The organism is Saccharothrix obliqua, from assembly GCF_019375475.1.
Classification (GTDB): domain Bacteria; phylum Actinomycetota; class Actinomycetes; order Mycobacteriales; family Pseudonocardiaceae; genus Actinosynnema; species Actinosynnema obliqua.
The window spans coordinates 791,842-907,184 of record NZ_JAHXGQ010000001.1 but is presented as its reverse complement, the minus strand read 5'-3'; the positions used below and the strand labels follow the sequence as shown (position 1 = coordinate 907,184).

The 115,343-nt window shown below is 72.4% G+C and carries 100 protein-coding genes, 1 pseudogene and 1 riboswitch (2 of these 102 only partly in view); of the genes and pseudogenes, 57 read left to right on the top strand and 44 right to left on the bottom strand.

Features of this window, described 5'->3' with window-relative positions; translation table 11 throughout:
- Positions 1-32, bottom strand: partial view of a GH92 family glycosyl hydrolase gene (locus tag KZQ38_RS04430; RefSeq protein WP_308258235.1) — the 5' end (the start) only. Its footprint begins 3,697 nt before the window's first position; only the first 32 of its 3,729 coding nucleotides appear in the window; its start codon is at positions 30-32; the stop codon falls past the left edge of the window.
- Positions 33-268: 236 nt separating this feature from the next.
- On the opposite strand from KZQ38_RS04430, the gene KZQ38_RS04425 reads away from it, so the two are divergent.
- Positions 269-1,417, top strand: a complete 1,149-nt coding sequence (locus KZQ38_RS04425; RefSeq protein ID WP_257900848.1) for an ROK family transcriptional regulator — start codon at positions 269-271, stop codon at positions 1,415-1,417.
- Positions 1,418-2,026: 609 nt separating this feature from the next.
- Here KZQ38_RS04425 and KZQ38_RS04420 read toward each other — a convergent pair.
- Positions 2,027-3,127: an endonuclease gene (locus tag KZQ38_RS04420; protein WP_308258264.1), complete on the bottom strand. Its 1,101-nt coding sequence runs from the start codon at positions 3,125-3,127 to the stop codon at positions 2,027-2,029.
- A 174-nt stretch (positions 3,128-3,301) separates the two neighbouring features.
- On the opposite strand from KZQ38_RS04420, the gene KZQ38_RS04415 reads away from it, so the two are divergent.
- Entirely contained in the window at positions 3,302-3,754 is a 453-nt protein-coding gene (locus KZQ38_RS04415; protein WP_308258234.1) for a hypothetical protein, read from the top strand.
- Positions 3,747-4,148 carry a hypothetical protein gene (locus KZQ38_RS04410; RefSeq protein ID WP_219438595.1) on the top strand — a complete coding sequence of 134 codons (402 nt, stop codon included), beginning with the start codon at positions 3,747-3,749 and terminating at the stop codon, positions 4,146-4,148. Before KZQ38_RS04415 ends, KZQ38_RS04410 begins: the two co-directional genes overlap by 8 nt.
- A 1-nt stretch (position 4,149) precedes the next feature.
- Here the strand turns inward: KZQ38_RS04410 and KZQ38_RS04405 are convergent, their stop codons facing one another.
- A complete protein-coding gene (locus KZQ38_RS04405; protein WP_219438593.1) occupies positions 4,150-4,494 on the bottom strand; it encodes a hypothetical protein in 345 nt (114 codons plus the stop codon).
- A 54-nt stretch (positions 4,495-4,548) separates the two neighbouring features.
- Positions 4,549-5,046 (bottom strand): MarR family winged helix-turn-helix transcriptional regulator, encoded by a 498-nt coding sequence (locus KZQ38_RS04400; protein WP_219438591.1) that lies wholly within the window; start codon positions 5,044-5,046, stop codon positions 4,549-4,551.
- A gap of 67 nt (positions 5,047-5,113) precedes the next feature.
- On the opposite strand from KZQ38_RS04400, the gene KZQ38_RS04395 reads away from it, so the two are divergent.
- Positions 5,114-5,989 (top strand): EamA family transporter, encoded by an 876-nt coding sequence (locus tag KZQ38_RS04395; RefSeq protein WP_308258233.1) that lies wholly within the window; start codon positions 5,114-5,116, stop codon positions 5,987-5,989.
- A gap of 19 nt (positions 5,990-6,008) precedes the next feature.
- Here KZQ38_RS04395 and KZQ38_RS04390 read toward each other — a convergent pair whose 3' ends face one another.
- Positions 6,009-8,009, bottom strand: a complete 2,001-nt coding sequence (locus tag KZQ38_RS04390) for a glycoside hydrolase family 3 protein (protein ID WP_219438587.1) — start codon at positions 8,007-8,009, stop codon at positions 6,009-6,011.
- A 456-nt stretch (positions 8,010-8,465) separates the two neighbouring features.
- On the opposite strand from KZQ38_RS04390, the gene KZQ38_RS04385 reads away from it, so the two are divergent.
- The 4 genes from KZQ38_RS04385 (at position 8,466) to KZQ38_RS04370 (ending at position 11,784) form a co-directional block, all read left to right on the top strand.
- Complete coding sequence (locus KZQ38_RS04385; protein WP_219438585.1) at positions 8,466-9,206, top strand: ESX secretion-associated protein EspG; 741 nt, start codon at positions 8,466-8,468, stop codon at positions 9,204-9,206.
- 102 nt (positions 9,207-9,308) lie between these two features.
- A complete protein-coding gene (locus KZQ38_RS04380) occupies positions 9,309-9,716 on the top strand; it encodes a hypothetical protein (RefSeq protein WP_219438584.1) in 408 nt (135 codons plus the stop codon).
- Positions 9,717-9,732: 16 nt separating this feature from the next.
- Positions 9,733-10,284: a DUF3558 domain-containing protein gene (locus KZQ38_RS04375; RefSeq protein ID WP_219438582.1), complete on the top strand. Its 552-nt coding sequence runs from the start codon at positions 9,733-9,735 to the stop codon at positions 10,282-10,284.
- 21 nt (positions 10,285-10,305) lie between these two features.
- Positions 10,306-11,784 (top strand): hypothetical protein, encoded by a 1,479-nt coding sequence (locus KZQ38_RS04370; RefSeq protein WP_219438580.1) that lies wholly within the window; start codon positions 10,306-10,308, stop codon positions 11,782-11,784.
- 42 nt (positions 11,785-11,826) lie between these two features.
- Here the strand turns inward: KZQ38_RS04370 and KZQ38_RS04365 are convergent, their stop codons facing one another.
- From KZQ38_RS04365 to KZQ38_RS04355, 3 genes are all read right to left on the bottom strand, one after another.
- Positions 11,827-13,104, bottom strand: a complete 1,278-nt coding sequence (locus KZQ38_RS04365; protein ID WP_219438578.1) for an NtaA/DmoA family FMN-dependent monooxygenase — start codon at positions 13,102-13,104, stop codon at positions 11,827-11,829.
- A gap of 11 nt (positions 13,105-13,115) precedes the next feature.
- Complete coding sequence (locus KZQ38_RS04360) at positions 13,116-14,156, bottom strand: LLM class flavin-dependent oxidoreductase (protein ID WP_219438576.1); 1,041 nt, start codon at positions 14,154-14,156, stop codon at positions 13,116-13,118.
- 80 nt (positions 14,157-14,236) lie between these two features.
- Positions 14,237-15,307: an FAD-dependent oxidoreductase gene (locus KZQ38_RS04355; RefSeq protein ID WP_219438574.1), complete on the bottom strand. Its 1,071-nt coding sequence runs from the start codon at positions 15,305-15,307 to the stop codon at positions 14,237-14,239.
- Positions 15,308-15,498: 191 nt separating this feature from the next.
- On the opposite strand from KZQ38_RS04355, the gene KZQ38_RS04350 reads away from it, so the two are divergent.
- Genes KZQ38_RS04350 through KZQ38_RS04340 form a run of 3 tightly spaced genes read left to right on the top strand, consistent with a single transcriptional unit; the run spans position 15,499 to position 17,720 of the window.
- Positions 15,499-15,915, top strand: a complete 417-nt coding sequence (locus KZQ38_RS04350; RefSeq protein WP_219438572.1) for a YciI family protein — start codon at positions 15,499-15,501, stop codon at positions 15,913-15,915.
- A 50-nt stretch (positions 15,916-15,965) separates the two neighbouring features.
- A complete protein-coding gene (locus tag KZQ38_RS04345) occupies positions 15,966-17,198 on the top strand; it encodes an RNA polymerase sigma factor (protein WP_219438570.1) in 1,233 nt (410 codons plus the stop codon).
- An 18-nt stretch (positions 17,199-17,216) separates the two neighbouring features.
- Positions 17,217-17,720, top strand: a complete 504-nt coding sequence (locus KZQ38_RS04340; protein ID WP_219438568.1) for a GNAT family N-acetyltransferase — start codon at positions 17,217-17,219, stop codon at positions 17,718-17,720.
- Positions 17,721-17,955: 235 nt separating this feature from the next.
- Here the strand turns inward: KZQ38_RS04340 and KZQ38_RS04335 are convergent, their stop codons facing one another.
- Positions 17,956-18,627 carry a helix-turn-helix domain-containing protein gene (locus KZQ38_RS04335; protein WP_219438566.1) on the bottom strand — a complete coding sequence of 224 codons (672 nt, stop codon included), beginning with the start codon at positions 18,625-18,627 and terminating at the stop codon, positions 17,956-17,958.
- Between the two features lie 27 nt (positions 18,628-18,654).
- Positions 18,655-19,938: an isocitrate lyase/PEP mutase family protein gene (locus tag KZQ38_RS36905; RefSeq protein WP_308258232.1), complete on the bottom strand. Its 1,284-nt coding sequence runs from the start codon at positions 19,936-19,938 to the stop codon at positions 18,655-18,657.
- A 64-nt stretch (positions 19,939-20,002) separates the two neighbouring features.
- On the opposite strand from KZQ38_RS36905, the gene KZQ38_RS04325 reads away from it, so the two are divergent.
- Complete coding sequence (locus tag KZQ38_RS04325; RefSeq protein ID WP_219438564.1) at positions 20,003-20,674, top strand: ArsR/SmtB family transcription factor; 672 nt, start codon at positions 20,003-20,005, stop codon at positions 20,672-20,674.
- Here KZQ38_RS04325 and KZQ38_RS04320 read toward each other — a convergent pair.
- The 3 genes from KZQ38_RS04320 to KZQ38_RS04310 form a co-directional block, all read right to left on the bottom strand.
- Positions 20,654-21,415, bottom strand: coding sequence for a PP2C family protein-serine/threonine phosphatase (locus KZQ38_RS04320; protein ID WP_219438562.1), 762 nt, complete (start codon positions 21,413-21,415; stop codon positions 20,654-20,656). The two genes, KZQ38_RS04325 and KZQ38_RS04320, sit on opposite strands and share 21 nt — an antisense overlap.
- Positions 21,416-21,471: 56 nt before the next feature.
- On the bottom strand, positions 21,472-22,491 hold the full coding sequence (locus KZQ38_RS04315; RefSeq protein ID WP_219438560.1) for an ROK family transcriptional regulator: 1,020 nt from the start codon (positions 22,489-22,491) through the stop codon (positions 21,472-21,474).
- Between the two features lie 146 nt (positions 22,492-22,637).
- Positions 22,638-23,741: a serine hydrolase domain-containing protein gene (locus KZQ38_RS04310; protein WP_257900594.1), complete on the bottom strand. Its 1,104-nt coding sequence runs from the start codon at positions 23,739-23,741 to the stop codon at positions 22,638-22,640.
- A 251-nt stretch (positions 23,742-23,992) separates the two neighbouring features.
- Here KZQ38_RS04310 and KZQ38_RS04305 point away from each other — a divergent pair, with 251 nt between their 5' ends.
- Complete coding sequence (locus tag KZQ38_RS04305) at positions 23,993-25,624, top strand: glycosyl hydrolase family 18 protein (RefSeq protein WP_219438556.1); 1,632 nt, start codon at positions 23,993-23,995, stop codon at positions 25,622-25,624.
- Between the two features lie 284 nt (positions 25,625-25,908).
- On the opposite strand, the gene KZQ38_RS04300 is transcribed toward KZQ38_RS04305, so the two are convergent.
- The 3 genes from KZQ38_RS04300 to recD2 form a co-directional block, all read right to left on the bottom strand.
- On the bottom strand, positions 25,909-26,628 hold the full coding sequence (locus KZQ38_RS04300) for a hypothetical protein (RefSeq protein ID WP_219438554.1): 720 nt from the start codon (positions 26,626-26,628) through the stop codon (positions 25,909-25,911).
- A 156-nt stretch (positions 26,629-26,784) separates the two neighbouring features.
- The gene (locus KZQ38_RS04295) at positions 26,785-28,515 is read right to left on the bottom strand and encodes a M14 family zinc carboxypeptidase (RefSeq protein ID WP_308258231.1); all 1,731 of its coding nucleotides are present in this window, start codon (positions 28,513-28,515) and stop codon (positions 26,785-26,787) included.
- Positions 28,516-28,697: 182 nt separating this feature from the next.
- Positions 28,698-30,869 (bottom strand): SF1B family DNA helicase RecD2, encoded by a 2,172-nt coding sequence (recD2, locus tag KZQ38_RS04290; RefSeq protein WP_219438552.1) that lies wholly within the window; start codon positions 30,867-30,869, stop codon positions 28,698-28,700.
- Between the two features lie 92 nt (positions 30,870-30,961).
- Between recD2 and KZQ38_RS04285 the strand changes: the two genes are divergently transcribed.
- The 6 genes from KZQ38_RS04285 to KZQ38_RS04260 all read left to right on the top strand — a co-directional run bounded on the left by KZQ38_RS04285 (position 30,962) and on the right by KZQ38_RS04260 (position 37,333).
- Positions 30,962-31,627, top strand: a complete 666-nt coding sequence (locus tag KZQ38_RS04285; protein ID WP_219438549.1) for a response regulator transcription factor — start codon at positions 30,962-30,964, stop codon at positions 31,625-31,627.
- Complete coding sequence (locus KZQ38_RS04280) at positions 31,624-32,649, top strand: HAMP domain-containing sensor histidine kinase (protein WP_219438547.1); 1,026 nt, start codon at positions 31,624-31,626, stop codon at positions 32,647-32,649. The genes KZQ38_RS04285 and KZQ38_RS04280 overlap by 4 nt, the downstream gene beginning before the upstream one ends.
- Positions 32,650-32,778: 129 nt before the next feature.
- Positions 32,779-34,134: a DUF4153 domain-containing protein gene (locus tag KZQ38_RS04275; RefSeq protein WP_308258230.1), complete on the top strand. Its 1,356-nt coding sequence runs from the start codon at positions 32,779-32,781 to the stop codon at positions 34,132-34,134.
- Between the two features lie 606 nt (positions 34,135-34,740).
- Positions 34,741-35,874, top strand: a complete 1,134-nt coding sequence (locus tag KZQ38_RS04270) for a mechanosensitive ion channel family protein (protein WP_308258229.1) — start codon at positions 34,741-34,743, stop codon at positions 35,872-35,874.
- Between the two features lie 42 nt (positions 35,875-35,916).
- Complete coding sequence (locus KZQ38_RS04265; RefSeq protein ID WP_219438543.1) at positions 35,917-36,324, top strand: hypothetical protein; 408 nt, start codon at positions 35,917-35,919, stop codon at positions 36,322-36,324.
- A gap of 58 nt (positions 36,325-36,382) precedes the next feature.
- Positions 36,383-37,333 carry an NAD(P)/FAD-dependent oxidoreductase gene (locus KZQ38_RS04260; protein ID WP_219438541.1) on the top strand — a complete coding sequence of 317 codons (951 nt, stop codon included), beginning with the start codon at positions 36,383-36,385 and terminating at the stop codon, positions 37,331-37,333.
- 4 nt (positions 37,334-37,337) lie between these two features.
- Here KZQ38_RS04260 and KZQ38_RS04255 read toward each other — a convergent pair whose 3' ends face one another.
- From KZQ38_RS04255 to KZQ38_RS04245, 3 genes are all read right to left on the bottom strand, one after another.
- Positions 37,338-37,868, bottom strand: a complete 531-nt coding sequence (locus KZQ38_RS04255) for a DUF6630 family protein (RefSeq protein ID WP_219438539.1) — start codon at positions 37,866-37,868, stop codon at positions 37,338-37,340.
- Positions 37,869-37,900: 32 nt separating this feature from the next.
- Positions 37,901-38,269 (bottom strand): YciI family protein, encoded by a 369-nt coding sequence (locus tag KZQ38_RS04250; RefSeq protein ID WP_219438537.1) that lies wholly within the window; start codon positions 38,267-38,269, stop codon positions 37,901-37,903.
- Positions 38,270-39,001: 732 nt separating this feature from the next.
- Positions 39,002-42,247 (bottom strand): S8 family serine peptidase, encoded by a 3,246-nt coding sequence (locus KZQ38_RS04245; protein WP_219438534.1) that lies wholly within the window; start codon positions 42,245-42,247, stop codon positions 39,002-39,004.
- Between the two features lie 270 nt (positions 42,248-42,517).
- Between KZQ38_RS04245 and KZQ38_RS04240 the strand changes: the two genes are divergently transcribed.
- Both KZQ38_RS04240 and KZQ38_RS04235 read left to right on the top strand, forming a co-directional pair.
- On the top strand, positions 42,518-43,393 hold the full coding sequence (locus tag KZQ38_RS04240) for a hypothetical protein (RefSeq protein WP_219438532.1): 876 nt from the start codon (positions 42,518-42,520) through the stop codon (positions 43,391-43,393).
- Positions 43,394-43,787: 394 nt separating this feature from the next.
- Positions 43,788-45,443 (top strand): FAD-binding dehydrogenase, encoded by a 1,656-nt coding sequence (locus KZQ38_RS04235; RefSeq protein WP_219438530.1) that lies wholly within the window; start codon positions 43,788-43,790, stop codon positions 45,441-45,443.
- A gap of 4 nt (positions 45,444-45,447) precedes the next feature.
- On the opposite strand, the gene KZQ38_RS04230 is transcribed toward KZQ38_RS04235, so the two are convergent.
- Positions 45,448-48,195 (bottom strand): AfsR/SARP family transcriptional regulator, encoded by a 2,748-nt coding sequence (locus KZQ38_RS04230; RefSeq protein WP_219438528.1) that lies wholly within the window; start codon positions 48,193-48,195, stop codon positions 45,448-45,450.
- 166 nt (positions 48,196-48,361) lie between these two features.
- On the opposite strand from KZQ38_RS04230, the gene KZQ38_RS04225 reads away from it, so the two are divergent.
- From KZQ38_RS04225 to KZQ38_RS04205, 5 genes are all read left to right on the top strand, one after another.
- A complete protein-coding gene (locus KZQ38_RS04225; protein WP_219438526.1) occupies positions 48,362-48,784 on the top strand; it encodes a hypothetical protein in 423 nt (140 codons plus the stop codon).
- Between the two features lie 10 nt (positions 48,785-48,794).
- A complete protein-coding gene (locus KZQ38_RS04220; protein ID WP_219438524.1) occupies positions 48,795-50,276 on the top strand; it encodes a PPE domain-containing protein in 1,482 nt (493 codons plus the stop codon).
- On the top strand, positions 50,273-51,034 hold the full coding sequence (locus KZQ38_RS04215; RefSeq protein ID WP_219438522.1) for an ESX secretion-associated protein EspG: 762 nt from the start codon (positions 50,273-50,275) through the stop codon (positions 51,032-51,034). The genes KZQ38_RS04220 and KZQ38_RS04215 overlap by 4 nt, the downstream gene beginning before the upstream one ends.
- A 71-nt stretch (positions 51,035-51,105) precedes the next feature.
- A complete protein-coding gene (locus KZQ38_RS04210) occupies positions 51,106-51,654 on the top strand; it encodes an NADPH-dependent FMN reductase (RefSeq protein ID WP_219438519.1) in 549 nt (182 codons plus the stop codon).
- A complete protein-coding gene (locus KZQ38_RS04205) occupies positions 51,651-52,127 on the top strand; it encodes a flavin reductase family protein (RefSeq protein WP_219438517.1) in 477 nt (158 codons plus the stop codon). Before KZQ38_RS04210 ends, KZQ38_RS04205 begins: the two co-directional genes overlap by 4 nt.
- 612 nt (positions 52,128-52,739) lie before the next feature.
- Here the strand turns inward: KZQ38_RS04205 and KZQ38_RS04200 are convergent.
- The 3 genes from KZQ38_RS04200 to KZQ38_RS04190 are packed head-to-tail and all read right to left on the bottom strand — an operon-like array spanning position 52,740 to position 56,157.
- Entirely contained in the window at positions 52,740-54,569 is a 1,830-nt protein-coding gene (locus KZQ38_RS04200) for an FAD/NAD(P)-binding protein (protein WP_219438515.1), read from the bottom strand.
- Entirely contained in the window at positions 54,566-55,327 is a 762-nt protein-coding gene (locus KZQ38_RS04195; RefSeq protein ID WP_219438513.1) for an amino acid ABC transporter ATP-binding protein, read from the bottom strand. Before KZQ38_RS04195 ends, KZQ38_RS04200 begins: the two co-directional genes overlap by 4 nt.
- Positions 55,324-56,157 (bottom strand): amino acid ABC transporter permease, encoded by an 834-nt coding sequence (locus KZQ38_RS04190; protein WP_219438511.1) that lies wholly within the window; start codon positions 56,155-56,157, stop codon positions 55,324-55,326. The genes KZQ38_RS04195 and KZQ38_RS04190 overlap by 4 nt, the downstream gene beginning before the upstream one ends.
- Positions 56,158-56,503: 346 nt before the next feature.
- Here KZQ38_RS04190 and KZQ38_RS04185 point away from each other — a divergent pair, with 346 nt between their 5' ends.
- From KZQ38_RS04185 to KZQ38_RS04140, 10 genes are all read left to right on the top strand, one after another.
- Positions 56,504-57,646 (top strand): LLM class flavin-dependent oxidoreductase, encoded by a 1,143-nt coding sequence (locus tag KZQ38_RS04185; protein ID WP_219438509.1) that lies wholly within the window; start codon positions 56,504-56,506, stop codon positions 57,644-57,646.
- Positions 57,643-58,137, top strand: a complete 495-nt coding sequence (locus KZQ38_RS04180; protein WP_219438507.1) for a GNAT family N-acetyltransferase — start codon at positions 57,643-57,645, stop codon at positions 58,135-58,137. Before KZQ38_RS04185 ends, KZQ38_RS04180 begins: the two co-directional genes overlap by 4 nt.
- Positions 58,138-59,058: an ABC transporter substrate-binding protein gene (locus tag KZQ38_RS04175; protein WP_219438505.1), complete on the top strand. Its 921-nt coding sequence runs from the start codon at positions 58,138-58,140 to the stop codon at positions 59,056-59,058.
- A 197-nt stretch (positions 59,059-59,255) separates the two neighbouring features.
- Positions 59,256-61,373, top strand: coding sequence for a putative bifunctional diguanylate cyclase/phosphodiesterase (locus KZQ38_RS04170; protein ID WP_219438504.1), 2,118 nt, complete (start codon positions 59,256-59,258; stop codon positions 61,371-61,373).
- A 45-nt stretch (positions 61,374-61,418) separates the two neighbouring features.
- On the top strand, positions 61,419-62,135 hold the full coding sequence (locus tag KZQ38_RS04165; protein ID WP_219438502.1) for a S1C family serine protease: 717 nt from the start codon (positions 61,419-61,421) through the stop codon (positions 62,133-62,135).
- A gap of 22 nt (positions 62,136-62,157) precedes the next feature.
- Positions 62,158-63,018, top strand: coding sequence for a DUF5753 domain-containing protein (locus tag KZQ38_RS04160; protein WP_219438500.1), 861 nt, complete (start codon positions 62,158-62,160; stop codon positions 63,016-63,018).
- Entirely contained in the window at positions 63,015-63,194 is a 180-nt protein-coding gene (locus tag KZQ38_RS04155) for a DUF397 domain-containing protein (protein ID WP_219438498.1), read from the top strand. Before KZQ38_RS04160 ends, KZQ38_RS04155 begins: the two co-directional genes overlap by 4 nt.
- A 43-nt stretch (positions 63,195-63,237) precedes the next feature.
- Positions 63,238-63,414: a DUF397 domain-containing protein gene (locus tag KZQ38_RS04150; RefSeq protein WP_219438496.1), complete on the top strand. Its 177-nt coding sequence runs from the start codon at positions 63,238-63,240 to the stop codon at positions 63,412-63,414.
- A 90-nt stretch (positions 63,415-63,504) separates the two neighbouring features.
- Positions 63,505-63,726, top strand: coding sequence for a DUF397 domain-containing protein (locus KZQ38_RS04145; protein ID WP_219438494.1), 222 nt, complete (start codon positions 63,505-63,507; stop codon positions 63,724-63,726).
- Positions 63,723-63,899, top strand: coding sequence for a DUF397 domain-containing protein (locus KZQ38_RS04140; protein WP_219438492.1), 177 nt, complete (start codon positions 63,723-63,725; stop codon positions 63,897-63,899). Before KZQ38_RS04145 ends, KZQ38_RS04140 begins: the two co-directional genes overlap by 4 nt.
- A 103-nt stretch (positions 63,900-64,002) precedes the next feature.
- Here KZQ38_RS04140 and KZQ38_RS04135 read toward each other — a convergent pair whose 3' ends face one another.
- A complete protein-coding gene (locus tag KZQ38_RS04135; protein ID WP_219438490.1) occupies positions 64,003-65,235 on the bottom strand; it encodes a class I SAM-dependent methyltransferase in 1,233 nt (410 codons plus the stop codon).
- Between the two features lie 13 nt (positions 65,236-65,248).
- Complete coding sequence (locus KZQ38_RS04130) at positions 65,249-66,580, bottom strand: FAD-binding oxidoreductase (RefSeq protein ID WP_308258227.1); 1,332 nt, start codon at positions 66,578-66,580, stop codon at positions 65,249-65,251.
- 87 nt (positions 66,581-66,667) lie between these two features.
- Here KZQ38_RS04130 and KZQ38_RS04125 point away from each other — a divergent pair, with 87 nt between their 5' ends.
- Both KZQ38_RS04125 and KZQ38_RS04120 read left to right on the top strand, forming a co-directional pair.
- Entirely contained in the window at positions 66,668-68,263 is a 1,596-nt protein-coding gene (locus KZQ38_RS04125) for an acyl-CoA dehydrogenase family protein (protein WP_219438488.1), read from the top strand.
- Positions 68,260-69,018: a crotonase/enoyl-CoA hydratase family protein gene (locus KZQ38_RS04120; RefSeq protein ID WP_219438486.1), complete on the top strand. Its 759-nt coding sequence runs from the start codon at positions 68,260-68,262 to the stop codon at positions 69,016-69,018. The genes KZQ38_RS04125 and KZQ38_RS04120 overlap by 4 nt, the downstream gene beginning before the upstream one ends.
- Before the next feature lie 80 nt (positions 69,019-69,098).
- Here KZQ38_RS04120 and KZQ38_RS04115 read toward each other — a convergent pair whose 3' ends face one another.
- The 4 genes from KZQ38_RS04115 to KZQ38_RS04100 form a co-directional block, all read right to left on the bottom strand.
- The gene (locus tag KZQ38_RS04115; RefSeq protein WP_219438484.1) at positions 69,099-70,253 is read right to left on the bottom strand and encodes an acyl-CoA dehydrogenase family protein; all 1,155 of its coding nucleotides are present in this window, start codon (positions 70,251-70,253) and stop codon (positions 69,099-69,101) included.
- Positions 70,254-70,256: 3 nt separating this feature from the next.
- Positions 70,257-72,179, bottom strand: a complete 1,923-nt coding sequence (locus KZQ38_RS04110) for an acetyl/propionyl/methylcrotonyl-CoA carboxylase subunit alpha (RefSeq protein ID WP_219438483.1) — start codon at positions 72,177-72,179, stop codon at positions 70,257-70,259.
- A 5-nt stretch (positions 72,180-72,184) separates the two neighbouring features.
- Positions 72,185-73,789: a carboxyl transferase domain-containing protein gene (locus KZQ38_RS04105; RefSeq protein ID WP_219438481.1), complete on the bottom strand. Its 1,605-nt coding sequence runs from the start codon at positions 73,787-73,789 to the stop codon at positions 72,185-72,187.
- 109 nt (positions 73,790-73,898) lie between these two features.
- Positions 73,899-74,690, bottom strand: a complete 792-nt coding sequence (locus KZQ38_RS04100) for an SGNH/GDSL hydrolase family protein (RefSeq protein WP_219438479.1) — start codon at positions 74,688-74,690, stop codon at positions 73,899-73,901.
- A 181-nt stretch (positions 74,691-74,871) separates the two neighbouring features.
- Between KZQ38_RS04100 and KZQ38_RS04095 the strand changes: the two genes are divergently transcribed.
- Positions 74,872-75,465: an SACE_7040 family transcriptional regulator gene (locus KZQ38_RS04095; RefSeq protein WP_219438477.1), complete on the top strand. Its 594-nt coding sequence runs from the start codon at positions 74,872-74,874 to the stop codon at positions 75,463-75,465.
- A gap of 493 nt (positions 75,466-75,958) precedes the next feature.
- Positions 75,959-78,136, top strand: coding sequence for a phospholipase A2 (locus KZQ38_RS04090; RefSeq protein ID WP_219438475.1), 2,178 nt, complete (start codon positions 75,959-75,961; stop codon positions 78,134-78,136).
- Here KZQ38_RS04090 and KZQ38_RS37455 read toward each other — a convergent pair.
- From KZQ38_RS37455 to KZQ38_RS04075, 4 genes and pseudogenes are all read right to left on the bottom strand, one after another.
- Positions 78,107-78,892, bottom strand: a pseudogene (locus KZQ38_RS37455) (acyltransferase family protein); the annotation flags it as partial. The gene KZQ38_RS04090 and the pseudogene KZQ38_RS37455 sit on opposite strands and share 30 nt — an antisense overlap.
- Before the next feature lie 68 nt (positions 78,893-78,960).
- On the bottom strand, positions 78,961-79,638 hold the full coding sequence (locus tag KZQ38_RS04085) for an alpha/beta hydrolase (RefSeq protein WP_219438473.1): 678 nt from the start codon (positions 79,636-79,638) through the stop codon (positions 78,961-78,963).
- Positions 79,639-79,701: 63 nt separating this feature from the next.
- Positions 79,702-80,349 (bottom strand): response regulator transcription factor, encoded by a 648-nt coding sequence (locus KZQ38_RS04080; RefSeq protein ID WP_219438471.1) that lies wholly within the window; start codon positions 80,347-80,349, stop codon positions 79,702-79,704.
- Positions 80,346-81,470, bottom strand: coding sequence for a sensor histidine kinase (locus KZQ38_RS04075; RefSeq protein ID WP_219438469.1), 1,125 nt, complete (start codon positions 81,468-81,470; stop codon positions 80,346-80,348). Before KZQ38_RS04075 ends, KZQ38_RS04080 begins: the two co-directional genes overlap by 4 nt.
- A gap of 165 nt (positions 81,471-81,635) precedes the next feature.
- On the opposite strand from KZQ38_RS04075, the gene KZQ38_RS04070 reads away from it, so the two are divergent.
- On the top strand, positions 81,636-82,136 hold the full coding sequence (locus KZQ38_RS04070) for a hypothetical protein (protein ID WP_219438467.1): 501 nt from the start codon (positions 81,636-81,638) through the stop codon (positions 82,134-82,136).
- A gap of 81 nt (positions 82,137-82,217) precedes the next feature.
- Positions 82,218-83,780, top strand: a complete 1,563-nt coding sequence (locus KZQ38_RS04065) for a cellulose binding domain-containing protein (RefSeq protein WP_219438465.1) — start codon at positions 82,218-82,220, stop codon at positions 83,778-83,780.
- Positions 83,781-83,905: 125 nt separating this feature from the next.
- On the opposite strand, the gene metX is transcribed toward KZQ38_RS04065, so the two are convergent.
- On the bottom strand, positions 83,906-84,979 hold the full coding sequence (metX, locus tag KZQ38_RS04060; RefSeq protein WP_219438463.1) for a homoserine O-acetyltransferase MetX: 1,074 nt from the start codon (positions 84,977-84,979) through the stop codon (positions 83,906-83,908).
- A 31-nt stretch (positions 84,980-85,010) separates the two neighbouring features.
- Positions 85,011-86,405 carry a bifunctional o-acetylhomoserine/o-acetylserine sulfhydrylase gene (locus KZQ38_RS04055; protein WP_308258225.1) on the bottom strand — a complete coding sequence of 465 codons (1,395 nt, stop codon included), beginning with the start codon at positions 86,403-86,405 and terminating at the stop codon, positions 85,011-85,013.
- 111 nt (positions 86,406-86,516) lie between these two features.
- Here KZQ38_RS04055 and KZQ38_RS04050 point away from each other — a divergent pair, with 111 nt between their 5' ends.
- A complete protein-coding gene (locus tag KZQ38_RS04050; protein WP_219438460.1) occupies positions 86,517-87,521 on the top strand; it encodes a Gfo/Idh/MocA family protein in 1,005 nt (334 codons plus the stop codon).
- Positions 87,522-87,547: 26 nt separating this feature from the next.
- On the top strand, positions 87,548-89,095 hold the full coding sequence (gene rdmE, locus KZQ38_RS04045) for an aklavinone 12-hydroxylase RdmE (RefSeq protein WP_219438458.1): 1,548 nt from the start codon (positions 87,548-87,550) through the stop codon (positions 89,093-89,095).
- Between the two features lie 56 nt (positions 89,096-89,151).
- Here the strand turns inward: rdmE and KZQ38_RS04040 are convergent, their stop codons facing one another.
- Entirely contained in the window at positions 89,152-90,444 is a 1,293-nt protein-coding gene (locus KZQ38_RS04040) for an MFS transporter (RefSeq protein ID WP_219438456.1), read from the bottom strand.
- 205 nt (positions 90,445-90,649) lie between these two features.
- On the opposite strand from KZQ38_RS04040, the gene KZQ38_RS04035 reads away from it, so the two are divergent.
- The 3 genes from KZQ38_RS04035 (at position 90,650) to KZQ38_RS04025 (ending at position 93,530) form a co-directional block, all read left to right on the top strand.
- The gene (locus KZQ38_RS04035) at positions 90,650-91,003 is read left to right on the top strand and encodes an SSI family serine proteinase inhibitor (protein ID WP_219438454.1); all 354 of its coding nucleotides are present in this window, start codon (positions 90,650-90,652) and stop codon (positions 91,001-91,003) included.
- Positions 91,004-91,111: 108 nt separating this feature from the next.
- Positions 91,112-93,034, top strand: a complete 1,923-nt coding sequence (locus tag KZQ38_RS04030) for an ABC1 kinase family protein (protein WP_219438452.1) — start codon at positions 91,112-91,114, stop codon at positions 93,032-93,034.
- A gap of 10 nt (positions 93,035-93,044) precedes the next feature.
- A complete protein-coding gene (locus KZQ38_RS04025; RefSeq protein ID WP_219438450.1) occupies positions 93,045-93,530 on the top strand; it encodes a glutathione peroxidase in 486 nt (161 codons plus the stop codon).
- Between the two features lie 41 nt (positions 93,531-93,571).
- Here the strand turns inward: KZQ38_RS04025 and KZQ38_RS04020 are convergent, their stop codons facing one another.
- Both KZQ38_RS04020 and gcvH read right to left on the bottom strand, forming a co-directional pair.
- Entirely contained in the window at positions 93,572-94,936 is a 1,365-nt protein-coding gene (locus tag KZQ38_RS04020; protein ID WP_219438447.1) for an L-serine ammonia-lyase, read from the bottom strand.
- 5 nt (positions 94,937-94,941) lie between these two features.
- Positions 94,942-95,322, bottom strand: coding sequence for a glycine cleavage system protein GcvH (gene gcvH / locus KZQ38_RS04015; RefSeq protein ID WP_219438445.1), 381 nt, complete (start codon positions 95,320-95,322; stop codon positions 94,942-94,944).
- A gap of 114 nt (positions 95,323-95,436) precedes the next feature.
- A riboswitch (glycine riboswitch) is annotated at positions 95,437-95,528 on the bottom strand.
- Between the two features lie 232 nt (positions 95,529-95,760).
- Between gcvH and ald the strand changes: the two genes are divergently transcribed.
- The 6 genes from ald to KZQ38_RS03985 all read left to right on the top strand — a co-directional run bounded on the left by ald (position 95,761) and on the right by KZQ38_RS03985 (position 103,678).
- Complete coding sequence (ald, locus tag KZQ38_RS04010) at positions 95,761-96,867, top strand: alanine dehydrogenase (protein ID WP_219438443.1); 1,107 nt, start codon at positions 95,761-95,763, stop codon at positions 96,865-96,867.
- A gap of 359 nt (positions 96,868-97,226) precedes the next feature.
- On the top strand, positions 97,227-97,409 hold the full coding sequence (locus KZQ38_RS04005) for a hypothetical protein (RefSeq protein ID WP_219438442.1): 183 nt from the start codon (positions 97,227-97,229) through the stop codon (positions 97,407-97,409).
- Positions 97,410-97,412: 3 nt separating this feature from the next.
- Positions 97,413-97,790, top strand: coding sequence for a hypothetical protein (locus KZQ38_RS04000; protein ID WP_219438440.1), 378 nt, complete (start codon positions 97,413-97,415; stop codon positions 97,788-97,790).
- Between the two features lie 46 nt (positions 97,791-97,836).
- A complete protein-coding gene (locus KZQ38_RS03995) occupies positions 97,837-98,979 on the top strand; it encodes an ABC transporter ATP-binding protein (RefSeq protein ID WP_219438439.1) in 1,143 nt (380 codons plus the stop codon).
- Positions 98,979-99,854: an ABC-2 transporter permease gene (locus KZQ38_RS03990; protein ID WP_219438437.1), complete on the top strand. Its 876-nt coding sequence runs from the start codon at positions 98,979-98,981 to the stop codon at positions 99,852-99,854. Before KZQ38_RS03995 ends, KZQ38_RS03990 begins: the two co-directional genes overlap by 1 nt.
- 104 nt (positions 99,855-99,958) lie before the next feature.
- Positions 99,959-103,678, top strand: coding sequence for an ABC transporter ATP-binding protein (locus KZQ38_RS03985; RefSeq protein WP_219438435.1), 3,720 nt, complete (start codon positions 99,959-99,961; stop codon positions 103,676-103,678).
- Positions 103,679-103,908: 230 nt separating this feature from the next.
- On the opposite strand, the gene KZQ38_RS03980 is transcribed toward KZQ38_RS03985, so the two are convergent.
- Positions 103,909-104,391, bottom strand: coding sequence for an SRPBCC family protein (locus KZQ38_RS03980; RefSeq protein WP_219438433.1), 483 nt, complete (start codon positions 104,389-104,391; stop codon positions 103,909-103,911).
- Positions 104,388-104,747, bottom strand: coding sequence for an ArsR/SmtB family transcription factor (locus KZQ38_RS03975; protein ID WP_219438430.1), 360 nt, complete (start codon positions 104,745-104,747; stop codon positions 104,388-104,390). The genes KZQ38_RS03980 and KZQ38_RS03975 overlap by 4 nt, the downstream gene beginning before the upstream one ends.
- A 392-nt stretch (positions 104,748-105,139) precedes the next feature.
- Here KZQ38_RS03975 and KZQ38_RS03970 point away from each other — a divergent pair, with 392 nt between their 5' ends.
- The 4 genes from KZQ38_RS03970 (at position 105,140) to KZQ38_RS03955 (ending at position 111,230) form a co-directional block, all read left to right on the top strand.
- A complete protein-coding gene (locus tag KZQ38_RS03970; RefSeq protein WP_219438428.1) occupies positions 105,140-108,850 on the top strand; it encodes a multifunctional oxoglutarate decarboxylase/oxoglutarate dehydrogenase thiamine pyrophosphate-binding subunit/dihydrolipoyllysine-residue succinyltransferase subunit in 3,711 nt (1,236 codons plus the stop codon).
- Positions 108,851-108,853: 3 nt separating this feature from the next.
- Positions 108,854-109,036 (top strand): DUF6104 family protein, encoded by a 183-nt coding sequence (locus KZQ38_RS03965; RefSeq protein WP_219438426.1) that lies wholly within the window; start codon positions 108,854-108,856, stop codon positions 109,034-109,036.
- Positions 109,037-109,527: 491 nt separating this feature from the next.
- Positions 109,528-110,799 (top strand): O-antigen ligase family protein, encoded by a 1,272-nt coding sequence (locus tag KZQ38_RS03960; RefSeq protein ID WP_219438424.1) that lies wholly within the window; start codon positions 109,528-109,530, stop codon positions 110,797-110,799.
- On the top strand, positions 110,796-111,230 hold the full coding sequence (locus KZQ38_RS03955; RefSeq protein ID WP_219438422.1) for a hypothetical protein: 435 nt from the start codon (positions 110,796-110,798) through the stop codon (positions 111,228-111,230). The genes KZQ38_RS03960 and KZQ38_RS03955 overlap by 4 nt, the downstream gene beginning before the upstream one ends.
- A 6-nt stretch (positions 111,231-111,236) precedes the next feature.
- On the opposite strand, the gene hutI is transcribed toward KZQ38_RS03955, so the two are convergent.
- The 4 genes in view from hutI to hutU are tightly spaced (each overlapping or abutting the next) and all read right to left on the bottom strand, a layout consistent with a single transcriptional unit that may run on beyond the window.
- Positions 111,237-112,379 (bottom strand): imidazolonepropionase, encoded by a 1,143-nt coding sequence (hutI, locus tag KZQ38_RS03950; protein ID WP_219438420.1) that lies wholly within the window; start codon positions 112,377-112,379, stop codon positions 111,237-111,239.
- Positions 112,376-113,644: a formimidoylglutamate deiminase gene (locus KZQ38_RS03945; protein WP_219438418.1), complete on the bottom strand. Its 1,269-nt coding sequence runs from the start codon at positions 113,642-113,644 to the stop codon at positions 112,376-112,378. Before KZQ38_RS03945 ends, hutI begins: the two co-directional genes overlap by 4 nt.
- Positions 113,641-114,816 (bottom strand): allantoate amidohydrolase, encoded by a 1,176-nt coding sequence (locus KZQ38_RS03940; RefSeq protein WP_219438416.1) that lies wholly within the window; start codon positions 114,814-114,816, stop codon positions 113,641-113,643. Before KZQ38_RS03940 ends, KZQ38_RS03945 begins: the two co-directional genes overlap by 4 nt.
- A protein-coding gene (gene hutU, locus KZQ38_RS03935) for a urocanate hydratase (protein ID WP_219438414.1) crosses the window boundary here: on the bottom strand, positions 114,809-115,343 show its 3' portion. It continues 1,118 nt past the right edge of the window; only the last 535 of its 1,653 coding nucleotides appear in the window; the start codon falls outside the window, past its right edge — the gene reads right to left on this strand; it ends in the stop codon at positions 114,809-114,811. Before hutU ends, KZQ38_RS03940 begins: the two co-directional genes overlap by 8 nt.

Genomic DNA, 115,343 nt, shown 5'->3' with positions numbered 1-115,343 from the left:
TCGAAGGACGTCCCGAAGAGGGTTTCGCTCACGGTCGGCTCCCCCCGTGCGGCGGTAGCGGACGACCAGGTTCCCACGCCGCCAAGGGCGACCGCAGCGGCCGTGAGCAGGACAAGCCACCTGCGCCCCATCGCACCGCCTCCCGTGGAGCACGCGTCGACACCGGTGTCAAGCCTGCCGGGCGGCTTGCCCGTTCGCCGGTTCACCCGATCTAGACTCACCCGCTGTGACGGTCCGGAAGTCGCCTCAGGTGGGCACCCCCGCGGGTATGCGCGTGCTGAACCAACGCGCCGTGCTCGACCGGCTCCGGCGTGACGGGCCGGCGACCAGACCCCAACTCGCCAAGGACACCGGTCTTTCCAAGCCGACCGTGGGCCAGGCGTTGGTGGACCTGGAGCAGCACGGACTGGTGCGCGCCATCGGCCGCACGACGTCCGGGCCGGGTCGGTCCGCGATGGTCTACGAGCCGAACCCGGCGGCGGGTCACGTGCTGGGCATCGACATCGGGCGGCACCGGATCCGGGTGGCGGTGGCGGACCTGGCGGGTTCGGTGATCGCGCGGGTGGACGAGCGCAACCGCTGCCGGTCCGCGCCCGCGCTCGTGCGCACCGTCCGCGACCTGGCCCAGCGGACCGCGGCCGACGCGGGCCTGGCGATGTCGGACCTGGTGGCGAAGGTGGTCGGCACGCCGGGCGTGCCCGACCCGCGGCACCGGACGCTGCACCTCGCGCCGAACCTGCCCGGCCTGGAGCGGCCCGGTCTGCTGGCCGAGCTGGCGGCCGAGCTGGGGCCGGACCTGGTGGTGGAGAACGACGCCAACCTGGCGGCCGTCGGCGAGCGGGCGTACGGCGCGGCGCGGCACGTGGACGCGTTCGTCTGCATCGCGGTCGGCACCGGTATCGGGATGGGGATCGTGGTGGACGGCAGGCTGTTCCGCGGCGCGCGTGGCGCGGCGGGCGAGATCGGCTACCTGCCGTACGGCGAACCGTCCGATGTGGACAGCGGTGGGCAGGGCCGGATGGAGGCCGCGGCGGCGGCCGAGTCCGTGGTGGCGTTGGCGAAGAAGCACGGCATCACGTCGGCGAAGTCGGCGCGGGACGTGTTCGCGCTGGCGAAGTCCGGCGACGAGCGGGCGTTGCGTGCGGTGCGCGACGAGGCGGAGCGGTTGGCGTTCGTGGTGGCGTCGGTGGCCGCGGTGATCGATCCCGAGCTGGTGGTGCTGGGTGGCGGGATCGGCGGCAACACGGAGCTGCTCCAGGAACCGCTGGAGGCGGCGATGCGGCGCATGACGCCGCTCAAGCCGCGGATCGTGGCCGGTCAGCTGGGCGACGGGGCGGTGCTCAGCGGTGCGATCGCGGTCGGGCTGCGCTCCGCGCGCGAACTCGTGTTCACCCGCCGGAACGCTGTCACTCTCTGAGAGTAGTCAACTCGCTGCCACCTGGTAATTCACTCAGATGTAGTAGAAGCGAACCGGCAGGTTGTGTCATAGCGTTACAGACGCCTCCTTCCTGGAGGGTGTGTGTCCTTCTGTTGTTGCAAGGGGAGTCGGGAGGGGAGTACGGGGGACGTGGTCCCCTTTCGACCGGCCACGGGGCAGGTGCCGCGCCCGCAAACACCTGCCCCGTGGGCACACTTGCGCTGCCTGGGGCCTGCCCTCGAAGGTGCGGCCGGCCGGGTCGGTCCCGGAGGCTGCCGCCCCGCGAAACTTTCAGGGAGCCTGCCTGAAAGTTAACGCCCCGCCCCACCGCCGCCCTCCCCGCACCGACCGGGGCGGCCCCGCCCCCGAAACTTTCAGGAAGCCTGCCTGAAAGTTAACGCCCCGCCCCACCGCCGCCCTCCCCGCACCGGCCAGGGTGCCCCGCCCCCGAAACTTTCAGGAAGCCTGCCTGAAAATTAGGGGCCTGCCCGACCGCCGTCCTCCCCGCGCCGGCGTGGCGGGCCAGGCGCATGTGGCGAGCTGCGCGGTTGTGGGACACCCGTCAGCGGGGCGGTCCGGGGTCGTGCTCCGGCTTTGGGCACGACCTGCCTAACCCCAGATCGACCCGGCCCACTCCGGGTGGTCGACGAACGGGTTCCGGTTGTGCTGGTAGGTGTCGAAGATGACCTGGTTGCGGCGCTTCTCGAAGCTGTCCGGCGGGTCCTGGGCGTGCCACCGCAGCAACACCGAGAGCCGACCCATGTACGGCTTGCTCCCGTTCGAGACGCTGTCGTTCAGCTCCAGGTCCGGGAACCCGTCACCGCCCTCGTAGCGGACCGCCATGTAGAACAGCATCCGCGCCACGTCGCCCTTGACCGCGTCGCGCGGCTCCCACGAGTCGCCGTCGGTGCGGTTACCGGGTGCTTCGGCGGCCGGCGAGCCGCCGGTGTCGAAGTCCTTGTTGCCGCGGTTGGCGTTCACCGACACGTCCTCCGGGCGCAGGTGGTGCAGGTCCGTGCCCGGCCCGGTCGCGGTGCCGAAGTCGCCGTGCGACTTGGCCCAGACGTGCTCGCGGTTCCAGTCGTCCGCGTTGCCCCCGTTGGCGGACTTGCTCTGCGACCGCCCGCTGTAGAGCAGGACGACGTTCGCCGGGTTGGCGGGGTCCTCGTCGGTGGCCTTCAGCGCGTTCCACACCTGGTCGTAGGACAGCCTGGTGTTGGTGCGGATGATCCGGTTCAGCGTGGTCTTCAACTCGGCGCCGGACTTGCCGGCGGCGTCGCGGTAGTAGTCGCCACCGGGCGCCGATGACGGGGTGGTGGTGGTCGGGCCGGCCGGGGCGAACGCGGTCGGCGAGGTGAGGCCCGGGTGCGCGAAGTACGCGGACAGCGGTCCGGTCACGTCGATGCGCGTGCCGAGCAGCCCGGGGTTGGTCCGCAGGCCCCACGCGGCGCGGAAGGACGCCGTGACCTGGACGTAGAGCATTTGGGACGGGCTGGTGGCGGTCGGCGAGTCGGCCAGGGCGAGGGCGTGGTCCGACGGGAAGCCGGCGCGGACCACGGTGCTGGTCGCGGTGGGCTGGCCGACGACGTAGCCCCGGACGGTGGTGGACCCACCGCCCTGCCGGGTGATCGCCTCGGCGACGGTGACGGGTGCCGCGCCGATGGCGGCCGTTGGCGCGGACAGGGTGGCGATGGCGGTCGCGGCGGCCACGAACAGGCCGGCGGTCCGCCAGGGGACCTTTCGCACGGTGGGGTGTCCTCTCTCCGGTTGCGGCGTCGCAGGGAGACAGCACGCGTCAGAGGTCCTGACTGTGCGTGATCAATTGACCTCAGGCAGGATCGCACGAAAGTGGCCACTAACGAGTGAATCGCTCCCGAAGGCCAGGTGGCCGCACGGGGTCGCGGGCCGTTCCACGGCGGCGACTACTGTCGCGGTGACACGCCGTTGGAGGACCTGGTGATCGACTCGTTGGCCGTGGCGCTGACCGTCCTGGCGCTGGTGGCAGCCGCCTGGTCGGTGCTGCTCGCGATCCTGGACAAGCCGCTCACGCTGGAGACCGGGGCCACGCTCGGGCTCGCGGGCGCGGTCGCGCTGCTCGAACTCGGGCTGCTCGCGCAGGCCGTGATCGGCGTCGTGCGCTTGATCGGGCTGGACCGCGAGATCCACGGGCCCACGTTCGTCGGTTACCTCGTCGCACCGGTGGTCGTGCTGCCGCTGGCCGGGTTCTGGTCGATCGCGGAGCGCTCGCGCTGGGGCGCGTCCGTGCTGGCGGTGGGCTGCCTGAGCGTGCCGGTGCTGGTGCTGCGCCTCCAGCAGGTGTGGAGCGGTCATGCCTGACGCGCTCGCCGAGGCCACCCGGTCCGGGCCGGGCCGCCTGCTGATCGCCGTCTACGGGATCTTCGCGCTCGCCGCCGCGGCGCGGTCGGCCGTGCAGATCGCGACCCGCTTCGACCAGGCCCCGGTGGCGTACCTGCTGTCGGCGCTGGCCGCCGTGGTCTACGTGCTGGCCACCGTGACGCTCGCCGTGGGCAGCCGCGCGTCGCGGCGGGTGGCGTTCCTGTCGTGCGCGGTCGAACTCGTCGGCGTGGTGGTGGTCGGCGCGGTCAGCCTGCTCGTGCCGGCGTGGTTCCCCGACGCCACGGTCTGGTCCGGCTTCGGCAGCGGCTACGGGTTCATCCCGCTGGTGCTGCCGGTGCTGGGCCTGCTGTGGCTGCGCCGCACCGCGCCGTGACTCACCCCGGGACGGGCACCAGGCGGTAGGACCGGGCGTTGGTTTCCGGCACCTCGTCGTACACGAACGCCAGGTGGTCGGCGCAGCCGGTGTCGGCGAAGATCTCCAACGCCAGGCCGTCGCCGTAACCGCGGGCCGCCGAACGGGCCGGGGTGAACCCGAGCGTCGACACCGCCCGGCAGCCGTGCTCCGCCGGCAGCACCGCCCGCGTGCCGCCGAACCCGACCCCGGAGAACAGGCAGTAGCCGTCCTCCTGGCAGTGCGGGCTCACCGCCGCACCGGCCGGCACCGCACCCAGCAGACCGGTCGCGAGCACCGCCGCGCCGATCACCGCGATCCGCCGCACGTCACTCCCCCTTCGTCGACGACGTGACGCGTACCACCATGCCGGCCCGCGGGCTCAGCCGTCGGCGCCTTCGAGGGATTCGAGGAGGGCACGCAGCGTCGTCGCCAGTGCGGCGCGTTCGGCGGTGTCCAGCGCGGCGAGCAGGCGCTGCCCGGTCGCCACGTGGTCGGGCATGACCGCGTCGATCAGCTCGTACCCCCGCGGTGTCAGGGCGACCACCACGCCGCGCCCGTCGACGTCGCTCGGCGCGCGGGCGACCAGGCCGCGTGCCTCCAGCTTGTCCAGGCGCTGGGTGATGGCGCTGGAGGTGACCATGCAGGACCGCATCAGCTCGGTGGGGGTGAGCGCGTGCGGTGGCGCGTTGCGCCGCAACGTCGCGAGGACGTCGAACGTGGCCCGGTCCAGCCCGTGCCGCGCGAACGTCCTGCGCTGCTCGCCCTCGACCAACCGGGACAGCCGGGACAGCCGTCCCAGCACGGCCATCGGCGAGACGTCGAGGTCGGGCCGCCGCTCGTGCCACTGGTCCAGCACGAGGTCCACGTGGTCTCCCATGCCGAGCAAGCTTAGCGGTGAGGAACATCACCGGAGGGTTACCTTAGCGCTGAGATACTTTGGGCTGGTGCTGAGCAACCGACTGCTTCCCGCGCTCGGTCCCGCCATCTGGGGCACCACCTACTACGTCACCACCGAGTGGCTGCCGCCCGACCGCCCGCTGCTGGCCGGCCTGCTGCGCGCGCTGCCCGCCGGGCTGCTGCTGGTCGCGGTCACCCGGCGGCTGCCGGCGGGCGACTGGTGGTGGCGGTCGCTCGTGCTGGGCGCGTTGAACATCGGCGCGTTCTTCCCGCTGCTGTTCCTCGCCGCCTACCGGCTGCCCGGCGGCGTGGCCGCGACCGTCGGCGCGGTGCAGCCGCTGGTGGTCGCCGGCCTGTCGGCCGCGTTGCTCGGGCAGCGGATGACGTTGCGCGTGTCGCTCGCCGCGATCGCGGGCGTGGCCGGCGTGAGCCTGCTGGTGCTGCGGGCCAACGCCGCCCTGGACTGGCTGGGCGTGGCGGCGGCGCTGGGCGGCGCGGTGGTGATGGCGTTCGGGACCGTGCTGGGCAAGCGCTGGCGCTCACCCGCGCCGCTGCTCGCCACCACCGGCTGGCAGCTGGTCGCGGGCGGCCTGCTGCTCCTGCCCGTCACCCTGCTCCTGGAGGGCCCGCCGCCCGCGCTCACCGCGGCCAACGTCGCCGGGTACGCGTACCTGGCGGTGTTCGGCGCGGCCGTGTCGTACAGCCTGTGGTTCCGCGGCGTGCGGGTGCTGCCCGCCACCGAGGTGGCGTTCCTCGGCCTGCTCAGCCCCGTGGTGGCGACGGCGGTCGGGTGGCTCGTGCTCGGCCAGGACCTGACCGCGGCGCAGGTGGCCGGCGCGGTGGTCGTGCTCGCCGCGCTCGTCGTTGCGCAGACCGGGGGTCGCGCGGCCACGCCGCGGGCGAGCGGGTTGGCGCGGCGGTGAGCCCGCCGCGCCACGCTCGTCACCCGCAGGTCTCCGGCGCGTCCTCGGGCAGCGGGCCGACGTCGCCGTGCTGCCCCGACCGCAGGCCGTAGCCCGGCGCGAACAACGGGTCGTAGCCGGGTTGGCCGGCGTTCAGCGGCGACTGGCACGCGGCGCGCGGCCACGAGTACGGCAGCGTGCCCCGGAACGAGTGCCGCCCGCGCACCAGCAGGTCCGCCACGCCGCCGCCCTCCGTGCCGGGCAACCACGCCGCGACGAACGCGTCCGAGCGGTTCAGCTCCTTGTTGACCAGCAGCGGGCGGCCCGACAGGTAGACCGTGACGACCGGTGTGCCCCGGCCGCGCACCCGGTCCAGCACGGCCACGTCCTCCGGGTACTGCCGGGCGGCTTCCAGCGTGCGCTCGCCGATGTCGCCGTGCCCCTCCGCGTACGGGGTCTCACCGAGCACGGCGACGACCGCGTCGAAGCCCTTCGGGTCCACGTCGCCGTGTTCGGAGAACACCACGTTCTCCGCGCCGAGCGCGTCGCTCAGTCCACTCAGGACGGTGGTGCCGCCGGGGAAGTCGGCGTTGGTGTTGCCGGTGCCCTGCCAGCTCAACGTCCACCCGCCGGTCTGGTTCTGGAGGCTGTCCGCGCTCTTGCCGACCACGAGCACCTTGGCGCGCGGCTTGAGCGGCAGCACGTGCCGGTCGTTCTTCAACAACACCAACGACTCCCGGACCGCCTTGCGGGCGAGTTCCTTGGCCTGCAAGGCTTTTGCCGAACCCGCGTGCGCACGCGCGGAGGGCCGCTCGCCGTCCAGGACACCGGCGCGCAGCTTCACGCGCAGGATGCGGGTCACGGCGTCGTCGATCCGCGCCACCGGGATCAGGCCGCTCTCCACCTGCTGGACCGTGTTGGCGATGAACGCCTTCCAGTCGGTGGGCACCATCACCACGTCCACGCCCGCGTTGATCGCACGGGGGCAGCTCGCGTTGGTGCAGCCCTCGACCTGCCCGATGCCGTTCCAGTCCGACACCACGAGGCCGTCGAAGCCCATCTTCGCCTTGAGCACGTCGGTGAGCACGTGCCTGCTGCCGTGCAGCTTGCCCTCGGCGATCCCGAGTTCGGCGTTGTCCCAGCTGTTGAACGACACCATCACGGTCTGCGCACCCGCCGCCAGCGCGCCGTAGTAGCCCTGGCCGTGGGTGTTGACCATGTCGGCGACGGAGGACGGGTTGACGCCCTGGTCCTTGCCGCCGATCGTGCCGCCGTCGCCGATGAAGTGCTTGGCGGTGGCCAGCACGTCGACCCGGCGGCGGCCGTCGCCCTGGAGGCCGCGGACGGCCTCGTAGCCGTACGCGCGGGTGATCCGCGGGTCCTCGGCGTAGCCCTCGTAGGTGCGGCCCCAGCGGTCATCGCGAGCCACGGCGAGGGTTGGCGCGAACGTCCAGTCCTGGCCCGTGACGCGGACCTGGTCGGCGGTCGCGGCGGCCACGTCGCGCACCAGGCACGGGTCGTGCGCCGCACCCAGGCCGATGTTGTGCGGGAAGACCGTCGCACCGAACACGTTGTTGTTGCCGTGCACGGCGTCGATGCCCCACAGCACGGGCACGCCGAGGCGGGTGCCCTTCGACGCGTCCCAATAGGCGTCGGCCAGCGCGAGCCAGTCCCGCGGCGAGGCGTGCTTGTCCCCGCCGGGCCACGACCCGCCACCGCTGAGGACGGAGCCGATGGCGTACCGGCGCACCTCGTCCGGGGTGATGGACTGGATCTCCGGTTGCGTCATCTGGCCGACCTTCTCGGCCAGGGTCATGGAGTCGAGTATCCGGCGCACGCGTTCCTCGTCGCCCGGTCCGGACCGGACCCGGGTGCGCACGGTCGGCCAGTCGGCGAGTTCGGGCAGGCGTTGCTCGATGCGGGCACAGCCGTGCTCCAGGCGTGGTTCGCCCACCACGGGGCGGTCCGGTGTGGTGGCGCCGGTCGTCAGGCCGGCGGCGAGCAGGGCGGCGAGTGCGGTGCTCAGGTGTCTGCGGGACATCTGCGGTCCGTTCCTCGGCGGGGTGCGGCGGCGGTGTCCCGCCCGATGGTGGAGCCGCCGGGGCATCCGGTCAATACTCCTATGGGAGCGCTTCCGCGCAGGTCAGCGATTCGTTGCGGGGAACGGTGCCGCCGGGCGGGCGTTCCTCGCCTCGACCCCTCGGTGACGCTGGGCGTTCACCGCATCCCCCGCTCGGTGTACGGTAACCGCTCCGGCGCGCCGATCAACGATTCCCCTGTTTGGCAGCCGCGCGTGCGGCGGAACCCCTATAATCCACGGGATACCGAATAGTTCTGCGGAATGGGCTCCGTTACATCGGGGAGCCGCAGTGGCACCACACGATGGAGATCGTGGCCCATTGGAGCGTAAGAACCGCGAGGCCGCACAAAGAGGGTAAGCACCCGACCCGCCACTGACAGTATTAGGCCCGTCGTCCGGGCGAGGTGGGGTTTTCGAGTGGTGGCGGAATTGGAGTTCGGCTTCGCCGAACTGGACGTGATCGGCGCCGCGTTGCAGGTGAACGTGCGACGCTTCCCGTTCGTCATAGGGCACCACGGCACGACACGCGAGGAACGGATCGCGGTGGTCGCCGAGGCACACCACTCGCTGGCCGCGCGAAACCTGGTGCGCCCCCACGCGTTCGCGCCCGAGCTGGTCGAGGCCGTGCGCCTGTTCGCCGAGGGCCGCTTCACCACGGCCCTGGTCGGCACCTCCGGCGGCGCCCGGCAGGTGGCCCTGGCGGTGGCCGACGGCGACGCCGGCCTGGTCGCCGTGGAGCGGGACGAGTCCATCGCCTTCCACCGCCACGCGCCCGAGGACGTGGTGGCAGAGCTGGTCGGGCTGCTGCCACCGGTGCCGCCGGGTCCGAGCACGGCCGTGACCGTCCCGACCAGCCCCGCGACCCCGGACGAGGACTTCTCGGACTTCCGCTTCACGTCCCGCGTGCAACCGGCCGCGCCGAGCGCCCGAACGGTCGCGGCGACCGTACTCCGCCGGCCACGCACGGGCGCGGGCTATTTCACGGTCGTCTCACATGGAGAAGACCTCGGTTCCGTGACCTACCTGGACACGGACACCGGTAGATACGCAATCATTCCGGATAACGGAAACAGCCCGGCAGGTACCGTCTACACCCCGGCCGATCACGCAGAGCTGGTCAAGAGAATCACCCAGTTGGCCCGAGGATCACCTGGATGAACGAAACCGACCAGCCGTACTCTACGTCCGAGCTGTGGCCTGATAAGCATAGCAGCTCAATTCATACCGAATGTCATAGCAAGTGCCCTGCGGGGAGGGACAGTGACGACAGGCGGTCTCACCACAGGCGTCCACGGCATGTCAGCCGCGGTAGCCGACTTCCGCGCCGCCACCGCGGCGGGGTTCTCCATCAGCCCGTCCGGCGGGCAGGCGCTCCTGAGCGCCATCAGCGAGATCCTCGCCTCGGTGCAGTTGGTCCTGGCGGAACGCTCCGTCCTGGAACAGGAACCGCCGATCGGCACCACTCCCGCGGCCCGGGTCTACCGGCCCTTCTTCGCCTCCATCGCGACCGATCGCGACCAGGGGTTCTTCGCCGCGCTCGAACGGCTGATCTCCGACCTGCGGTCGCTCGCCGACGACGTCCAGCAGGCGATGAACGCCTATCAGGCGACCGACGAGGACCGCGCGCAGAACTTGAAATCGACCGGCGGCTCCGTACTCAGCGCCTGAACGACCGGGAGCACCTGTGAACTCTCGTCTTCGCCTGGCCTGTGTGATGACCTCGCTGCTCGCCCTGACGGCGTGCGCGACCGAGGTGGTGCCGGGGATCGCCAGACGCGCGTCCACCGCGGACATCAGCCCGCCGCGCGTTTCCGCGAGCACCACCACCGGGACCACGCCTTCCAAGGTGTCGTTGGCGGACGCGGACCCGTGCGGCCTCGTCACCAGACCGGAAGCCGAGGGTGTGTTGGGGCGGTACCGCCGGGAACCCGAGCGGAAGAAGCTCGGCACCGCCGCCGCGTGCAGTTTCACGGCGCAGAAGGCGGCCTTCGTCCTCGCCGTGCGGACGAACACCGGCCTGTCCGGCGTGCAGCCCAACGGCGGGGAGATCAAGGAGACCTCGGTCAACGGCCGAGCCGCTCGGGAACTCCTCGACGAGATGCGGAGTTGCGGCATCTTCCTCGGCGTCACGGACAGCTCGCGGGTGGACGTCGTCGTCAACGCGGTCGGCACCGACCACGATCCCTGCGCGCTCGCCAAGCAGGTGGCGGAACTCGTGGAACCGAGGCTTCCGTAGCGATACCGATTGGGAGGGGACATGACCGAGGGGACCTCCGGATTACCGCCGGACGCCTACGACCGCTACGGGTTGAACCGGCATTCCGAGTCCTACACGGACGACCAGTTGATGCGGCGGCTCATGGCCGAGCGGGGGTTGAGCGACAGCCCGCTCGCCTTCGTGGTCAACACGTTGAGCGCGGCCGGTCGGCTGGACGACCTGCTCGACCACCAGGCGGCGCAGCTCAAGCAGCAGAGCGCGCTCACCCGCACCGCGCCGGCCGCTCCCGAGGCGCACTACCCGGGCATCCCGCACCAGCAGCTCTACGACAGCGTGCACGAGGAGGTCGACCCGGGGCAGGTGGACGAGATGGGGACCACGTGGACCCGGGTCGGCAACACGCTGACCGCCTTCCACGAGGCCATCGCGAAGGCCATCACCGACAGCGAGGACGACTGGCGCGGCGAGGCCGGTGACGGCGCCCGGCGCGCGTTGGCCGCACTGGGGAACAGGGCCGGGGAGACGGGGGTGTCCGCCCAGCTCGCGGGCACGTTGTTCACGCAGCAGGCGCGGGCGTTGACGGATGCCAAGAACAGCGTCCCGCCGCCCGCGGAGCCGTTCGACGTGGAAGCGGCCAACGCCCGGTTGATGTCGATCACCGACCCGGCTCGGTTCGCGGCGCAGGTCGCGGCCGACCGGGCCTTGTTCGAGCAGCAGCAGCGGGACCACCAGGAGGCCGCGCGGGTGGTCGAGACGTACGACCGCACGGTGGCCCAGACCGCCGCCGCCCAACCCGCGTTCGCTCCCCCGCCCCCTGAACAACAACAGCAGCAGGTCTCGGCCGAGTCCACGGCCCGGTCCGGGACCGACGATCACGCACCCGTGCGGCCGATGTCGCACGACACCACGAAATCCGCCGGCACCGAAGAGGTTCCGCGTACTGAGAAGTCCATTGTGGACGCGAAGCCGCCGGTAGGCGTCACGCAGCCCAGCGGGACGGGGCACGTGCCGGTTCCGCCGCCCGGTGGGCGGACCGCGGCTGCCGCGGTGGACCGGGCAGCCGAGGTGAACCGGGTGTCCGAAGCGGACCGTGAGCGGAAGGGCGCGACTGCGGCCGGCACGGCCGGCGGGATCGCGGGCGGCGGGATCGCGGGCGGCGGGACCGGTGGCGGCGCGCGTGGTGGTGCGCGCGGCGGTGGCGGCGTGAGCGGCAAGGGGGTCGCCGGAGTGCCGGGACAGGCCCGCGGCGGTGGGGCGGTCGGTGGCGGGCCGGTCAGCGGTGTGCGGGGCGACGCCGGGAAGAGCGGGTCGGGCGGCGGGAGGCCGGGTGGTGCGCCGGCACGGGGCGGGCGCGGCGGTCCGGTCGGCGGACTGGGCGGGTTCGCGCCCCCGGTGGCACGTGGCGAGGAGGACGTCGAGCACCAGACGCCGTCCTACCTGCTGGAGCCCGACCCGGACGACGTGTTCGGCGCACCCGGCGCGACCGCGCCCCCGGTGATCGGCGACTGGGATCGCTGACCCGCGTGCCCACCGGGCCGAACCGGTGGGCACGCGGGCACGTCACGCCAGGCCGAGGTGGTCGCGCAACGTCGGCCCGGTGTACTCGGTCCGGAACACCCCGCGCTCCTGCAACAGCGGCACCACCGCGTCGGCGAACTCGTCGAAACCGCCGGGCGTCACGTGCGGCACGAGGATGAACCCGTCGCTCGCGTCCGCCTGCACCAGGTCGTTGATCTGCGTCGCCACCGACGACGGCGACCCGATGAACGTCTGCCGCGCGGTCTTCTCGATGATCAGCTCCCGGATGGAGAGCTTCTTCGCCGCCGCCAGCTCACGCCACTCCCGTGCCGTCGCGACCGGGTCCCGGTGGCTGCGCACGCTCGCCCGCCCGCGCGCGATGGTGTTCTCACCCACCAGCGGGTCGATCTCGGGCAGCGGACCGTCCGGGTCGTACGCGGACAGGTCCCGGTTCCACAGCTGCTCCAGGAACTTGATCGCGGTCTGCCCGCTGACCTGCTGCCGCCGCACCTCGTGCGCCCGCTCCTGCGCCTCGGCGTCGGTGCCGGCCAGCACGAACGTCGCCGCGGGCAGCACCTTGAGCTGGTCGGGGCTGCGCCCGTACTTGGCCAGCCTGCCCTTCACGTCGCGGTAGAACGCCTGCCCGTCGGCGAGCCCGGCGTGCCTGCTGAAGATGGCGTCGGCCTTGGCGGCCGCGAACTCGCGGCCCTCGGACGAGTCGCCCGCCTGGAGGATCACCGGCCTGCCCTGCGGCGAGCGCGGCAGGTCGAACCGGCCGGAGATGTCGAAGAACTCGTCCTGGTAGGAGAAGTCGCCGTCCTGCCGCCACGAGTCGAACAGGACGGTGGCCGCGTCCAGGAACTTCCGCGCCCGCTCGTAGCGCTGCTCCTCCGGCAGGTAACCGCCGCGCCGGAAGTTCTCGCCGGTGAACGCGTCCCACGACGTGACGACGTTCCAGCCGGCGCGACCGCCGGACAGGTGGTCCAGCGACGTGAACTGCCGCGCCACCTCGAACGGCTCGTTGAACGTCGAGTTGATGGTCCCCGCGAGGCCGAGGTGCGTGGTGACGGCGGCGAGGCCCGCCAGCACGGTGAAGGTGTCCGGGCGGCCCACCACGTCCAGGTCGTAGATCAGGCCGTTCTGCTCGCGCAGCCGCAAACCCTCGGCCAGGAAGAAGAAGTCGAACTTGGCGCGCTCCGCCGTCTGTGCGAAGTGGACGAACGACGAGAACTCGATGTGGCTGCCCGCTCGGGGATCGCTCCACACGGTGGTGTTGTTGACGCCCGGGAAGTGCGCGGCGAGGTGGATCTGCTTGACCATGGCGAGTCCTCTCACACGGCCGCGTAGCGGTTGGCGGGCCGGGGCAGCCCGAGGTGGCCCCGGAGGGTCGTGGCGCCGTACTCGGTGCGGAACGCGCCGCGGCGCTGGAGTTCGGGCACGAGTTCGCCGGTGATGGCCACCAGGTCGTCCGGCAGCACCGCCGGTCGCAGCCGGAACCCGTCGACACCCGCGGCGTGCCAGGCCACCAGCAGGTCCGCCAGCTCGCTCGCCGTGCCGGTGAACACGTGCGCGTCGGACGTCACGTCCGCGGCGTCGCGGTCACCGCCGAGGAACACCACGATGTCCGCGAAGTGCCGCAGGCCACCGAGTTCCGCGGCGGCGGCCCGGACCTCCGCGACGTCGTGCGGCGTGCTGAACACGATGTCCGCCTGCCGCCGCGCGAGGTCGTGGATGCGTGGCGAGTGCGACAGCACGGCGACCGGCGGCGCGCCCTGCGGCGGGCGCGGCGTGATCGAGGGACCCTTGACGCTGAACCACCGACCGCGGAAGTCGACGTAGTGCAGCTTGTCCCGGTCGATGAACCGGCCGGTGGCGACGTCGCGGATCTCGGCGTCGTCCTCCCAGCTGTCCCACAGCCGCCGCAACACCTCGACGTAGTCGGCGGTCTCCTCCACCAGGTCCGCCAGCAGTTCCTCGCCGGGCACGTCGGGGAACGACCGCCGCCCGAAGTGCCGCGCGTCCTCGGCGGAGAAGCTGCCCCGCACCCGGACACCCGCCCGGCCGGCGCTCACGTAGTCGAGCGTCGCGATGGCCTTGGACAGGTGGAACGGCTCGGTGAACGTCGCCACCACGCTCGGCACCAGCCCGATGTGCGTGGTCAGCGGCGCGACGCGGGACGCGACCAGCACCGAGTCCAGCCGCCCGGTGCGCCCGAGCCCGTCCTCGAACGTGACGAAGTCCAGCAGGCCGCGCTCGGCCTCCCGCACCAGGTCCACCCAGTAGTCCGGGGTGAACCGCGCCGGATCGCCCGGTCCCCCGGGGTGCCACCCGGTGCCCTCCAGCGCCGCGGCGAGGTGCAGACCAGTCCCCATGTCCCAGCTCCCTTCGACCTGTTCCGGATTCTGCGCCGGCGCGGGACCCGGTCGGAGGGGCGACCACCCTGTGGGAACGCTCAGGTTTTCCGCGTCGTTCCGGGAATATCCAGCGCGAAGCGGCGGTCGCCGCCGGGTCCGGACGTGGCGAGGTCGGCGAGCACCCGGCCGACCGCGGGCGCGAACTTGAAGCCGTGCCCGGAGAACCCGGCCGCGACGACGAGCGGCCCGCGCCGGTCGAGCACGAAGTCCTCGGTGGGCGTCGACGTGTAGGTGCAGCTGATCGGGGTGAACGCGGCGGGGTCGAGGCCGGGCAACCAGTCCCGCACGTACCGCCGCAACGCGGCGAGCCGGGTCGGCTCGGCGCGGAAGTCACGCGCGTCCGGGTCGACCACCGGTCCGCCGCCGTGCGTGCCGACCTTCACGCCCTCGCCCGGCGTCTCCAGCCCGTACACCCCGCCGGGTCGGCGGTGGATGAACGCGGGCCAGGTCGCGTCGGTCACCGGCGCGAAGTGGGCGGGCTGCTCCTGCGTGACCACCAGTGGTGGCAACGGGACCAGGCCGTCGAGCAGCGCGGCCGTCCACGACCCGACCGCGACCACGACCCGCCGCGCGCGGTAAACGCCGTGCTCCGTCACGACTTCCACCCGCTCACCGACCCGCAGTTCACGCACCGGCGTCTCGTACCGCACCACGCCGCCGAGGGCGACCGTCAGGTCCTGGAACCGGGCCACGGCCCGGTCGGCGTGCAGCCGCCCGGACGCCGGGTGGTGGAACACCGCGTCGTCGAACCGGAACCCCGGCCACCGCTCACGTGCCGCGTCCGGCGACAGCACCTCGCCGGGCTCGCCCGCGGCGGCCAGCGCCTCCGGCAACCCGGTGATGTCGCCGTGGTCGACACCGCCGGTCTCGGTGAGCAGGCCGCCGCCGAGTGCACGCCAGCCCTCCCGCGCCTCGGCCGCGAACCGCACGTACACCGGGTCCCGGTAGGCCAGCCGGAAGATCCGCGACGCGCCGTGCGAGGACCCGAGCACGTGCCCGCGCGCGAACCGCTCGAACAACGCCACCTCCACCCCGCGTGAAGCGAGCCGCCACGCCGCGGCGGAACCCATGACGCCACCGCCGACCACCACCACGTCCACATCGGTCACGCCGTCAGCTTGGGGTGCGCCGGGCGGCACGTCCAGCCTTCCCACGTGGTGATCAACCCCGCTGACCTGCGAAAACAAAAAAGTCGAAAAAAGTCGGGCCGACGTGTCGATCCGGCGGGTGCCCGTTCGACGTAAGTGGTGGGAGCGCCTGAGGGACAGGCACGAGCACTCCTCCGAAGGGGACGAAGAAGATGCGTTTCATGGTGATCGTCAAGGCCACGCCCGACACCGAGGCGGGCGCCATGCCCACCGACGAGGAGCTTCGCGCGATGGGCGAGTTCAACGAGGAGCTGGTGAACTCCGGCGTGCTGCTGGCCGGCGAGGGGCTGCACCCGAGTTCGAGGGGCGCTCGGGTGTACTTCTCCGGTGACCAGCGGACCGTCGTGGACGGGCCGTTCGCCGAGACCAAGGAGCTGATCGCGGGTTTCTGGCTGCTGGAGGTCAAGTCGCTGGAGGAGGCCGTCGAGTGGGTGAAGCGGGTGCCGAACCCGACCGGCGCCGAGTCGCAGATCGAGATCCGCCAGGTGTTCTCGCCGGAGGACTTCGGTGACGTCGCGCCGGACGTCCTCCAGCGCGAGGAGGAGCTGCGGGCCCGGGTGGGCCAGTAGGACCACCCCGCCGCGCCGACGCGTGACGGGAGCTGATTCGATCCCGGGTCGTGACAGCTCCCGATGCGCGTCGTGCCGTGGAGGCGGTGTGGCGGATCGAGTCCGCCCGCCTGATCGCCGGTCTGGCCAGGGTGGTGCGCGATGTCGGCCTCGCCGAGGAACTCGCGCAGGACGCCCTCGTCAGCGCCCTGGAGCAGTGGCCGGAGACGGGCGTGCCGCGCAACCCCGGCGCGTGGCTGATGGCCGCCGCGAAGAACCGGGCCGTCGACCAGTTCCGCCGCGACCGGAACTACCAGCGCAAGCTGGCGGAGATCGGGCGCGCCCTGGAGGAGGACCACGTGCCGGACGCGGCCGAGGGCGTCGGCGAGATCAACGACGACCTGCTGCGGCTGGTGTTCACCGCCTGCCACCCGGTGCTGTCCCCGGACGCGCAGGTGGCGTTGACCCTGCGCCTGCTCGGCGGTCTCACCACCGACGAGATCGCACGCGCGTTCCTGGTCGCGGAGTCGACCGTGGCGCAGCGGATCGTGCGGGCGAAGAAGGCGTTGGCGAAGGCGGGCGTGTCGTTCGAGGTGCCCGCCGAGAACGAGCGGGCGGAACGCCTCGCGGGCGTGCTCGGCGTCATCTACCTGATCTTCAACGAGGGTTACTCGGCGACCGCGGGCGACGACTGGATGCGGCCCGACCTGTGCGCGGACGCGTTGCGCCTGGCCCGCGTCCTGGCCCGCCTGGTGCCGGGTGAGCCCGAGGTGCACGGGCTGGTGGCGTTGCTGGAGATCCAGGCGTCCCGCACGCGTGCCCGGGTCGGCCCGAACGGCGAACCGGTGCTGCTGCTGGCGCAGAACCGGGCCCGCTGGGACCAGTTGCTGATCCGCCGCGGCCTGGCGGCGCTGGAGAAGGCGGGCCACGGGCCGTACTCGCTCCAGGCCCGCATCGCCGCCTGCCACGCCCGTGCGCGCCGGCCCGAGGACACCGATTGGCTGCGGATCGCCGGGTACTACGAGGCGTTGGCGGTGGTCGCGCCGTCGCCGGTCGTGGCGTTGAACCACGCGGTGGCGATCAGCTTCGCGTTCGGGCCGGAGAGCGCGCTGGAGCTGGTGGACGAGCTGGTCGAGGAGAAGGCGCTCAAGGGTTACCACCTGCTGCCGAGCGTGCGCGGTGACCTGCTGGCCCGCCTCGGCCGCGCCGGTGAGGCACGGGCCGAGTTCGAGCGGGCCGCCGCGATGACCCGCAACGCGCGTGAGCGCGCCCTGCTGCTCGACCGCGCCGCCGCCTGCGGCTGACCGGGGCAGGATGGGGTCGTGGATCTCCGTTACCGACCGGTCGAAGAAGACGACAAGCTCTCCCTGGACGACACCTTCACGACGGACACCGTCTTCGAGGTCCGCGTGGAGCCGCTGGGGTTCACGCTGGTGGCCGTCCCGGTGCCGCCGTTGACCAAGGAGTACCCGCCCGACGAGGAGCCGTTGCCGGCAAGCGGTTTCGTCGCCGAGGACGACGGCGGCCTGCGGGGCTTCGTGTCGGTGGAGCCGCAGGAGTGGAACCGGCGGTTGGTGTTGCGGCAGGTGACGGTGGCGCCGTCGCACCGGGGTCGGGGCGTGGGGCGGCGGCTGGTGGAGCTGGCGTTGGAGCACGGGCGGTCGATCGGTGCGCGCACGGCGTGGCTGGAGACGTCGAACGTGAACGTCCCGGCGGTTCGGGCCTACCAGCGGATGGGGTTCACCCTGTGCGGGTTGGACACCACCCTGTACCGGGGCACGCCCGCGGAGGGTGAGATCGCCCTGTACTTCGCGAAGCAGCTCTGACCGTCGCCGCTGGCACGGGGGGGACGGCGCTCGGGCGGGCCTAATTATCAGGCAGGCTCCCTGAAAGTTACGCGCCGGCAGCCACGGCCCCCACGACCACCCCCACCAGCACAGACAAACACGCCAGTCGAGCACGGCGCTAACTATCAGGCAGGCTCCCTGAAAGTTTCACGGGGGCGACCGCCCCCAAGACCGCCCCTGCCGGCGCGAGATAGACAACTACTCGACCCACGCCCTAGCAGGGCGTGGGGTCGGGGTAGCGGCCCGCGGCGAAGGCTCCCGGCGCGACACCCATCGCCGCGCGGAACTCGGCGTTGAGGTGGGACTGGTCGTAGTAGCCGAGTTCGGCGGCCAGGTGTGCCAGCGACCCGGGACGCCCCGACGCCACCACCCGCCGGACGCGTTCCAGTCGCGCGTACTGCTTCGGCGACACACCCACCGCCTCGCGGAACAACGTCCGCAGGTGCCGTTCGCTCACGTGCAGAACACGAGCCGTCGCCGCGACGCCCAGCCCCGGCAGGACACGCGTGGCTTCGGCGACCACCGCGTCCCGAGCCGGGTCGACGTCGACGAGGCGTTCCCGCAACGCCGCCCGAAGCCCGTCGAACCCACGCCGCGCCAAACCACCCCACACGTCGCGCAACGGCACCACGGTGTCCACCAACTCGTGTGCCGACACGCCCAACACCGCCCGCGCCCGACCAGGCCGCAACCGCACCTTCCACCGCACCACGGGCACAGCCCGGTAGAACTTGCCACGCGTGCGCGGCCCCACGACGTACGCCTCCTCCGCACCCGCGCAGAACACCAGCGACGTCGCCGCGTCCGGCGCGGCGGCACGCGTGCCCGACGCCACCGACTCGACGTCCACGTCCGCCCACGTGGTCAGCTCCACACCGAACCACAACCCGCGACACCACCGGAAAAGTCCGCCTCAGCCGCTCAGCCGCCGCACGTCCGCGTAACTGGGCACCTCACCGACGGGCTCACCGTCACGCACCGCCCGCGCCGTCGCGACGGTCGCACCCAACGCGGCGCGGAACAGCAACGACCCGGTGCTCACCCGCCGCACACCCAGCTCGGCCAGCGTCCGGACGTCCCGCTGCGCCAACACGTTCAACGGCACGGGCACCGCCGCCACGACGGCCGCGATCTCCCCCTCGTCGACCAGGCCGGGCACGAACACCCCGTCCGCGCCCGCGTCGACGTACCGCAACGCCCGCTCCACGGTGCTCCCCCGGTCGACGCCCAGCCAGTGCGTGTCGACGCGCGCGTTCACGAACAGGTGCGGCGCGGCGTCCTTGCACGCCCGCACGAGCGCCGCCTGCTCCACCGGGTCGGCCAACGCCGCACCCCGACCGTCCTCGATGTTCACGCCCACCACGCCGAGGTCGGCGAGTTCCGCCGCGACTCCCCGCACGTCGCCGAAACCCGCCTCCACGTCGACCGTCACCGCCACCGGCAACCGCACGAGCCGCCGTGCCAGCGCGACGGTCTCCGCCCGCGCCACCCCCGCCGCGTCCGGCAGGCCCGCCGCGGCGGCGACGCCGAGGCTGGTCGTGCCGATCGCCGCGAACCCGGCGTCGACCAGCGCGGCGGCGGACGCGTGATCCCACGCGTTGGGCAGCACCAGCGGCGCCGGTCCGTCGTGCAGCCGGTGGAACGCGCCGGCGGTCAGCGCTTCGGCGTGCGCACGCCCCGGGCACGCGTGCCGTCCCGCGCCGAACGGCGCCCCGGTCAGCGGCACCTCCACCACCGCGCCGTCGGGCGCGACGCGCCGGGTCGCGGGCACCGGCGGCACGGCACCGGCGACCACCGCCTCCATGGCGGCGCTCGCCTGCACCAGCAGCCCGATCCGGGCGGCAGTCGGCTCGTCCCACGCCCCGCCGCACCACTCGACCAGCCGCGCCACGGCCGCGTCCGCCTCGGCGGTCACCGGGGTGTGCGGCTGGTAGCACCGCGCCACCGCCGCCACGTCGCCGACGACGACGCGTGGCAGACCCAGTTCGGCGGCGAGCTTGGCCACGGCGTGACCGGGCCGCCGCAACGCCGCGGTGTCCACCCCGGCCAGCAGGTCCTCGGCGAGCGCACGCCGCCGCGCGTGGTCGGCGCCCTCGCTGAACCGCGCCACGTGGGCACGCAGCCAGGCCACGCCGCGTGCGGCGGTCGGCACGGTCGGGACGGTGTACGCGGGGTCGAGCAGCACGTCGTGTTCCACGCGGCCAACGTAGGTCCGGGACACTTCGGCCGGGACCGAACCGTCGCGGGCGGACAATGGCGGTGTGCCCGCCGCCGAACTCGCCGAACTCGCCGCCCTGCTCGCCGACCGCACCCGCGCCGCGGTGCTGGTGGCCCTGCTGGACGGTCGCGCGTGGACGGCGGGCGAGCTGGCGCGGGCGGCGGGTGTGGCACCGCCCACGGCCAGCGCGCACCTGACCCGCCTGGTCGAGGCCGGCCTGCTGCGCGAGCACCGGCAGGGCCGCCACCGGTACGTGCGGCTGGCCGGCCCGGAGGAGGCCGCGTTGCTGGAGCACCTGCTCGCCTACGCGGGTCCCGGGCGGCCCGCGCCGACGCTGCGGGCGGCCACCGCGTCCGCCGCCCTGGCCCGCGGCCGGACCTGCTACGACCACCTGGCCGGGCGGCTCGGCGTTGCCCTCGCGGACGCCCTGGTGGCCCGCGACCTGCTCACCGCCGACCTGACCACGACACCGGCGGGCCTGGCCTGGTTCGACGCGCTGGGCGCGGACTTCACCGGGACCCGCCGCCCGGTCACGCGGGCGTGCCTGGACTGGACCGAGCGCCGACCGCACCTCGCGGGCGCGGCGGGCGCGCACCTGTGCGCCTGGCTGCACGACCGCGGCTGGGTGCGCCGCAGCGGCACGGGCCGGGCGGTCGCCGTCACCGACGACGGCCGCGTGGCGCTGGCCGACCTGCTAGGACTGGTCGCGCCGTAGCCACTCCGGCACCCACCCGGGGTCGTTCGGCGGCACGACGTCGAGCACCACGCACGTGATGTTGTCCGGCCCGCCATGCGCGTTGGCCGCCGCGATGAGCGCCCGCACGGTCTGGTCGCCGTCCGGGTCGGCGGCGAGCAGTTCGCCGATCTCCGCCGCGTCCACCACGTCGGACAGCCCGTCCGAGCAGATCAGGTACCGGTCACCCAGCTCGACCTCCTGGAAGAACAGGTCGGTGTCGTGCGCGCTGCCCGCCTGGAGCGCCCGCATCAGCATGGACCGGCCGGGGTGCGCGGCGGCCTGCTCGGCGGCCATCCGGCCGTCGTCGACCAACGCCTGCACCATGGTGTGGTCGCGGGTGATCTGGGTCACCTCACCGGCACGCACCAGGTAACACCTGGAGTCGCCGATGTGGCCGACCGCGAACCGCTCCCCGTCCCACAGCAGCGCGGTGAGCGTGGTGCCCATGCCGCGCATGTCGAAGTTCTCCTCGGCCAGGTCGGTCAGCCGGACCGCGATCTCCCGCGTCGCGCCGGCCAGCAGCTCCAGCGGGTCGTCGGCGGCGTCGACGTCCAGTTCGGCCAGCACCGCGACCGCGATCGAACTGGCCACCTCGCCGTACGCGTGACCGCCCATGCCGTCCGCGACGGCGTACAGGCGCTCGCTGAAGTACACCGAGTCCTCGTTCGCCTCACGGCGCAGCCCGGGGTCCGTCCCGATGGCGTGGCGCAGCGCATACATGCCGGATAGTGAATCACCCGCACGTGCGTCCGCGAGCAGGGCTGCCCGAATTCGTCTCACCGGGGCCGCCCGTAGAACTCGCTCAGGACGAGCATGGCGGCGCCCGCGGCGACCACGTCGTCGGCCAGCGGCGTGATCCCGACGTCCACCGGCAGGCGCATCCGGGCACGCACGCCGGCCAGGTACGCCTCGGGCGCGGCCAGCACGGCGCGGCCCGCCAGGACCACGTGGTCCACGTCCAGCAGCCGCACCAGGTCCGCCACGGCACGCCCGACGACGGACGTCGCGGCGGCCAGGTCGCCCGCACGCGCGGCCCGGTCGTGGACCGCCGCCACGCAGCCGGAACGCCCGCACGCGCAGGGCGGCCCGTCGAGCTGGGCGGTGGTGTGGCCGAACTCGCCGGCGTTGGTCCGCGCGCCGCGGTGGACGCGCCCGCCGAGCAGCAGCCCGACGCCGATGCCCGCGCCGACCAGGACCAGGACCGCGTCACGCAGCTCCTCGCCGCGCCGCCACGACTCGGCGACGATCGCCGTGGTGGTGTCCTTGTCCACCACGACCGGCAGGCCGAGGGCGCGTTCGGCGAGGTCGCGCAGCGGGACGTCGGGCCGCTCGCCGAGGGCGGTCGCGGTGCCGGTCCGGTGGTCCAGCGGCCCGACGAAGCCGACGCCGACGCCGAGCAGGCGGTCCGTGCGCATCGGCGCGACCAGGCGGACCAGCTCGCCGACGAGCGCGGCCGGGTCGGGGTCGGCGGGCAGCGGCGTGACGGCGCGGTCCAGCACGTCGCCCGCGAGATCGGTCAGCACGACCCGCAGCTCGCCGCGCTCGACCTGCGCGCCCAGCGCGAACCGGCTGCCCGCGACGAGCTTGAGCAGGGTGCGTGGTTTGCCGACGCCGACGTTGCGGGTGCCGGACTCCACCAGCAACCCGTCCGCGACGAGCCTGCCCACGACCTTGGACACCGCCTGCGGCGTCAACCCGCTGCGCTCGGCCAGTTCGCCTCTCGTCACGGTGCCGGACCGGGCGAGGCCCAGCACCACCGCGTCGTTGTATCCGCGCAGGAAGCGCAAGTTCGGCACGTCCGCATGATGGCACGGTGGGATTCGCGCAAATGGTCCCGCACAACGATTTCCCGGTTGATTCACCGATGTGGTCCGCCGTTTTCCGCGCCAGTGCGGGAAAAGGGGCCTCCCCGGCGCGCGGGAGGCCCCATCCGGTCGACCGGTCAGCAGAACGCCGCGGTCAGCAGCCGTTCCAGGCCGTCACCGCCGTCGCCGGCGTCCGGCGAGTGCGTGAAGGAAGCGGTGAGGCGGGTTTTCCCGTCACCGGTGGCGCCCATGAAGCTGGAGTAGCCGGGAATGCCACCGCCGTGGCCGTGCACCTTGACGCCGCACGGCAGTTCGGTGGTCTCGATGCCGAGCCCGTAGCCCTTGGTGAACGGCGGCGCCTTGAGCAGTTCCGCCTGCTGCGCGGGCCGCAGCAGGCGACCGGACAGCAGGGCGGTCAGGAACCGGTCCAGGTCGGCCGTGGTGGTGACGAGTTCGCCCGCCGCGTCCGCGACGGACGGGTTGAGCCGGGTCACGTCCACGACCTCGCCCGCGACCCGGTAGTAGCCGTGGGCGTGCGGGCCGTTGATTTCGGTGCGGCCGGCGGGGATCGTCGAGCCGCGCAGGCCGAGCGGCCGGAAGATCCGGTCGCGCACCGCGTCGCCGTACGGCCGGCCGGTGAGCTTCTCCACCAGCAGACCGGCGACCACGTAGTTGGTGTTGGAGTACGCCCACGCCGTGCCGGGCGGGAACTCCAGCGGGCGGGCCGCGGCGAGTGCCACGAGTTCACGCGGCTGCCACTGCTTGTAGCGGATCGTCTCGAAACCCGCCGGGTCCAGCGGCAGCGCGGCCGTGTAGTTGTACAGGCCGCTGGTGTGCTGGAGCAGGTGCCGGACGGTGATGCGGTCGCCGTCGGGCAGCAGGCCCGGCAGGTGGTCGCCCACCGGGTCGTCCAGGCCGACCCGGCCCTCGCCCGCGAGTTGCAGCACGACCGTCGACACGAACGTCTTGGTGATGCTGCCCGCGCGGAACCGGCCGTCGACCGGCACCGGCGCGGTCCCGCCCCACTCCGCGACGCCGGCGCGCGCGGTGAACCGGTCCCGCCCGTCGACCACGCGGACCTGCACGCCTAACGCGCCCTGACCGGTGATGGTGTCGGCGGCGCGCTGCACCGCCTGGCGGTCGATCCGCCCGGTCGCGGTCTGCGCGACCGCCGTGCCCCCGATGGCCAGTGCCGCCAGCCCCGCGGCGGTGACCAGCGCGATTCCCCTCTGGTACCTCAACTGTTCCTCCCGTCGGACGTCGTGGAGACCGAGTCTGGCGGGTGCCGCGGGCACCGGACGACCACCTCCGGGTGGAGTCCCGGGACGACTTCCGGAGGAGGCGACCCTGAGTGGCATTCGGGTTGTGGAAACGCTTACACAGCCCCAACCACTAGTCCGTTCGAGTGACCAAGTGGTCTAGACCTTGACCGGCAAGTGGTCTGAACCACATGTTCTTCTCAACCCTGCACTCCTTCCGTACGAGGAGCACGATGTCCAAGATCCGATGGCATCTCACAGCGCTGTTCGTGGCCGTGGCCACGATGGTGCTCGGCCTGGTCCTGGTCCCGGCCGCGAGCGGCGCCGGTGGTCTCTCCGCCACCTTCACCAAGGGATCCGACTGGGGCGCGGGATACGAGGGCAAGTACACGATCAAGAACGCCTCGTCCGCGCCGATCTCCAACTGGACCGTGGAGTTCGACCTGCCCGCCGGCCACAAGGTCGCCTCCCTGTGGGACGGCAGCTACACCACCAGCGGCCAGCACGTGACGGTGAAGAACACCTGGAACGGCAACGTCGGCGTCGGCGGCACCGTGGTCTTCGGCTTCAACGTCCAGTATTCCGGCACCTTCACCGGTCCGGCGAACTGCAAGCTGAACGGCGCGTCCTGTGACGCCGGTGGCGAGACGTCGACCAACCCCACCACCACCACGACGACGACCACCACGACCACGACGACGACCACCACGTCGACCTCCACCACGACCACGAACCCGCCCACCGGTTACAAGAACCTGGGCTACTTCGTGCAGTGGGGCGTCTACGGTCGCAACTACCACGTCAAGAACATCCACACCTCCGGCTCGGCCGCGAAGCTGACGCACATCAACTACGCGTTCGGCAACGTGACCGGTGGCCGGTGCACCGCGAACGACGACACCTACGCCGACTACGACAAGTTCTACGGCGCGGACACCAGCGTCGACGGCACGTCGGACTCGTGGGACGCGGGCGCGCTGCGCGGTAACTTCAACCAGCTGCGCAAGCTGAAGAAGATGTACCCGCACATCAAGGTGCTGTGGTCGTTCGGTGGCTGGACCTGGTCCGGTGGCTTCGGCCAGGCGGCGCAGAACCCGACCGCGTTCGCCGAGTCCTGCTACAAGCTGGTCGAGGACCCGCGCTGGGCGGACGTGTTCGACGGCATCGACATCGACTGGGAGTACCCGAACGCCTGCGGCCTGTCCTGCGACACCAGCGGCCCGGCGGCGTTCAAGAACATCTCGCAGGCCCTGCGGGCGAAGTTCGGCACCGGCAACCTGGTGACCGCGGCCATCACGGCCGACGCCAGCAACGGTGGCAAGCTCGACGTGGCCGACTACGGCGGCGCGGCGCAGTACCTCGACTGGTACAACGTCATGACCTACGACTTCTTCGGCGCCTGGGCGGCGCAGGGCCCGACGGCCCCGCACTCCCCGCTGACCTCGTACCCGGGCATCCCGCAGCAGGGCTTCAACACCGACGACGCCATCCAGAAGCTCAAGGCCAAGGGCGTCCCGGCCTCCAAGCTGCTGGTGGGCATCGGCTTCTACGGCCGCGGCTGGACCGGCGTCACGCAGTCCGCGCCGGGCGGCACGGCGACCGACGGCGCGCCGGGCACGTACGAGAAGGGCATCGAGGACTACAAGATCCTCAAGACCAAGTGCCCGGCCACCGGCACCGTCGCGGGCACCGCTTACGCGCACTGCGGCAACCAGTGGTGGAGCTACGACACCCCCGCCACGATCAACGGCAAGATGCAGTGGACCAAGCAGCAGAACCTGGGCGGCGCGTTCTTCTGGTCGCTCGACGGTGACACCACGAACGGCGAACTCGTCACCGCGATCGGCAACGGTCTGAAGAAGTAAGGCTCTACCAGCGGTACACACCCTCCACGAAAGGGCCCCTGCGGGCGTCTCCCCCGCAGGGGCCCTTTCGCCGCTCACCCCGCCGCCGACCGGACGAGTCACCTACGGGACGCCCCCGACGCCGCGCCAGGGCATGTCGTCAGGCGGCCATCGCGGGGACCCGCTCGCGCGGGGAAGACGGCGGTTGAGCAGCGGCCGTATCTATCAGGCAGGCTCCCTGAAAGTTTCCGCCAGCACCAACTTTCAGGCAGGCTCCTTGAAAGTTCCGTGGGTGAGGGCAGCTCCTAGCCCAGCGGGCCGCGCACGCGCAACAACGCCCCGCCCTCGAACGAAGCCTCCACCGGCTTGTCCGACCAGTCGGCCACCTCGTCCCCGGCATCCGGGTCCAGGTGCTCGCCGACACCCATCGCGGTCACGACCTCCGCGCCGGGCACCACCTCGTGCAGGTCCGCCAGGTGCATGGCGGCGTCGAGCAGGTTGTCCAGGCTGTCCGGCTCCTGCCCGCCCTCCGGCGGCACCCAGCCGTCGGCCGCGGCGGCGGCCAGCAGTCGGGGCACGTCGTGGACGTGGATCTCCAGCAGGTTCGTCAACCGGAACACCGGCCCGCTCAGCTCCGCCAAGCGCGCGCCGGCCGGGGTGTGCGCCTCGCTGTCGCGCGGGACGGGCGAGCGGTCGACCTCGTCCCACGGCACGGCCGCCGCTCCGGAAATCGGCCAGTGCGCGCCGTACACCCGGTCCAAAGCCTGCCGGAACGACGAGCCGGGCACCCGCGGCAACGCCTCGGCGACCCGCCGCGCCTCGGCGTCCAGCACATCACCGCGCCCACCGCGCGCCGCCTCGGCCAGGACGCTCGCCGCCCGGTGCGCCAGCAGCCGGTCGTCGCACGTCAGCACCGCGTGCAGGGACGGCGCGAACCCGTCGTGGGACACCAGCGCCAGCACCCGGCTGCCCTCCGCGCCGTGCTCGCAGAAGAAGTCGCGGGGGAAACCGAATTCGGTGGACACGGGTGACGACCTCCACAGCGGTTGCGCACCGGGCCGGGGCGCTCGGGACAGGGCGGGACGCCGGCTACCCCCGGCGGGAGGACCGGCCGAGCGGCCGGTCCGTGTCGTCACACCGACATTACACGGACCGGCTCGTCGGGTCGCGCGGGAAAACGCCTACAGGGTCAGGCTCCACGAGTCGAGGTAGCCGCTGTCCGAGGAGTAGAGGTCCTGGACCTTCAACTGCCACGCGCCGTTGCGGGCCTCGCTCGACACGTCGACGGTGTAGGTGGTGTCGATGTTGTCGCCCGAGTCGCTGCTCGACGGCTTCAACCGGTACGCGGAACCGTCCGGCGCGACCAGGTCGATCGTCAGGTCACCGCGGTAGGTGTGCTTGATGTGCACCTCCACCTGCGTGGTGGCGGACGCGTTGGCCGTGCAGTTCGCGACGGTGATGGCGCTCGTGACGGCCGCGCCGGCGTCCGGGATCCGGACGTCGTCGTCGTTGGTGACCTTCGGGCAACCCTGGGGCGCGCCGCCGTACGGGTTCGCCGCCTTCTTGGCCGAGTACATCAACATCGACTTCGTCTTCGGCCAGAACGTCGAGTCCTGGCACGAGTACGCCGGGAAGAACCCGCTGCACGCACCCGACGAAGGACCGACCTCCCACACGAACGACGCCACGCCCAGGTCGTCGTACACCCAGTCGTCCGTCGCACCCGCCGCGTTGTACAGCACCTCGCCCGGCTGCCCGTACTGCCAGCCACCGGCCAGCGAAGCCATGTCACGCGCCATCCCGCGCAGCGCGGCGTCGTTGCCGGTCCGGTACTGCGTCGTCCAACCCCACGGGAACAGCACCAGGTTCGAGTAGCTGTGCATGGAGATCACGACACCCGTGGTGTCGGCGGGCGCGGCGTCGGTGTTGCCGGGACCGCGGCGGTCCTTGTACAGGTTGCGCCACAACGATTGCAGCGCACGCGTCTCGGCCTCGGAGTTCGCCGACGGGCCCTTGTAGCTCTGGTCGCACGGGTTGGGCGACGTGCCCTCGCCACCCCAGTGCGAGTCGGTGTTGCGGTTGAGGTCGATGCCGACGTGCGACGACGACGTGCCCGAGCAGTTGGACCCGTTGGTGGTGTTGGCGTTCTTGCGCTGGTAGCGCGGCGAGTTCCCGCCCTGCTGCACGATGTTCACGCCGTCCGGGTTCGCGATCGGCACCACCCACACCTCGGTGGTGTCGAGCAGGGCCGTCACCTCGGCGTCGCGGCCGTAACCCTGGAGCAGGTGGTCGATCCACCGGTACGCAACGTCGCCCGTGGTGATCTCACGGGCGTGCAACTGGCCCATCACGAAGAACCGCGGCTTGGGCGCGTTCGGGGTGAGCGCGCAGTCGCCCGCGTTCTTCTTGGTGATGCAGATGGCACGCAGGTCGTACCCGCCCGCGCCCTGGGACTTCTTCCACGAGTCGCCGTAGTCGACCACCTGCGTCAGCTCCGGGCGCTGGGAGGCCACGGCGTCCAGGTGCGCCCACTGCGCGTTGATCGTCCGGTAGCCGCCGTAGTAGGTCTCCTCGAGCGCACCGGCGTCGAGTGACTGGGACTTGCGGGACGGCGGCGTCCACTGCGGCGCGGGCAGCACCTCGTCGACGGTGGCGGTGAAGCCCTCGCCGGTCAGCTTCCCGCCGGTGGTGGAATCGCCGAGCACGAACAGGAAATCGCCCTCGCGCTGTTCCAGCACGTCGTACCCGCGGCCCAGCAGGGTCTGGGCGGCTTGGCCGAGCGGTGCGCGCACCTTGTAGACGTAGGTCGGTCCGGGTTGGACGACGGGCGCCTCGGGTGCGGGACCCGCGGTGCCGGGGATGCCGCCGTTGACGACGGCGGCGGCCGTGACACCCGCTAACGCCAGTGTCACGAGGGAACGTCTGGTCGATCTCACGGTGGGTTCCTCCAATGCAGGGATGATCAGGAGGATGACGGTTCGCGAGGTCGGTGCACACCCTCCGACCGGCCGTAACCGGGGCGTCACGGGCGGGCGCTGTGCCGGGCGCACCACGCCGGAACCGTCATCCGGCGCAAGGCGCTGCCCATCCCGGCTCAGCCCCGGCGCAACCGCCGATCCAGCGCGGTGTGGCGGCGGCCCGCGCCCACCGTGCGCACGGCCTGCCCGATGGCTTTCCGGGAACCCACCAGCACGACCAGCTTCTTGGCCCGGGTGACCGCCGTGTAGAGCAGGTTGCGCTGCAACATCATCCAGGCGCTGGTCGTGATTGGGATGACGACACAGGGGTACTCACTGCCCTGTGAGCGATGAATCGTCATGGCGTAGGCGTGGGTCAGTTCGTCGAGTTCGCCGAACTCGTAGTCGACGTCCTCGTCCTCGTCCGTCCGCACCGTCAGTTTCTGGTCCACGACGTCGATCGCGGTGACGACGCCCAGCGTGCCGTTGAAAACCCCGTTCGCGCCCTTGTCGTAGTTGTTCCGGATCTGGGTGACCTTGTCCCCCACCCGGAACACGCGTCCGCCGAACCTGCGCTCGGGCACGTTCTGGGCGGCCGGGGTGAGGGCTTCCTGCAACACGGCGTTCAACGCGCCGGCACCGGCCGCACCGCGGTGCATCGGCGCGAGCACCTGCACGTCCGTGCGCGGGTTGAGCCCGAACTTGCGGGGGATGCGGTTGGCCACCACGTCCACGGTGAGCGACGCGGCCTCCTCCGCCTCCTCCACGGGGAACAGGAAGAAGTCCGCCATGCCCTGCACCTGCGGGTAGTCGCCGGCGTTGATGCGGTGCGCGTTGGTGACGACGCCGGACTGCTGCGCCTGCCGGAAGATGTGCGTCAAGCGGACGTTCGGCACGGGTCCGCCGTCGGCCAGCACGTCGCGCAGCACCTCGCCCGCGCCCACCGACGGCAACTGGTCGACGTCGCCCACCAGCAGCAGGTGCGCACCCGGCGCGACCGCCTTGACCAGCTTGTTGGCCAGCAACAGGTCCAACATGGACGCTTCGTCCACCACCACCAGGTCCGCGTCCAGCGGGTGGTCGCGGTCGTAGGCGGGATCGCCACCGGGCCGCAGTTCCAGCAGGCGGTGCACGGTGCGGGCCTCGTGGCCGGTCAGCTCGGTGAGGCGCTTCGCGGCCCGGCCGGTGGGCGCGGCGAGCACCACCTTGGCGTTCTTGGCCGTGGCGAGCCGCACGATGGACCGGACGGTGAAGCTCTTGCCGCAGCCCGGTCCGCCGGTGAGCACGGCCACCTTGCTGGTGAGCGCCAACCGCACCGCTTCGCGTTGCTTCTCCTCCAGGGACGCGCCGAGCCACGCGAACGCGCGGTCCCAGTCGACACCGGCGAACGCGGGCATCCGCTCGTCGTCGGTGGCCAGCAGGCGGCGCAGCTGCGCGGCGAGCGACACCTCCGCCCGGTGGAACGGGACCAGGTAGATCGCGGGCTCGTCGTCGTCCACCACCTCGCGCACCACGCCCTCCTCCGCCACCAGCTCGGCGAGGCAGTCGATGACGAGGCCGGCGTCCACCTGGAGGATCTTCACGGCCTCGCCGATGAGCTGGTTCTCCGGCAGGTAGCAGTCGCCGTTGCCGGTGGCCTCGGACAACGTGAACTGGAGACCCGCCTTCACCCGCTGCGGGCTGTCGTGCGGGATGCCGACGGCTTTCGCGATGGTGTCGGCGGTGCGGAAGCCGATGCCCCACACGTCCGAGGCCAGGCGGTACGGCTCCTCGCGCACGACGTCGATGGACTTGTCCGCGTACTGCTTGTAGATCCGCACCGCGAGTGACGTGGACACGCCGACGCCCTGGAGGAACAGCATGACCTCCTTGATCGCCTTCTGCTCCTCCCAGGCGGCGGCGATCATCCTGGTGCGCTTCGGCCCCAGCTTGGGCACCTCGACGAGCCGTTCCGGCTGCTGCTCGATGACGTCCAGCGCGGTCACGCCGAAGTGCGTGACGATCCGGTCCGCGAGCACCGGCCCGATGCCCTTGATCAGCCCCGACCCGAGGTAGCGGCGGATGCCTTGGATCGTGGCGGGCAGCACGGTCGTGTAGTCGTCGACGTGGAACTGCTTGCCGTACTGGGGGTGCGAGCCCCACCGGCCACGCATCCGGATCGACTCGCCGGGTTGCGCGCCGAGCAACGCGCCCACCACCGTCACCAGGTCGCCACCGCGCCCGGTGTCCACCCGCGCCACGGTGTAACCGGTCTCCTCGTTGGCGAACGTGATCCGCTCCAGCACCGCTTCCAGGACCGCCTCCGCCACAGCGGCCACCCTAGCCCGCGGCCCGGACGGCTCCACAGGACGTTCACAACTCGCGCCGGACCTCTCCACCGGTCCCGCATAGGGTCGGTCGCATGACACGTCGGGTACTGGTGGTGGAGGACGACCTCACCATCGCCTCTTCCGTGGCCGCTCGGCTGCGGGCCGAGGGGTTCGAGGTGGACCTCGCGCACGACGGGCCGTCCGCCGTGGCCAAGGCCGCCGGCGCGGACCTGCTCGTGCTGGACGTGATGCTGCCCGGCTTCGACGGCCTGGAGGTGTGCCGCCGGGTGCAGGCCACCCGGCCGGTGCCGGTGCTGATGCTCACCGCGCGCGGCGACGAGACCGACCTGCTGGTGGGGCTCGCGGTCGGCGCGGACGACTACCTGACCAAGCCGTTCTCCATCCGGGAGCTGGCGGCGCGGGTGCACGCGCTGCTGCGGCGGGTGGAGCGGTCCGCCGCGCCGTCCAGCCGGATCACCGTGGCCGACCTGGAGATCGACCTGGCCGAGCGGCGGGTGACCCGCAACGGCGAGGAGGCGCACCTCACACCGACCGAGTTCGAGCTGCTGGTGCACCTCGCCGAGCGACCGCGTGCCGTGCAGTCGCGGGAGCGGTTGCTCAGCGAGGTGTGGGGGTGGCACGACGGCACCGGGACGCGGACCGTGGACAGCCACATCAAGGCGTTGCGGCGCAAGCTGGGCACCGACCTGATCCGGACCGTGCACGGCGTCGGGTACGCGCTGGAGGCCCCGCGATGAGCACGCGGTCCGCGTTCGACGCGGCGATGGAGTTCCTGCCGCGACCCCTGGACGCCGTGCGGTCGATCAAGCTGAAGCTCGGCATCCTGCTGGTGTCGTCGGGTGCGGTGGGTTTCGCCTACTTCTGGTCCCAGATCGGCTGGCTGCCGGTCGGCACCACGACCGGCGCGTTGTTCGCCGCGCTGGCCACGTCCCAGGTGCTGGCGCACGGCATGACGAAACCGCTGCGCGAGATGACCGCCGCCGCGCGGGCCATGCGCCGCGGCGACTACAGCCGACGCGTGCGGGCCACCGCGCGGGACGAGGTCGGCGAGCTGGCGGGCGCGTTCAACCAGATGGCGGCCGACCTGGCGGCGGCGGATCGGCAGCGGCGGGAGCTGATCGCTAACGTCTCGCACGAGTTGCGCACGCCGATCACCGCGTTGCAGAACGTGTTGGAGAACGTCGTGGACGGCGTTGCCCCGCCGGACGCGACGACGATGCGCACGGCGCTCGCGCAGACCGAGCGGCTGGGTCGCCTGGTCACGGAGTTGCTGGACCTGTCGCGGATCGACGCCGGCGCGCACCGGCTGGAACTGGCCGAGTTCCCCCTCGCGCCGCTGCTGGAGGAGGTGGTGGCGGAAGCCGCGGTGGCCGCCCGGGGGGTGCGGTTCACCGTGGACGTCCGACCCGCCGCCGTCGCGGCCGTGGCCGACCGCGCCCGCCTGCACCAGGTCCTGGTGAACCTGGTGGACAACGCGGCGCGCCACGGCCCGGCCGGCGGTGAGGTCCGCGTGTCGGCCCGCCGCGCCGGCCCGGACGTCGTGCTGGAGGTCGCCGACGACGGTCCGGGCATCGCCCCGGAGGACCGGGAGCGCGTGTTCGAGCGGTTCACCCGGGGTGAGCGGGCGGCAGGCGGGGGCACCGGCCTCGGCCTCAACATCGCCCGCTGGATCGTCGACCTGCACGGGGGGACCATCGCGGTGGTGGACGCGCCGGGCTGCCTGATCCGCGCCACCCTGCCCGCCGTTCCCCGCACCTGACCCTTACACACCCCCGACCCGGCGACCAGGCGTCGCGCGGGCAGCCCGTCCACCCCTCCTCTCGTCTTGCCCTGTCCCGTCTTCTCGCCCCGCCGCAGCCCGCCGGGTCCGGTTCCTGAAGGAGTTCCTGTGTCAGAAGGGGTTTCCACACCCGCGTCCGCCAACCGCGTCCTGCTCACGGGTGCCGGTGCGGGAATCGTGGCAGCCGCGGTGGCGCCGTTCGACGTGCCCGGCGTGGGTTGGCCGTTGCTGGCCGTGGTGGTGTTCGCACTGCTTCGCCGGGTCCGCTGGGGATGGGCGGTGTTGTCCGTGCTGCTGTTCGGCACCGGTGCGCTGGTGGCCGCCGAGTGGCTGTTCGCGTTGTGCGCCTTGGCCGGGGCGGCGGCCGGGTCGTTGGCGGTGGCCGGTGGTCGCACGGCGCGCGGGGTGTTCTTCGGCGCGGTCGCGGTGCCGGTGGCGGCGGTGCGGGCGTTGCCGTGGTTGGCACGCGGGTTGCGCTCCAGCGGCGGCCCGAAGCTGGCCCGGCCCGTGGTGGTGACCCTGTTGCTGCTGCTCGTCTTCGTGCCGCTGCTGGCCGGTGCGGACGCGGCGTTCGCAGGCGTGTTGGGTTCGGCCGTGCCGCAGGGTTCGGCTGTGCCGACAGCGGTGTTGTTCGTGTCGGTGGGCGTAGGTGTGGTGGCGTGCCTGTACTTGCTGGAGCGCCGGCCGGCCGAGGACGGCGTTTCGGTGCTGCCGAGGACTTTCCAACGTCGCGACTGGGCACTCCCGGTGGGCGCGCTGGTCGTCCTGTTCGCGGGATTCGTGGCCGTGCAGGTGACCGCCATCCTCGGCGGCGACGCGTACGTGCTCCGCACCGCGGGCCTCACGTACGCGGAGTACGCGCGGCGCGGGTTCTGGCAGCTGCTGGCGGTTACCGTGCTGACGCTGGGGGTGGTCGCCGTCGCAGCGCGTTTCGCACGGGTCGAGTCGCCCGCCGACCGGGGTTGGCTGCGAGCGTTGCTCGGCGCGTTGTGCGGGTTGACGTTGGTGATAGTGGTGTCCGCCCTCGCCCGGATGTGGTTCTACCAGCAGGCTTACGGGTTCACCGTGCTGCGCGTGCTGGTCGCGGCGTGCGAGTTGTGGCTCGGGGTGGTGTACCTGCTGGTGCTGGTGGCCGGAGTGCGGTTGCGGGGCCGGTGGCTGGCCAGGGCCGTCGTCGGGACGGGTTTCGCGGCGCTGCTCGGGTTGGCGTTGCTCAACCCGGACCGGTTCATCGCCGAGCGGAACATCGCGCGGTGGCAGGACTCCGGCCGTATCGACACCGCGTACCTGAGCCGACTGTCCGACGACGCCATCCCCGCCATCGCCACCCTGCCGGACGACCTGCGGAGTTGCGCACTGCGCGACCGAGTCGTCACCGAAGGCGGATGGAGGGAGTGGAACCTCGCGCGAGCGGAGGCCCGAGACGTGCTGGCTTCGCTCCCACGGGCGCGATGCGAGCGCTGACACGCTCCGCGCAGCGATCCTCCGTGTCCCCGCTCTCCCGCCACCTCCCCGCGGGCCATCCCCGCCCTTCGGCGCAGGCCGGTTGACGGCGAAACTTTCAGGGAGCCTTCCTGATAGTTTCCCGAGGGCCGCCCCTCGGTCAGCGGATTATCTTTCAGGGAGCCTGCCTGAAAGTTTCGCGTCTGCGGATCTATCAGGCAGGCTCCCTGAAGGTTTCGCCGCGGCCGATCGACTACCGGCCGGCGGTCGCCGCCTGCGTGCCGCCTCGCCGGCGAGCGCTGATTGGCCACCGCGGTCACCGCTGGCCGCGACCCACTGCTTCCGCGCTCCTCCGCGATCCACGACACATCGGCCGACGGACACGGCGGGGTCGCAGGCAGCGGATGACGGGCTGCGGGCACCACGTGGCGCGCGGTCGGCGCGTGACGGGCCGCACGCGGCAGATGGCGGCCGACGGACACGGCGGGCTGCGGGCAGCGCGCGGTCGGCGGCGCGTGGCGGATGGCAGGCAGTGGCGAGTGGCGGGCGGTGGCGTGAGTCGGGACACGAATGGGTGACTGGCCGCACGGGTACCAGACGGGTTCCCGACTCCATGGAGGTGTGTCAGTGCTCGTCGCGGTTCTCACGTTCGCCGGATCGGTGCTCGTGGCGTTGGTGGCCGTGACCCTGATCCACCGCGGGGTGCGGCGGATCGGGCGGCGGTCCGCTTTGTTCGCCGGGTTGGCCACCCATGCGCACAAGCCGGCGCTCGTGGTGGCCGTCCTGGTGGCCGTGCAGTTCTCCCTCGGGGTGGCGGCGAGCGGGGAGTGGCGGCCGGTCGCGTTGCACGCCGTGGGTGTGGCGCTGATCCTCGCCGGCGCGTGGCTGCTCGCCGCGCTGCTGGTGGTGGCGGAGGACGCGACGCTCGCCCGCATCCGGGTGGACGTCTCGGACAACCGGCACGCGCGCCGCGTCCACACGCAGATCACCCTGGTCCGCCGGGTCACGGTGGTCGTGGTGAGCGTGCTGGCGGCGGCGGCCGTGTTGATGACGTTCCCGGGCGCTCGGGCGGCGGGCACGAGTCTGCTCGCCTCGGCCGGTGTCATCGGCGCGATCGCCGCGCTGGCGGCGCAGTCGTTGCTGGGCAACGTGTTCGCGGGCGTCCAGATCGCGTTCTCGGACGCGCTCCGGCTGGACGACGTGGTGGTGGTCGAGGAGCAGTGGGGCCGCGTCGAGGACATCACCCTGACCTACGTCGTCGTGCACCTGTGGGACGACCGGCGGCTGATCCTGCCCACCGCGTACTTCCTGAAGACCCCCTTCGAGAACTGGACGCGTACCCAGTCCGCCCTGCTCGGCACGGTCGAGCTGGACCTCGACTGGACCGTGCCGGTGGAGGACCTGCGGCAGGAGCTGCGGCACGCCCTGGAGACCTGCGACCTGTGGGACCAGCGGGTCTGCGTGCTCCAGGTGACCGGCGCGGTCGGCGCGTTGGTGCGCGTGCGCGCTCTGGTCAGCGCGACCGACGCCGGACGCCTGTGGGACCTGCGGTGCGTCGTGCGGGAACACCTCGTGGCGTGGGTGCGGTCGCAGCACCCGGGTGCGTTGCCGCAGGTCCGGGTGCGTGACCTGCCACGCGGCGGCACGCATGGCGACGTGCCCGCGTCCGGCTCGGACAACCGCGTGTTCGGTGACAGCCCGGACGGCGAGGAACGCGTCCAGGCGTTCTCCGGCCCGGACGCAACCCCGCGCCCGACCTGATCCGTCCTCCGACCGGGGGCCTGTCACGCGGGAGGGTTGCCGGTGAAGAGGATCGCGCTGGTGGTGATGTGCTTGTTGGCCGCGGGGTGCGGACGTCCGGTGGAGACGGGAACGGCACCCGTCGGGATCGCGACGCTGTCCTCCCCGCCGAGGGTCGTGGAGGCACCGGTGCCGGCCAAGCTCAGTCCGCACGGCCAGGACGTGCTGGAACGCGCCCGGCGCTCGGGCGTCGACACGATCTCCCTGGTGATCTCCGCGGAGACGGGTGCGACCGAACGCGTCGTAACGGCGTTGCGCGAGCGGGGCGCGACCGTGGAGGCGTCCGACGCGTCCATCGGCTACGTGCGGGTGAACGTGCCGATCCCGGACGTCAAGTGGGTACTGGCCGTCGACGGCGTGCGGCAGGTGGACGTGGACGAGCCGATCGGCCTGCCCGACCCGACGCCGTGAGTTGCCGGTTCGGCAAAAATCTTTGCCGTGGCACCCGACCCGCGCGCATGGTGTCGGCGTGACCGAGAAGCTTGAAGAACGCTATGACGTGGTGGTGGTCGGCGGCGGGGCCGCGGGGCTGAACGGTGCGCTGATGCTCGCGCGGTCGCGGCGGTCCGTGGTCGTGGTCGACTCCGGTTCGCCGCGCAACGCGCCTGCCGAGGCGGTGCACGGCCTGTTCGCCCGGGACGGCGTGCCGCCCGCCGAGTTGCTGGAGCGTGGCCGGGCCGAGGTGCGGTCGTATGGCGGTCAGGTGGTGCATGGCGAGGTCGTCGGCGCGGAGCGGGTCGAGGACGGGTTCGCGGTGACTTTGGCGGACGGCCGCGCGATGCGAGCCCGTCGGCTGCTCGTGACGACCGGGCTCGTGGACGAGTTGCCGGACGTGGCCGGGCTGCGCGAGCGCTGGGGTCGCGACGTGCTGCACTGCCCGTACTGCCACGGGTGGGAGGTCCGGGACCGGGCGATCGGCGTGCTGGCCACGGGGCCGATGTCGGTGCACCAGGTCTTGCTGTTCCGGCAGCTCAGCGAGGACGTCGTGTACTTCGCCCACCGGACGGCGCTGTCCGCCGAGGACGCCGCGAAGCTCGCCGCCCGCGGCGTGCGGGTGGTGGTCGGCGAGGTGGCGGGCCTGGAGCTGGGTGACGACTGGATCCGCGGCGTGCGCTTGGCCGACGACAGCGTCGTGCCGCGTGAGGTGGTCGCGGTGGCGACCCGGATGGTCGCGCGTGACGGTTTCCTCGCGGGCCTCGGGTTGCGCGCGGTGGACCACCCGTCCGGGATGGGCGTGCACGTGCCGGTGGACGCCGCGGGCCGGACCGACGTGCCCGGCGTGTGGGCGGCGGGCAACGTGACGGACCTCAGTGCGCAGGTGGGTGCTTCGGCGGCGGCCGGTGCGCACGCGGGTGCGCAGATCAACGCGGACCTGGTGGTGGAGGAGGCGGAGCGCGCGGTGGCGCGGCACCCGGCCTGATCGGTCAGCCCTCGTCCAGCGGTGCGGCGTGGTGGCCCGCGGTGGCGGCCAGGTCGACCACTTCTCGCACGTGATCGACCGGGACGAGGGTCAGCGGGTAGCAGTCCGACTCGATGTCCAGCACCACCAGGGCCGTGCCCAGCGCGCGGAGCCGGCGGCCGGCGGCCCGGAGGAAGTCGTAGGTCGGCACGTGGGTGTCGGTCTCACCCACCCAACCCCACTCCGCCGGCGCGGAGCGGAGGGCCTTGAGCTGGGCCACGACTTCCGCCGGGTCTTCCTTCCAGTCGACTTCGGCGAGCAGGCCGTGGTCGGTCAGCGCGTCCACCAGCGCGATCCACGCGAGTCCGGGGATCGGCTCGTCGATGCGCCGCTCGTCGAGCTGGTCGGCGTGGGCGCGCACGAACTCCGCCGGTTCGTCGTGCGCGCTCAACACCCGCTTGCCGACGTCCGGTGCGTCGGGCGCGAGCAGTTCGGCCAGTGCGGCCAACGCGGTCCGGACGTTCGACATGTGCTCCCCCGGGGGTTTCGACGGCATCCGCCGAGACCTTAACCGCGGGGTCCGACAACTCAGGCCGGGCTGGGCAGGTCCTCCTCCTCGAACACCTGCCGGACCTCGACCTCGATCTCCTCGAACAGGTCGGCGTAGGTGTGGGCGAAGGCGACCGCCTCGTCCTTGTTGCGGGCGTTGATCAGCGCGAACCCGCCGATGATCTCCTTGGTCTCGGTGAACGGGCCGTCGCTGGCCGTGATGCCCGCGCCGCGTTCCTTGCGGACCCGTGCGCCCTTCGCGGAGGGGTGCACGCCCTCGGCGGTGATCAGGATGCCCTTCTTGATGGCGTCCTGGATGAACGCGCCCATCCGTTCGATGAACTCGGGGCTGGGGTTCAGCGTCTCGGGGGCGTTCTCGTCGTGCCGGTGCATCAGCAGAAACCGCATGGTCACTCCTCCTGGTGTCCCTCGGGCCGGGGTCCGGTTCGCCCGGACGGGTCAACCGGCCTCTACCTGTGCGTCGAACGGGGACACCCCAGGATCGACATGCGTGCTCCGACGATTTTGACGGCCGGCCGATGATGCTCGCCGAGCAGGTGGCGCTACCGCACAGCCCCGTGTGGCCGGTCGGCAACCAGCCTCGTCCGCGGCTGGCCCTCGCCAGGCAGGGCAGCCGGTGGACAGCGCGCCGGGCGGTCGGTGGCGGTCGGTCGACGCAGCACGCCTTGTGCCGCCCGGAGCGCGAGGCCGGGCGGCCCGCCTTATCTATCAGGCAGGCTCCCTGAAAGATAAGGCGGGAAGTTTCTTTCAGGCAGGCTCCCTGAAAGTTTCCGGGGCCGGAGGGCTCGGGGCCGGAGGGCTCGGGGCTCGGGGCTCGGGAGCGAATCTTTCAGGAAGCCTGCCTGAAAGTTTGAGGGCCGAGACCGGGCGGGGGCGCGGCGCGGGGCAAGGCAGAGCGCGAAGCCGGGTACGGGTGCCGGCGCGAGGCTGGGTGCGGGGCGGGTGTGGTGCGGGGCGGGTGTGGTGCGCCGGGTGCGCGGTGCGGGGCGGGGTGATGCGGGCGCGGGCACGGGCCGGGCGTGGCGGGGCAGGGTGCGGGGTACGGCGGTACGTGGTCCGGATCGGCAAAGAAAGGGGGGCCGCCCCTGGAGTAGGGGCGGCCCCGGAGAGAAAGCGGGATCAGGCCACGTTCTGCACGATCACGGCACTGCGACCGACGACCGCGCCCGTGCTGGTCTGCACGGTCAACTCACCACGCAGCACGCGACCCGCACCGGCCTGGCCGGTGGCCGTCACGACGCCCGGCACGGTCCACGTCGCACCGGCCGTGTGCTCGGCGTCGGTGTCCGTCACGGCCACCGTCCCCAGACCCGGGGCGGCGAACACGTCGATGTAGTCGTACTCCGTCGAACCCGACGGCACGGCGTACCCGTCGACCACGACGCGCCACAGGCCGGCCGCGGGGTTGGCGATGGTCACCGACTCCTCGGAGTCGCCGTCCGCCGACTGGCCCGCCTGCACGCACGTGCCCGTCACGCAGCTGTAGACCGTCAGGTCCAGGTCCGCCGACACGTCACTGGTGCGACCAATGGTGGCACGCAACGACTTCGACCCCGCGGGCACGGTGACGTCGTACGTCTGCGACACGCCCTCCGTCACCGAAGGCCGCTCGATCCGGGCGCTGGCCAGGTCGCCGCCGACCACCTTGCCGTTGAACGCCGCCAACGTGTTGGACACCGCGTACGACCGGCTCACGCCGACACCGACCTGGGCCGACTCGATGACGTCCGGGTTGGGGCTGACCGACGTGCCCAGCACCGACGCCGACACGGTGTACGGGGCGGTGTCGGCGTCGGACGTGCGCCGCGCCTCCACCACGATCTCCCACACGCCCGGCAACGGGTTCTCGACGGTCCGGCTGGTCGGCGAACCGCTGGCGCACCCGCCACCCGCGTTGGGGTTGTAGCAGTTGGTGGACGTGTTGGTGTCCACGGGCACGCCGTACGGGTCATAGCGCAGGAACCGGACCTGGCCCTTGCCCTTCTCCTCGCCACCGCCCTGGAGGTCGACCTTCAGGGCGCTGGTCCCGACCGGCACCTTCACGAAGTAGCTGTGCGACTGGTTGCGCGGCAGCTTGCCGGTCTTGGTGACGGCGTGCTTGCCCGCCGCGGTGAACTCGTCACCGGCGAACACCGTGTTGAGCGTGAACACGTCGACGCCCCGGGTGGCCGGGTTGTCCAGCTTCAGCACGGCCGAGTGCACGCCCGCCTTGCTCGGCCGGATCTTCACGTCGAACGTGACCGGCTTGTTCAACGGCAGGCTGACCAACGGCTTGGACGAGAACGTGCCGTCGTTCCCCTTCCACGTCACCAGGAACTGCTGGTTGCGGTCCGGACCCGTGGTGCGGGTCAGGGTGTAGGTGCGCGTGTACTCCTTGCCGATGGTGACGCCCTCGCGGTCGTGGATGCCCACGCCGGTGTTCGGGGTCGGCAGCAACGGCGACAGGGCCGTGTTCACCGCGACGGACGTCGTCACGTCCTGCGTGTTCGGGTGCCCGTTGAGCTGGTGCCACGCCCGCTGCACGTCGAACAGACCCGCACCCTGCTCGTACGCCTGGAGCGACGACACCCACTTGGCACCGGACTGGATGGCGTTGCGCAGGTCGGCCACCTTCGGCCGCTCACCGTTGTGCTCCGCCTTGTAGGCACCGACGAGCAGCGCGGCGGCGCCGGTCGCCTGCGGCGCGGCCATGGACGTGCCGTTGAACATGGCGTAACCGGCCGGGAGTTCGTAGGTGCCGCCCACCGGACCGGGCACCTGCCACTGCGGCACGGTGGAGATCGCCGAGCCGGGCGCGACGATGTTCGGCTTGAAACCGCCGTCCTCACGCGGGCCGCGCGACGAGAAGCCGTGCAGGCTCTCGCGCTGGGCGGTCACCGAACCGTAGTTGGACAGCCAGGTTTCCTTGGTGATGTAGGAACCGACGCTCACCGCGTCGGTCGCCACCGACGGGTCGCCGACGCTGTTCGCGCCCGCACCGCTGTTGCCGGCCGAGATGAAGATCTGCATGTTGTACTCGGCGATGGTGCGGTTGTACAGCTCGGCACGCGCGTTGTTGCCGTCGTTGAGCGCGGGCAGGCCGCCGATGGAGATGTTGACGACGTCCGCGCCGTTGCGCGCCGCGTACAGCACACCGTCGATCAGACCGGACGAGGTGCACGACGGCGTGGACAGGCAGACCTTGACGGCCATCAGCTTCGCGCCGGGCGCCGCGCCGGTCATCTTGCCGCCGAACAACTTGTTGGCGGCCGTGATGCCCGCGACGTGCGAACCGTGCGCGGCGGCGGCGATGCCGATGTTGACGAACGGCGTGCCGCCGTTGTCGTAGACGGAGCGGTCGGTCTGGACCACGAACGGCACGGTGTCGAGCACCGCGGTGCCCGGCTTGTCGACGCCGAAGTGGCCGACGTCCTTCTTGACCTTGTAGTCGATCATCGGGCGCTCGTCGGTGAAGTCGCCGTCACCGTCGACGTCCACCCGGACTTCCTTGGTGGTGATGTCCTGGAGCACGCCGAACGCGTCGGCGCTGTCGCCGTCGCGGTTGATGTCGCCGCCGGTCTCGCTGTTGCCCAGGCCGAGGTCGCCCGCGTTCTCGCGGAACAGGCCGAAGCTGTACGGGCCACCGGTCTTGGGCGCCTGGTAGGTGACGCCGCCGACGGTGAACTTCCCGGTGTAGCGGCCGGATTGCGCGACCCACGTGCCGTCGCCGGAGTTGGTGGCGTTGGCGTTGTACCAGTCGACGACCTTGCGCTCACCGGTGGTCGTGGTGGCCAGCGCGGGGTGGTCCAGGTCGATGCCGCTGTCCAGGATGGCGATCGTCGTGCCCCGACCGTCCCACTTGCGGTTCTGGTCGGTGAACTGCGCCGCCTTGGTGTCCTGCGTCGGCATGTACGGGTTGCTCTTGGGCGTGTTCGCGCCCGGCGCGCGTTGCGGCAGCGGGGAAGTCGCGCCCTCGGGGCGCGGGTTGTCCAGCGCCACCAGGCCGTCCACGTCGACCGCGCGCACGGCCGACAGCTTGGCCGCCTGCTCGGCCTTGTCCCGCGGCACGGAGACCTTGACGTACTCCACGTCCCGCTCGGCCTGCTCGACGACGCCGCCGAGCGCCTCCAGCTCACCGACCGCGGCGTCCAACCTGCCCTGCTCGGCGGCGACCAGCAGGGTGACGTCGTCCCGGCCGGCCCGCTCCGCCTCGGCGAGGTGGGCGCGGTCCTGCTTGTCCAAACCCTTGTCGGCGGCCGGCGGCGTGGTGGGCGCCTCTTGCGCGACGGCCGGAGCGGCGGCGAAGCCGAACCCAGTCGTGCCCAGCACGGCGGCCAACAAGGCCGCACTGGTGCGGTGTCTCCACCGACTTCCTGAGTTGTTCACGGCGCAAACCCTTCGTGGGGAGAGAATGGCGCAAGCACATCTCCCCGGGGTCGGCCCGGACTATAGGACGAACAGCGCAATAGGACGGCACCAATTGACCTGAACGGCCGATTGCCCGGGCACGCGCGCGGTGCCACGCCGGTGCGGACCGGGCGCGGCAGTTCCAGTCAAGAGCCGACCGGCCGGAATGTCAAACCCCGGGAAATGCCCGTCCGCGCGACACCGGGGGCGAATCGCACGCCGGCGCGGGGAAGCGCACACTGGTGCGCCGTGAACGCCGCCGCGGTCGACCCGATAGCCGACGAGTTGTACGCCCTGCCACCGGCGGGGTTCGTCGCGGCACGCGACGCCGCGGCGAAGGCGGCGCTGGAGCGCGGCGACAAAGCCGTCGCCAAGGCCGTCGGCAAGCTCCGCAAGCCCACCGCGTCCGCGTGGGCGGTGAACCTGCTCGCCCGGCGGAGTGCCGCCGAGCTGGCGGATGCGGTGGCTCTGGGTGATCAGCTCCGGGCCGCCCAGGAGGAGCTGCGGGGCACTGCGCTGCGTGAACTCGGCGCACGTCGGCGGGTCGTGCTCGGCGCGCTGGTGCGGCGCGCGGAGGAGTTGGCCCGGGAGGCGGGCACGCCCCTCGGTTCGGACGCCGTGCAGCAGGTGCGCGCCACGCTGACCGCCGCGCTGGCCGATCCCGAGGTCGCGGCACGGGTCCGCGCGGGACGGCTGGTGAAGCCGGTCGAGCAGTCCGGGTTCGGGCCGCCGGCCGAGGGCGCCGCGGGAAAGTCCGCCCCGAAGGACAAACTTGGCAAGGTCCGGCCGAAAAAGACCGCCCGGGAGGGCGGGGCGACCCGGGACGACCTGGCGGCCCGGCGCGAGCGGCGACGGGTGCGCGAGCGGGAGCGGGCGCGGGCGGACCTCGCGGCGGCACGCGAGGAGGTCGCGGTGGCGGACGCGGCGGTCGGCTCGGCGGAGGCGGCGCTGGCCGAGCGGGAGGACCGGGCGGCGGAGTTGCGGGCCGAGTTGCGCGAGGTGCAGCGGGCCGCGCACGACGCGTCGGTCCGAGCGGCGAAGGCACGCCGCAAGGCGACCGCGGCGCGTGACCGATTGGAGTCCGCCGAACGGCGGATGAATGACCTTGATGGCGACTCTGCGTAGTGACGCTGGACACCTCGGGAACACGTGTGGTATGCGGGTCGTTGTCCGAGTGGTCGGCTCGTGGTTGCCGCACCGGACGTCGAGGACCACCGGCGCTCATTCCCCCCGGGGCGCGGGGCGGGCCTTCTCCCCGAGGCGTCCCGGTCGCGCCCGCGTGCCCGGCCGCCGTCGGCCGGACGGACCTCCCCCTCACCGTACGGCCGGCGGCCTCACCCGCGACCCCCGCCGCGGCTGCCCGAACAGCCGCGGCGGGCCTTTCGCGCACCCGTCCCGGAAATCACCCCGGACCGCTTTCCGAAAAGCGCCGGAGGGCATTCCGCGGGTGACCGGAAAGGGTCGCGACACGAGCCGCCGGGACCTCGTCCGGGCCGGGCGATCCCTCTAGACTCGCCCGATGGCACATGACGCGGACGTCATCGTCGTCGGGGCGGGCCTCGCCGGTCTCGTCGCCACGGCCGAACTCGCCGACGCGGGGCGCAAGGTGGTCCTGCTCGACCAGGAGCCGGAGGCGTCGCTGGGCGGTCAGGCGTTCTGGTCGTTCGGCGGCCTGTTCCTGGTGGACACGCCCGAGCAGCGCCGGCTCAAGGTCCGCGACTCGGCTGAACTCGCCCTCCAGGACTGGCTGGGCTCCGCCGCGTTCGACCGGGACACCGACGAGTGGCCGCGTCGCTGGGCCGAGGCGTACGTGCACTTCGCGGCCGGCGAGAAGCGGAGCTGGCTGCACGCCATGGGCGTCCGCTGGTTCCCCTTCGTCCAGTGGGCCGAGCGCGGCGGCTACCTGGCCGACGGGCACGGCAACTCCGTGCCGCGCTTCCACGTCACGTGGGGCACCGGGCCCGGCATCGTGGAGCCGTTCGAGCGGCGCGTCCGCGAAGCCGTCGCGCGTGGCCGCGTCGAGCTGCGGTTCCGGCACCGCGTCACCGGGCTGACCAGCACGGCGGGCGCGGTCGACGGCGTGCGCGGCGAGGTGCTGCGACCCAGCGCGGTCGGGCGGGGCGAGCCCAGCTCGCGCGAGGTCGTCGACGAGTTCGAGCTGCACGCCCAGGCCGTCGTGGTGACCTCCGGCGGCATCGGCGGCAACCACGAGCTGGTGCGCCGCAACTGGCCCGCCCGCATGGGCACCCCGCCGGAGCACATGCTCTCCGGCGTGCCCGACCACGTGGACGGCCGGATGCTGGAGGTGGTCCGCGCGGCGGGCGGCGACCTCGTCAACGAGGACCGCATGTGGCACTACCCGGAGGGCATCGCCAACTTCGCGCCGGTCTGGACGGGGCACGGCATCCGCATCCTGCCCGGCCCGTCGTCGCTGTGGCTGGACGCCACCGGGCAGCGCCTGCCGATCCCGCTGTTCCCCGGTTTCGACGCGATCGGCGCGCTGGAGCACATCGTGCGCGGCGGCCACGGCCACTCGTGGTTCGTGCTCAACCGGCGGATCATCGGCAAGGAGTTCGCCCTGTCCGGTTCCGAGCAGAACCCGGACCTGACGAACAAGGACGTCAAGCAGTTGCTGCGGCGCGCGCTGCCCGGCGCGGTGGCGCCGGTGGAGGAGTTCGCCCGGCGGTCGCCGGAGTTCATCGCGGCCCGGGACGTCGGCGAGCTGGCCGCCGGCATGAACCGGCTGGCCGGGTCGGACCTGATCGACGCCGCCGCGCTCAAGCGGGTGATCGTCGAGCGGGACCGGGAGGTGCTTTCCGGGCTGGGCAAGGACTCCCAGGTCACGGCCATCCGCCAGGCGCGGCGGTTCCTCACCGACAAGCTGATCCGGGTGGTCGAGCCGCACGCGTTGCTGGACCCGAAGGCGGGTCCGCTGATCGCCGTGCGGTTGTCGGTGCTGACCCGCAAGACGCTCGGCGGCGTGCACACCGACCTGTCGGCACGCGTGCTGCGCCCGGACGGCGCGGTGCTGCCGGGCCTGTACGCGGCGGGCGAGGCGGCGGGTTTCGGCGGTGGTGGCGTGCACGGGTACCGAGCGCTGGAAGGCACGTTCCTCGGCGGGTGCCTGTTCTCCGGCCGCGTCGCGGGTCGCGCGGCGGCGGAGGCCGTCGGCTGAGCGCTCAGACCGGCCGCGGCTCGGCGAGCCGGTCGCGGTCCAGCTTCCGGGCCACGTCGTCGGCGTCGGCCAACCCGAGGTCCCGGTACAGGTTCAACGCGGCGAGCCAGTGCGGCACCGCCGCGTCCGCGCCCTCCGACTGCTCCAGCACGTCGCCGATCGCCCGGTGGCACAGGGCTTCCTGGTACCGGTCGCCCAGCCGCTCCGCCAGCGCGAGGCCCGCGCGGTAGGACTCCAGCGCCTCGTCCAGCCGGCCGAGCTGCTGCGACGCCGCGCCCACCGTGTGCAGGGTCGCCGTGTGCGCTTTGGAGGGCGCGGCGGACGTGAACAGGCCCAGCGCCTCCACCGCGTGCCGCAACGCCTCCTCCGGCCGGTGCTTGCGCAGCAGCACGTTCGCCAGGTTGTTCTGCACGCTCGCCTGCGACCGCCGGTCGCCGACCTCCCGCGCCACCTCCAACGCCTCCAGGATCGTCTCCTGCGCGTGGTCCAGCCGGTCGTCGGCCATCAGGCAGTAACCCAGGTTCGCCAACGCGGCCAGCTCCAGGTTCCGGTCGCCGCCGGTCAGCTCGGCGGCCCGCGTGCACGCGCGCACGGCCTCCTCGATGCGACCGAGGTCGGCCAGCGTAGAACCCAGGCGCAGCAGGAACGTCGCCTCGACCGGGCCGTCGCCCAGCTCACGCGCCGCCAGCAGGCCGATCCGGCACAGCGCCAGCCGGTCCACGCGGTTGCCGCGCCGGAAGTGGAACGCGTCCAGGCACAACGCGAGCTGCCACGTCCGCTCCCGCTGCCCGCTGCCCAGCGCGATCTCCAGCGCCAGCCCCAGGTTCGCCTCCTCCCGCGTGAACCAGTCCAGCGCCGCGGCGTGCGACGCCAGCTCCGGGCAGCTCGCCGGTCGGTGCGCGGGCGGTGCGAACGGCCGGACGTGGTCGGACAGGTGCGCCCGCGCCGAGTCCGCCACGTGCAAGTAGTAGTCCAGCAGGCGGTTGGTGGACACCGCGGTGTCCTCTTCGGACTCGCCGGCCGCGAGGTGGTGGGTGAACAACCGCACCAGGTCGTGCCGCGAGTACCGGTCGGGTGTCGACTCGTGCAGCAGGTTCGCGTACGCCAGGGTCCGCAGGTGGGTCCGCGCGGTGACCACGTTGATGTCCAGCAACGCCGCCGCCGCGTAGCTGTCCAGGTCGGTGCCCGGGTGCAGGCCGAGCCGGCGCAGCAGCCGCGCCGCGCCCTCGGGCAGCTCCCGGTAGCTCACCGCCAGCGCCGCGTGCACGCCCCGGCCCGCCTCCGGCAGTTCCAACGCGGACAACCGGTGCTGCTCGTCGCGCAGCTCGTCCACCAGCGACTGGATCGTCCACCGCGGCCGGGACGCGAGCCGCGCGCCGGCGATCCGCAGGGCGAGCGGCAGCCGGTCGCACAGCTCGACCAGCTCCGCCGCGGCGGCCGGTTCCTGCTCGATGCGGTGCCGCCCGAGCACCGCGGCGAGCAGGTCCTCCGCGCTCTGCGCGGGCAACGTCTGCACGTGCAGGGCGGACGCGCCCTCGGTGACCACGAGGTCGTCCAGCCGGTGCCGGCTGGTGACCAGGACCAGGCAGCCCGGCGAACCGGGCAGCAGCGGCCGGACCTGCGCGGCCGAGCGCGCGTTGTCCAGCAGCACCAGCACCCGCCGCCCGGCCAGCAGGGACCGGTACTGGGCGGCCTGGCCTTCCAGGTCCACGGCGATCTGCGAGTCGGTCAGCCCGAGCGCGCGCAGGAAACCGACCAGCGCGGTGCGCGGGTCCAGCGGTTCGGTCTCGTCGAAACCACGCAGGTTCACGAAGAGCTGCCCGTCCGGGAAACCACCGGCCGCGCGGTGCGCCCAGCGCAACGCCAGCGCCGTCTTGCCCACCCCGGCCGGGCCGACCAGCAGGCCGATCGCGGAATCGCCGCGCAGGCTCTCCGCCAGGCCCTCCAGTTCCGGTTCGCGGCCGACGAAACCCCGGTGCTCACGCGGTAGTTGGGCGGGCGCCGGACCCCGGTCGGGCGCTTTCGGCGCGGCGCCGCCCGCGAGCACGGTCTGGTAGGCGTCACGCAGTTCCGGCCCGGGGTCGACGCCCAGTTCGCCGGCGAGGTGCTCGCGCGTCCGGTGGAACAGCTCCAACGCCTCCGCCTGCCGCCCCGCCCAGTGCAGCGCCAGCACCAGCCGCGCCACCAGCGGTTCACGCAGCGGGTGGGCGGCGACCGCGTCACGCAGCCCGGCGACCGCCTCGGCGGCCCGGTTCAGCCGGAACAGCCGGGTGGCCAGCTCCTCCACGGCCACCAGCCGCAGCTCCTCCAGCCGCGCGGACACCGCCTCCCGGACCTCGAAGCCGGGCACGTCCGCCAGCACCGGGCCGCGCCACAACGCCAGCGCGCCGGTCAGCAGGCCCACGGCGGCCTCGTCGGTGGCGTCGCGGGCGGCGGCCACGTGGTCCTCGAACCGGAACACGTCGACGGCGTCCCGGTCACCGGTCAGCACGTAGCCGGGCGCGCGGGTGATCAACGCCACGCCGCCGGAGAGCACCTTGCGGAGTTGGGCGATATGTCCCTGGAGGGCGGCTTTCGCCTGTGGCGGCGGTGATCCGTCCCACACCAGCGAGAGCAGGCGGTCGCCGGACACGACCCGGTTCAGGTCCAGCGCCAGCGCCGCCAGGACGGCCCGGCGCTTCGCCGCGCCCAGCTTGACGGCCTCACCAGCCGCGGAAACGAGTTCAACGGTGCCGAGCAGGTTGACCCGCATCCTGAAACCTTTCGGCGTTGTCTCCCGGTGGTCGAGGAGTTTCCCATAGTGCCCACCCGGCCCGGAGCCACCGACCGGGCCGGGCGTTGGCGGGGCGTTGGGCGGGCGTTGGAGGTGAGGGTGACCCTGGGTTGCGTCCAGCAGGCTGCCTCCGCGAGGGAATCGGATGTACATCGCCGAAGCAGGGAATGAAGAGGTCGAGGAACGCCGGGTCGACCCGACGTCGGTCGGCCGCCAGGTCCTCGCGTTGCAGGAGACCGTGAACTCCGGCCGGGTCACGCTCGACCCCGCGACCGGCGAGGAGCTGCGCAAGATGCTCCTGGAGCAGATCGACCAGGTCGACTCCTGGCTGGAGCGCGCGGGCAGGCTGGCCCGCCCCGCACCGCTGGGGCAGCACCCGGTCGCCGAGAAGATGGCGGCCAAGTTCGAGGGTCGCGCCGAGGGCCAGGAGCTGTCGTTCGTCTCCGTGATGGCCGCGTACCGCGACGTCCTCCAGCAGACGCACGACTCGGTGCGCAGCGCCATCCGGAACTTCCAAGCAGTCGACGAGGAGCACGGCTCCGAGCTGACCCGCCTGAGCGGCAACTGAGAGGCGAGCCATGGCCGACCTGGATCCCGACCTCGTCCTCACGGACACCCAGAACTGGGCGTCCCGCTCGCACCGCGAGCTGTGGGACGCGGTCCACAACAACAACGACCCCGGCCAGACCGGCGAGATCGGCGCCGAGTGGGGCCAGTTCGGCACGGAGCTGACCGAGTCGGCCCGCGTGATCAACGAGCGCGTGGCCGCGACCGAGTCGGGGTGGACCGGCGAGTCCGCCGACAGCGCGCGGGCCGCGATCAAGCTGCTCGCCGACTGGGTCACCCGGACCGCCGCGACCGCCGTCGAGGTGGGCAAGCGGGTCGAGGACCAGAGCCACATCATGGAGAACGCGCGGGCGAGCATGCCCGAGCCGGTCGAGTTCACCTGGGACGAGGCGACCGGCACGTTCACCAGGTCCGGTCTCGACGGGTTCGCCGGGACCGTGGTCGACGTGCAGGCGGCCAACGACCAGGCGCGTGCGGCGCATGAGCAGGCCGTGGCCGTGATGACGACGATGGAGCGCGAGTCGCGGTCGGTGGACGAGCGGACCCCGTTGTTCACCGCGCCGTTCAACCCCGTGACGGGACGCGACGAGCAGCCGCCGCAGATGCTGATGGCCACGTCGGGCGCGCCGACGTTGACCGACGCGCAGCACGTGTCCGCGCCGCCCGGGGTGCCGGCCGGCACCACCGTGACGTCCGGTGTGCAGGTGGCGGGTACCGCGCCGACGCCGGCGTACACGCCGCCGAGCGCTCCGTCCGGTGGTGGTGGCGGCGGTGACTCACACGTGGCCCCGTACCGCCCCGAGGGCACGACGGCCGCCGCGGCGGCGGCCAAGGTGCCGGTGGCGAACAAGTACCAGCCGCCCTCGTACCAGCCGCCCACGCCTGGTCACCAGCCGCCCGGGTACGTGCCCGGCTACCAACCGCCGGGTGGCAAGCAGAACCCGCCGCCGTACAAGCCGGCTCCGCCGAACACGGTGATCCCCAAGGCGCCTGGTGGTTTCGGGCCCAACGGCGCCAAGATCCCGCCGTACGTCCCGGCGGGCAGCCCCGGGACCCCGCCGGTGCCGGGCGCGCCCGGTGCTCCCGGCACGCCGCCGCGCTTCGGTGGTGGTGGCGCCGGTGGCTTCGGTGGCGGCGGTGCCGGTGGCTTCGGTGGTGGTGGCGCGGGTGGCTTCGGCGGTGGCGGCGCGGGTGGGTTCGGTCCCACCGGTGGTCAGCTCGCCGCGGGTGGCGCGTCCGGTGTCGCCGGTCCCGGCGGTGGTGGTCCGCGCGGCCCGATGCCCGGTTACGGGCCCGCCATGCCCGGTGCGGGCGCGCCGGGTGCGCCGATGGGCGGCGCGCCCATGGGTGGCGGTCACGGCGGTCAGGGCCAGGAGGACAAGGAGCACCGGTCCGCGGCCTACATCCGCGGTGAGGACATCTTCGAGGTGCCCGGCGAGAACCTGCCCCCGTCGGTGATCGGCGGCGCGAAGAAGAAGAGGAACGACCAGTGATCGAGCCGGAGTTCCTGCTCACCCCGCGTCAGCTCGACGTGGTGTGGCACGACCTCGGCCTGGGTCGCCTGCCGTACCCGCTGGACGTGCCGAGCCTCGGCGCGACCGGCGAGGAGCGGGCGCGGCTGCGGGCCGAGGTGCTGGCCGAGCACGGCGAGCCCGCACCGCGGCTGGTGGGCCTGCTGCGGTTGCTCGCCGACCACCGGGTCGCGGTGGACGCCGTCGCGCACATCGACCGGCCCGTCCGGGCGGTGGCCGCGTCGGACGGCAGCCGGGCGGTGCTGGCGGTCGTGGACAGCGGTCGGGTGGGTGTGCTGGAGATCCGGCCGACCGCGTTGGCGCGGTCCATCGTCGAGGTCCTGCCGGACGGCGCCGCCGGGCCCGGCAGCGCGTTGTCCATCCGGCAGGAGGCGTTGGAGGAGGCCGTCGCGCTGCGCCAGGAGGTCGACGACGAGGACGACGACCCGTGGGGCGGTGGCGAGCTGGACGAGCGCGAGGCGTTGCAGAAGGCCGGGTTGTCCCGTGAGGACGCGACGGTGGTGAGCGAGCTGGCGACCAGCCGGGTGGCGGGTGGGCAGTTCGGCGTCACCACCGGTGGCGGGTTCCGGGCCACGCGGGCGGGCGCGTTGATCACGTGGTTCGACACGCACCAGGGGCGGTACCTGATGGTGCGGGAGAACGGGTGGTTGAGCCTCGCGCCGACGGACAACGACCGCATCGCCACGCGGATCGCGTCGGTGCTGTCGGCGGTCGCCTAGCACCTCGCGGGCGGTGTCCCGCACGTTGGACGACCTTGAGGGGCGCTGACGACGTTGGAATGCTCGGGTTCATGACCCAGCCACTCGTCGTCGGCGCCCTGGTCGGCAATCCCCGGCCCGCGTCCCGAACGCTGAACGCGGCGCTGGCCCTCAGCGAGGCCGTTCGCCGGACCCTGACCGCGCAGGGGCGGGAAGTCACCGCCAACGGTCCGCTGGTGGACGCCGCCGAACTGGCCGCCGAGGTGTTCCGGCCCGGGGCCACGGCGGTGACCGAGGCGTTGGAGACGCTTGCGGGTGTCGACGTGCTGGTGGTCGCGTCGCCCACGTACAAGGCGACCTACACCGGGCTGCTCAAGGCGGTGGTCGACCGGGCGCCCGCGAACTGGCTGCGCGGCACCACCGCCGTGCCGCTGCTGGTCGCGGCGGCGGACCACCACGCGCTCGCCGTGGAGGTCCACCTGAAGCCGCTGCTGGCGGAACTCGGCGCGGCCGTGCCGGGGCGCGGGGTGTTCGTCAACGAATCGCTGATCACCGCGGACCAGGAGCACCTGATCGGGGTGCTGGCCGGGAAGTTGGAGGAGGCGGGTTGGTTCCCCGCGGCCGTGGGGGCGCTGCGATGAGCGACCTGGGTGGTGAGCTGCGGACCGCGTTGCGCGACTTCCCGCAGGGGGTGGGCATCGTGACGGCGGCCGGTCCGGAGGGGCCGGTGGGGGTGACGGTCAGCTCGTTCACGTCGGCGAGCCTGCACCCGCCGTTGATCGTGGTGTGGGTGGGTGAGGGTGCGTCGGCTTGGCCGGTGCTGCGGACTTCGCCGTTGTTCGCCGTGCACCTGTTGCACGCCGGGCAGACGGAGCTGTCGGACCTGTTCGCGAAGACCGGCGCCGACCGCTGGGGTGATGCCACCAAGTGGGAGTCCGACGTGGACGGCGTACCGCACCTGCTGGAAGCCCCGGTCCGCCTCCGCTGCCGGACGGCCCGCCGAATCGCCGTGGGCGACCACGTGGCCCTGGTAGGCGAGCCCCTGGAGATCCAGCACAACACCGGCAACCCCCCACTGGTCCGCTTCCAGGGCCGCTACACCTCGGTCGCCTGACCCCGGGCCGCTCCCTCCGCGCTCCGCCTGCACCCCGCTCCCCCACCCGAAACTTTCAGGAAGGCTCCCTGAAAGTTTCGCCGGCAGCACGGAAACTTTCAGGGAGCCTGCCTGATAATTAACCGCCGGCCGACCGCATGGCCTCCCCACTGGTGGCTGCGGGGTGGGGGGCATGGGGAGCGAAACTTTCAGGCAGGCTCCCTGAAAGTTTCGCCGGGGTAGGGCCAGGGCAGGGCGGTGAAGACGGCCGGGGGCGAAGACGGGCCGGGGGGCGCGGCGTGCGGGTCGGGTTGCGGCTAACTATCAGGAAGGCTTCCTGATAGTTAGTGCGGGCCGAGTGGGCAGGTGGGTTGCCGGCCGGGCGGGTTGCCGGGCTGGGCGGCCCAGCAGGGCTGCCGGGGCGAGGCGGCCGACCGGGGCTGCCGGGCCGGGGCGGGGTTGCCGCGGCGGGGGTGCCGCGCCGGGGCTGCCGGGGCGAGGCGGCCGACCGGGGCTGCCGGGGTGGGGCTGCCGGACCGGGGGCCTGTGGGCTGGTGCCCGGTGCTGCGGAGATGCCGGGCCGGGGGTGTGTGGTCGGCCCGGTGCCGCGGTGGTGGTGGGGGGCGGGTGGCTTCAGGCCACGGATTCGTCTACCGCGTGGGCAGCCAGGAAGCGCAGGACTGCGCGGGCCACCTCGTCGTTCTGGCGGAACGCCGGGGCGTTGGTCATCGGGCGGGCGAAGGCGGCGTAGGCCTTGTTGTTCGTGTAGGGGCCCACCGCGAAGCGGCGGGGGTGAGGGGTGCCCGCTGCGTCCAGCAGGCGGCTGTCGGTCGGGCTCACCGCTACCAGACCCTCCGCCGAGGACACGCAGCCCGATGCTCTCAGGGAGCGGAGTAGGGGGTCTGCTGTTTGGTCCAGGGTGTGCTTGGGCAGGCGTGCGTCTATCAAGCCCTCCGCTCGCACCACGTGACCGGGCAGGCTTGCGCTGCCTGCCACGAATGCGCCATCCGTTGCATTCACCCAGACGTCCGCGCCCAGGAACGTCACCACGCCCGCCCTCGACAGCGCGATCAGCTCCTCCAGGCGATCCGGTGGTGGGCCGCTCGCCAGGTAGCTGAAGAACCCGTGCCACCACCCGTTGTCACCGGTCAGCCGCCCCGATGCCGCCAGTAGCTGGAACTGCCCGTACACCCCCAGCAGCGAGAAGAAAGCACCCAGGTCCTCGCTGTGCGAGGCCGACGACCGACGCGCCACGTCACCCGCCACGTACGCCCGCACGAACTGCTGGAAACCCTCCACCGAGCCGAAAGCCAAGCCGTCGATCGGGCGGTCCAGGTGTTCGAAGTCCAGTCTGTCCAGGGTGGCCGGTACCGCTTCGCGCTCCAGCTCGCGCATTTCCTCGTCGTACCAGTCGAGCACAGCGAACCTGGCCGCGAACTCCGCCCACGGCATCCGCACCCGTTCCGGGTGGCCGGTGAACAGCTCGCGGTAGTGGCCGTACGCGATCTCCTTCGCCATCAACGGCCACGCGTGCAGCCTGAAGTCGATCTCGCCGGGCTGCGCCAGCAAGTCCGCGGCCAGGAAGAACTCCGGTGGCCCGGGAGGGTCGCCTTGCAGGCGGTAGTCGGTTTTCGCGTGGTACGGGACGCCGCGTCTCGAACCCACGTGCAGGCGCGGCTCGCGACCGGACGGGAGGTAGTGCAGTTCGTCGCCGACCCGCGCGAAAGCACCGCCGCGCCCCTCCGACAGCAGCACGGCCAGGTCCACGAACGCCAACCCCAGGCCGCGCACGATTATGTCCGCCCCGGCCGGCACGTGGGACAGGTCCGCGTCCGCGGTGTAGTCCGGCGGCAGGTAGGTCAAGCCGTGGCGGGCCGCGTAAGCGGCCAGCTCCTCGTGCTCCGGTGACAGCACGGTGTCCAGGTGCCCCAACGCCAGGACCACCACGTCGGCCACCAGCGGCTCGGGGCGGTCGGCCAGCCAGACCCGCTGGCGTGACTGGGGTGCGCCGGTCAGCCTCACCGCCTTCGTCGGGTGGACGTGCACCACGCTCCCCTCGGGCAGCGCGGCCACGGCGTACTGGTGGAACCACTTCAGGTAGGCGCTCTGCAAGCGCCTGCTGGGGAACGACGTCGGCTTCATCGCCGCCAACTCGGCACGCACCTCGGCGTCCAGGTCCACATCGGACACCTCGGCCGCCCACTCGGCGAGCGACGGGCCGGGCCGCACCGGGCCTTCGCACACCACCGAGGAATCCGTGAACATGGTGACGTCCTCGGCCATGGAGTTCATGCGCAGCAACGGGGACTGCTCGTGCCGCCACACCCGCCCCGACCCGGCGGCGAACGGGTCGACCAGGTGCACCTCCACGGGCTCGGCACGCAGCTCCGGCGCGTTCGCCCCGATCCGCTCCAGCAGTCCCGACGCACGCGGACCGGCGCCGACCACGACGATCGTGCTCATCGCACCCTTGCCAGGAACTCGCGGGTGCGCGCGTGGCCCGGCCGGTCGAGCACGTCGGCGGGCGGTCCGGACTCCACGACGCGACCCTCGTCCAGGAACACCACGGTGTCCGCCACCGACCGCGCGAACCCGATCTCGTGCGTCACCACGACCATCGTCATGCCCTCGGCCGCCAGGTCCTTCATCACCTCCAGCACCTCGCCCACGAGTTCGGGGTCCAGCGCCGAAGTCGGCTCGTCGAACAGCATCACCTCGGGGCGCATGGCGAGCGCACGCGCTATCGCCACCCGCTGCTGCTGCCCACCGGAGAGCTGCCGCGGGTAGGCGTCCTCGCGCCCGGCCAGGCCGACGCGCGCGATGAGCGCCCGCGCCCGCGAATCCGCCTCCTCCCGCGGCACGCCGAGCACGCCCACCGGCGCTTCCACGACGTTCTGGAGCACGGTCAGGTGCGCGAAGAGGTGGAACCCCTGGAACACCATGCCGATCGACGCGCGCTGCCCCGCGACGACCTTCTCCTTCAGCTCGTACAACTTCCCCCGGTGCCGCCGGTAGCCGACGAGTTGGCCGGCCACCTCGATCTCGCCCCGGTCCGGCTTCTCCAGGTGGTTCAGGCACCTCAGCAACGTGCTCTTGCCCGAACCGGACGGCCCGATGACGCACGTCACCGACCCCTTCGGGACCGTCAGGTCGACGCCGCGCAGCACGGGTGTCGATCCGAAGCTCTTGTGCAGGTCGGTGACCTGGACGGCGACCGTCACGACAGCCTCCCCGCGCCACGCGCGTAGTACCGCTCCACGTAGTGCTGGCCGATGCTGAGCAGGCTGGTCACGATCACGTACCACACCGTCGCCACCAGCAGGAGCGGGATGATCAGGTAGTTGCGGTTGTAGATGAGCTGCACCGAGTACAGCAGGTCCTGGACGGCCAGGACGCTCACGATCGACGTGCCCTTCAACGTGCCGATCAGCATGTTCCCGGCGGCCGGGATGATGGCGCGCATCGCTTGCGGCAGCACGATCCGGCGCAGCACGCGACCACGCCGCATCCCCAGCGCGAGCGCCGCCTCCACCTGGCCGGAGTCGACCGACAGGATGCCGCCGCGCACGATCTCCGCCGCGTAGGCCGCCTCGTGCAGCACCAGGCCGATGATCACGGCCGTGACCGGTCCGATGACGGGCGTCGCGCCGGACAACGCCGGGTACAACGCGCCGATGTTGAACCAGAACAACAACTGCACCAGCAGCGGCACGGAGCGGAACAGCCAGACGTAGCCCCAGCTCACGCCGACCAGCACCGGGTTGCCGGACAGCCGCAGCACGGCCAGCACGCCGCCGATCACGAAGCCCAGCACGACGGTCAACGCGGTCAGCCACAAGGTCAGCCCGAGCCCGCGCAGCACGGCGCCGGTGGTGAAGTACCGCACCACGACGTCCCACTGGAACTGCTCGTTGGTCACCACCGACCACAGGACGGCGGCGAGGGCCAGCAGGACCAGGGCGGCGGACGTCCAGCGCCACGGTCGGCGCAGCGGCACGATCTCGGCCGCGGTGCGGGTTTCGGGCGGTGACGCGACGGTGGATGCGCTCATCCGGGAACTCTCCAGAGCACGAGGGAACACGGGGTGGTGGCCGCGTCCCTCAACGCCGCGTCGCGATCGTATTCGGGCGACCACGATGCGCGTCAAGGGATTCCGGGATCTGGACGCGCGTCGAACCGTCGTTGACGGCCGGGCGCATCGCTGCTGCACTGGGTGCGTGGAACCCGTTCGGCTGGTCATTCGCGGCCACATCGACTTCGGTCGGGTGTGGTCCGCTTCCTGTTCGGGCTGACCGGCCCGCCGACCCCGCGCGTCTCCCTCAACGCCGTCGGCGCTCTTCTCACCCACCCGCATCCGCGGTTTTTCCGTGCGGCACCACCACGTGGAAGGTTCTGACGTGCCTGTTGAGTTCCTGGGGATCGGCGGCACCAACGACGGATCGGAGACCCACCCGCGCAGCGGCGCGTCGTTCGACAAGGAGTACGCGCTCCGCCTCGCCCGCGCGCACGAGGAGCACGGCTGGGACCGCGTGCTGTTCGCGTACGCGTCGGGCGCGCCGGACCCGGCGCAGGTCGCCGCCCACGTCGCGACCAAGCTCGACCGTATCCAGATCCTGTTGGCGCACCGGCCGAACGTCTCCTACCCGACGTTCGCCGCGAAGACGTTCGCCACGCTGGACCAGATCACCGACGGCCGGCTGACGGTGCACTTCATCACCGGCGGCACGGACCACGAGCAGCAGCGCGAGGGCGACTACCTGACCAAGGACGAGCGGTACTCGCGCACCGAGGAGTACATCCGGATCGTCAAGCAGGTCTGGACGTCGCGGGAACCGTTCGACCACGAGGGCCGGCACTACCGGTTCGCCGATTTCGTCAGCGACGTGTTCCCCGTGCAGCAACCCCGCCCGAACGTCTCGTTCGGCGGCTCCTCGCCCGCCGCCTACCGGGCGGGTGGCGCGGAGGCCGACATCTTCTGCCTGTGGGGCGAACCGCTCGCCGACACCGCCGCGCAGATCGACGCGGTGCGGCAGGCGGCACGTGACGCGGGTCGCACGGACGTGCCGCGCATCCAGGTGGCGTTCCGCCCGATCCTCGGCGCCACCGAGGAACTGGCGTGGGAAAAGGCTTACCGCACGGTGGACGCCATCAAGGCCCGCACCGCGGGCGGGCAGCCGATCACCCGCAGGCACTCCCTGACCAACCCGGAGAACACCGGGTCCCAGCGCCTGCTGGAGATCGCCGCGCGTGGCGAGCGGTTCGACCGCGCCCTCTGGACGCCGACCGCGGCGGCGACCGGCGGCGCGGGCAACTCCAACGCCCTGGTCGGCACGCCGGAAACGGTGGCGCAGGCCCTGCTGGACTACTACGACCTGGGCGTGGAGATCCTTTCCGCACGCGGGTACGACATGGTGAACGACACCATCGACTTCGGCCGCCACGTGATCCCGATCGTGCGCGAGGAGGTCGCCAAGCGCGACCGCGAGCGCGCGGCCCGAGCCACCACGCCGGAGCGGGATTCCATCGCGGTGGACGGATGACGGTCGACGCCCTGGAGATCCGCCGGGTGCGCTGGGACGACCCGGAAACCGCCCCGCTCAAGGAAGGTCTCCTGCACGAGTACGTCTCCCGCTACGGCGAGGGGGCACGCGACGAGCTGACCCGCTACGACGCCGCGTTGTTCGACCCGCCGCACGGCACGCTCCTGCTGCTGTTCGAGGCGGGCGTGCCGGTCGCGGGCGGCGCGTTCAAGCGGTTCGACGTGGAAACCGCCAAGCTGAAGCGGATCTGGACGCACGCGGCGCACCGGCGGCGCGGCCTGGCGCGCCGGGTCGTCGTGGAGCTGGAGCGGGCCGCGGCCGACCTCGGCTACCGCCGGGTCTACCTGACCACCGGGCCGCGCCAGCCCGAGGCCAAGAACCTCTACCTGGCGGCCGGTTTCACGCCCTTGTTCGACGTGGCGGCGGACCCCGGCACGCTCGACCTCCTGCCGTTCGAGAAGCACCTGCTGCCCGAGGAAGACGCGGTCTAGATGCGCACCAGACACCTGTTGATGCTGTTGAGCCTGCTCACGCTGGTGACCGCGGGCTGCGGCGCGGCCGACGCGGGCGACCCGCCGACCGGCGCGGGCGTGCAGCCGTCCGTGGACGTGCTGTCCGCCGTCACCCAGGACGAGGCCATCGCGGCGTTGCTGCCGGCCGACGTGCGTGCGGCCGGGGTGGTGAAGTTCGGGTCCTCCGTGGGCGGTCAGCCGCCGTCGGCGTACTTCGCCGAGGACAACAGGACCGTGCTCGGCCTGGACGTCGACATCACCGCGGCGGCGGCGAAGGTGCTCGGTGTGCGGGTGGAGCGGGAGATCGCCGCGTTCGAGGTCATCCTCCCCTCGTTGACCAGCGGCAAGTTCCAGGTGGGCACGGGCAACTTCGGCGTGACGGAGGCCCGGAAGAAGACCATCGACTTCGCCACCTACATCAACGACGGCCAGGGTTTCGCCGTGCGCGCCGACGACACGCGGCTGACGAAAGTCGACGCCCTGGTGCAGTTGTGCGGTCTGAAGGTCGGCACCGGCGCGGGCACCACGTTCGAGGCGACGCTGGAGAAGGAGCGGCAGGTCTGCGCGGACGCCGGGAAACCGCCGTACGAGGTGTTGAGCTTCGCCGACAACGCCGCCGTCTACCTGGGTCTCCAGCAGCGGCACATCGACGTGGTGATGAGCACCATCAACGGTCTCCGCTACGCCGCCGCGAACCAGCCGAACCTCAAGTTCCTCAACGAGTTCAAGCGGCTCGACGTCGGTTTCGCGTTCCAGAAGGGCTCCCCGCTCGCGCCCGCGTTCCAGGCGGCCGTGAACAAATTGATCAAGGACGGCTCGTACGACCGCATCCTGGCCAAATGGGGCACCGGCGCGTCCGCCATCCCGGAGTCGTTGATCAGTCCGCCGGAACACGCCTGACCGGCCGGAACCGGGCGGACCGGGACACTTCGCCGGTCCCGGTCCGCCCACCCCGGGCGCGAATTCGGGGTCGTCCCGCATCGCGTCGGTGATCCATCAGTAAGCTCGGCACGCACCAACCGAACGCGCACTAATCCATTCGAGTGACATCGACGGAGAATGCGCACGTCGGAATTACCGCAGAGCTGAATGACGAGATGGCCGACCGAGCAGAGACCGCGCCAAGTGGCGAACCGCGGGCGTCGCGCGACGAGTTCGCCCGCCGCTGGGCGGCGGCCGTCGGCGCCACCGCGCTGATGGGTCAGGCGCGGCTGCGCGCGGTGCTGGCCGAGTTGGTCGACCCGTTGCACGCGGCTGTGCTGTGCGACCCGTACCAGGAGAACGCGGCGCAACGCGTCGGCCGGGCGCTGGTGGAGCACGGCCTCCGGTCGGCCGCCACGCTGGAGCGCACGATCGCGTTCGTCGGCGAGCACCTGCCCGCCCACTTCGGGCTGCCGGCCGACCGCACGCCGAGGTTGATGGCCGTGCTCGGTGGTATCGCCGCCGGGCACGGTGACGCCGTCCGCGAACGCACCCTGCACCAGCGGGAGCTGACCGACTCGTCGGCCGTCGAGACGTTGCGCGCGGCCGAGGCCGCGCTGCGCACCAGCGAGGCCAAGTTCCGCGCGGTGTTCCGCACGTCGGCCGTGGCGATCGCGTTGACCGACATGGACGACAAGATCCTGGACGTCAACGACGCCCTGCTGGCGCTGCTCGACTACACCGCCGACGACCTGGCCCGCATGTCCGCGCTGGACGTGGTGCACCCGGACGACCGGGAGCAGGCCGCCGCCCTGACCCGCCGGCTCGCGTCCGGCGGGCGCGACCGCGAGCGGACCGAGCTGCGGCTGGTGCGTGGCGACGGCGAGACCGTCCCGGTGCTGATCGCGGTGGCGCTGGTGCGTGACGACGAGGGCGAGCCCGCCTACCACGTGACGATGATCGAGAGCCTGGACGAGGTGCGCGCCCTCCAGACCCAGTTGCTGCGGCAGAGCCTGCACGACGTCCAGACCGGCCTGGCGAACCGCGCCCAGTTCCTCGGCTGGCTGGAGCACGCGGTCGGCGCGAAGGGACCGGAGTCGCTGGCGCTGCTGGTGCTCGACGTCGACGGCTTCCGCGTGGTGAACGACGCGTTCGGCCACGACGTCGGCAACCGCGTGCTGAACGTGGTCGCCGGTCACCTGCGGTCCGTGTTCGGGCCGGTCGGCAAGCTCGCGCGCACCGGGCCGGACGAGTTCGGCGTGCTGCTCAACGACCCGGCGGACGTGCGGACCGTGATCGCGCTCGCCGAGGAGGCCGTCGACCGGCTCGCCGAGCCGGTGTGGGTGGGCGAGGACGGCATCGGCGTGACGGCGAGCGTCGGCATCGTGGTGTCCCGCGCGCGTGGCGCCGACCCCGCCGAGCTGCTGCGGCGCGCGGACGTCACGTTGCGCTGGGCCAAGGACGACGGCAAGGCGCAGTGGGCGCGGTACGACGAGGAGCGCGACCGGCGGGACCGGACCAGGCTGATGCTGGCGGCGTCCATCGCGGGTGGCTTGGAGCAGGACGACTTCCGCGTCGACTACGAGCCGGTGTACGCGTTGGCCGACGAGTCGTTGATCGCCGTGGAGGCGCGGGTCGGCTGGCACCACCAGCGGCACGGCCGGATCGACCCCGCCTCGTTGGCCTCGCTCGCCGCGTTCACCGGGATGGCGGTGCGGCTCGGCCGGTGGGCGGTGGAGCGGGCGTGCCGGCACGCGGGCGCGTGGCACGCCGAGTTCGGCGCGCGGGCGCCCGTGCTGGCGATGGACCTGTCCGCCCGGCAGTGCCAGGAACCGGAACTGGTGGCCGAGGTGCGGCGGGTGCTGCGTGCCGCCGGTCTGCCGCCCGCGGCGCTGCGGTTCGAACTCGGCGAGCAGGTGCCCTCTCTGATCAGCGAGGACCAGGCGGAGGAGCTGGCGTTCCTCGCCGAGGACGGCGTGCGGTTCGTGCTGGACCAGACCGGCGGCGGCAACATCGCCGTGGACCGGTTGCGCCGGGTTCCCCTGCACGGCCTCAAGTTCCAGGGGTTCCCGGTGCACGGCCTGGCGGAGGGCGCGGATCCGGTGGACGAGAGCGCGGCGAGCGCGTTGTTGACGTGGACGCGCACGTTGGGGCTGCCGTTGTACGCGGCGGGTGTCGCCACTCGGCGTGAGGCGGACCGGTTGCGCGAGTTGGGCGTGACGGGTGCGCAGGGTCCGTTGTTCGGCCCGCCGTTGACGGCCGAGGGGGTTCGGGCGGTTCTTGGCAAGTCCTAGGGGATCGCTCAGGGCGTTCACAGGGGGCGGGGATTTCCTGGGACCATGACTCGCGTCAAGGCTGTGGTGGTGCTCGCGGTGGCTGCCGCTGTGTGCGGCGGCGTGGCCGGTGGTGTGGTCGGCGCGTCGCGGGCGCCGGTCGCCGCGTCGCCGATCGCGGCTTCTCCCGCCGGGTTGGACGTCAGCGCTGTTGCCGCGCGGGTGCTGCCGAGCGTGGTGCAGGTCGACGTCGGGTCCGGGTTGGGGTCCGGTGTCGTGCTGTCGGCGGACGGGTTGGTGTTGACGAACAACCACGTCGTGTCGGGTGCGGGGCGGGTGTCGGTGACGTTGGCCGACGGGCGTGTGGTCGGTGCCCGGGTGGTGGGGGCGGACGCGTCGAGCGACCTGGCCGTGCTCCGGGCCGATGCGACCGGGTTGACGCCCGCGACGTTCGCCGACTCGGCCGGGGTGCGCGTCGGCTCGCAGGTCGTGGCGATCGGGTCGCCCGAGGGGCTGCGCGGGACGGTGACGTCCGGGATCGTCAGCGCGCTCGACCGGACCGTCTCGGTGGGCGGCGGGGTCGGTTACCAGGCGATCCAGACCGACGCGTCCATCAACCCGGGCAACTCCGGCGGGCCGCTGGTCGACGCGCGTGGTGAGGTCATCGGGATCAACTCGGCGATCTACTCGCCGGTGGCGGACGGCGGGGAGGCGGGCAGCGTGGGTATCGGGTTCGCGATACCGGCCGACCGGGCTCGGGAGATCGTCGAGCGGTTGGTGTGACTACCCCTCGCGCAGGGCTTCGGTGAACTGGGTGACGCACTGCGCCGCGATCACGACCAAGGCCGGCACCGAGACTGCGGGCGTGTCCATGGCTCGCCTGGCCGCCGGCCGGTCACTGGACAACGCCGCGGCCCTGATCCGCAAGGACCGCAGCCGCCTGATCAAGGTCGGAGACGGCCGGTCGACGCTCAAGGCCGACTTGGAGCAGTTGCTGACCTTCTACGGCGCGGGCGTCCGTGAGCGCAGGAAGGTGTTGGCGATGGGGGTCGAGGCGCGGCAGCGACAGCCGAAGCGTGCCTATGTCGACTTGTTGCCCGGAGCCGGCACGCGCATCGCCGACCTGGAGGCCGCGGCGACGCGGATCTCCTATTACGAACGCGGGGTGGTGCCCGGCCTGCTCCAGATCCCGGAGTACACCGAGGCGACCATGGCCGCTTGTGATGGGATCTGGTGGCCCGACCGGTCCTATGAGGAACGCACCCGGCGAGTGGCGTTCCGCATGGAGCGGCAGAAAGTCCTTGCGGACAAGGAGTTGATGTTCTTCATCACCGAGGACGCTCTTGTCTGGGCCGGCGATCGGGACACGATGCGACGTCAGGTGCAGCACTTGGTCGATGCCACGCGGCAACCGAACATCACGTTGCGGCTGCTCGACTCCAACGACTCGCGCAACCCGTGCCCGCAGGGCGCGATGATCCTCCTGCATTTCGCGGAAGGCACCCGTCCCGTATCACTGCTACCGGTCGCGTACGGCCCATCCACCTACCTTGACGAACCCTCCGACATCGCCGCCGTCGAACGGTGCTTCCAGCGGCTTTCGGAAATCGCCTTCAGTCCGGAAGAATCTCAATCACGGCTTCTCTCGACACTGGAGGCGATGTGAACGACACCGGCTGGTTCAAGAGCAGCTACAGCACCGGCGGCAACGACGCCTGCGTCGAGGTGCGACTGACTGAGGCCACCGCAGCGGTCAGGGACTCGAAGAACCCCGGCGGCGACAGCCTTCGGCTTCCGCTGACCTCGTGGCAGAACTTCCTGCGCTCGTCCGGGATCTTCTGAGCAGACGGCGGCGCTACCGGCAAGCGATCGAGCTGGAGGCGATGTGAACGACACCGGCTGGTTCAAGAGCAGCTACAGCACGTCCGGCAACGATGCTTGCGTAGAAGTCCGGCTGACCGGGGCCACCGCCGCGGTCCGGGACTCCAAGAACCCGGACGGCAGCATTCAGGTCTCACGCGCCTCCTGGCAGGACTTCCTGCGCTCGACGGAGGCCCGCTGACCGCACCGCCGGCGCTACCGCAGTGCTGGCTCAAACTGTCCGCGTGGCCTGGCAAGCGACCCCACTCGGCAGCCCGGAGTTGGAGGTGACATGAACGACACCGGTTGGTTCAAAAGCAGCTACAGCACCGGCGGCAACGACAACTGCGTAGAAGTGCGGCTGACCGACGCCACCGCGGCCGTTCGCGACTCGAAGAACCCGGAAGGCAGCAGCCTTCAGGTTCCGCTGACCTCGTGGCACAACTTCCTGCGCTCGTCGGGGCCAGCGGCGGGCTACTGGCAAGCGTTCCAATCGGAGCTGGAGGCGATGTGAACGACACCGGCTGGTTCAAGAGTAGCTACAGCACGTCCGGCAACGACAACTGCGTTGAAGTCCGGCTTACCGGGACCACCGCAGCCGTGCGGAACTCCAAGAACCCGGCGGGCGACGGCCTTCGGGTGTCCCTCGACTCCTGGCGCGGATTCCTGCGCTTGACGCTCACCTGAGGGCGTCCAGTCCCTCCCGGTTGGCCGGGTAGGGCTGCTGTGCTGCTTCATCACAGGCACCACCGGGACGGCCCGACCGGAGTCCGGCCGTCCCGGTCGAGTCCTAGCTCCAGTCCGGGCGCAGCGGCATGTGGGCGTTGGTTCCGTCCAGCTTCACGCCTAGCACCTGGTGCAACTGGATGTTGTTGCGCTCGAACCCCAGTCGGGACGCGGCCAGGTAGAGGCGCCACACGCGGGCCCGGCCGAGGCCCACTTCGTCGACCGCCTCGGACCAGTGGCGGTCGAGGTTGGTGGACCACGCGGCCAGGGTCAGGGCGTAGTGCTCGCGCAGGTTCTCCTCGTGCCGGACCTCGAAGCCGGTGTCGTGCATCTGCGACACGATGTGGCCCGGTCCGACCAGCTCGCCGTCCGGGAACACGTACCGGTTGATGAAGCCGCCCGTCTTGGCCTTCCTCAGGTTGTCCGGGCGGGTGATGCTGTGGTTCAGCAGCCGCCCGCCGGGCTTCAGCTTGCGGTGCAGCGAGCGGAAGTAGGCGGGTAGCTTGGCCTTGCCGATGTGCTCGGTCAGGCCGATCGAGGACACGGCGTCGAAGCCGTTCTCCCGGACGTCCCGGTAGTCCAGGTAACGCACCTCGGCCAGTTCCGACAACCCCGCTTCGACAATCGCTTTCTGCGCCCACTCGGCCTGGTTCCGCGACAACGTCACGCCCAGCGCCTTCACGCCGTACTCGCGCGCGGCGTGCATCACCATGCCGCCCCAGCCGCAGCCGACGTCGAGCAGGCGCATCCCGGACCGCAGCCCGAGCTTCTTCGCCACCAAGTCGTGCTTGGCGAACTGCGCCTCCTCCAACGAGGCCGTCGCACTCGGGTACACCGCGCACGTGTACGCCATCGACGGACCCAGCAGCCACTCGTAGAACGTGTTCGACACGTCGTAGTGGTGGGCGATCGCCTCGGCGTCCCGCGCCTTGGAGTGACGCAGGCCGTGCAGGCGCCGCTCCTGCGGTGGGATCTCGACCTTGGCACGCAGGCGCTGTCTGCCCAGCGTGCCGAGCAGTTCGAGTCGTTGCAGCAGCGGCACCTCGCGCAGCGAGAACTCGGACAGCCGCACCAGCGCGCCGTAGACGTCGCCGATGATCTCCAGGTGACCCGTCACGTACGCCCGCGCGAGCCCCAGCTCGCCGGGCGCGGAAGCGAGGTAGGACAACGCTTGCGGCGTCCTCACCTCGATGCGCACGTCCGCGTCGGCCGAACCGGCCCGGCTGCCGTCGTACGCGCTGAAGCCGACGGACCGGTCTCCGCCGACCACCCGCTGGAACACCTCGGCCAACCGCATGGACCCCTCCAATTCACCTGCGGAGAACACACTTGGCGTACAGGTCCGGGAGCCGGGAGTCGGCGTCGTACCGCTTCTTCAGCTCCCGATAGGTCTCGCCGTCGTACTTCGCCCAGAACTCGTCCTCCCCGTAGTAGGAGTCCGAGTACAGCGACTTGTGCCCGCCCAGCTCGGCCACCTTGGCCTCGATCAGCCGGTTGCGGCTGCCCATGGGCTCGCCCGGCCGCAGGTCCACCGTGGACCAGAAGCCGACGTTGACGTAGAGCACGTCCGGGTCCATCGGGTACAGCGGCCAGCCCGTCCGGTCGCGCAGGCGCACCGGGCACAGCCAGACCGGCTCGATGCCGATCTCGCGGTGGAAGAAGTCGAGGAACTCGGCGAGCTTGTCCACCGGGATCTCGACGTCCTGGATCACCGGCTCCTGCACCGCCTTGTGGAACCGCCCGCTGAACCCGGTGCGGCGGTCCCACGCGACGACCTTGCGGTAGACGTCGGACCGCAGGTAGCGCTTCGGCACCAGCCGGCGCACCAGCGGGTGCTGCACGCCGAACGCGCGGGAGCACCAGAACCAGTCGGTGTCCCACCGCCACAGGTAGTCGCGCGCGGTCAGGTGGTCGGTGCGCCGGGTGCGGATGGACCGGTAGTAGATGTCGCGCCCGGTGTAGTCCGAGACGCGGGGCGCGGTGTCCGCCCAGGACGCCAGCGTCAGGTACTGCTCACCGGCCGAGAACACCGTGCCGTCCACGAAGTCCACCGGCTCGCCCTGGTAGGACCGCTGGGCGCAGACCTCCTCGATGGCCGCCGCGGCCTGCTCGGCCGACCCGAACGGCACGTGCCGCAACCGCACGAACGGCCGCACCGGCTCCAGCTCGATCTCCAGGCTCAGCGCGTAGCCGAGCGTGCCGTAGGAGTTGGGGAAGCCGCGGAACAGGTCGTCGCCCGGACCGACGACCACCACCTCGCCGTCGCCGGTCATCACCTCCAGCTCGCGCACCGACTCGTGCGGCAGGCCGTTGCGGAACGAGCTGGACTCGATGCCGAGCCCGGCGACCGCGCCGCCGAGCGTGATGGTCTTGAGCTGCGGCACGACCAGCGGCATCAGGCCGTGCCGGAGGGTTTCGTCCACCAGGTGCTCGTAGGTGGTCATGCCCTGGACGCGGGCGGTCCGCTGGTCCGGGTCGACCGACAGCACCCGGTCGAGCCGGCCCACGTCGAGCCCGCCGGGCTGGTCGGCGCGGAACCGGAACAGGTTCGACGTCGGCTTGGCGAGCCGGACGGGACTGCCCGTCGGGATCGCCCGGTACTGACCGCGCAACGCGGCCACCGCTTGGCTGTGATCGCTCACGCGATCGACGTTAGGCCGATCTCCCGGCCTCAGCACCCCCAAAATTTCGCCGGTCACGAAGTTACCGCCCGGTAGTACCCTGGCCTGATGACGCACGCCACGCACCAGGTGACCAACCAGGCGCCCCCGTTGGAGGGGCACGACGTCGCCGCGGACCCGGCGTTGCTGGACGGCCTGCACCGGGGTGGCGCGGGGTGGGCCGAGGCCGAGGTCCGCGAGTTGGGGCGGGCGGCGGGCTCGGCGCACGTGCAGCGGCTCGCCCGTCAGGCCAACGACAACCCGCCCGTGCTGCACACCCACGACCGGTACGGGCACCGCGTGGACGAGGTGGAGTTCCACCCCGCGTGGCACGAACTCATGACCACCGCCGTCGGTCACGGCCTGCACGCCGCGCCCTGGCGGGACGAGCGGCCCGGCGCGCACGTGGCCCGCGCCGCCAAGTTCTACGTGTGGAGCCAGGCCGAGGCCGGTCACGGCTGCCCGATCTCCATGACGTACGCGTCCGTGCCCGCGCTGCGCGCGGCGCCCGAGCTGGCCGCGCGGTACGAACCCCTCCTCGCGGCCACCGAGTACGACTTCGGCCTGCGTGCGCCGGAGGGCAAGCGCGGCCTCCTCGCGGGCATGTCGATGACCGAGAAGCAGGGCGGCTCGGACGTCCGCGCCAACACCACCACGGCGACCAGGGCCGGTGACCACCACGTGCTGACCGGGCACAAGTGGTTCACGTCCGCGCCGATGTCCGACCTGTTCCTCACCCTCGCGCGAACGGCCGACGGCGGCCTGTCCTGCTTCGTGCTGCCGCGCGTGCTGCCGGACGGGACGCGCAACGCGATGTTCTTCCAGCGGTTGAAGGACAAGCTGGGCAACAAGTCCAACGCGTCGGCCGAACTGGAGTACGACGGCGCGGTCGGCTGGCTGGTCGGCGAGGAGGGCCGGGGCGTGCGGACCATCATCGAGATGGTCAACTCGACCCGCCTGGACTGCGTGCTCGGCACCGCCGCCGGGATGCGCTCCGGCCTCACGCAGGCCGCGCACCACGCCGTGCACCGCCGGGCGTTCGGGAAGGCGCTGGTGGACCAGCCCGCGATGCGCAACGTGCTGGCCGACCTGGCGGTCGAGTCCGAGGCGGCGACCGCGGTCGGCCTGTGGCTGGCGGGCACGCGCAGCAGGCTCGGTCTCGCGGTGACCAAGTTCTGGGTGTGCAAGCGGGGCCCGGTGCACGCCGCCGAAGCGCTGGAGTGCCTGGGCGGCAACGGTTACGTCGAGGACTCGGGGATGCCGCGGCTGTTCCGCGAGTCGCCGCTGATGTCCATCTGGGAGGGTTCGGGCAACGTGGCAGCGTTGGACGCGTTGCGCGCCATGGCGAAGGAACCCGAGGCGGTGGCGGCGTTCTTCGCCGAGCTGGACGCGGCACGCGGCGGTGACCGGCGGTTGGACGCGGCCGTCGACGCGATCAGGGCGGAACTGGCCGACCACGCGGACCTCGAACTGCGGGCACGTAGGCTGGTGGAGCGGATGGCGTTGGCGTTGCAGGGTTCCCTGCTCGTGCGGCACGGGCACCCAGCGGTGGCGGACGCGTTCTGCGCGTCGCGGCTGTCCGGCGACTGGGGCGCGGCGCTCGGCACGCTGCCGCGTGGCGTCGACTTCGGGGCGATCATCGAACGGGGGTTGCCGGAGCGGTGAGTTCGGTGCGGGTGGAGCGGTCCGGCCCGGTCTGCACGGTGCTGCTGAACCGGCCGCACGTGCGCAACGCGGTGGACGGGCCGACCGCCCACACGTTGGCCGAGGTGTTCCGCGAGTTCGATGAGGACGACGCGCTCTCGGTCGCCGTGCTGCACGGCGAGGGCGGCGTGTTCTGCTCCGGCGCGGACCTCAAGGCCGTCGGCACGGAGCGCGGCAACGACCCGTTGTCGCCGACCGGTCCGATGGGCCCGACGCGGCTGCGGCTGGGCAAGCCGGTGATCGCGGCCGTGTCCGGCGCGGCGGTGGCGGGCGGGTTGGAGCTGGCGTTGTGGTGCGACCTGCGGGTGGCCGACGAGGACGCGGTGTTCGGCGTGTTCTGCCGGCGCTGGGGCGTGCCGCTGGTGGACGGTGGCACGGTGCGGTTGCCGCGGTTGATCGGCGGGTCGCGCGCGATGGACATGATCCTCACCGGGCGTCCCGTGCTCGCCGACGAGGCGTTGGCGATGGGGCTGGCGAACCGGGTGGTGCCACGTGGGCGCGCCCGTGCGGCGGCGGAGGAGCTGGCGCACGAGATCGCCGCGTTCCCGCAGACGTGCCTGCGTCACGACCGGCTGTCGGCGTTGGAGCAGGAGGGGTTGCCGGAGGAGGACGCGCTGGCCAACGAGCGCGACCACGGGGTGGCGTCGCTGCGTGACGTGGCGTCCGGCGTGGCCCGCTTCCTCGGCGGCGAGGGCAGGCACGGCCGGTTCCACTGAGCCCCGCTCCAGGGGTGGAGCGGGGCGGCGTCGGTCAGCGGTGCCCGAGGGGCGATCGGCGGCTCCGGTCAGCGCCTTCGTCAGCGGAGCCCGAGTTCGCGGGCGATCAGCATCTTCTGGACCTCGCTGGTGCCCTCGCCGATCTCCAGGATCTTGGCGTCCCGGTAGAAGCGGCCCACCGGGTACTCGTTCATGAAGCCGTAGCCGCCGAAGATCTGGGTGGCCTCGCGGGCGTTGTCCATCGCGGCCTCGGAGGAGACGAGCTTCGCGATCGCCGCCTCGCGCTTGAACGGCTCGCCGCGCAGCATCTTCGCCGCCGCCTGGTAGTAGGCGAGGCGGGCGGTGTGGGTGCGGGCCTCCATCTCGGCGATCTTGAACTGGATCGCCTGGTACTCCCCGATCTTGCGGCCGAACGCCTCGCGCTCGCCGACGTAGCGCAGGCACTCGTCCACGCAGCCCTGCGCCAGGCCGACACCGATCGCGGCGATCGCCACGCGGCCCTCGTCCAGCGTCTGGAGGAACTGCGCGTAGCCGCGGCCCCGCTCGCCGACGAGGTTCGCGACCGGCACCCGGCAGTCCTGGAACGACAGCTCGCGGGTGTCCGAGGCGTTCCAGCCGACCTTCGAATACTTGCGGGACACCGAGAAGCCGGGCGTGCCCGCCGGGACGATGATCGCCGAGATCTCCGGCCTGCCGTCGTCCTTGCGCCCGGTGACCGCCGCGACCGTCACCAGGCCCGTGATGTCGGTGCCCGAGTTGGTGATGAACGCCTTGGTGCCGTTGAGGACCCACTCGTCGCCGTCGAGCCTGGCCGTGGTGCGCAACGCACCCGCGTCCGACCCGCCACCGGGCTCGGTCAGGCCGAACGCGCCCAGCCGCTCGCCGCTGGTCAGCTTCGGCAGCCACGTCGCCTTCTGCTCGGCGCTGCCGAACCGGTGGAGCGGCATCGCGCCCAGCGAGACGCCGGCCTCCAGGGTGATCGCCACCGAGGAGTCGACGCGCGCCAGCTCCTCCAGCGCGAGGCACAGCGCGAAGTAGTCGCCGCCCATCCCGCCGTGCTCCTCCGGGAACGGCAGGCCGAACAAGCCCATCCGACCCATCTTGGCGACCAGCTCGTACGGGAACTCCTCCCGCTCGTACAGGTCGCCGATGACCGGGGCGACCTCTTCGCGCGCGAATTCCTCGACGGTCTTGCGCAGCGCCTCGTACTCCTCGTCAAGGCGGAAGTCCAACATCGCTCACTCCTGGTGGGGCACGACGACGGCAAGGGTCTGGTCCAGCGCGACCTGTTGGCCCGCCCGGACGTTCACTTCGGTGAGCACGCCGTCGGTGGGTGCGGTGACGGTGTGCTCCATCTTCATGGCCTCGACTACGAACAACGCCTGGCCGGCCGTCACGTGGTCGCCCTCGGCGGCACGCGCGACGAGGACCGTGCCGGGCATCGGGCTGGTGACGGGTCCGGCGCGGCCCGCCGACTCGTGCGCCGACCGCTCGGACCCCTCGGCCTCGGTCAACGCCCACGTGCGGCCGTCCGCGCCGAGCCACAGCACGTTGCCCGACCTGGCCACGGCGTACCGCCGGCCGCCGACCACGAGATCGTCGTCCACATAGGACGCACGCAGGCGCATCGGCTCGCCGTCGCCCACCACGACCTCGTCACCGCGCACCCGGACGTCGACGTCGCCGATCCGCCACGTGGTCCAGGCGTGCTCGCCGATCCGCCAGCCGGTCGGCTGGTCCCACGGGTCGTCGCCCGCGGGGCGCAACGCGAGCTGCCGCTCCAGGGCCGCGGCGGCGTGCACCTCGGGCGGGGTCTCCGACCGGGTCAGCTCCTCCAGCTTGCGCTCGACCAGGCCCGTGTCGAGCCGGCCGGCACGCACGTCCTCGTCCTTCAGCAACGCGCGCAGGAACGGGATGTTGGTGGTCACCCCGAGCACGACCATGCGGCCCAGCGCGGCGTCCAGCCTGCGCAACGCCTCCTCGCGGGTCGTGCCGCGGGCGATCACCTTGGCCAGCATCGGGTCGTAGTCGCTGCCGACCCGGAGCCCCACGTGCAGCGCCGAGTCGACCCGCACGTCCGCCGGCTCGCGCAGCGCCAGCACCGTGCCGCCGGTGGGCAGGAACCCGCGTGCCGGGTCCTCGGCGTACACGCGGGCCTCGACGGCGTGCGCCGACAGCTCGACGTCGCCGAGGTCGAGGCGTTGCCCGGCCGCGACGCGGAGCTGCTGCTCCACCAGGTCCACGCCGGTGGCCAGCTCGGTCACCGGGTGCTCGACCTGGAGCCGGGTGTTCATCTCCATGAAGTAGTAGTCGCCGGTCGTGCCGTCCACGATGAACTCGACCGTGCCCGCGCCGACGTAGCCGACGGATGTGGCCGCGTCCACGGCCGCGCGGCCCATCGCCTCCCGCACCTCCGGGGTGAGCAGCGGTGACGGCGCTTCCTCGATGATCTTCTGGTGCCTGCGCTGGAGGCTGCACTCGCGCTCGCCCAGGTGCACGACGGCGCCGTGCGCGTCGGCCAGCACCTGGATCTCGATGTGCCGGGGGTTGGTGATGTACCGCTCGATGAGCAGGGTGTCGTCGCCGAACGACCCGCGTGCCTCGCGCCGCGCCGACTCGATCGCGTCCCGCAGCGCGCCCGCCTCGTGCACCAGGCGCATCCCCTTGCCGCCGCCGCCCGCGGACGGCTTGAGCAGCACCGGGAACCCGATCTCGGCGGCGGCGTCGACCAGGTCGTCGTCGCTCATGCCCGGTTCGGTGCGGCCCGGCACCACCGGCACGCCCGCCGCGCGCACGGTCAGCTTGGCGCGGATCTTGTCGCCCATCGCGTCGATCGCCTCGGCCGGCGGGCCGATGAACACCAGGCCCGCCTTCTCGCAGGCGCGGGCGAACTCGGTGTTCTCCGCGAGGAAGCCGTAACCGGGGTGGACGGCCTGCGCGCCGGTTACGCGCGCGGCGTCCACGATCCGCTCGACCGACAGGTAGCTCTCCCGCGCCGCCGCCGGGCCGATCCGCACCGCCTCGTCCGCCAGCCGCACGTGCGACGCGTCCTCGTCCGCGTCGCTGTAGACCGCGACCGACCTGATCCCGAAGCGCCGCAGGGCGCGGATGACGCGGACCGCGATCTCGCCGCGGTTGGCCACCAGAACGCTGTCGAACATCACGCTCACATCCGGAAGACGCCGTAGCCGACGGGGTCCAGCGGCGCGTTCGCCGCCGCGGACAGCGCGAGCCCGAGCACCGTGCGGGTGTCCTTCGGGTCGATCACGCCGTCGTCCCACAGCCGGGCCGTCGAGTAGTAGGGGTTGCCCTGGTCCTCGTACTGCGCGCGGATCGGGGCCTTGAACGCCTCCTCGTCCTCCGCCGACCAGGCGTCGCCGAGCTGGTCGCGCCGCACCGTCGCCAGCACGGACGCCGCCTGCTCACCGCCCATCACGGAGATCCGGGCGTTCGGCCACATCCACAGGAACCGGGGCGAGTACGCCCGGCCGCACATGGAGTAGTTGCCCGCGCCGAACGAACCGCCGATCACGACGGTGAACTTCGGCACCCGCGCGCACGCCACGGCCGTCACCATCTTGGCGCCGTGCTTCGCGATGCCGCCCGCCTCGTACTCGCGGCCCACCATGAAGCCGCTGATGTTCTGGAGGAACACCAGCGGCACGGAGCGCTGGTCGCACAGCTGGATGAAGTGCGCGCCCTTCAGGGCGGACTCGCCGAACAGGACGCCGTTGTTCGCCACGATGCCCACCGGGTGGCCGTGGATGCGGGCGAACCCCGTCACGAGGGTCTGGCCGTACTCCTTCTTGAACTCCTGGAACCGGCTGCCGTCCACCACGCGCGCGATCACCTCGCGCACGTCGTAGGGCGTGCGGCTGTCGGTGGGCACCACGCCGTACAGCTCGTCCGGGTCCACCGCGGGTTCGACGCTCGGCTCCACCCGCCACGGGCGGTCGGCACGCGGACCCAGCGTGCTCACGATGGAGCGGACGATGCGCAACGCGTGCGCGTCGTCGTCGGCGAGGTGGTCGGTCACGCCGGAGGTGCGCGAGTGCAGCTCGCCGCCGCCCAGCTCCTCGGCCGTCACGACCTCGCCGGTCGCGGCCTTCACCAGGGGCGGGCCGCCGAGGAAGATCGTGCCCTGCCCGCGCACGATGACCGCCTCGTCGCTCATCGCGGGCACGTACGCGCCGCCCGCCGTGCACGAACCCAGCACGGCGGCGATCTGCGGGATGCCCTGCGCGGACATGGTGGCCTGGTTGTAGAAGATGCGGCCGAAGTGCTCGCGGTCCGGGAACACCTCGTCCTGCTTGGGCAGGAACGCGCCGCCCGAGTCCACCAGGTAGACGCACGGCAGCCGGTTCTGGAGCGCGACCTCCTGCGCTCGCAGGTGCTTCTTCACCGTCATCGGGTAGTAGGTGCCGCCCTTGACGGTGGCGTCGTTGGCGACGACCACGCACTCGCGGCCGGACACCCGGCCCACGCCGGTGATCATGCCGGCGGCCGGCGCGTCGTCGCCGTACATGCCGTTGGCGGCCAGCGGCGCGAGTTCGAGGAACGGCGATCCCGGGTCGAGCAACGCGTCCACCCGGTCGCGGGGCAGCAGCTTGCCGCGCTCGACGTGCCGGGTGCGGGCCCGCTCCGGGCCGCCCTTCGCGGCTTCGGCGAGCCTGGCGCGCAGGTCGTGGACGAGGGCGGTGTGCTCGTCGGCGTACCGCCGGAAGGCTTCGCCGGACTTGTCGGCGGCGCTGCGCAGGACGGGGGCGTCCATGGGCTCCTCGCGGTTAGCAGTCGTTAACCCGAGGTGATGTTAGCGCTTGTTAACGCCCCCGTCCACCGGACCGGTGACGCGGCGGAGGGGCCGCGTCACCGGTCGGGCGTCAGCCGGCGACCGCGGCCAGCTGCGGCAGGTAACCGAGCCGCTGGCCGTCGCGGTTCGGGTGGTAGGACTCCTCGACCGGCCAGCTCAGGCTGTTCAGCCACCAGTCGGCGGAGCAGATCTCGTGACCGGAGAACGACGAGCGCAGGTCCCGGTAGGTGAACGACTTCGCCGCCGCGCGGGCGGAGACCACCGAGTGCAGGGTGTCGGCGGCGCCGTTGATCGCCGCGCGCTTGGTGTCGCTCAGGCCCACCGAGCAGGAGCCCGGCACCTTGTAGAGGCGCGGGTAGCCGAGGACGACCACCTTCGCCGCCGGCGCGCGGTCGCGGATGCGCGCGTACACGTTGTCGAGCAGGCCGGGCAGGGTGTTGACGGCGAACGACTTGGCCTGGTCGACCCGGCTCAGGCAGGACTGGTCGGAGCCGAAGGTGCAGGTGGAGATGACGTCGGTGAAGCCCGCGTCGTTGCCGCCGATGGAGATGGAGGCGAGCGTGGTCGTCGCGCTCAGCGCGCTGAGCTGGTTGTTGACCACGTCGGCGGTGCGCGCGCCCGAGCAGGCGACGAACTTGAAGCTCGCGGGCGCCTTGGCGGCGGCCCACAACGCCGGGTAGGCGTACTTGCTGCGCTTGCAGGAGCCGCTGTCGGAGTAGTAGGAGCCGGTTCCCGTGCCGGACGAGTACGAGTCGCCGAGCGCGACGTAGTGCGCGCCGGCCTGGGCTTGCGCGGGTGTCACGACGAGCAGCGCCGCCGCGGCGGCGAGCGCTGCGCTGAGCAGGGTTCGGATGGGGCGCATCGGGTGCCTCCCGAAGGGCGTACACAGGGGGGTGATGCGGAGCACATCAATGGTTACCAGGCGGTACGGAGGACAAGAAGGGTGAGTCAAGAGTTAACCGGTTGAGGTGTCATCCGGTTGGGAAACTTCCCCCGACAGGCTGGTTAACGGTCGTTTACCCCTTGTCGTTGAGCTGGCTAGGATGGGTGCCGTGCCAGCCGATGGAGTGAAGCAGACCCGCCGCGACCAGATCCTGGACGCCGCCGCCGAGCTGTTCGCCCGGCACGGTTTCCACGGCGTGGGCATCGACGACATCGGCGCGGCGGTGGGCATCTCCGGGCCGGCCCTCTACCGCCACTTCCGCAGCAAGGACGCGATGCTCGGCGAGATGCTGACCTCCATCTCGGAGCGGCTCCTCGAAGGCGGTCAGGCACGCGTCGACGCGGCGCCCGACGCGGCCACCGCGTTGCAGGCCCTGGTCCGCTGGCACGTCGACTTCGCCCTGGACGACCCGGCGTTGATCACCGTGCAGATGCGCAACCTGGCCAACCTGACCGACCCCGACCGCCGCCGGGTGCGTGCTTTGCAGCGCCGGTACGTGGAGGTGTGGGTGACCGCGCTCCAGGAGTCGGTGGCGGTGGACGAGCCGACCGCCCGCGCTGCCGCGCACGCCGTCTTCGGGTTGATCAACTCGACCCCGCACAGCGCCCACCTGGACCGGGACCAGATGGCCGCCCTGCTGACGCGGATGGCGTTGGCCTCCTTGACCACGGCCGGAGTCCTGGCCACCGCCTGAGCCGGAGGCGGGACGCCGCGCGAGCCGCGGTGGGGTGCCGCGCGAGCCGCGGTGGGGTGCCGCGCGAGCCGCGGTGAGGCCCCGCGCGAGCCGCAGGTGGGGCACCGCCTGAACCGGGCGGGGGCCCCGCCCGCACCCACGCGGCGGGGAACCGCCTGAGCCGGGGCAGGGACCGCCCGCACCCACGCGGCAGGGACCGCCTGAACCGGGGCCGGGAACCGCCTGGACCGACCAGGGCGGGGCATCGCCCGCGCGCGTGCGCGGGGAACCGGCTGAGTCGGGGGCGGCGGGCACGAGCCGCACTCGCGCCGGCTGGGCACCGCCCGCACCCACGCGGCAGGGGCACCGGCGAGGCGCACCGCCCGCATCCCGGCGTGTGCCGAGAGCGCCCGTCGGCGGGCAGACCGGTCCTGTCGGTGGGGTTGGCACCACCTCCGGCGGTGGGGCGGATCGGTTGGCGTCGCACGTTGCCGATCCGTAACCTGAACCGCCGATGAACGACGTGAGGGTGCACGTCAGCGCGTGGCCGGGTGCCCGGTTGCTGACCCGGTTGCCGGCCTGGTTCCGACTGCTCGTCGTCGCGGTCGCGGTGTTCTGCTGCGGGGTGATCGCCTCCCGGCCCGCCGACGCCACCGACGACGGCCCGCTCACCGGTGACGTCGCGGTCGCCGCAGCGGCGGTCGACGTGCTGGTGGACCCGCGGCCGGGTGGCACGCCGCTCGCCTCGTTCCCCGCCGACTTCGCCGACGTCACGGCCCGCGCGCCGCAGGTGGTCACCGCGCCGGACGGCACGGCACGCGCCATCGACCCGACCGGCGGCTGCTCGGGACCCGCCGGCGACACCGAGTGGGACTTCGGGGTCGCCTGCCGTGCGCACGACCTGGGTTACGACCTGCTCCGCTACGCCGAGCACAAGGGCCGCCCGCTGCCACCCGAGGCACGCCGGGCGCTGGACGCCCGGCTCGCCGCCGACATGCACGACCAGTGCGAGCTGAACCCGCGCGGCGACCGCACCGGGTGCCACGCCGTCGCCCAGCTCTACGCGGCGGGCCTGGAGTTCAACTCGTGGCGGCAGCGGTGGGGGCCTCCCGGGCACGAACCGGTGCTCGCCTGGAGCTTCGGCAGCGCCGTCGTGGTGTTCCTGATCATCGCTCGGCTGCCCCGTCGCCGGGCCGCGCACCCGCCGGCGGTGGTGGAGGCGGGCGCGGAGGACCGGTTCACGGCGTTCCTGCGGCTGGTCGGCCTCGGCCTGGTCATCGTCGGGCAGTCGCTGCTCACCGTGCTGCACTGGGCGGGCGTCGGCACGACCTGGGTGTGGCTGCTGACCTGGGTACTGCAAACCGCGGCGGTGTTCTACTTCGCGGGCGGGCACGCGAACCTCGTCAGCTGGCGGGCCACCCAGGCCGCGGGCGGCGGTTACGGGCGGTACCTGGCGAGCCGGACCAGCAGGCTGCTGCGGCCGGTCTTGGCGTTCGTGCTGGCGTGGCTGGTGCTACCGCTGCCGCTGGAGCTGCTGGACGTGCCGAAGGACCGCGTGGAGGTGTTCGGTCGGCTGATCGCGCACCCGCTGTGGTTCCTCGGGCTGTACCTGGTGGCGGTGGCCGCCACGCCGGTGACCGCCTGGCTGCACCGCCGCGCCCGCCTGGCCGCGCCGCTCGGGCTGCTCGGCGCGATGATCGCGGTGGACCTGCTGCGCATCGGCTTCGAGTGGCGCACCGGCGGTTACCTGAACCTGGTGCTGGGCGCGTTGTTCCTCCAGCAGCTCGGCTTCCACCACGCGGACGGCGGCCTGGCCCGCGTGCCCCGGCGGGTGCTGGTGGCGTGCGCCGCGCTCACCGCGCCGCTGCTGCCGGTGCTGATCGCGGTCGGCGGCTACCCGCGCACCATGATGCCGGTGCCCGGCGAGGACGGTTCCAACCTCAGCCCGCCCACGGTGTGCCTGCTGCTGCTCGGGCTGGGCCAGTTGTGCGTGGTGCTGCTGGTGCGCGAACGGCTGTCAGCACGGCTCGGTGGGCACCGGCTGTGGCGCCTGGTCGAGCACGCCCGCCGCGCGCCGATGACCCTCTACCTCGGCTACCTCACGGCGCTGGCCGCCGTGATCGGGCTGCTCGGCCTGCTGGACGCGCCCGCGTCGTTCGGGTGGGTGCTCGCCCGCCCGCGCTGGCTCGCCGTGCTCGTCCTCCTGCTGCTGCCGGTGCTGCTGGTGTTCCACCGGTTCGAGCGCGCCGCCGCCCTGGTCGCCTGCCACACCAGGGAAACCCACCGCACCCGGCTCGCCGCGACGCTCGGCGTCGGCTACGGCGTGCTGGGCGTCCTCGGGTTCGTCGTCACCGGTTTCTCCGGCACGGGCGGCACGCTGGTCGTGCTGGAGGTGGACGTCCTCCAGAACCTGATCCACCTGCTGCTCGGCTGGTACCTGCTGCACACCGTCCGCACGGGCGCCTGCCACGGCCGGCGGCCGTGGCTGCTCGCCGCGCTCGCCTGCGTACCGCCGCTGCTGGTGCTGGAGCCGACCGCGGCGATGGTCGTGCTGCACACCGCGACCATCGCCGTGGCGCTGCTGGCCGCCATACCGAAGCAGGACCAGCGTCACGCCGACGAACAACGGCAGCCAGCACAGGCGTTCCAGCAACCAGAGCGCGTCGCCGGGCACGGTGTGCAGTCCGCGTAGCGGGCCGAACGCCGCGCCGACCAGGGTCACCACCAGCAACGCGCTCTGGTGGACGAGGAAGAGCGGCAGCGCGCGGGCGTTCAGGGCGGGCGCGTGGAACGCCGGCCGCACCAGCAGCACCAACCCGACCTGGGCGACGGCGAGGGCCAGCGCGGCGGGCGTGGGCGGTGACAGGTTCGACACCGCCGCGCCCGGCACGCCGACCGCGCTCACCGGGTACCCGAGGCGCAGCAGCACGGCGAACGCGCCGCCGCCCAGCACGAGCAGCGCCGCACCCCACGAACGGCGATGCCCGTACCGGGCGGCCAGGATGCCGAGCTGCCACGGCACCCACCACACCGCGACCACGTTGACCCAGCCGACGTCCACCGCCACCAGGGCCAACGGGATCGCGACGCCCCACCCGCCGAGCCGGCGCAGCAGCGGTGTCGCCACCAGCAGCACGACGTGGACCACGAGGAACCACAGCGGTGTCACGACCACGTACGCCACGGTCAGCACCGTCTGCTGCGGCAGGCCACGCGCGGCCATGCCGAACAACACCACGCCCCACCCGCCGAGCAGCACCGCCACCGGACCCACCAGCCGCCGGACCCGGCGCGCGAGCGGCGTCGTCGACCGCGCCGCGCCGAACCCGCCCGCGAAGAAGAACAGGCCCAGCGCCTGGAAGAACCAGGTCAGCCACGACAGCTCCGGCAACCCGCGCAGCGGGCTGTCCACGACCAGGCCGCCGTCGGTGAGCACCAGCGCCGTCACCACCCAGTGCCCGAGCACCACGCCGCACGCGGCGGTCGCCCGCGCCGCGTCCACCACCGGGTCGCGGGTCACGGCTCCTCCCCCACCGCGATCCGCGCCACGGCGCGCAACGACGCGGTGCCCGGGTCGAAATACTGGTCGTGCTCCCGGGCGTCCCCGGTGTCGAAGACGGTCGCGCCGAAGGCCGGGTCGACCGGGTCGGCGCCGTGGCCGAGGTCGCCCACGCGGACCTTCGGCACCCACCGGGTCCAGTCGTCCGCGCCACGCGCGGCCCACACCCGCGCGGGCAGCTCCGCCGCCGACGACACCCGGACGCCGGGGCTGCCGAGGAGCACCACGTCGGCCACGGGCGCGCCGGACAGGGCGCACACCACGGAACCGTAGCTGTGGCACAGCAGGTGCACCCGGCCCGGCAGCCCGGCCACGTACCGGGCGAGCGCCGCCGCGCCCGACCGCGCCAGCCGCCCGCTCGCCGCGTCGACACCCAGCCCGGACGGCGTCCGGTACCCCAGCCACGCCACCACCGCGAGGTCGTCCCGCCCGGCCTCGGCCCGCACGGCGCGGGCCATCCGGCCCACCGTCGCGTCGAACCGCGCACCGTCCACATCGGACCCCGGCACGACCACCGCCACGTGCCGCGCGCGTGCCAGGTCCCCGTACACCGCGACGCGGTCCACCGGTTCCGGCACGCCGCCCGGCGCGACCAGCACGACCAGCGCCACCAGCACCGCCACCGTCTTCCCCATGGCGGCCAAGCTAAGGAGGCGACACCCCGCCGGTCGTCACACCGCGGTAGCCGTTGCCGGGCCCTACCCCGGTACCACGAGCCCCGACTCGTAGGCCGCGATCACGGCCTGCGCGCGGTCACGCAGGCCGAGCTTCGCCAGCACCCGGCTCACGTGCGTCTTCACGGTCTGCTCGGCCAGCACCAGGTGCGTGGCGATCTCGGTGTTGGACAACCCGGTGGCGACCAGCCGCAGCACCTCCGTCTCGCGGTCGGTCAACACCGAGAGCGCGGCCGGTTTCACGGCCTGCGCGGGCCGCGCCCGCACGAAGTCCTCGATGAGGCGCTTGGTCACCGACGGCGCGAGCAGCGCGTCACCACGCGCGACCACCCGCACCGCGTCCAGCAGCTCACGCGCGGGCGAGTGCTTGAGGAGGAAGCCCGACGCGCCCGCCCGCAACGCCTCGTACACGTAGTCGTCCAGGTCGAAGGTGGTCAGGACGAGCACCTTCACCGGGTCGTCGGCGAGCAGCCGGGTGGCGGTCAGCCCGTCCATCTCCGGCATCCGGATGTCCATCAACACCACGTCGGGCCGCAGCGCGCGCACCCCGGCGACCGCCGCCACGCCGTCACCGGCCGCGCCGACCACCTCGATGTCCGGTTGGGCGGCCAGCAGGGCGGAGAAGCCCTCCCGCACCATCTCCTGGTCGTCCGCCACCAACACCCTGATCAACGGTCCCCCAGTGGAATCCTCGCGCGCACGGCGAACCCGCCGTCCGGTGTGGACGACGCGTCGAGCGACCCGCCGTGCACCGCCACGCGCTCCTCCATGCCCACCAACCCGTGCCCGCTCCCGCCGCCGGTCGACGGACCACCCGCCGTGTTGCGCACCAGCACCTCCAGCTCACCGCCGACCTCGGTCACCGCCACGGTCACGACCGAGCCCGGCGCGTGCCGGGCCGCGTTGGTCAGCGCCTCCTGCACGACCCGGTACGCGGTGAGGCCCACGGCGGGCGACACGGCCACGTCCACCACGTCCGCGTCCGGCGCGAGCCCGCGGATGTCGGCCAGGCCGGGTTGGGGCGCGTGGTCCGGCCGCTGGTCGGCGGCCCGCAGCACGCCCAGCAGGCCCTGCATGTCGGCGATCGCGGCCCGCGCGGCGTCGCCCAGCTCGGCGAACTCGCGCCGCCCCGCCTCGGGCAGGTCGGCGATCCGGTAGGGCGCGGTCTCGCAGCGGACGGCCACCAGCGACATGTGGTGCGCCACCACGTCGTGCATCTCGCGCGCGATGCGCGCCCGCTCCTCCAGCGCGGCCTTGGCGTCGCGCTCCGCGTGGAACCTCTTCTCCGCGCGGCCACGCGCGCCGAACGCGTAGCCGAGCAGCAGCAGCAGCCAGACCAGGCCGGCGGTGGCCGGGAAGTAGTCGAGGTCGCGCATGGCCGCGACGCAGTACACGACGCCGGAGGTGAGCACGCCCACCCAGAGCACCACCCGGCCCGAGTGCAGCAGGCCCACGGCCACCGGCACCGGCAGGTACCACCACCACTGCCAGCCGCCGAGCACACCGGGCTCGGTGTAGACCAGCAGGCGCATCACGACCAGGCCCGCCGTGGCCAGCCGCCACGCGCTGAGCACGGACAGCGGCATCAACGCGTAGCTGCCGAGCGTGATCGCGAACAGCAGCGGCCACCAGCCGTCCGGGTTCTGGTGCCGCACGTAGTCGGACGACACGCCGATGGCGATCACGAGACCGTAGACGAGCAACGCCACCCGGCCGAACCGCCCGACACCCGTCGCGGCGAACGCCCGCGTGCGGTCGGGCAGCAGCACGACCTGGAGGAGGGAGCGGAACACGCACCGATGCTAGGTGCCCCGATCCGGCGGCACATGACACCGGGGTGTGTCATACCGGGGTAGCACCCATCGGATCACAGGACAAGCCGTTGCGACACCCGAACACCACCGGGTAGGCAATACGACAGAGCTGTGCGCCCCTACTCCGTGATGGAAGATGGCTTAATGCACCCGCAGCAGGATCCGGATCGCTGGGCACGGCTCACCGCCGTCGCCGGTGAAGCCCTGGCCGCCGCCAAGGTCGGGGAGGACGCGGTCGCGGTCGACCTGGTCACCGGCTACCTGAGCGGGTCGCCCGAGGGCAACGAGGAGATCCGCGAGCTGGTCCTGCTGCTGTTCGCGGAGTGCAGCGACATGGTCGCCGCCCTCGGCTCCGGTGGCGCCACCCCCGTCAAGATGCAGGTCTTCGACGAGGACGGGCAGGAGGTGCCCATCGACGACGCGGACCCGCCCGTGCGCACGGCCATCCGGACGCTGCTCGCCGAGGTGCACGGCGACCAGCAGGCGGCGGCCGAGCAGATCGAGATCGCCCTGGCCAACGGCCAACCGCAGGAGCTGGCCACGGTGGTGCTCCAGGCGCTGCGGTGGACGGTGAAGCTCGCCCTGGAGTGCGAGGTGCGCCAGTTGGCGGTGGCACCCTGGATCGAGACAGCACTGGACGAGTAAAGAGCCATTGACAATCCACATGGTCTAGACCAGTCTCCCCGGTGGGCGCGATTACCCTGCCAATCCGCCGAGGAGTTCCTCATGAAACCACGTTTGGGCGCGCTGCTGGCGGCAAGCGCCCTCGCCATCGGATCACTCGCGTTGACCGGCCCGGCCGCCACGGCCGCCGCCGGTGTCACCGCCACGTTCGCCAAGGCCCAGGAGTGGGGCGGCGGCTACGAGGGCAAGTACACGATCACCAACGGCGGACCCGGCGCGGTCACGTCGTGGAAGATCGAGTTCGACCTGCCCGCCGGCACCACGCTCGGTGCGTTCTGGGACGCCCTGGTCACCAAGAACGGCAACCACTACGTGGCGACCAACCGGGAGTACAACGGCAGCATCGCCGCGGGCGCGACCCGCACGTTCGGCTTCGTCGGCAGCGGCGCGGGCGAACCGGCGAACTGCACCGTCAACGGCAACGCGTGCGGCGGTGGCGGCAACGACCCGACGCCCCCGACCGCGCCGAGCGGCCTGAGCGTCACCGACACCACCTCGAACTCGGTGTCGCTGGCCTGGACCGCGTCCACGGACAACGTGGGCGTCACCGGCTACGACGTCTACCAGGGCGCCACGGTGGCCACCACGGTCACCGGCACCACCGCCACCGTGTCCGGCCTGAACCCGGCCACGGAGTACCAGTTCAGCGTGCGGGCGAAGGACGCGGCGGGCAACACGTCCGACCCGTCCGGCCAGATCACCGCCACCACCAAGCCCGGCGACCAGAACCCCGGCAGCGGTCGGGGCGCGCCGTACCTGTTCCTCGGGTGGGGCAACCCGCCGGCGCCGCAGACCGTGATGAAGGCGACCGGCGTCAAGTGGTTCACCATGGCGTTCGTCCTGGCCCAGGGCGGCTGCAACCCCTCGTGGGACGGCCAGCGCCCGCTGACCGGCGGCATCGACGCCAACGCCATCAACCAGATCCGCGCGGCGGGCGGTGACGTGGTCCCGTCGTTCGGCGGCTGGAGCGGCAACAAGCTCGGCCCGAACTGCTCCACCCCGCAAGCGCTTGCGGGCGCGTACCAGAAGGTGATCGACGCCTTCAAGCTCAAGGCGATCGACATCGACATCGAGAACACCGACGAGTTCGAGAACGCCACGGTCCAGGACCGCATCCTGGAGGCCCTGAAGATCGTCAAGCAGAGCAACCCGGGCATCCAGACCATCGTCACCATCCCGACCACCAAGACCGGCCCGAACAGCTGGGGCAACCGGCTGATCGAGCGGTCGCAGGCCATCGGGGCGAACATCGACGTCTTCACCCTGATGCCGTTCGACTTCGGCAGCTCGGACATCAAGACCGACACCATCAACGCCACCACGGCGCTGAAGAACAAGTTGAAGGCGGTGTTCGGCTGGTCCGACGCCGTCGCGTTCAACCACTCGGGCATCTCCGGCATGAACGGCCTGTCCGACCAGCGCGAGACCACCACCACGGCCACCTGGACCCAGCTGCGCGACTGGTCCAAGTCCAACGGCCTCGGGCGGTTCTCGTTCTGGGCGGTCAACCGCGACCGCGGCGGCTGCGACGGCCAGGTGTCGTCCAACTGCTCCGGCATCCCGCAGTCCGACTGGGAGTTCACCCGCATCACCGCCGGTTTCTGACCGGCACCGGCCGACTGCTGAACACACCGGTCGGGTCCTGAAGGCCCGCGGTCGCACGCGACCGCGGGCCTTCGCGCGTGCGGACCACCGCACCCGCGCACCGCCCGACCCCGAAGCCGGTCGGGTCACGCCCGGGACGGCGCGGTGCTCTCCGCCAGCAGCTCCCCGACGAGGGCGCCCACCTGCTCCACCGCCGTCAGGAACCCGTCGTGCCCGTGCGGCGACCGCACCACCCGCAGGTCGACGCCCAGGCCGGCGGCGATCTCGGCCTGCTGGGCCAACGGGTACAGGCGGTCGGTGTCGATGCCCGCCACGACGCTGCGTGCCGTGACCCGCCCCAGCGCCGCCGCCACGCCACCCCGGCCCGCGCCCACGTCGTGACCGTTCATGGCCTCGGTGAGGCGCACGTACGACCACGGGTCGAACCGCCGCAGCAGCTTGTCCGCGTGGTGGTCGAGGTAGGACTCCACCTCGAACCGGCCGTCGGCACGCCGGTCGCGGCCGAACCGGACCTCCAGCTCGGCCGCGCTCCGGTAGCTCAGGTGCGCGATCCGCCGCGCGATGCCCATGCCCGCGACCGGGTCGAGCCGGATGGCGTGCAGCTGCGGCGCGGCCAGCGCGATGTGCTCGGCGGTGGACGCGGCGGGCGCGGCGAGCACCAGCAGGCCCCGCACCCGCGCCGGTTCGGACACCGCCCACTCCAGCGCCCGCATACCGCCCATCGAGCCGCCGATCACCGCCGCCCACGACGAGACGCCCAGCGCGTCCGCGAGCAGCACCTCGGCCGCCACCTGGTCGCGCACCGAGACGGCCGGGAACCGCTCGCCCCACACCCGCCCGTCCGGCGCGGTCGACAGCGGACCGGTGGTGCCCTGGCACCCGCCCAGCACGTTGGGCGCCACGACGAACCACCGGTCGGTGTCCAGGGCGCGCCCCGGCCCCACCAGCCCGTCCCACCAGCCGGGCGTGGGGTGGCCCGGCCCGGCGTCGCCCGCCACGTGGCTGTCGCCGGTGAGGGCGTGCAGCACCAGGACCGCGTTGCCCCGGTCGGGTGCGAGTTCGCCCCACGTCTCGTACGCCACGCGCACCGGCAGGTCGCCCAGCACGCCGCGGACCCACTTCCGCCGACCGTTCGGGTCCCCCTCCCGCCACCCGCCGGCGGCGGGAGGGGTCTCCCCGACAGTGGACCCGAAAACCACTACGAACCCGGTCCCCGTGCGGCCGATGACCTCACTGGACCGCCTTCGCCGCCCGGAACCCGGCCTCCAGGTCGGCCTTGAGGTCCTCCAGGCCCTCGATGCCGACCGACAACCGCACCAGGCCCGGCGTCACGCCGGCGACGAGCTGCTCCGCCGGCGTGAGCTGGCTGTGCGTGGTGGACGCGGGGTGCGCGATGAGGCTGCGCACGTCCCCGATGTTGACCAACTGGCTGAACAGCTCCACGCCGTCCACGAACGCCCGCCCGGCCTCCTCACCGCCGCGCAGCTCGAACGACACCACCGCGCCCGCGCCGCCCGGCAGGTACTTCTTGGCCAGCGCGTGCCACGGCGACGACTCCAGCCCGGCGTAGTGCACCTTCTCCACCTCGTCACGGGCCTCCAGCCACGCCGCCAGCGCCTGCGCGTTGGCCACGTGCCGTTCGAGCCGCAACGACAGGGTCTCGATGCCCTGCAAGATCAGGAAGCTGGTCAACGGGGCGATCGCCGCGCCGGTGTCCCGCAGGCCCTGCACCCGCAGCTTCGCGGCGAACGCCCCGTGACCCAGCACGGGCCAGTAGCGCAACCCGTGGTAGCTGGGGTCGGGTTCGTTGAAGTCCGGGAACCTCTCCGCGTCCCCGAACTCGAACCGGCCCCCGTCGACGACCACGCCCGCGACCGCGGTGCCGTGGCCGCCGAGGTACTTGGTGGCGGAGTGGACGACGATGTCCGCACCGTGCTCCAGCGGCCGGAGCAGGTACGGCGTCGGCACCGTGTTGTCGACGATCAGCGGCACGCCCGCCGCGTGCGCCACCTCCGCCACGGCCTCGATGTCGAGCACGTTGCTGCGCGGGTTGGCCAGCGACTCGGCGAAGAACAGCTTGGTGTTCGGGCGCACGGCGGCCCGCCACTCGTCGAGGTCGTCCGGGTCGTCCACGAACGTGACGTCGATGCCCAGCTTCGGCAGCGTGTAGTGGAACAGGTTGTACGTGCCGCCGTAGAGCGCGGCGCTGGAGACGAGGTGGTCGCCCGCGCGGGCCAGGTTGAGGATGGCCGCGGTCTCGGCTGCCTGGCCGGACGCGAACGCGACCGCCGCCACGCCGCCCTCGAGCGCGGCGACCCGCTGTTCCAGCACGTCCTGGGTGGGGTTGTTGATGCGGGTGTAGATGTTGCCGGGCTCCGCGAGGCTGAACAGCGCGGCGCCGTGCGCGGTGTCCCGGAACACGTACGAGGTGGTCTGGTAGATGGGGGTGGCGCGGGCACCCGTCGTCGGATCGGGTGACGCTCCGGAGTGGACCTGCTTGGTTTCGAACGACCAGGACATGCCGGTGCTCCTGTCAAAGGGCTGGGTGGGCGTGCTGGGCGCGACGAAGGGTGGACGACGCGCAGAGGGTCTATCAGCCGAGACGACAGGCCATGCTGGTGACACGCGCGTAATCGACGTGTCGTCGCGTCACCAGGAGACTCATGACGCAGAAGGTAGCCGTGAGTGACCGGCTAGGACAGGGCGTCCACGTCGTGGGAAGCCTAGGGTGCGGCCATGCGCACCGCACTCATCGGCTACGGGCTCGGCGGAGCCGCCTTCCACGCCCCGTTCATCGCCACGACGCCGGGTCTCACCCTGTCCGCCGTGGTCACCGGCAACCCGGACCGGCGGGCCGAGGCCCGTGCCCGGTACCCGGGCGTCGAGGTGCTGGACCGGCCGGAGGACGTGTGGGCGGGTGACTTCGACCTGGCGGTGGTGACCACGCCCAACCGCTTCCACGTCGAGCACGCGCGGGCGGCGTTGGAGCACGGGTTGCACGTGGTCCTCGACAAGCCGGTCGCGGGCACCGCCGCGCAGGCGCGTGAGCTGGTCGACCTGGCGGAGGCGCGCGGCCTGCTGCTCGCGCCGCACCACAACCGGCGCTGGGACGGCGACTTCCGCACCGTGCGGCGGCTGGTGGCGGAGGGCGCCCTGGGCGACGTGCACCGGTTCGAGTCGCGGTTCGAGCGGTGGCGGCCGGAGCCGAAGGAGTCGTGGAAGGAGAGCGACGAGCTGGGCAGCATCGTCTACGACCTGGGCACGCACCTGGTGGACCAGGCGATCGCGTTGTTCGGCCGGCCGCGCCTGGTGTACGCCGAGGTGCGGACGCTGCGCGCGGGTGCGCGGGCGCACGACGACGCGTTCCTGGCGCTGACCCACGGGAACGGGGTGGTCTCGCACCTGTGGGCGTCCGCGCTGGCGGCCGAACCCGGGCCGCGGTTCCGCGTGCTGGGCAACCGGTCGGCGTACGTGAAGCACGGCATGGACCCGCAGGAGGAGCTGCTGCGTGCCGGCGCGGTGCCGGGCGGCACGGGGTGGGGCGCGGACCCGGAGGAGATGTGGGGCGTGCTCGGCGGCGTGCCCGTGGAGACCGAGCGAGGCGCTTACCAGGACTTCTACGCCGTGGTCGCGGAGGGCCGCGCCCCGGTGCCGCCGCGGGACGCGGTGGCCGGGCTGGAGGTCGTGGAAGCGGCGTTCGAGTCCGCCGCGACCGGGCGGGCAATAAAGCTGGCCGACTAAGTCTCTTAGTGGCTAAGATTATTTCCATGAGAGGGGACAAGCGCGTACAGGTGTTGGTGGTCGGTGCGGGGCTCGGCGGGTTGACCGCCACGCTCTTCCTCGCCCGGCAGGGGATCGACGTGCTCGGCGTCGCGAAGCACGCGAGCACGTCGCCGCACCCCAGGGCGACCGGTCAGCACAACCGGGTGATGGAGGTCTTCCGGCGCGGGGGCGTCGCCGACGAGGTGCTGCGGGGCAGCGAGGGCGTCGCGTCCGGGATCGTCATCAAGATCGCGGAGAGCTTGCAGGGCGAGGTCTTCCACACGATCGTGCACGAGGACGACGAACTCGACGTCGGGCTCAGCCCGGAGCCGTTCGGCATGTCGAGCCAGGACTTCGTCGAGCCCGTCCTGCTCGCCGCGGCGCGGGAGCACGGCGCGGACGTCCGGTTCGGCACCGAGCTGACGTCGTTCACCCGGGACGACTCGGGCGTCACCGCGACGTTGCTGGACCGGGCGACCGGCGAGACGTACCGGGTGCGGGCGGACTACCTGGTCGCCGCGGACGGCCACCGCTCCACCGTCCGGGAGGCGCTGGGCATCCGCCGCCGGGGGCGCGGGTCGCTCACCCACCACGTCGGCGTCGTGTTCGACGCGGACCTGGGCGACCGGCTCGCGGCCGACAAGGGCACCCTGTTCTACCTGCGAAACCGCGAGTTCACCGGCGCGTTCATCGTGACCAACACCGCGCGCCGCAACGTGCTGACCGTCGAGTACCACCCCGAGCGGGGCGAGTCGATCGCCGATTTCCCCGAGCAGCGGTGCCTGGAGCTGATCCGCACCGCCACCGACGTGCCGGACCTGGCGGTCGACGTCCTGGAGATCACGACGTGGGAGATGGCCGCGTGGCTGTCCGACTCGTTCCGCGCCGGGCGGGTGTTCCTGGTCGGCGACGCGGCGAAGGTGACGCCGCCGACCGGCGGTCTCGGCGGCAACACGGCCGTGGGCGACGGGTACGACATCGCGTGGAAGCTCGCCGCCGTGTTGAGGGGTGAGGCCGGTGAGGGGCTGTTGGACAGCTACGAGGCCGAGCGGCGGCCGTACGCGCAGCTCATCATCGACGCGTCGTACGCGAACTACGTGCAGCGCCTCGCGCCGCACTTGGCCGGGCCGGACGTGCCGGAGCCGGTCGACCACCTCCGGCTGATCTTCGGGTACCGGTGCGTGTCGGGGGCGGTGCTGCTCGCCGACGACGTGGACGGGTTGCTGGAGGACCCGCTGAAGCCGAGCGCGCGGCCGGGCTTCCACGTGCCGCACCTGGTGGTGTCGCACTCGGGTCGGCCGACGGCGGTGCTGGACCTGGTCGACGGCTGGACGTTGATCACGGCGGACGCCGACGCGTGGGCGGGCGCGCCGGTGCCCGTGCCGCGGATCGCGGACCACGACGGGGAGTTGGCGGCGCGGTACGGGATCGGCCCGCACGGCGCTTCGCTGGTCCGGCCGGACGGCGTGATCGCGTGGCGGACGGCCGAGCTGCCCGCCGACCCGGCTGCCGCCGTGCGCGCGGCGTTGGACCGGGTGCTCGCCCGCGCCTGATCGGGACGGGTCGGCCGCGGTGCGGGGGCAGGGCGGGGCTTCGCCGGGCGCGGGGGTCAGCGGGCGGCGGTGGCGTCGGCGGGTGCGCGGCGGAGGGTTTCGCCGATCGCGAGCAGGCAGGCGGTGCTCACCGCGGCACCCGCGACCAGGTACAGCGACACCGGCCACGAGTCGTGGGTCGGCGTGGCCGTCAGCAGCGATGCCGCGATCAGCGGCGACAGGCCGCCGCCGAGCACGGCACCCAGCTGGTAGCTCAACGACACGCCGCTGTACCGCACGCGCGTGCCGAACAGCTCCGCGTAGTACGCGGGCATGGGCCCGAACACCGCCGCCGACCCGGCGAACCCGATCAGCAGCGCCACCACGACCAAAACCGTCGACCGCGTCTCCAGCATCCAGAACAACGGGAACGCGAACACGCCGAGGAACACCGCCCCGCCCGTCATCACCGGCAGCCTGCCGATCCGGTCGGACAGCCGCGCGAACGCCAGGATCGCCACCGCCTGCGCGCCCGCGCCCAGCAGCCCGGCGTTGAGCAGCACCGACCGCGGCAGCCCCAGCTCCTTGGTGCCGTACGAGACCACGAACGTGGCCAGCACGAAGATGAACATGTTGAACCCGAGGTTCACGCCCGCCCCGAGCAGCACCCTGCCCCACGACCGGCGCACCACGTCCACGACCGGCAGCCGCAGCGCGCCGCGCTCCGCGCGCACCCGCCGGAACTCCGGGCTCTCCTCCACCGACAGCCGCACGTACAGGCCGACGCCGACCAGCACCAGGCTGAACAGGAACGGCAACCGCCAGCCCCACGACAGGAACGCGTCACCGGACACCGCGGTGGACGCCGCCATCGCGCTGTTCGCCAGCACCAGGCCGAACGGGGAACCCAGGAACGTCCAGCTCCCGTACCACGCGGTGCGCCCCGGCGGCGCGTGCTCGACGGCCATCAGCGTCGCGCCGCCCTGCTCGCCGCCGAGGAAGAAGCCCTGCACGACGCGCAACGCCACGAGCAGCACCGGCGCGGCGATGCCGATGGACCCGTAGGTGGGCAGCAGGCCGATCAACGCCGTGCACAGGCCGGTCATGGTCAGCGTGAGCACCAGCATGGCGCGTCGACCGATGCGGTCGCCGAAGTGGCCGATCACCACGCCGCCGAGCGGGCGCGCGAGGAAACCCGCGCCGAACGTCGCGAACGCGAGCAGCGTGCCGATGCGCGGGTCGAAGTTCGGGAAGAACAGCTTGTCGAACACCAGCGCCGACGCCGTGCCGTAGAGGAGGAAGTCGTACAACTCGACCGCGTTCCCGGCCGAGCTGGCGAACGCCACCCTGCGCACCCCGGAGTTCCCCATCCGACCACCCTGGCCCCCACACGGAGGACGGACAGACGACAGTGACCCAGGTCACAGTCACGGCCCGTGGAACGGTGCGCCCATCCGCAGCGGGAATTCGCCCGGAAGTGGCATCTACCCGTGTGACGGGCCGGGTCCGCGGAAGAGATCACACGATGCGGTGACATGGCTGGAGCCACCACGTCGGGCGCGCCAGGGTGACCCCATGGCACCACTCCCCCTACTCGCGGCCTTCGCCGCGCTCTTCCCCACCGTCGTCGCCCCGGAGTCCTCGTTCACGCTCACCACGAACCACCGGGACACCATCAGGCTCGCGCACCTCACCTGCGGACCGGCCGGCGGCACGCACGGCAACGCGCACCACGCGTGCGCCGCGTTGTCCGAAGTGGACGGCCGCATCGACGAGCTGCGTGCCGCACCGGTCTCCTGCACGATGGAGTACGACCCGGTCACCGTCACCGCGACGGGCACGTGGCGCGGCGAGCGCCGCCGGTTCACGCAGACGTTCGAGAACCCGTGCGTGCTCCGCGCGGGCACCGGGCACGTCTTCGACTTCTGACCGCCCGGCTCGTGACGCCGCGGGCGACGTCACGAGCCGGCACCCGCCGCGGCGGGTCCTCAGGTCACCCGTTCTATCCTCCGCCCCGAGGGGTTGGGGGAGAGCACGGTGGACATCGCGGGGTTCCTGTTCTACTCGATCAGCGTGCCGGCCACGTTCCTGCTGCTGATCACGGGCATCGCGCTCGCGGCGCGACGCATCCTGGGCCTGCGGGTCGGGCTCGTGCGCACGGCCCTGGCCTGCATGGTCGGCCTGTCCGTCACGCGGGGTCTGCTCGTCGGGATGCCCGACCCGGACACCACGGCCGCGCTCAGCACCGTCCAGCTCGGCATCGCGCTGCTGGTCGTCATCTCGCTGCTCACCCTGGCCGAGATCGTCGTGCCCACCGGCACCGTCCCGCCGCCCACCGAGTGGTGGCGCGCGCTGCGCGGCCGGATCGCCCGCGCCCGCCGGTACTCGCGCATCACGTCCATCGCGTTCCGCCACGGCCTCGGGCCGTACCTGCGTGGCCGGGAGCGCACCGACACCCGCGTCGCCCGCTCGCTCCGGCTGGCGCTGGAGGAGGGCGGCGTGACGTTCGTGAAGCTCGGCCAGGTGCTGTCCACCCGGGCCGACCTGCTGCCCGCCGACGTGATCGACGAGCTGACCCTGTTGCAGGACAAGGTGCCCGTCGCGCCGTGGGAGTCGGTGCGCGCGGTGCTGGTCGCCGAGATCGGTCCGCCCGAGGAGGTGTTCGCCGAGTTCGACCGGACGCCCGTCGCGGCGGCGTCCGTCGCGCAGGTGCACCGGGCCCGGCTCAAGTCCGGTCAGGACGTCGTGGTCAAGGTGCGGCGGCCGGGCGTGCGCAAGGTCGCGGAGGGCGACCTGGACATCGTGAACCGGCTCGCGGCCACGCTGGACCAGCGCACCCGGTGGGGCCGGGCGATCGGCGTGCGCGACCTCGCCGCCGGGTTCTCCGCCGCGCTGCGCGAGGAACTCGACTTCCGGGTCGAGGCGCGCAACCTCGCGGCGGTGCGGGCCGCGTCGACCGACCCGGCCGTCGTGGTGCCCGAGGTGCACGAAGACCTCTGCACGTCGAGCGTCCTGGTGATGGAGCGCCTGGACGGCACGCCGATCCGGTCCGCGCCGCCGGAGTCGGCCGACCGCGCCGCGCTCGCCCGCTCGCTGCTCGCCGCGCTGCTGCGCCAGGTGCTCGTGGACGGGGTGTTCCACGCCGACCCGCACCCCGGCAACATCCTGCTGCTGCGTGACGGCCGGCTGGGGATGCTGGACTTCGGCTCGGTCGGCCGGATCGACGCGCAGCTGCGCTCCGCGCTGGGCAAGCTGCTGCTCGCCGTCGACCGCGGCGACCCGGCGGGCACCCGGGACGCGTTGCTGGAACTGGTGTCCCGACCGGACGAGATCGACGAGCAGCAGCTGGAGCGCGCGCTCGGGCAGTTCATGGCACGCCACCTGGGCGGCGGGCGGCGACCGGACGCCGGCCTGTTCGGGGACCTGTTCGCCCTGGTCTACCGGTACGGCCTGAGCATCCCGCCGGAGATCGCCGCCGTGTTCCGCGCGCTGGCCACCGTGGAGGGCACGCTCGCCGCGCTGGAACCCGGTTTCGACATCGTGGTCGAGTCGCGGGCGTTCGCGGAGCAGCAGTTCAGCGCACGCCTCGCGCCGGAGTCGTTGCGGCGCACCGCGACCGAGGAGCTGCACGCGGCGCTCCCCCTCCTGCGGCGGCTGCCCCGGCGGGTCGAGCGCATCTCCGCCGCGCTGGAGCAGGGCAGGCTGAGCATGGGCGTCCGGTTGTTCGCCGACGAGCGGGACCGGCACTTCGTCGTCGGGCTGCTGCACCAGGTGATGCTGACCGTGCTCGGCGCGACCGCGGGCCTGATGGCCGTGCTGCTGCTCAGCGCGGACGGCGGTCCCGAGGTGGGCCCGGACATCACGCTGTACCAGGTGTTCGGCTACAACCTGCTGGTGATCAGCGTGCTGCTCGGGCTGCGCGTGGTCGTGACCGTCTTCCGGCCGCGGCGCACGCCGTAGGGTGGGGCGCATGAGCATCCACGACATCGCCGTGCACACCCTCGACGGCACGCCGAGCAGCCTGGGTTCGTTGCGCGGCAAGGCGTTGCTGGTGGTGAACGTCGCGTCGAAGTGCGGCCTCACGCCGCAGTACGCCGGCCTGGAGCGGCTCCACGAGCGGTACGCGGGGCGTGGTTTCTCCGTCGTCGGCTTCCCCTGCAACCAGTTCGCGGGTCAGGAGCCGGGCACCGCCGAGGAGATCGCCACCTTCTGCTCGGCCACCTACGGGGTCACGTTCCCGCTGTTCGAGAAGGTCGAGGTGAACGGTCCCGGCAGGCACCCGGTCTACCGGGTGCTCACCGGGCACGCCGACGCGAGCGGTGAGGCGGGCGACGTGGCGTGGAACTTCGAGAAGTTCCTGGTGTCGCCCGACGGCGAGGTGCTGGCCCGGTTCCGGCCGACCACCGAGCCCGAGGACGAGTCCGTGGTGCGGGCGATCGAGGCCGCCCTGCCGTGACGCCGCCGACGGCCTCCCGGTCGGGGAGGCCGTCGAGGACGTCAGCACTCGATGACGTTCACCGCGAGGCCGCCACGCGCGGTCTCCTTGTACTTCACCTTCATGTCCTTGCCGGTCTCGCGCATGGTCTTGATGACCTTGTCCAACGACACGAAGTGCGAGCCGTCGCCGCGCAACGCCATCCGCGCCGCCGTGATCGCCTTGATCGACGCCAGCGCGTTGCGCTCGATGCACGGGATCTGGACCAGCCCGCCGATCGGGTCGCAGGTCAGGCCGAGGTTGTGCTCCATGGCGATCTCGGCCGCGTTCTCCACCTGCTCCGGCGTGCCGCCCAGCACCTCGGCCAGCCCGCCCGCCGCCATCGAGCACGCCGAGCCGACCTCGCCCTGGCACCCGACCTCGGCGCCGGAGATGGAGGCGTTCTCCTTGAACAACGCGCCCACCGCGCCCGCCGTGAGCAGGAACCGCACCACGCCCTCGTCGGACGCGCCCGGCACGAACCGCGTGTAGTAGTGCAGCACCGCGGGCACGATGCCGGCCGCACCGTTGGTCGGCGCGGTCACCACGCGCCCGCCCGCGGCGTTCTCCTCGTTCACCGCGAGCGCGAACAACGTGACCCAGTCCATCACCCGCAACGGGTCGGTCGCGTAGTGCTCGGCGGCGAGCCGCGCACGCATCTCCGCGGCCCGTCGCCGCACCTTGAGGCCGCCGGGCAGCACACCGGTCTCCGTGCAGCCGCGCTCCACGCACGCCTGCATGACGCCCCAGATGTGCAGCAGCCCGTCGCGGACGTCGTCCGCGGACCGCCACGACGTCTCGTTGGCGAGCATGACCTCGCTGATCGACAGCCCCGTCTCGCGGGTGCGGGCGAGCAGTTCGTCCCCGGTCCGGAACGGGTGCGCCACCGCCGTCTCGTCCGGCTTGATGCGGTCGGCGCCGGTGGCCGTCTCGTCCACCACGAAACCGCCGCCGACCGAGTAGTACACGGCCTCGTCCAGCACCTCGTCGCCGGTGTAGGCGGTGAAGCTCATGCCGTTGGGGTGCAGCGGCAACGACTTGCGGCGGTGCATGACCAGGTCGGTGTCCTCGGTGAACGGGATCTCCCGGACACCGCCCAGCAGCAGCTTCCGCCCGGCCCTGATCTCCGCCACCCGCGCGTCGGCCTCGGTGGGGTCCACGTCCTCCGGCCGGTGGCCCTCCAGCCCGAGCAGCACGGCCTTGGGGCTGCCGTGCCCGTGGCCGGTCGCGCCGAGCGAGCCGAACAGCTGGACGTGCACCCGGTCCGCCGACGCCGTCCGGTGCCCGAGGCGCGCCACGAACATCGAGGCCGCCCGCATCGGGCCGACGGTGTGCGAGCTGGACGGCCCGATGCCGACCGAGAACAGGTCGAAGACGCTGATCGCCACGACCCTCAGTCCCCGGTGAGTTCCGCGTACTTGGCGGCGGTGAGCAGGCCCGTCGCGTCCTCCACCGCCACCTTGAACAGCCAGCCCGCGCCGTACGGGTCGTTGTTGATCAACGCCGGGTCGTCGGCGGCGGCCTGGTTGACCGCCACGACCTCGCCGCTGACCGGCGCGTACAGGTCGCTCACGGACTTGGTCGACTCCAGCTCGCCGCAGACCTCGCCCGACCGGACGTGGTCGCCGACGTTCGGCAGCTGCACGAAGACGATGTCACCCAGGGACTCCGCCGCGTAAGAGGTGATGCCCACCGACACGGGGTCCTGGGTACCCGGTGCCCAGTCGACCCACTCGTGCTCGGGCGTGTACAGCAGGTTGTCCGGAAAAGTCACGTCAGCTCCTCGGTCCACGCGGCCAGGTCCCCTCTCTGTCCTGGGACCTGAGAGCTTCACCGCAACGCTGCGGCTTGCACCGTGGGTGCGCGCGTGCGCGCTTTCCAGAGTCGCCTCACCCGAGCGGTTCTCGTTGCCTGAGAGTGTGCGGGGTACTTGCTCCTTCGGCGCTCCGGTCGTGCCGGAGGCTCTCCCGCGCGGGTTCCGGTGCCTTTCCGACGGCACCGCGGCCGATGTTCAGTTGGCGAACGCCAGCACGCTAGGTCGTGGGTGTGAGGGGTGTCAACGCGCGTCCGAAGAGTTCAGCGGCCCTTCTCCGAGCGGGCGCGTTGTCCGGCCGGCACAACCGGCCCCACGCGTGTTCGTGCGCACCGCACGATGACAGCCGCTCTACCGTGACGGACCTTGGGCGATAACAACGGCTGAAGGAGCCCCACCGTGCGGATCTCAGTACCCCGCGAGATCAAGAACCACGAGTACCGCGTCGCGCTGACCCCCGCAGGCGCCCATGAGCTGACCGTGCGCGGACATGACGTGTTCGTCGAGGCAGGCGCCGGTCTCGGCTCCGCCATCACCGACGACGAGTACGTCGCCGCGGGAGCGAAGATCCTGGCCAAGGCCGCGGACGTGTGGGCCGAGGGCGAGCTGGTGCTCAAGGTCAAGGAGCCGATCGAGCAGGAGTACCCGCTGCTCCGCAAGGGCCAGACCCTGTTCACCTACCTGCACCTGGCCGCCGACCAGCCGTTGACGCGGGCGCTGCTGGACTCCGGCACCACCGCGATCGCCTACGAGACGGTGCAGACGGCGAACGGCGCGCTGCCGCTGCTCGCCCCGATGTCCGAGGTGGCGGGCCGCCTGGCGCCGCAGGTCGGCGCGTTCTCGCTGATGAAGCCGTCCGGCGGCCGGGGCGTGCTGCCCGGTGGCGTGCCCGGCGTGCACCCGGCGCGGGTCGTCGTCATCGGCGGCGGCGTGGCGGGCCTGAACGCGGCCACCATCGCCGCGGGCATGGGCGCCGACGTGGAGATCCTGGACACCAACGTCGACCGCCTCCGGCACATCGACGCCCTCTACCGGGGTCAGCTCCGCACCGTCACGTCCAACCGCTACTCGGTCGAGCAGGCCGTGCGCGAGGCGGACCTGGTGATCGGCGCGGTGCTGGTGCCGGGCGCGAAGGCGCCGAAGCTGGTGTCCAACGAGCTGGTGGCGCGGATGAAGCCCGGCTCGGTGCTGGTGGACATCGCCATCGACCAGGGCGGCTGCTTCACCGACTCCCGCCCGACCACGCACGCCGACCCGACCTACCAGGTGCACGAGTCGGTGTTCTACTGCGTCGCCAACATGCCCGGCGCCGTGCCCCGCACGTCCACCTACGCCCTGACCAACGTGACGCTGCCGTACGCCGTCGCGCTGGCCGACAAGGGCTGGGAGGCCGCGCTGCGGGCGGACGCGGCGCTGGCGCTCGGCCTGAACGCGCACGACGGCCTGCTGACGAACCAGCCGGTGGCCGAGGCGCACGGCCTCACGTACACCGCGTTCGAGTTCTGAGCGCTGCCGAAGAACGGGGCGTCCACCACGACGGGTGGACGCCCCTTCTCCTGCTCCTGGAACGAGAAGGCGGCCCGCTCAACCAGCCTGGGGGTCACTGGGAGCGGGCCGCGCCACCAATGCTAGCCGGGAACCGGGGGCCGTGCCCAGCCGCCCCAGCCATCTGACGCACAAGTCTTGACCTTTCGGAACACGGGCCGTGTCCGGCCTCAAGCAAACGAGTGAATTCGCCGCGTAACGGGTAAGTCACGACGCCCGGTCGGCCGATGGACTACAGCGAGGCGCCCGCCGCCTCGGCGCGGGTCCGCTGCCCTTCGCGCGGTGCCCCGCGCGTCGCCGCCACTCCGATCGGAGCGCACATGGCTGAACCGCAGGGCTGGATCGACTGCCACGACCCGTTCGGCCGGGACCGGTCCATGACCGTCCTGGTGGAGGACGACCGGGTGCTGCTGGTCTCACCGCCGGGCGAGTCGGCTGTGATGTCCGTCACCCAGACCCGCAGGCTGCACCGCCTGCTGGACCAAGCCGCGAACAGGATGTGACGGGTGGACGACGCGTTGCGCGCCGCCGTGCTGCGGAGGCTCACCCAGCTGGAAGAGGTCGCCGAGCGGGGCGCGGCCGAGGCGCTCGTGCCGCTGGCGCGGGCCGAGATCCACCGCCTCACCGACGGCTGGCGGCTGCTGCTCACCGTGCACCAGCCCGATCCCGACGGCCGCTGCGGCGCGTGCCCCGGCGTGCTGCGGCACAAGAAGTGGCCGTGCCAGGTGTGGACGATGGCCCACCAGCACCTGATCGGCGAGGGGCTGCCGCACCGCGAGCGCCGCCGCCCGCTGCGCGGTCCGTTCGCCCGCATCCGCGAGGCCGAGACCACCACCGAGCTGCCGGTGGCGGTCTCGAAACCACGACACGCCCTCCCCGACTGACCCGCCTAAGGCAGGATGTCGCCCGAAGAGCATTCGGGAGGGACGCGTGCACGACGGCAGTGGCCGCATCGTGGTGCAGAACTTGACCAAGCAGTTCGGTCCGGTCGCAGCGGTGCAGAATCTCAGCTTCACGGTGGAACCGGGTTCCGTCACCGGCTTCCTCGGGCCCAACGGCGCGGGCAAGACCACCACGCTGCGCATGTTGCTCGGCCTGGTCACGCCCACCGCGGGCATCGGTCTGATCAACGGCCGGCCGTTCCACGAGCTGGGCAACCCGGCACGCGTGGTGGGTGCGGTGCTGGAGGCGCAGGGCTTCCACCCCAAGCGCTCGGCCCGCAACCACCTGCGCGTGTACGCGGCGGCGATCGGCGTGCCCGACGTGCGTGCCGACCAGGTGCTGCAACTGGTCGGGCTGGGTGCGGCGGGCGACCGCCGGGCGGGCGCGTTCTCGCTGGGCATGAAGCAGCGGCTCGCGCTGGCGACCGCGTTGCTCGGCGACCCGCAGGTGCTGGTGCTGGACGAGCCGGCGAACGGCCTGGACCCCGAGGGCATCGCCTGGCTGCGCTCGTTCCTCCAGTCGTACGCGCGCAGCGGGCGCACGGTGCTGATCTCCAGCCACCTGCTCGCCGAGGTCGAGCAGACCGTGGACCAGGTGGTGATCGTCTCGCGCGGCCAGACCATGTACTACGGACCGCTGGACAACCTGCGCGACCAGCAGCAGGGCCGGGTCCTGGTGCAGCCGTCGGACCCGGCCGCGCTGGTCGCCGCCCTCCGCGAGGAGGGGATCACGGCGATCGAGCCGCTGCCGGACGGGCGCATCGCGGTCGCGGGCGTGGAGGCCAAGCAGGTCGCCGACACGGCGCTGAAGGCCGGCGTGTCCATCTACGGCATCCAGGAGGAGAAGGCCGACCTGGAGCGGCTGTTCTTCCAGCTCACCAACGGCCAGTACGCGGCGGCCCCGACCCAGTACGGCGGGCAGCCGCCGGTGGGGCCGGGCACCGGCTACCACGCGCCGCCGCCCGGGTACCAGCAGCCCTACCAGCAGCAGCCGTACCAGCAGCCGGGTTACCAGCAGCCCTACCAGCAGCAACCGGGCTACCAGCCGCCTCCACCACCACCCGGCTACCAGGACCCGCCATCGGGTTACCAGCCCGGTCAGGGTCAGAGCGGTCTCGGGGGCGGTGCGTGATGCTGGGCAACCTGATCAAGGCGGAGTTCCGCAAGACGACCACCACGGGCCTGTGGTGGGGCCTGCTGATCCCGACCGTGCTGATCGCCCTGGGCTGGGCGCTGGGCACCGGGTTCGTCGGCAAGAACATCATGGACGCGGTGAACAGCAGCGACGCCGAGGAGCTGACGCGGCTGCTGGGCATCGACCCGTCGCAGTGGCAGGTGTCGTTGTTCGGGATGGCCCGCAGCATCAACATCGCCACCATCTTCCCGATGATCTTCGGCGGCCTGGCGATCTCCACCGAGATCAACCGCCGGACGATCACCACCACGTTCCTGACCGCGCCGAACCGGGTGTCGGCGCTGAGCGCGAAGCTCGTGGTCTACGTGCTGTGGGGCGCGATCTACGGCCTGGCGATCGTGGCGGCGGTGTCCATCGGCATCGCGCTCACCTCGGACTCGTCCTCGTTGCCGGACGCCGCGGGCTGGCTGGCCATGGCCGGTGTCGGCGTGCTGGCCTCGGTGCTGATGACGATGTTCGGCGTGGGCGTCGGCGCGCTGATGACCAGCCCGGTCGGCACCACGGTGGTCCTGGTGCTGTACATGCTGCTGATCGAGAACGGCCTCCAGCTCGTGGTCAGCACGCAGGGCCTGCCGGAGCTGGTCGGCTTCCTGCCGAACGGCTCGGTGAACGGCCTGACCGGTTCGGTCGCGGCGTCGCTGTTCCTGTCCACGGCGGGCGTCGTGCCGGACGACCTGGTCGAGGTGCTGCGGGCGATCGCGGGCGCGCTGGGCGCGTTCGACTGGTGGCTCAGCGGTCTGGTGTTCCTGGCGTGGACGGCGTTGTTCTTCCTCGGTGGCTGGGCCGTCACTCAGCGCAAGGACATCACCTGATCTTGTGAATTTCGGACTGTGAGGACCGTCACCCCGCAGCGGGGAGGCGGTCCTCACCCGTTTCGCGACCCGACCCTGTCGGTCCGCAGACCTAATGTGGACGCGTGACGCGCACCCAGGGCTGGATCCGCCGACTCGCCTCCGCGTGCTGGCAGCACCGGCCGCTGGTGGTGACCTCGGTGCTGGCGGCCGTCGTCGGCGTCGGCCTCCAGGCGGTGTCGCCGTTGCTGGTCAAGGTCGCCGTGGACGACGCCACGGCGGGCCGCACCGACCGCCTGGCGTGGCTCGCCGCCGTGCTGGTCGGCCTGGAGCTGCTGACCTTCGGCACCGCCTTCCTGCGGCGTTACCTGGGCGGGCGGCTCGCCGTCGACGTGCAGCACGACCTGCGGCAGGCGGTGTTCCACGCCGTGCAGCGGCTGGACGGGCCGAAGCAGGACGCGTTGCGCACCGGCCAGGTGGTGTCCCGGTCGATCACCGACCTCCAGCTCGTGAACAGCCTCCTGTCGATGACGCCGCTCGCGTTCGGCACCGTCGTGTTCGCGGTGGCCGCGCTGGGCGCGATGTTCTGGCTGTCGCCGCTGCTGACGCTGATCGCGCTGGTGGTCGTGCCCGCCGTGGCGTTCGTCGCGGTGCGCACCAGGCTCACCCTGTTCCCGGCGACGTGGTCGGCGCAGCAGCGGGCGGCGGACGTGGCGCAGCACGTCGAGGAGACCGTGACCGGCGTGCGCGTCGTGAAGGGCTTCGGGCAGGAGGCGCGCGAGGTCGCGCGGCTGGAGAAGCGGGCGCGGACGTTGTTCGCGGAGCGGATGCGCGCCGCCCGGCTCGCGTCGCGGCCGGCCGCCACGCTCAACGCCCTGCCGTTCGTCGGGCAGGTCGCGGTGCTGGCGCTCGGCGGGTGGCTGGCGTTGCGCGGCGAGGTGTCGCTCGGGACGTTCCTCGCGTTCGCGACCTACGTGGCGAACCTGGTCGGCCCCACCCGGCTGCTGTCCAGCCTGATGGTGACCGCGCAGCTGGCCCGCGCGGGCGTGGAGCGGGTGTACGAGCTGGTCGACTCCCAGCCGGACGTGGTGGAAGGCGCGCGGGACGTGCCCGCCGGACCGGTGTCGGTGGAGCTGGACCAGGTGACCTTCGGGTACACGCGCAGCGAGCCGGTGCTGTCCGACGTGTCGTTGAAGGTCGCGCCCGGCGAGACGCTGGCCGTCGTCGGCACGGCGGGCTCCGGCAAGTCGACCGTGTCCCTGCTGCTGCCCCGGTTCTACGACGTGCACGCGGGCGCGATCCGGGTGGGCGGCGTGGACGTGCGCGAACTGCGGCTGGAATCGCTGCGGCGCACCGTGGGCGTGGTGTTCGAGGAGGCGTTCCTGTTCTCGGACACGGTCCGGGCGAACATCGCCTACGGCCTGCCCGACGCGTCCGACGAGCAGGTGGAGGCGGCGGCGCGGGCCGCCGAGGCGCACGGGTTCATCACGGCCCTGCCGGACGGTTACGACACCAGGGTGGGCGAACGCGGCCTGACGCTGTCCGGCGGGCAGCGGCAGCGGGTGGCGCTCGCCCGCGCCCTGCTGTCCGACCCGCGGGTGCTGGTGCTGGACGACGCGACGTCCGCCGTCGACCCGGCGACGGAGGCGGCGATCCACCGCACGCTGGCCGAGGTCACCGCGACCCGGACCACGATCCTGATCGCGCACCGGCGGTCGTCGTTGAGCCTCGCCGACCGGATCGCCGTGCTCGACGCGGGTGTCGTGGTCGACACGGGCACGCACGACGAGCTGACCGAGCGCTGCGCGTTGTACCGGGAGCTGCTGGCCGGGCCGGGCGAGGCGATCGAGCAGGTCGACCCCCGGGCCGATGCCGCGTTGGAGCCCGGACCGGACGGCGTGACGCCCGACCTGTGGCCGGAGACCGACGAGGACGAGATCGCGGTGCGGGCCGCCAACCGCTCGGTCGACTCGGCGCGGGCCGCGAAACCACGTGGTGGCGGCAGCACGTCCGCGCTCGTCGGCGGCACCCCGCCGACCCCGGAGCTGCTGGCCCGCGTGCACGCCCTGCCACCCGCGCACGAGGTGCCGGACCTGCGTGGCGAGGACCCGCGCGCGCCCGACCCCGGCTTCCGGCTGCGCGGCCTGCTGCGGCCGGTGCGGTGGGCCATGCTCGGCGTCGGCGGGTTGCTGCTGGTCGACGCGGCGCTCTCGGTGGGGCTGCCGAACCTGGTGCGGCTGGGCGTGGACGACGGCGTCGTCGGCGGGCGGGCGGAGATGCTGTGGCTCGCGGCGGCGATCGGGCTGGTGCTGGTCGGCGCGGGGTGGCTGTCGGCGGCGGCGGGTACCGTGCTGACGTCGCGGATCGGCGAGCGGTTGCTGTACCTGCTGCGCGTGCGCAGCTACGCCCACCTGCAACGGCTCGGGCTCGACTACTACGAGCGCGAGATGGCCGGGCGGATCATGACCCGGATGACGACGGACGTGGACGCGTTGTCGAGCTTCCTCCAGACCGGGTTGACGACGTTCGTGATCAGCGTGCTGACCGTGGTCGGCATCGCGGTGGCGCTGGTGGTGACCGACCCGTCGCTGGCGCTGGTGGCGCTGGCCGTGCTGCCGGTGCTGGTGGTGGCGACGGTGGTTTTCCAGAAGCTGTCGTCGCGGGCGTACGCCGAGGCGCGGGAGCGGGTCAGCGCGGTCAACGCCGACCTCCAGGAGAACGTGTCGGGGCTGCGCGTGTCGCAGGCGTACACCAGGGAGGCGCGGTCGGCCGAGGCGTTCGCCGAGCGCAGCGACGCGTACCGGCGGTCCCGCATCCGGGCGCAGCGGTACATCGCGACGTACTTCCCGTTCCTCGCGCTGCTGTCGGGGGTGGCGCAGGCGGCCGTCCTGGTGGTGGGCGCGTACCGGGTGGCGGAGGGCGCGTTGTCGCCGGGCGTGCTGCTGGCGTTCGTGTTGTACCTGGGGCTGTTCTTCGCGCCGCTGTACCAGTTGTCCGGCGTGTTCGACGGGTACCAGCAGGCGCGCGTCGGCCTGGTGCGGATCGGCGACCTGCTGCGGACGCCGACCAGCGTGCCTGCCGCCGAGCACCCGGTGCCGGTCGAGCGGCTGCGTGGCGAGGTGGTGCTGGACCACGTGACGTTCCGGTACCCCGGTGTCGAGCGGGCGGCGTTGGCGGACGTGTCGCTGCGGGTCGCGCCGGGTGAGACGGTGGCGCTCGTCGGCGAGACCGGCGCGGGCAAGTCGACGCTGGTCAAGCTGGTGGCGCGGTTCTACGACGTGGTCGAGGGCCGGGTGCTGGTGGACGGCGTGGACGTGCGGGACTACGACCTGGCGGCGTTCCGGCAGCGGCTCGGCGTCGTGCCGCAGGAGGCGCACCTGTTCGGCGGGGACGTGGCCGAGAACGTGGCGTACGGGCGGCCGGGTGCGACGCGGGCCGAGGTCGAGCGGGCGGTGCGCGCGGTCGGCGCGCTGCCGGTGGTGGCGGCGCTGCCCGCGGCGTTCCGGCAGCAGGTCGGCGAGCGCGGGCAGGGGCTGTCCGCGGGTCAGCGGCAGCTCGTGGCGCTCGCGCGGGCCGAGCTGGTGCAGCCGGAGCTGCTCCTGCTGGACGAGGCGACGGCCGCGCTGGACCCCGCGACGGAGTCCGCGGTGCTGGCGGCCAACGAGCACCTCGCCGGGGCGCGGACGACGTTCGTGGTGGCGCACCGCCTGGCCACGGCGGCGCGGGCGGACCGGATCATCGTGCTCGACGGGGGGAAGGTCGTGGAGGAGGGCACGCACGCCGACCTGCTCGCCGCCAACGGCCGCTACGCCCGGCTGTGGTCGCACAGCACGGGGTCTCACTGAGCCCGGCGAACCGCTCGGGCGGCGGTGCGGGGCACCCACCCGGCAGGTCGGCGCCCCCGCACCCGGTGCCGGCGGTCGGCCGGCCCCCGGCGAGGCGGGCCGGTGCCGGCGGTGCCCGAACCGCCGACACCGGGCCGACCCGCCCCCGGACACCGGGCCGACCCGGCACCCGCCGGGCCGGCCCGCCCTCGGACACCGGGCAGGCCCGGCACCCGCCGGGCGGCCGGTGCTCAGGAGGCGAGCAGCTCGTCCAGCTGCTGGTACCCCTCGTCCACGCCCGAGGCCATGCCGCTGGCCACGGCCCCGTCCCGGTTCTCGATCGTGTCGAACACGGTCAGGCTCCGCAGGCGGGTGCGGTTGTCGCCGAGGTCCTCGAAGAAGATGGTCTCCAGCGCTACCGCGTCCGGGTATCCCTCGAAGGTGAAGGTCTGCACGATGCGCTCACCCGGCCGCACCTCGTGGAACGAGCCGTAGAACCTGTACTCGCCGTTGTCGTCGCGGTGCGAGTACCGGTACGCGCCGCCGGTCACCGCTTCCCAGTGCTTGATGTCCATGGTCAAGCCGCGCGGACCGAGCCACCGCTTCACCAGCTCGGGCTCCGCGTGGGCGCGGAACACCGCGGCGGGCGGCGCGTCGAACTCGCGGACGATCTGGATCGTCGGCAGGTTCGGGTCGGTCGTGATGACGACCTCGCGGTGGGTGGTGCTGCTCATGATGCTGCTCCTCGCTGTTGGTCTTCCGCCCGGTTGTTGTCGTCCATCTCGGCGAGCACGGCGTCCAAGCGCTGGTAGCGCTGCTCCGCCTCCCGCCGGTACCGCTCGATCCACTTGGTCATCAGGTCGAACACCTCCGCTTCCAGGTGCACCGGCCGCCGCTGGGCCTGCCGGCTCCGACTGACCAACCCGGCGTCCTCCAGCACCTTCAGGTGCTTGGACACCGCCTGCACGGTCACGGCGTAGGGCTCGGCCAGCTCGTTGACCGTCGCGTCCGCGACGGCCAACCGGGCCACCATGTCCCGCCGAATGGGGTCCGCCAGCGCCGCGAACACCCGCGAAAGCCGGTCTTCCATACCCGCTCCCTCACTCAACCGCGCGGTTGAACAAACCGTAGGACTCAACCGCCAGGTTTGTCAACCAAAACGTTGAAAACGCAGTACAGATGGTCCGTACGGACCTCCGCACCCTGGATTCTCACTCGACGTGCCGTCCGCGACCCGGGCGGTCACACTCAACGGGGGCGACCCGCCGAAGCCCCGGACGCGCGCGGCCGGGCCGGACGTGCCCGGGTCGACACCTCAAGAACAGCTCAAGCACCCATAACGGGACCGATGTCCGGATCGATCCTGTGAGGGAGCACTCGTTGCCCGAGCCCTCCTCCGTGTGAAGTGCACCAGACGGGGGACTAGCCTGACCATGAGTGAGTCAACACCAAGAGCGAGATGGATAGAGGCGAGCGCCAGCCGTGTCCAGCAGCAGTCCTGCTTCACAGTTCGGCCCCAATGAGTGGCTGGTCGAGGAGATGTACGAGCAGTTCCTCGCCGACCCGTCGTCGGTAGACCCGGCCTGGCACGACTTCTTCGCCGACTACAAGTCGACGCAGCGGTCCGGCAACGGCGCCGCGGCGGAGGCCGGCTCCCCGACCGCGAGCAACGCGCCGGCGAACAACGCGCCGGCGGCCACCGCGACGGCCACCAAGCAGCCGCCGACCCCGTCGAAGCCCGCGCCGAAGGCCGCCCCGCCGAAGACGACCGCGCCGAAGACCACGACGCTGCCGCCCACGAGCAAGCCCGCCCCCGCGCAGGCCGCGAAGGCCGCCCCGGTGCAGCCCGCCGCCGGCGACCAGCAGAAGCAGCTGCGCGGCGCCGCCGCCGCGATCGCGAAGAACATGGAGCTGTCGCTCACCGTTCCGACCGCGACCAGCGTGCGCGCCGTGCCCGCCAAGCTGCTGGCGGACAACCGCATCGTGATCAACAACCACCTCAAGCGCACGCGTGGTGGCAAGGTCTCGTTCACCCACCTCATCGGCTACGCCGTGGTCCGGGCGCTCCAGGCGTTCCCGAACCTGAACCGGCACTTCGCCGAGGTCGACGGCAAGCCGTTCGTGGTGACGCCGGAGCACGTGAACTTCGGCCTCGCGATCGACCTGCCCGGCAAGGACGGGTCCCGGTCGCTGGTGGTCGCCTCCATCAAGGGCTGCGAGAACATGACGTTCACGCAGTTCTGGCAGGCGTACGAGGACCTGATCCGCAAGGCGCGCGGCGGCTCGCTGACCGCCGAGGACTTCTCCGGCACCACCATCTCGCTCACCAACCCGGGCACCATCGGCACCAACCACTCGGTGCCGCGCCTGACCGCGGGTCAGGGCGCGATCATCGGCGTCGGCGCGATGGAGTACCCGGCGCACTTCCAGGGCACCAGCGAGCAGGCCCTGGTCGAGATGGGCGTCAGCAAGATCATCACGCTGACCTCGACCTACGACCACCGCATCATCCAGGGCGCGGAGTCCGGCGAGTTCCTCAAGCGCATCCACCAGCTCCTGCTGGGCGAGGACGGCTTCTACGACGACGTCTTCACGTCGCTGCGGCTGCCGTACGAGCCGATCCGCTGGGTCGCCGACATCCCCGAGGGCGCGGTCGACAAGACCGCCCGCGTCATCGAGCTGATCGACGCGTTCCGCACCCGCGGTCACCTGATGGCCGACACGGACCCGCTGAACTACCGCCAGCGCAGCCACCAGGACCTGGACGTCCTGTCGCACGGCCTGACCCTGTGGGACCTGGACCGGGAGTTCCCGGTCGGCGGGTTCGCGGGCCAGGAGCGGATGAAGCTGCGGGACATCCTCGGCGTGCTGCGCAACTCGTACTGCCGCACGGTCGGCGTCGAGTACATGCACATCCTGGAGCCGGCCGAGCGCCTGTGGATCCAGGAGCGGGTCGAGGTGCCGCACGAGAAGCCGCCGGCCACCGTGCAGAAGTACATCCTGTCCAAGCTGAACGCGGCCGAGGCGTTCGAGACGTTCCTCCAGACCAAGTACGTCGGCCAGAAGCGGTTCTCGCTGGAAGGCGGCGAGACGGTCATCCCGCTGCTGGACGCGGTGCTGGACAAGGCCGCCGAGCACGAGCTGGACGAGGTCGTCATCGGTATGCCGCACCGCGGCCGGCTGAACGTCCTGGCGAACATCGTGGGCAAGCCGATATCGCAGATCTTCCGCGAGTTCGAGGGCAACCTCGACCCCGGCCAGGCGCACGGCTCCGGCGACGTGAAGTACCACCTCGGCGCCGAGGGCAAGTATTTCCGCATGTTCGGCGACGGTGAGACGAAGGTGTCGCTGACCGCGAACCCGTCGCACCTGGAGGCCGTGGACCCGGTGCTGGAGGGCATCGTCCGCGCCAAGCAGGACGTGCTGGACAAGGGCGGCGAGGGCTTCACCGTGCTGCCGGTCGCGCTGCACGGCGACGCCGCGTTCGCCGGTCAGGGCGTGGTCGCCGAGACGCTGAACCTGGCGCTGGTACGTGGTTACCGCACCGGCGGCACGGTGCACGTCGTGGTGAACAACCAGGTCGGCTTCACCACCGCGCCGGAGCACTCGCGGTCCTCGAAGTATTCGACCGACGTGGCCAAGATGATCGGCGCGCCGGTGTTCCACGTGAACGGCGACGACCCGGAGGCGTGCTACTGGGTCGCGAAGCTGGCCGTCGACTACCGGCAGACGTTCAACAAGGACGTCGTCATCGACATGGTCTGCTACCGCCGGCGTGGCCACAACGAGGGCGACGACCCGTCGATGACGCAGCCCGCCATGTACGACGTGATCGACACCAAGCGCTCGGTGCGCAAGATCTACACCGAGTCGCTGATCGGGCGCGGCGACATCTCCGTCGAGGAGGCGGAGAAGGCGCTCCAGGACTTCTCGTCGCAGCTGGAGCACGTCTTCAACGAGGTGCGCGAGCTGGAGAAGCACCCGATCAAGGCGTCGCCGTCGGTGGAGGCCGAGCAGCAGGTCCCGACCAAGCTGCCGACCGGCATCGACCGCTCCGTGATCGAGCACATCGCCGACGCGCACGTCAACCTGCCGGAGGGCTTCACGCCGCACCCGCGCGTCAAGCCGGTGCTGGAGCGGCGCGTCAAGATGGCGCGCGAGGGCGGCATCGACTGGGCGTTCGCCGAGCTGCTGGCGTTCGGCTCGCTGGTGATGGAGGGCCGCACGGTCCGGCTGGCGGGTCAGGACTCGCGGCGCGGCACGTTCGTGCAGCGGCACGCGACCCTGGTGGACCGCAAGCGCTCCGAGGAGTACACGCCGCTCCAGAACCTGTCCGACGAGCAGGGCAAGTTCATGGTGTACGACTCGGTGCTGTCCGAGTTCGCCGCGCTCGGCTTCGAGTACGGCTACTCGGTGGCGAACCCCGACGCGCTGGTGCTGTGGGAGGCGCAGTTCGGCGACTTCGTCAACGGCGCGCAGCCGGTCATCGACGAGTTCATCTCGTCCGGTGAGGCGAAGTGGGGTCAGCGCTCGGACGTCGTGCTGCTGCTGCCGCACGGCCACGAGGGCCAGGGCCCGGACCACACGTCCGGCCGCATCGAGCGCTTCCTCCAGCTGTGCGCGGAGGGCTCGATGACCATCGCCATCCCGTCCACGCCGGCGAACTACTTCCACCTGCTGCGCAGGCACGCGCTGGACGGCGTGAACCGCCCGCTGGTGGTGTTCACCCCGAAGTCGATGCTGCGCCTGAAGGCGGCGACGTCGCCGGTGGAGCCGTTCGTCGAGGAGCGCTTCCACTCGGTGATCGACGACCCGACGCGGCCCGACCCGGCCGGTGTCCGGCGCGTGCTGCTGTGCAGCGGCAAGGTCTACTACGAGCTGGCCGCCGAGCAGGAGAAGCAGGGCCTCAAGGACACCGCGATCGTGCGCCTGGAGCAGCTCTACCCGGTGCCCGCCCGGAAGCTGACGGAGGCGCTGGAGCGCTACCCGAACGCGACCGAGCTGCGGTGGGTGCAGGAGGAGCCGGCCAACCAGGGCGCGTGGCCGTTCCTCGGCCTGGCGCTGCCGGAGCTGCTGCCGCAGCGGTTCGCGATCAAGCGCGTGTCGCGCCGCCCGATGGCCGCGCCGTCGGCCGGCTCGTCGAAGGTCCACGAGGTCGAGCAGCGCGAACTGATCACGAAGGCGTTCGAGTAGGCGATGTACTTCACCGACCGCGGTATCGAGGAGCTGGAGGCCCGCCGGGGCGAGGAGGAAGTGACCCTCGCCTGGCTGGCCGACCGCCTCCGCGCCTTCGTGGACGCGCATCCCGAGTTCGAGACGGCCATCGAGCGCCTGGCCACCCACCTGGCGCGTGACGACCAGGACGACCCCGAGGACTGACCCCGTCGGCCTCACCGAACGCCCCCGCGAGCACCCGCTCGCGGGGGCGTTCGCGTTGGGGCGGGAGGACGCTCGGGGCGGCCGGGGGGGCGAAGCGGAGGCGGGGCGCTCGCGGCGGCAGGCGCTCGCGGAGGCGGGGCACTCGCCGTGGTCGGCGGCGGGGCCGCTCGTGGGGGCGGGGCGCGCGTGGGGGCGGGACACTCGCCGGCGGGCAGGGCGGTGGCGGGGGCGGGGCACTCGCGGGGCGGGGCGGTGGCGGGACGCTCGCCGTGGTCGGCGGCGGGGGCACTCGCGGGGCGGGGCGCGCGTGGGGGGCGGATGCGGTGGCCTTGAGCGCGAACGGTCCAGCGGTGCCTACCCCGAAGGGCGTGCCCACGCGCCGGGTGGCGCAATTCCGCCCCGGCGGGTGGAAAACGGCTCATCCGGCGCGTCGGCCGTCGATACGATCCGCGCTGTCCCCGCACGGGGGCCTGGTCTGGGGAGGCCGGTGCATGGGGGGCTCGACGGGCGTCGCTCGCGCTGTGCCGCGCCAAGGCGACGCGCTGCCGCTGCCGCTCCTCGTGCTGCTCGCCGCCCTGTCGGCGGCCGTGGTGGCGCAGGGCGGGTATCACCTGCCCGGTCGCGTGCTCGCCGCCTCGGTCACGGGGCTCGCCCTCCTCCTGGCGCTGCGCACCCGCCCCCGGCTCACGCCCGTCATGGCCGCGTGCGCCGCGCTCGCGTTGTGGGCCGTGGTGCGCGGGACCGCGAGCGGCACGCCGTGGGCGACCGTTGCGGCCGTGGGGGTGTTCGCCGCCGCGGCTTACGTGGCCGAACGCTCGGACGCCCGGCAACGGGAGTTGTGCGCGTCGGTCCTGATCGGCATCGGCACCCTGGCCGCGCTCACCGGGTGGGCCGCGGTGGTGTGGCGTATCCCCTCGTGGTCGACGGTGGCCGAGGGGCTGACGCGCGCCTCCTCCACGCTCACCTACCCCAACGCCCTGGCAGCGCTCTGCGCGGCGACGGCCGTGCTCGCCGTGGCACGCCCCTCCGCACCGCACACCGCCGCCGCGTCCGTCCTGATGACGGGCCTCGGCGCGACGTTGAGCCGAGCCGGTGCGCTGGCGTTGCTCGTCGGCCTGGTCGTGCTCGGCCTGCTGGGCTCGTGGCGGCGGATCGCGCCACCCGTGCTGGGCGCCGCGGTGGCGGTCGCGGCGTTGTCGCCCTCGTTCCCGGTCGGCCCGCCGTCACCGGTCGTGGCCGTCGCCGGGCTGGTGGCCGGGGTGGCGGTCGCGGTGGGCGCGGCGCGGCTGCCGCGGTCGGCCGCCGTCGTCCTGGTGGTCGGCGCGGCCTCGTTCGCCGCCTTCGCGGGCCGGCTCGGCGGGCGGTGGTCGTTGAGTTCGCCGGACCGCACGGGCGCGGCCGGCGCGGCGCTGGACCTCGTGCGCGCGAACCCGCTGTTCGGCGTCGGCCCCGGCAACGGCTGGTTCACCTTCCTCCGCGACGGCCACTCGCGCGTGATGCGGTACGCGCACGACGAGTACCTCCAGGTGCTGGTGGAACTCGGCGCGATCGGCCTGGCGCTGCTCGGCTGCGTGCTCTTCGCGGTGTTCCGCGCGGTGCGGCGGCGCACCGGCGGGCCGTGGGCGGGCGCGGTCGCCGCCCTGGCCGTGCTCGCCGTCCACAGCGGCTTCGACTTCCTGTGGCACCTGCCGGTGACCCTGCTGGTCGCCGGCGTGTGCACCGGGCTCGCCACACCCGTCCACACCTCGGAGGAGCACCCGTGAACAAGATCAGACCCGCCCACGCGCTGGCCATCACCGCCGTCGCGGCGGGCGCGCTCATCGCGTCCGCCCTGCCCGGCAGCGCGGAGGTGGGCGCGCAGTCGCCCTCGGTGGGCGCCCTGCGCGTCCTGTCCCCCGCCACCGTCCTCGCCGACGGCGCGGCCCTGGCGGTCCAGGTCTCGTTCGTGTGCCCGCAGGGCGTCAACGCCCACGTCAGCACGCAGGTCACCCAGCGCGTGAACAACGCCCTGGCCACCGGCAACGGCAGCACGAGCATCCCGTCCTGCACGGGCAGCACCCAGTACGCGACGGTCAACCTGCACGCGAGCGGCAAGCCGTTCCGCAAGGGCACGGCGTTCGCGTCCGGCTACCTGAGCGTCCCGCTCCCCGGCGGCCCGTACACCGACCACCGGGAGATTCAGCTGGAGAAGTGACCCCGGTCAGCGGACCCGCTCACCCGCGCGCCACACGGCCGCGGTGAGCGGGACACCCGGCCGGTAGGCCAGGTGCGTCGCGCTCGGCGCGTCCAGGACGTGCACGTCGGCACGCGCACCCGGCGACAGGTGACCCACGTCGTCCCGGCGCAGGGCGAGCGCACCGCCCCTGGTCGCCGCGTGCACGGCTTCCTCGACAGTCATCCGCATCTGGAGCACGGCCGTCGTCACGCAGTACGCCATGGACGTCGTGTACGAGCTGCCCGGGTTGCAGTTGCTGGCCAGCGCGACCGTCGCGCCCGCGTCGAGCAGGGCACGCGCGGGCGGCAGGGCCTGCCGCGTCGACAGGTCGCACGCCGGGAGCAGCGTGGCGACGGTGTCCGAGCCCGCGAGCGCGTCGACGTCGGCCGCCGACAGGTAGGTGCAGTGGTCGACGCTCGCCGCGCCGACCTCCACCGCCAGCCGCACGCCGGGCCCTTCGCCGAGCTGGTTGCCGTGCACCCGCAGCCCCAGGCCGCGGGCGGCGGCGGCGTCCAGCACCGCCCGCGACTGGTCGACGTCGAACGCGCCCCGCTCGCAGAACACGTCCGCCCACCGCACGTGCGGCGCGACGGCGTCCAGCATCTCACCGCACACCAGCGCCACGTACTCGTCGGCGTCCGCGCCCGGCGGCACGAGGTGCGCGCCGAGGAACGTCGTCTCGTCGGCGTGCGCGGCGGCGACCCGGGCCGACCGCAGCTCGTCCGCGGTGGTCAGCCCGTAGCCGGTCTTGGTCTCCAGGAACGTGGTGCCCTGCGCGACGGCCTCCGCGAGGTGCCGCCGGAGGGTGGCGGCCAGCTCGTCGTCGGACGCGGCGCGGGTGGCGTCGACCGTGGTGGCGATACCACCCGCGCGGTAGGGCTGCCCGGCCATCCGCGCCTCGAACTCGGCGGTGCGGTCGCCCGCGAACACCAGGTGCGTGTGGCTGTCCACCCAGCCCGGCAGGACGGCCCGGCCCGCGGCGTCGAACCGGTCGTCGGCCGGTGGCGCGTCGGCCGCCGCGCCGACCCATGCCACCTGCCCGCCGTCCAGGACCAGCGCGGCGCCGGTGAGCCGCCCGAGGTCCGAGTTGGTGGTGAGTTCGCCGATGTTGGTGATCAGGGTGCTCATACGACCGCCTTCAGCAGCTTCCCGACGTCGCCGAGGGTTTCGTGGACGCCGTCGCGCGCCACCACCCTGCCGCCGGACACGACCACCCGCACGTCGGCCGCCGTCGCGGTCAGCGGCACCTGCTCCGGCGCGCTGCCCGCGGTGCGGACCGAGTCCAGGCCGACCGCGACCAGGTCGGCGGGCGCGCCGACCGCGATCCGGCCGCCGCCCGCCCAGCCGATCGCCGCGTGGTTGGTCAACGCGTCGACCAGCTCGGCCGGCGCGAACCGGCCGCGCTGCCCGGTGCGCAGGCGCTCGCCGTGCTCCAGGCCGCGTGCTTCCAGCAGCGGGTCCACCACGGCGTGCTGGTCGCTGCCCAACGACAGCGGGCTGCCCGCGTCGGACAGCTCACGCGCCGGACCGATGCCGTCCGCCAGGTCCGCTTCCGTGGTGGGGCAGAAGCACGCGCCGACGCCCGCCGCGCCGAGCAGCGATATGTCCTTTGTGGACAGGTGGGTGGCGTGGACGGCGGTGGTGCGCGGTGTGAGCGCACCCGCCTCGTGCAGCAGCTCGGTCGGGGTGAGCCCGTACGCCGCGAGGGTCTGCTCGTTCTCGGCCGGCTGCTCCGAGAGGTGCACGTGCAGCGGCCGGTCCGGGAACGCGCCCGCCACGACCGCCAGCTCCTCGCGGGGCACGGCGCGCACCGAGTGGATCGCCGCGCCGATCCGCGTGTTGTCGTCCTCGCGCAGCTCGGCGACCCGGGCCGCCCACCGCTCCGCCGTGCCGTCGGAGAACCGCTCCTGCACGCCCGACACGGCACGGCCGATGCCGCCCGCGAGGTAGCAGGCGTCCAGCAGGGTGATCCGGACACCGGCGTCGGCGGCGGCCCGGCGCAACGCCTCGCCCATCTCGTTGCCGCCGTCGTGCAGGTAGTGGAACTCGCCCACCGCCGTCACGCCGGCCACCGCCATCTCCGCGTACACCGCGCGGGCCAGGACGAGGTAGCGCTCCGGGGTGAGGCTCGCCGCGACCCGGTACATCTCGTCCCGCCACGTCCAGAACGTGCCGCCGCCACCGTGCGTCCGGCCGCGCAGCGCGCGGTGGAACGCGTGCGAGTGCGCGTTGGCGAAGCCCGGGAACACCATCCCGTACAGCCGTTCGCACCCCAGCGGAATCGTGTCCACGGTGGACACCTCGGTGATCGTGCCCGCGCGGTCCACGCGGACCAGGACGCGGGCCGCGACGCCGTCGGGCAGCCACGCGCGTTCGCACCAGAAGTTCTTCATCCGGCCAGCCGCTCCAACGCAGTCGCCAACGCCACCACACCCGCCGCGCAGTCCTCGGCCTCGGCGAACTCCTCGGGTGCGTGGCTGATCCCGGTCGGGTTGCGCACGAACAGCATGGCGGTCGGCACGTGCGCGGCGAGGATGCCCGCGTCGTGACCGGCGCCGCTGGGCAGCGAAGGCACGCCGCCCAGCACGTCGGACACCTCCGCCGCCAACGCCTGGTCGAACCACACCGTGTCGCCGTACGACTCCTCGGTCACCCGCAGGGCGCACCCCTCGTCGGCCGCCGCGCGCTCGGCCTCCTCGGTGATCAACGCGACCACCTCGCGGGTGCGCGCGTCGTCCTCGGCACGCGCGTCCAGCCAGACGTCCACCGACGACGCGATCACGTTGGTGCCACCGGGGTTGGGCACGAGCCTGCCCACGGTGGCCCGCGCGCCGCCGGTCGCGGCCCGCCGCGCCGCCAGCACCAGCCGCGACGCCGGCAGCATCGGGTCACGCCGGTCCTCGACCAGCGTCGCGCCCGCGTGGTTGCCCTCGCCGGTGAACGTGTACCGCCACCGGCCGTGCGCGAGGATCGACGCGGCCAACCCCACGGGCACGGTCAACCCGCGCCCCTGCTCCACGTGCAGCTCGACGAACCGGCCGATGGTCGCCAACGCCTCGTCGTCCCGGCCCATCCGCGCCGGGTCGAACCCGGCGGCACGCGCCGCCTCGCCGAACGTCACGCCGTCCGGGTCGGTCAACGCCGCCGCGCGGGCCGGGTCGATCGCGCCGGTGAGCAGCCGCGAGCCGAGGCACGCCACGCCGAACCGACCGCCCTCCTCCTCCACGAACACCACCACGGCGAACGGCTTCGCGGGTCGGAAACCCTTGGCCTGCAACAGGTCGACGGCCTGCAACGCGGACACCACGCCGAGCGGCCCGTCGAACGCGCCGCCGCCGGGCACCGAGTCCAGGTGGCTGCCGGTGACCACCGCGTCCGGACCCGGGGCGCCCCACCACGCCCACAGGTTCCCGTTGCGGTCGGGCCGCACGTCGAGCCCGCGCCGCCGCGCCTGCTCGGTGAACCACTCCCGCAGCTCCAGCTCCACCCGGTCGAACCCGTGCCGGGAGTACCCGCCGCGCCGCGGGTCGCGGCCCACGTCCGCGATGTCGACGAGGTCAGTCATGGCTCGCCATCGGGATCTTGACGCCCTTGGCCTCGGCCACGTCCTGCGCCTCCGGGTACCCGGCGTCCGCGTGGCGGATCACGCCCATGCCCGGGTCGTTGGTCAGCACGCGCTCCAGCTTGCGCGCCGCCAGCTCGGTGCCGTCGGCGACGGTCACCTGCCCGGCGTGGATGGACCGGCCGATGCCGACGCCGCCGCCGTGGTGGATGGACACCCACGTCGCGCCGGACGCCGTGTTCACCAGGGCGTTGAGCAGCGGCCAGTCGGCGATCGCGTCCGAGCCGTCCGCCATCGCCTCGGTCTCCCGGTGCGGGGAGGCGACCGAGCCGCAGTCGAGGTGGTCCCGGCCGATCACGATCGGCGCGGACAGCTCGCCGCTGGCCACCATCTCGTTGAACTTCAGGCCCGCGCGGTGCCGCTCGCCGTAGCCCAGCCAGCAGATCCGGGCCGGCAGGCCCTGGAACTCCACCCGCTCGCCCACCATCCGGATCCACCGGGCGAGCTGCTCGTCCTCCGGGAACAGCTCC

What these genes read in the sequence shown, in the direction of transcription:
- KZQ38_RS04225 (WP_219438526.1), top strand. Translation starts at nt 48,362, where the DNA reads ATGTACATCGCCGAAGCAGGGAATGAAGAGGTCGAGGAACGCCGGGTC.
- KZQ38_RS04100 (WP_219438479.1), bottom strand. Translation starts at nt 74,690, where the DNA reads ATGCGCCCCATCCGAACCCTGCTCAGCGCAGCGCTCGCCGCCGCGGCG.
- KZQ38_RS04400 (WP_219438591.1), bottom strand. Translation starts at nt 5,046, where the DNA reads ATGGGAGACCACGTGGACCTCGTGCTGGACCAGTGGCACGAGCGGCGG.
- KZQ38_RS04190 (WP_219438511.1), bottom strand. Translation starts at nt 56,157, where the DNA reads ATGAGCGCATCCACCGTCGCGTCACCGCCCGAAACCCGCACCGCGGCC.
- KZQ38_RS04005 (WP_219438442.1), top strand. Translation starts at nt 97,227, where the DNA reads ATGGCTGAACCGCAGGGCTGGATCGACTGCCACGACCCGTTCGGCCGG.
- KZQ38_RS03945 (WP_219438418.1), bottom strand. Translation starts at nt 113,644, where the DNA reads ATGAAGAACTTCTGGTGCGAACGCGCGTGGCTGCCCGACGGCGTCGCG.
- KZQ38_RS04040 (WP_219438456.1), bottom strand. Translation starts at nt 90,444, where the DNA reads ATGGGGAACTCCGGGGTGCGCAGGGTGGCGTTCGCCAGCTCGGCCGGG.
- KZQ38_RS04025 (WP_219438450.1), top strand. Translation starts at nt 93,045, where the DNA reads ATGAGCATCCACGACATCGCCGTGCACACCCTCGACGGCACGCCGAGC.
- KZQ38_RS04255 (WP_219438539.1), bottom strand. Translation starts at nt 37,868, where the DNA reads ATGCCGTCGAAACCCCCGGGGGAGCACATGTCGAACGTCCGGACCGCG.
- KZQ38_RS04165 (WP_219438502.1), top strand. Translation starts at nt 61,419, where the DNA reads ATGACTCGCGTCAAGGCTGTGGTGGTGCTCGCGGTGGCTGCCGCTGTG.
- KZQ38_RS04095 (WP_219438477.1), top strand. Translation starts at nt 74,872, where the DNA reads ATGGGTGCCGTGCCAGCCGATGGAGTGAAGCAGACCCGCCGCGACCAG.
- KZQ38_RS04070 (WP_219438467.1), top strand. Translation starts at nt 81,636, where the DNA reads ATGCACCCGCAGCAGGATCCGGATCGCTGGGCACGGCTCACCGCCGTC.
- KZQ38_RS04235 (WP_219438530.1), top strand. Translation starts at nt 43,788, where the DNA reads ATGGCACATGACGCGGACGTCATCGTCGTCGGGGCGGGCCTCGCCGGT.
- KZQ38_RS04145 (WP_219438494.1), top strand. Translation starts at nt 63,505, where the DNA reads ATGAACGACACCGGTTGGTTCAAAAGCAGCTACAGCACCGGCGGCAAC.
- KZQ38_RS04125 (WP_219438488.1), top strand. Translation starts at nt 66,668, where the DNA reads ATGACGCACGCCACGCACCAGGTGACCAACCAGGCGCCCCCGTTGGAG.
- KZQ38_RS04410 (WP_219438595.1), top strand. Translation starts at nt 3,747, where the DNA reads ATGCCTGACGCGCTCGCCGAGGCCACCCGGTCCGGGCCGGGCCGCCTG.
- KZQ38_RS04110 (WP_219438483.1), bottom strand. Translation starts at nt 72,179, where the DNA reads ATGTTCGACAGCGTTCTGGTGGCCAACCGCGGCGAGATCGCGGTCCGC.
- KZQ38_RS04285 (WP_219438549.1), top strand. Translation starts at nt 30,962, where the DNA reads ATGACACGTCGGGTACTGGTGGTGGAGGACGACCTCACCATCGCCTCT.
- KZQ38_RS03960 (WP_219438424.1), top strand. Translation starts at nt 109,528, where the DNA reads ATGGGGGGCTCGACGGGCGTCGCTCGCGCTGTGCCGCGCCAAGGCGAC.
- KZQ38_RS03975 (WP_219438430.1), bottom strand. Translation starts at nt 104,747, where the DNA reads ATGGAAGACCGGCTTTCGCGGGTGTTCGCGGCGCTGGCGGACCCCATT.
- KZQ38_RS03990 (WP_219438437.1), top strand. Translation starts at nt 98,979, where the DNA reads ATGCTGGGCAACCTGATCAAGGCGGAGTTCCGCAAGACGACCACCACG.
- KZQ38_RS03940 (WP_219438416.1), bottom strand. Translation starts at nt 114,816, where the DNA reads ATGACTGACCTCGTCGACATCGCGGACGTGGGCCGCGACCCGCGGCGC.
- KZQ38_RS04210 (WP_219438519.1), top strand. Translation starts at nt 51,106, where the DNA reads ATGACCCAGCCACTCGTCGTCGGCGCCCTGGTCGGCAATCCCCGGCCC.
- KZQ38_RS04085 (WP_219438473.1), bottom strand. Translation starts at nt 79,638, where the DNA reads ATGGGGAAGACGGTGGCGGTGCTGGTGGCGCTGGTCGTGCTGGTCGCG.
- KZQ38_RS03965 (WP_219438426.1), top strand. Translation starts at nt 108,854, where the DNA reads ATGTACTTCACCGACCGCGGTATCGAGGAGCTGGAGGCCCGCCGGGGC.
- KZQ38_RS04370 (WP_219438580.1), top strand. Translation starts at nt 10,306, where the DNA reads ATGACCGAGGGGACCTCCGGATTACCGCCGGACGCCTACGACCGCTAC.
- KZQ38_RS04175 (WP_219438505.1), top strand. Translation starts at nt 58,138, where the DNA reads ATGCGCACCAGACACCTGTTGATGCTGTTGAGCCTGCTCACGCTGGTG.
- KZQ38_RS04320 (WP_219438562.1), bottom strand. Translation starts at nt 21,415, where the DNA reads ATGTATGCGCTGCGCCACGCCATCGGGACGGACCCCGGGCTGCGCCGT.
- KZQ38_RS04205 (WP_219438517.1), top strand. Translation starts at nt 51,651, where the DNA reads ATGAGCGACCTGGGTGGTGAGCTGCGGACCGCGTTGCGCGACTTCCCG.
- KZQ38_RS04220 (WP_219438524.1), top strand. Translation starts at nt 48,795, where the DNA reads ATGGCCGACCTGGATCCCGACCTCGTCCTCACGGACACCCAGAACTGG.
- KZQ38_RS04035 (WP_219438454.1), top strand. Translation starts at nt 90,650, where the DNA reads ATGGCACCACTCCCCCTACTCGCGGCCTTCGCCGCGCTCTTCCCCACC.
- KZQ38_RS04180 (WP_219438507.1), top strand. Translation starts at nt 57,643, where the DNA reads ATGACGGTCGACGCCCTGGAGATCCGCCGGGTGCGCTGGGACGACCCG.
- KZQ38_RS04050 (WP_219438460.1), top strand. Translation starts at nt 86,517, where the DNA reads ATGCGCACCGCACTCATCGGCTACGGGCTCGGCGGAGCCGCCTTCCAC.
- KZQ38_RS04360 (WP_219438576.1), bottom strand. Translation starts at nt 14,156, where the DNA reads ATGGGGACTGGTCTGCACCTCGCCGCGGCGCTGGAGGGCACCGGGTGG.
- KZQ38_RS04280 (WP_219438547.1), top strand. Translation starts at nt 31,624, where the DNA reads ATGAGCACGCGGTCCGCGTTCGACGCGGCGATGGAGTTCCTGCCGCGA.
- KZQ38_RS04065 (WP_219438465.1), top strand. Translation starts at nt 82,218, where the DNA reads ATGAAACCACGTTTGGGCGCGCTGCTGGCGGCAAGCGCCCTCGCCATC.
- KZQ38_RS04350 (WP_219438572.1), top strand. Translation starts at nt 15,499, where the DNA reads ATGCGTTTCATGGTGATCGTCAAGGCCACGCCCGACACCGAGGCGGGC.
- KZQ38_RS04170 (WP_219438504.1), top strand. Translation starts at nt 59,256, where the DNA reads ATGGCCGACCGAGCAGAGACCGCGCCAAGTGGCGAACCGCGGGCGTCG.
- KZQ38_RS04425 (WP_257900848.1), top strand. Translation starts at nt 269, where the DNA reads ATGCGCGTGCTGAACCAACGCGCCGTGCTCGACCGGCTCCGGCGTGAC.
- KZQ38_RS04090 (WP_219438475.1), top strand. Translation starts at nt 75,959, where the DNA reads ATGAACGACGTGAGGGTGCACGTCAGCGCGTGGCCGGGTGCCCGGTTG.
- KZQ38_RS04200 (WP_219438515.1), bottom strand. Translation starts at nt 54,569, where the DNA reads ATGAGCACGATCGTCGTGGTCGGCGCCGGTCCGCGTGCGTCGGGACTG.
- hutI (WP_219438420.1), bottom strand. Translation starts at nt 112,379, where the DNA reads ATGAGCACCCTGATCACCAACATCGGCGAACTCACCACCAACTCGGAC.
- KZQ38_RS04390 (WP_219438587.1), bottom strand. Translation starts at nt 8,009, where the DNA reads ATGTCCCGCAGACACCTGAGCACCGCACTCGCCGCCCTGCTCGCCGCC.
- KZQ38_RS04105 (WP_219438481.1), bottom strand. Translation starts at nt 73,789, where the DNA reads ATGGACGCCCCCGTCCTGCGCAGCGCCGCCGACAAGTCCGGCGAAGCC.
- KZQ38_RS04135 (WP_219438490.1), bottom strand. Translation starts at nt 65,235, where the DNA reads ATGCGGTTGGCCGAGGTGTTCCAGCGGGTGGTCGGCGGAGACCGGTCC.
- KZQ38_RS04115 (WP_219438484.1), bottom strand. Translation starts at nt 70,253, where the DNA reads ATGTTGGACTTCCGCCTTGACGAGGAGTACGAGGCGCTGCGCAAGACC.
- KZQ38_RS04305 (WP_219438556.1), top strand. Translation starts at nt 23,993, where the DNA reads ATGTCCAAGATCCGATGGCATCTCACAGCGCTGTTCGTGGCCGTGGCC.
- KZQ38_RS03980 (WP_219438433.1), bottom strand. Translation starts at nt 104,391, where the DNA reads ATGAGCAGCACCACCCACCGCGAGGTCGTCATCACGACCGACCCGAAC.
- KZQ38_RS04230 (WP_219438528.1), bottom strand. Translation starts at nt 48,195, where the DNA reads ATGCGGGTCAACCTGCTCGGCACCGTTGAACTCGTTTCCGCGGCTGGT.
- KZQ38_RS04250 (WP_219438537.1), bottom strand. Translation starts at nt 38,269, where the DNA reads ATGCGGTTTCTGCTGATGCACCGGCACGACGAGAACGCCCCCGAGACG.
- KZQ38_RS04365 (WP_219438578.1), bottom strand. Translation starts at nt 13,104, where the DNA reads ATGGTCAAGCAGATCCACCTCGCCGCGCACTTCCCGGGCGTCAACAAC.
- rdmE (WP_219438458.1), top strand. Translation starts at nt 87,548, where the DNA reads ATGAGAGGGGACAAGCGCGTACAGGTGTTGGTGGTCGGTGCGGGGCTC.